Origin of the sequence: Rufibacter ruber, from assembly GCF_014138425.1 — a bacterium.
Classification (GTDB): domain Bacteria; phylum Bacteroidota; class Bacteroidia; order Cytophagales; family Hymenobacteraceae; genus Nibribacter; species Nibribacter ruber_C.
In genome coordinates this window covers 230,686-346,028 of record NZ_JACJIQ010000003.1, presented here as the reverse complement: position 1 = coordinate 346,028, position 115,343 = coordinate 230,686, and the positions used below count along the sequence as shown (strand labels likewise).

Here is a 115,343-nt window from a genome sequence, read left to right as displayed (position 1 = left end):
GCCACGGCAACGCCATGGAAAACCGGTATTCAGATGACTACAGCCATCCGAGCAACGGCAACAGCCGCCAGTCTGGGGTAGGCAGCCACTATGACCAAGACCGGTACAGAAACCAGGGTAACCGCCACAATGACCATGACGAAAATGAGGGCGGGTTCTTTGAGCGCATTGGCCATGGCATCAGAGATGCCTGGAACAGCATTGCCGGTGACGATGATGACAGAGGCGGCAACCGCTCTTACAACAGCGGCCCTCCTTACAACTACGGCTCCGGCTCAAACAACGCAGGCTGGTAATTGAACCGTTTGCACAGAAAAAGCCCCACCAAAATTTGGTGGGGCTTTTTAATTACCCTTTTCTATGAATAAAAACTTATTGCATTCCGTAGATATGCTCGTACCGCTTGATCAACTTGGTCTGTACATGTAAGTCCCGGAGAATCCCTTCCCTCAGGTCATAGACCAACCCGTGCAGTTGCGGCGGCTCAGGGTCTTTCATGGCGTTCTGGATGATAGAGGTTTTAGATAGATTGATCACCTGCTCCACCACGTTCAGCTCTACCAGTCTTCTCAAGCGCTGCTCTTCATCCTCAATGGCATGGAGTTCTTCTTCATGAATTCTGATCACATCTTTGATGTTGGTGAGCCAGTTGTCTATCAAGCCAAACTGCTTGTCACTCATGGCTGCCGCCACGCCACCGCAACCATAGTGCCCCACCACAATCACGTGTTTTACTTTCAGCACTTCTACGGCATACTGCAAAACTGACAGCAGGTTTACATCTGTATGCACCACCATGTTGGCAATGTTGCGGTGCACAAACATCTCACCGGGTTCAGTGCCTGAGATTTCATTGGCGGGTACACGGCTGTCTGAGCAACCAATGTACAGGTATTTTGGTGACTGGCCTTTAGCACGGCGCTCAAAGAACTCGGGGTCCTCTTCCCGTTTTCTCTCCACCCATTGGCGGTTTCCGTTAAAAATACGCTCCATGCCAGAATCTAGTGGCGCACTATTATTGATGGTTCCCATAATTTATCTGTTTTAACTGTTAATGCATGTTTACTGTGGTCACTGAGGGGATATCTTTCAAGGTGAGCCTGATATCTTTTTCCTCAGCAACGGTTTTGAAATTCTCTATAGCCTCCAGCACATCATAGTCAATGTAAGTAGACTGGGAGCCGTCAATGATCACCTCGCTCTTCTCAGGCAGATGATCCAGGGTTAAAGCCACGCTGGCTTTGTTGAGGAACGTCACGTTCTCACTCAGCTTGATGTGGATCTTATCCAGGCCCTGGTGTTTCTCCCGGCTAAAGAAGTAAGGCGATTTGTAGTTGGCTTTCAAGATATAGAAGACACCTACCACCAGACCAATCGAAATTCCTTTCAGCAGGTCAGTGAACAGAATGGCCAGAATGGTGATGATGAAGGGCAGGAACTGGTTCATGCCCAGCTTCCACTGTGATTTGTACAGGGCAGGTTTGGTCAGTTTGAAACCTACCACCAACAGTACCGCTGCCAATGAAGCCAGAGGCACATACCGCAGAAACGAGGTAAGGAACAGGATACTCAGCAACAGGAACACCCCGTGGAAGAAACTGGAAAGTCTGGTTTCCCCGCCCGCGTTCACGTTGGCTGAACTACGTACAATAACCGCTGTCAACGGCAGACCGCCAATCAAACCACTCAACATGTTACCTATCCCCTGAGCCTTGAGCTCCCGGTTGTTAGGCGTACGGCGCTTGTGTGGGTCCAGCTTATCTACCGCTTCTACACTTAACAAGCTTTCAAGGCTGGCCACAATGGCCAGGGTAGCCGCCAAGGTATAAACCGCCGGGTTGGTCAAGGCAGACCAGTTAGGGAAGCTCAACTCTGCCAAAAGCGAAGCAGGCCCTGAAATATCAGGCAGCTGCACCAAATGGGTATCAGCAATGGTCAAGGCCGGGAAGGAATTGCTGAACAACAGGTTCAATGCTATAGACACCAGAACCGCCACCAATGCCCCTGGCACCAGCTTGAATATCTTAATCTTTTGCAGGAACGGTTTTTCCCATAACAACAGAATAGCCAGAGACACCACCCCTACAATCAAGGAGCCAATCTGAAGCCGAGAAAAAGCGTACCCAATCTCAGTGAACGTGTTCCGCCCGTCGGCCTGGTTAAAGTCCAGGTCACCCAGAAAATCTTCATCGCCGCCTAAAAAGTGCGGGATCTGCTTTAGAATCAGAATCAGGCCAATTGCCGCCAGCATGCCTTTAATCACCGAAGAGGGGAAGTACAAGCCAATGATACCGGCTTTCAAAAAACCCAGGATCACCTGAAACACCCCTGCCAGGAAAACGGCCAGCAGGAACGTCTCAAACTGTCCCAGAGTTTGGATGCCGTTCAACACAATCACGGTAAGGCCGGCGGCGGGACCACTAACGCTTAACTGGGAGCCACTAGCCCAGGAAACCACCAGACCGCCAATCATGCCGGCAATCAGACCCGAAAACAAGGGTGCCCCAGAAGCCAGTGATATCCCCAGACACAGGGGCAAGGCTACCAAGAACACCACTAGCCCCGCTGACAAGTCTTTCCCAACGGTGGCAAACATTCCTTTTTCTTCCATAGTTCTATTCTGTTCCTCTTATATATAGCACAGTGAATAATGCATGCACTGCACCCAATTGCGCTAATTTGTGCACAAAGGTGCCGCAACGGCATTAACACCGAATTAAAACAAGATTAAAATCTGATTAAAATGAGAAAGAACAGGAGCTCCCCAGAAGAATAATAGGCAGAAAGAATCATCCTGAAAAGCCAAAACTCCCCTACCCCCGCTGGGCAGGTTTATCTAAGGCCTAATTACCATTGATGGCACGGCCCAACAACCGGCAGTAGCGCATTGACAGAGCTGGTGGCTCTACTTTTAAACACCTAGGTAATTAGTAGCAGAAGGTGCCAGGCCGTGGCACCTGGCATTTTACCCCAACGCTCCCACCGCCCGCTTTCCTTTTTTCTTCAACTTCCTGTTTTTGGCTCCTTTTCACAAAAACAGCTTAAAAACGCCCTCCCGCTTTCTCTCCCTCTTATTCAGAGGGAGAACTCAGGAGAATTGCTATATTTGCCTGCACCTGTTTTAGGGGATTTCCGTACCAAGAACCAAACGTACCGACTATGATAACAGTTGACCAATATGATTTCCAGGGCAAGCGGGCCCTGGTGCGCGTAGATTTTAACGTGCCATTAAACAATGATTTTGAAATCACTGATGATACCCGCATCCGGGCTGCCGTGCCCACCATTAAGAAGATCTTGGGGGATGGCGGCGCTGTGGTTCTGATGTCACACCTGGGCAGGCCCAAGGGCGGGCCAGAGGAAAAATATTCGCTCAAGCACCTGATTAAACCGTTAGAGGCTGCTTTTCAGGTACCGGTGCAGTTCTCCCCAGACTGCGTAGGCGCAGAGGCGGTAGAGCTGGCCAGCAACCTGAAACCCGGCGAAGTGCTGCTCCTGGAAAACCTGCGTTTTCATAAGGAGGAAGAGCAAGGCAACCAGAACTTTGCTGAGAAGCTGAGCCTGTTGGGGGATGTGTATGTGAATGATGCCTTCGGGACGGCGCACCGCGCCCACGCCTCTACCGCCATTGTGGCTGACTACTTCCCGCATGACAAAGTGTGCGGTTACGTCATGCAGGCTGAGCTGGATAATGCCAAGCGTGTACTCACGTACGTAGACCGTCCTTTCACCGCTATTATGGGTGGGGCCAAGATTTCTGATAAAATTCTGGTGATTGAGCAGTTGCTGGACCGCGTAGACAACCTGATTATTGGCGGTGGCATGAGCTATACCTTCGCCAAGGCGCAGGGCGGCAGCATTGGGAACTCCCTTTTAGAGGAAGACAAGCAGCAGCTCACCCTTGACTTGCTGAAAAAAGCCGAAGAGAAAGGCGTTAAGATCTACCTCCCCGTAGACAGTGTCATTGCCGATGCTTTTGACAACAACGCCCACTCAGACGTAGTGGAGAGCGGCACCATCCCTAATGATTGGATGGGCTTAGACATAGGACCAGAAACACGTAAGCAGTTTGCAGAGGTGGTGCGCAACTCCAAAACAATTCTGTGGAACGGCCCCATGGGCGTATTTGAGTTCCCTAACTTTGCCGTTGGCACCAAAGCCATTGCCGAAGCCGTAGTAGACGCCACCAAAAACCACGGCGCTTACTCCCTGATTGGAGGCGGAGACTCTGCGGCAGCCGTGACCCAGATGGGGCATGCGCATGACGTGTCTTACGTGTCTACCGGGGGCGGGGCGCTGCTGGAGTACATGGAAGGCAAGGAATTGCCCGGCGTGATAGCCCTTCAGGTAGAGGAAACCCCTTTAACCTAACATTATATTACAGAACAGAAGAGGCGGCGAGGAAACTTGCCGCCTCTTCTGTTTTAGGGCTGTTTTTCTAAAAACAGCCCTAAAACAGAAGCACAAGCTCTCGTTTGCGCCCTGAATATTACAGAAACACAAATAGTTTTATGGTGAACCAGGTACTATGAATAAAATAAGGATTTTAGAAATCTGTCAAAGGAGTCAGCTAGAGAAAAGATAGAAGTCTGAAATTAGCTATATAACATAAGTAAACAGATAGAGACACCTTACTCCTCTTTCACCAGATTGCCATCTGAGGCGTACCTGATCAGCCCGCTCTCCAGCATCTCCTGCAGCAGGTCTCCCAGCACCTCCTGCTCAGACGTGCTGAAATGCAGGGCGAGCGATTTAGGGTGCAGCGGGGCTTTCTTGAGGTAACTCAGGACCCTCGCCTCCAGGTGCAGCTTACTGTCAGCTAATCTATTCTTCTTTTTTTCGGCCAGGCAATAATCACAGATGCGGCAGTTCTCTGTTGATTTCTCCCCAAAGTAGGCCAAAATCTGCTGCGTTCGGCACTGTTGCACGTTCTGCATATACCCCACCACCGCCTGTGCCTTCTGCAGCGCCCGCTCCCTGAACTGGTTCAGGCGCTTTTGGTCTAAGGGCAGACTGGCAGCCTCAACCCGGGGTGCCGTGAACTGCACCTGCGGGCCGTCATGCTGGGGCTCATAGACCAGCACCTTGCGCTGGTGCAAATGCTGCAGCTGCTGCCGAATGGCTTTCTCCGGCTGGTTCAGGTGCTTGGCCAGGCCCGCCTCTGAAATCTTCACAAAACCCGTGTACATCTCGCCGCCGTACAGGCGCAGCAGCCCCTTAATGAGCGGTTCCAGCGTTTCATTCAGAATCTGGAACTCATACAGCTCATTGTGCCCCAGCAGAAAACTGACTTTTGACGGGCTGTAGAAGCCTTCATTCAACTGCAGCAGCCCCTCTCCCTCCAGCTGTTTCAAAGCGTAATGCGCCTCTACCGGAGAAAGTTGGTACGTGCGGCTGAACTCGGCCAGATCAAAGTCAAATGACTGGAAGGCGCCGCTGCCGGTGGCAAGCTGGTAGAAATTGGCCAGCGCCTGGTACACCCGCTTCAGGGTTTCCAGGGGCGGATACGCCTCCTCGGTTTTCCTGATCAGGAGCGAAACATCTTCGGGGCCCAACAGCACGGTGGCGTAGCTGTATTTGCCATCGCGCCCCGCGCGCCCCGCCTCCTGGTAATACGCCTCCAGCGAATCTGGCAGGTCTAAATGCACCACCAGCCGCACATCTGGCTTGTCAATCCCCATCCCGAACGCATTGGTGGCCACTATTACCCGTACGCGGTCCTGAATCCAGTCAGTCTGCGCGGCAGTGCGGGTTTGGAACGGGAGGCCGGCATGGTAGGCTGCCGCTTTAATGCCCTGCCGCTTGAGCCAGTCGGCCAGTTCAACGGTGCGGCGGCGGTTGCGTACGTAGACAATGGCCGTGCCGGGCATTTTCTGCAGGATTTCGCGCAGCCGCCCCTCCTTGTCTTCAGTGGGCAGAACAGAATAAGATAGGTTCTTACGGGCGAAGCTCTGCTGGAACACCTGCGGCTCTTTAAACTGCAGTTTCTCCTGAATATCTACTTTGACGGCCTCCGTGGCCGAAGCGGTTAAGGCCAGCACCGGCACCTGGGGCAACAGTTCGCGCAGTTTGGCTATCTCCAGGTAGGGCGGCCTGAAATCATACCCCCACTGCGAGATACAGTGCGCCTCATCTACGGCCAGCAGATTCACAGTCATGCGCTTTACCCGCTCCAGAAACAGCTCGGTCTGCAGCCGCTCCGGTGACACGTACAGGAATTTGGTGGTGCCGTACACGCAGTTGTCCAGAATCAGGTCCCGCTCCCGCTCGGGCTGCCCCGCGTGCAGGGCGGCCGCCGAAATTCCGCGCTTGCGCAGGTTCTCCACCTGGTCTTTCATGAGCGCCACCAACGGGCTCACCACTACGCACACTCCCTCCTGGGCCAGGGCGGGCACCTGAAAACACACCGACTTACCCCCGCCGGTAGGCAAAATGGCCAGCGTATCTTGGCCCTTAAGCACAGAGGTAATGATCTCCTCCTGCCCCGGCCGAAAAGTCTCATAGCCCCAATACTGCTTCAGAATTTGATGGATGTCTGCCATACGTCGCCCAAAAATAGTGAATTGCAACTTGCAAATTCTTGCTTGTTGTTTTGCAGATGCTTTTACCCGCTACCGCGGAAGTTTCTGGCACGTTATGAAGATTGGGAATTTACACTCCCGTTTTCGGCCTATTTTCTGAAAACAGGCCGAAAACGGGAAAATGGCTTCTGTTCGTTTCTGTTCTGCTGCTCGGCCCTCTACAGTCATCGCTGTTAGGGATTTCTAATCCCTAACTATCTTAACTAGCGGATCTGCAATCCGCGAAGCGTGTTCCGGCAGAAAACGAACTTCGGGGACTACAAAACCTCAGGGTATTTACCTCCGGTTATCAATCCGGAAGAGCGTTTTATTTGCATAAAATGCACAGGAAGAACTTCCGCGCCAAAAAATTGGGGTTGAGAAAAGGAAGCAACTCTCTCACTTGTCATTCTGGAAGAAACTAGTGGGCGAACTAAGAATGCATTTGCAGATGGGCTTTTCCCGTTCGCCACCGAGATCCTTTCAGGATGACAATAGGAGGACAATAGACAGGATATGGTGATATCTTATTGAGCATATCCTTTTTCGCTTTGTTGACTGCAACCGCTGCCCTGGTTGGTGATATCTCCAACCAGGGCGAAAAAAATGGTTTTGGAGCAGAACCTTGGTACGTTAGAACAATGGGAATGCACCTCAAACGAAAAGAAGAAAAAGAACTTCTAATTTAGGTTTTACTTCAAGCCGTTTCCGGCCTGTTTTTCAAAAAACAGCCCGAAAACAGAAAACCCGACCATGGGCCGGGCTTCTGAACATTCAATCACTCACTATAAATCTTAGGCGGCGGCAGCCTGCTCCTGCTCGCGGTCTTCAATGACTTTCCGCAGCTTCTGGATAGACTGCTTGGCGCGCTCCTCATCCAGTTTGTTGATGTTCAGGAGCATCTTGGTTTTCTCCTGACGGGTAATCACCGGGTTGTTCAGCAGCCTGATGATTTCCTCCTTCTGTTTGGCGGTGGCATATTTCACAGCCCCTTCTTCGGCTGCCGGAGTTTCAGCGGCGGGCACTGGGGCGGCGGTAGGCTTGGCTTCAGCGGCCGGTTCAGCCGGAACGGCTTTCATGGTTTTGGCCGGTGCTGCCTGTTTTGCCGCAGGCTCATTCTTTTGTTCGGTTACGTTGCCCTGGTAGTCCATCTCCTCAGCGGGCGTAGGCTCATACCCGGCGGCTCTGATAATCCAGGCCAGGGCATTCCGGTACGCTTTGCCAATGGCTCTGGTCTGGGCCATAGACGCGATGGCATATTCCTGATAGTACTTGCGGCCTTGCTCCTTGTTGGAGCAGATGGCGAATCCGGCGCCCACCACTTGCTCGGTGCGCAGGTTCAACAGATTTACCTTGGCCAGGTACTTGATTTCGGCGCTGTCGCTCATATTGGTAAGCTCCTCCACCACCGGCAGAATACCCAGGCGGGAACCGGCATACTGCCAGCCTTCCACGTTCACGTATTCTTTGCCCTGTATGTTTTGGAAGAGGCGGTTCTCTTTGATAAACTTAGCCAGGTCTACGGCCAGGTGCATGGTTTCGTCAGACCGGGAGATATCAAAGCTCTCTATTTTATGCTTCTTCAACCCTTTTTCGCTGTTTTCTGCTTGATTCACTTTCGTCTGCATTATCTGTTGTTTCAGTTCAGATACAGAACAGAGGCATGGGGGTAAAAGTGCCCATCGGGATGGATTTTACAGTAATTTTTAGCACTGGCTATCAACAAGTTACAACCTTTTGCTAAATTTTATTTAGCAAAATAAATTATCTGTCAATCAATTAGTAGGCGTTATGAATACTTAATATTGCCATATGAGCAACACCCTCATCCTAACCTTCTCCCTCAAGGGAGAAGGGACACTGCCACTCCTTTAGAAACGGCTATGTCGTATAGCTAGAGATGGAAAAAAAGGATTTCAGGAAGGAATTAAGGCGAAACGCTACGGCGGCGGAGACCATTTTGTAGCAAGGCTTGCGCGACCGGAAGCTGGCCAAAAGTAAGTTCCGGCGGCAGCATTCCGTGGGGCCTTATGTTGTTGACTTTATCTGCTTAGAGGAGCACTTATTGATTGAAGTGGACGGCGCAAGCCATCATAACGTAGGCACCCAGATGGCAGATAATGAGCGGGACCAATGGCTACATGGGCAAGGATACAAGGTGCTCCGGTTCACCAATGAAGAGATTTACCAGAACGTGGAGCGGGTGTTGTGGGCCATTGAAGATGCGTTTGGCAGGAATACCAGTGAACCTAAGAGCAGCCAATAAAATAAGCCAGCCATTAACAAAAATGCTTCAACCTGAAAACTACGGTGTTCCTTCTCCCTCTGGGAGAAGGTTAGGATGAGGGAATCACCGTTTAAATGGTAAACACAGCAGCAGAGCAGAAGCAAGTTCCTAAGCAGGGACTAGTTTTCTCAAATGCCTCTGTTTCATTGCCACTGCTGCCCCTCACCCTAGCCCTCTCCCTCCAGGGAGAGGGAATTCTGCTTTTCCTTTTCTGGGCGGTTTTGCGTAAACGGCGCCGGAAAAGGAAAATTCTACGGTGGTGTTTTTGGCCTGTTTTGCGAAAAATAGGCCGGAAACGGAAAGTTCTACTCTACCTCTTCCGGCTGCAGCAGGAAGCCGTCTTTCATGGTAAGCTTTCTATCTGCCATGTCGGCGAGGGCGGGGTTGTGGGTTACCAGCACAAAGGTCTGGCCCAGGTCCTGGCGCAGCTTGAAGAAGATCTGGTGCAGTTCGTCGGCGTTTTTGGAGTCCAGGTTGCCAGAGGGTTCATCAGCGAAAATTAGCTTGGGCGAATTGATCAGGGCGCGGGCTACGGCAGTGCGCTGCTGCTCGCCCCCGCTCATCTCTGAGGGTTTATGGTCCAGGCGGTGCCCCAGGCCCAGCATCTCCAGCAGCTCTTTGGCGCGCTGCTCCACCTCCTTCTCGGGGCGGTCGGCCAGGAAACCGGGCAGGCAGACGTTCTCCAGGGCGGTGAACTCGGGCAGCAGGTTGTGGAACTGGAAGATAAAGCCAATGTTGCGGTTCCGGAACCGGGCCACCTCTTTGTTGCTCATCCCGGAGATTTTCTGCCCGTGCAGGTACACATCGCCCGCGTCTGGGGCGTCTAAGGTACCCAACAGGTGCAGCAGCGTGCTCTTGCCGGCCCCCGAGGCACCCACAATAGACACCACTTCGGCCTCACCAATGGTGAGGTCAATTCCTTTTAGCACCGGCAACGTGCCGTAACTCTTGAACAGCCCGCGGGCCTCTAGCAATACTGGTTTTTCTGTACTCATGGGTTCTGCAAAAGAAGCGGGAACAGGCGGTATTTGCAAATTGCCTGATTTTCTTCCCGTGAACGGGAAAAATCAGTCCTGAGTTCTGCGTCTGGAGTCCTGAGCGGGTAAGCGCCTTTCCGTTTTTGGCCTGTTTTCAGGAAAATGAGCCAAAAACGGAAAGGCGCTCCTTTGTCTAAATCCTCCTTTCACCGTTTCTTCCAGACGCAGGACTCCAGACGCAGCACTCAGGACGCTTTCGGGAGTCTTTTCAAAACGCAGCCATGTTTTGAAAAGACTCCCGAAAGCCTTACTTTCGTGCACCTAAAAACATCAACCTAACCTCATGAATATACACGAGTACCAGGCGAAAGACATTCTGAAGCGCTACGGCGTTCGAGTTCAGGAAGGCATTGTGGCTGAGACCCCCGAGCAGGCGGTAGAGGCGGCAAAGCGTTTAACCGAGGAAACCGGCACTGGCTGGCATGTGATTAAAGCCCAGATTCATGCGGGCGGCCGTGGCAAAGGCGGCGGGGTGAAATTGGCCAAAAACCTGGAGCAGGTGAAAGAGATTGCCGGCCAAATCATTGGCATGCAGCTGGTGACCCACCAAACCGGCCCCGAAGGAAAGAAAGTACACAAGGTGCTGGTGGCGCAGGACGTTTACTACCCTGGCGACTCTGAGCCCAAAGAATATTACCTGTCTATCTTATTGGACCGCGCCAAAGGCATGAACGTAATCATGGCCTCTACCGAGGGCGGCATGGACATTGAAGAAGTGGCCGAGCATACGCCAGATAAAATCTTTAAGGAGTGGATTGACCCGGCAGTTGGCCTGCAAGGCTTCCAGGCACGTAAAATCGCGTTCGCATTCGGGTTAGAGGGCGAGGCGTTCAAGGAGATGGTGAAGTTTGTGACCAACCTCTATAAAGCCTATGTAGACACAGACGCCTCCATGTTCGAGATCAACCCGGTGTTGAAGACCTCAGACAACAAGATTCTGGCCGTTGACGGCAAAGTGGATTTAGATGACAACGCCCTGTTCCGCCACAAAGACCTGGCTGAGATGCGCGACATCCTGGAGGAAGACCCCTTGGAAGTAGAAGCCAGCAAAAGCAACCTGAACTATGTGAAGCTGGACGGAAACGTGGGCTGTATGGTGAACGGTGCCGGTTTGGCCATGGCTACCATGGACATCATCAAGCTGTCGGGCGGTGAGCCGGCCAACTTCCTGGACGTAGGAGGCGGGGCCAATGCGCAGACCGTAGAAGCCGGATTCCGTTTGATTCTGCAAGACCCTAACGTGAAGGCGATTTTGATCAACATCTTCGGGGGTATTGTGCGTTGCGACCGTGTGGCGAATGGTGTGGTGGAAGCCTATAAGAATATTGGCGACATCAGAGTGCCGATCATTGTGCGTCTGCAAGGAACCAACGCCGAGGAAGGTGCCCGCATCATTGACGAGTCTGGCCTGAAAGTGTACTCGGCCGTAGCCCTGAAAGAAGCCGCCCAGAAAGTAAAAGACGTGTTGGCCGAGGTTGCCTAAGCAATATGCCTTCACTCATCAAGAAAAGCCTTCTCAGCAATGGGAAGGCTTTTCTGTTTTTGGCCTGTTTTGGCCAAAACAGGCCAAAAACAGCATGCGTTAGAGACCAGGCAGTGCCTGGTCTCTACAGATAATATTTCTAACTCAAGCCTCGCGCCTATGACTCAGCACTTATTTACAGCACGTTCAGCTGCACGTCTATATTGCCGCGGGTTCCTACCGAGTACGGGCACACCTGGTGCGCCTGTTCCACCAACTCCTGGGCTTTGGCTTTCTCTACGCCGTCAATTTTCACATCCAGCTGCACGGCCAACCCGAACCCGCCGTTGTCCATCTGGTCAAGGCTCACGTGGGCGGTCACGGTGGAGTTTTCATCCAGTCTGATTTTCTGCTGTCCGGCAATGAGCATGAGCGCGCTCTGGAAGCAGGCCGCATAGCCCGCTGCAAACAGTTGCTCCGGGTTGGTGGCACCGCCTTTTCCGCCCAAACCCTCTGGGAGGCGTACAGGCATGTCAATGATTCCGTCAGATGATTTCACTTGGCCGTTGCGGCCCCCGGTGGCGGTCACTTCCGCCGTGTACAGTCTTTTCATAGTGTTGTGGTGTTCTTTCTGGTTTGTGTTAGTATAACCTATTTTACGCGTTAAATGTTGGCAAGAAAAGTATATCTGCTGTTTTAGGGCTGTTTTTACGAAAACAGGCAAAAAACAGAAAAGAGACTTTTATCCTACGCAGGCATTTCCTACTTTTGCCCCTGCAATACCGGGCCACGTAGTACAACGGATAGTATTGGAGTTTCCGAAGCTCTCGATCCTGGTTCGATTCCAGGCGTGGCCACAAAAAAATCCCCTTTAGACAAATAGTCTTGAGGGGATTTTCTTTTATAAATCATTCTGCCTGGGTAATCAGGAGAAAATGAACCGGGCTTTTATCTCCGCAGGTTTTAGATTTTTATTTAAAACCTGCATCCATTTTACCAGACAATTGAAGCGACAGTGGCAGGCTGCAATCAGCTCCACTTCCTGGATTGAATATAAAAGAATGCTTCACCCCTTACCCCCTGCTGCGGAAGCATTCTGGAGGACTGAGTTCTTCCGGCGCATCAACCTCTTTTACAGCAAATGAGTACATCCTTTTTAGAAAAATGGCCAACGGTTGTTGCATTCTACAAAAAGTAAGTTCTTAAAAACACTTCCAAGAGGGAGACATTCTTAATGCGGAGGAGCTGCCACGAGGTCTTTTTTTTGTGTTTCCCCGCTTCCTTCCTGTTTTTTCTTTACATTAGAGGGAAAGACTGCCAGCTTCTATTTTGAAGGCAAGAGACTTATTCTTCGGCAACGCCAAGAAAGAAGAAACTTCTGTTGGGCACCTTTTACAGACCTAAACCATAAAGCTGGGACAGCCTCCTGCCAGATGAATAGTTTTCTTAGGAGAAGTAGGAGCTGAACCAGACAGTATGTTTTTGATTAGCATGAGAATACGTATCTTACTCTTCATTTTTCTATTTCCGCCTTTTATTTTAGCCTCCCAGGGGCAAAGCACTTCTTCTTCCCCGCAAACCGCCACCAATGAAGGTTCTAAAACGCAGCAGAAAGGCAAATCACTCCTCAAGAAACTGTCTGACAAAGCGCTGGTGGGCCTTACTGACAGTGACAATGCCGGTGTGAGATGTTCTGCCTTTCTTGCCCTGGTGAAGATGGACAGCAACAAGGTGAGGCCGGTCTTTGTGAAGCACATGGACGATGACGAAAAGCTCACACTCAACTTTCTGTGGGGCCTGGTCACCGACTATGAACGGGTAAACCAATTCATGTTAGAGCAGCTTCACCCAGACACGTCTGAAAGCAGCTACAAACTCACAAAACAAGAATATGAAACCTGTAAAAAGCTGATTTACCAATAAATTGACTTTTTACTCAGGTAAAGCAGTTGCGTTCGCCTGTGGGGTTATATACTGATTTACATGAAATACCAGATGAGAAATTACCGCTAACGCGGCAGCACCTATCAAAGCGGCGCGCGCCTTACAGAGACCTGCTTTTACAAACTACATATTTTTATCCTTATGAATGTTTTGACCCTCAATCTATCTGACCAGGTAAGAATAGAAGTAGACAATTCTTTTACCGGGCAAGAAACCATCAAGTACAACGGCGAAATAGTTTCAGAGAAGAAGTCGCTTCTGGGTGAGAACCACCGGTTTGAGCGCGAAGAAAACGGTGAAATTGCCCAGTATGAAGTCAGGATCAGTATCAAGCACCTCACCCGGGTGGGGATAGACATATACAGAAACAACAAAGTTGTCTTACTGAGCTAACCTGCATGTTTGAGTAGGGATGTGCACAGGGAAAGACCAGCTGATTAAACCCATACCAGTCTCCCCTAACGCAGAATTCCTGTTTTCGGCCTGTTTTCCCAAAAACAGGCCGAAAACAGGAATTGCCACACACCTCTTACCAGAGAATTATTCTTTGGGTATTTCCACATAAAAGGTGGAGCCGGCGTCCTCGGTGCTTTCAAACCAGACTTTCCCGTTGTGCAGTTCTACTATCTTTTTAATGATAGACATGCCTAACCCAATGCTCTTCTCGCCTTTGATGCCCTCCCGGCGGGAAGAGGTAAACTTGTCAAAGAGATTTGGCTTCAAACTGTCTGGAATTCCTATCCCATCATCGGTTACGGCCACCAGTACAGAATCTCCCTTGTCTTCTATTGCCACACTGATAGTGCCTTGGTCATACGTGAACTTAATGGCATTGGAGATTAGGTTGTTGAAGACCTGCATCATTTTCATGACATCCAGGTACATATATACGGGCTCACCTGGCAACACCAGTTCAAAGTTCTTGGCCAGCAGGCTTTCCCCCATCTGCTGGTAGTTTTCAATCATGATCTGCAAGCGTTGGCAGATATTCACCCGCTCTTTGTGCAGTACAATCTGGGAAGACTCCAGGAACTCATTGTCAATGAAATCCCTGATCAGATCAGATCCTTTCTTGGCGTTGTCTTTGATAAACTGAACCAGGTTCATTGCACTTGGCCCGGAGCCCTGCAGCAACTCCCCCTCCAGCAGTTCTACCATACCCTCTATGTTGGTGAAAGGGGCGGCAAGGTCATGTGAGAGAATTTCAAGGGTGGCGTTCTTCTTTGAGTTGAATTTAAGCAGATTTGCCTGATACTCTTTGTGGACAGTAATGTCTTCAGCAAAACCAGAAAGCAAAACCCCTTGCCCCTCTTCTAGCAGTTGGCAGTTCAGGCAGACCCATTTAGTCTCCTGGTAAGGCGCGTTAACCCTGAACTCCACGGCTTCCTGTGTTTTGGTGTCCAGCAGTTTTGCGTATTTTTCAAAAAGGAAGACCTTGTCTTCCTCATGCAGTTGCCCCAGCAGTTGGAGTACATCAGGGGTAGTAGCTTCGGGTATCCCAAACAACGTATAGAACGCCCTGTTCAAGTACCTGAAATGCTTGCCAGTGACATCATAAATAAAATATGCCTGCCCAAAAGTCTCTGCCACCCGCTCTACCAGTGTAGAATGGAAGACGCTCACATCACGTTTCATCTTTCGTTAATGGTTAGTGCATGAATACTAGCTGTTTATCATTCCGTGAAAAGACCCGGCTTTTCACTACCCGGACGTAAACGTAATCATGCTTGATTTTACATTGTTTTCAATGCCTGTAAATAGAAATCTATAAGTATAGGACTATTACTATTTTTGAGACAACCTGGTTGCTAAGAATCAATTATTTATTTTGCCTAGGTTTGTTTCTACTGAATCTTTACCTTTGGTTATACCACCTGTTCCCCTCTATGCCTGCATTAAAAAAAATAAATTCCCCTGGAGCTACCGTTGATGTTGGTGAAATTCTGGTCATAGATGATGACACCTCTAGTCTGTACCTCATTCAGGACTTGTTCCAGAGCATGGGTATGGGCAGTAAAGTAACAACGGCCACTTCTGCTTCAGAAGCATTAAAGGTTCTGAAAGAACGCGCAGGAACGGCCAAATTCCCAGAACTGATCTTGCTGGACATAAGAATGCCAGAAGAAGACGGATTTGGGTTTCTGGAGAAAATGGGCAAACTGAAGTTAACCGGGCCGGTAGAACCTAAAGTTGTGGTTTTGAGCTACTACGGCAGCCGGACTTACCAGGAGCGGGCATCACGGCTGGGGGTGGCGGCTTATCTGTTAAAACCCCTCACCAAGGAGAAGGTACTGGATTTTATCAGCCTCAACTAAGCCTCTCTGCCCCTGCCTAGGTTACGGCCTGAAGGCTGGAGGAGGCATCAAACTTAAAGTATTTGTCAAGAAGCTGCGCCAGCTTTTCTCTCTTTAAGGGCTTGTTCAGGAATTCTGCAATTTTGAACTGCTGGGCCAATTGTACATCTACCGGATTGGTGGAGGTGGTCAACATGATGATGATAGGGCGGCTGTTTGCCTGCAGGTTCATCCCCTCAAATTCCCTCAGAAATTCAAAACCGTCCATGACGGGCATCTTCACGTCCAGAAAGATGAGTTGCGGGCAGTCATCTGCGGGTTGGGTCACACACCTTTCTGTTATCATGTGCAAGGCCTCCCTCCCATTATGGGCTACCAGTACCTGATCTGCGCAGTCAAGCTTGTCAATCACATTTTTACTGATGAAATTGGCAGAATTGTCATCATCCACTAATAGTACGCAGTTTAATCGTTCCATCTCCAAGAAAATTTACAACTCCCGTAATTCTTTCTCCATTTTTACCAGCTTACAGCAAATGGTTCTTCACTTTTACTCTTTTTTAGGATTAAACGTTGTTTCAGAAATCTTTATTTATACGGTTCTTCCCCAAAATTCTTAATTTTGCCTTTACGGCAATGGGAGAAACTGATGGACACTATTGTTACCTGCTGCAACGGGGCCTGTAAACGCACATGCCCTATTGCTTTTATACTTTAGGAGGAGTTACCTTCAAGTTATAAACCGCGTCTGCAGCACCAAGCGCTCACCTGCTTCCCCTAATACTTTACATACGAACCAGGTTCTATTGTTTATACCGTTTGCCAAACAGTACATAGTGGCCACCCTCCAGCCTTCCGGCTACCTCAGAGAGAGACTAAACCGGTGAAGAATAAAGTTATTGATACAAATGTCTTACTACTCACCTACACGCCACTGGCTACTTTACCAGAACAGTTAGGTGCCAATTAGGTCACCCATATGATCTTACCTGCCATTCCTGAAAATGAAATAGAGAGACTGGAAGCCTTGTATCTATATGATCTGTTAGATACCCTCCCAGAACAGGATTTTGATGAGCTGACAAAGATAGCCACGGTCATTTGCCAGACCCCTGTCTCCCTCATTACCTTAGTAGACGCAAAAAGGCAGTGGTTCAAATCAGCACAGGGGTTAGAGGTAAGAGAAACCCCCAGAGAGTTGGCCTTCTGTGCCCACGCCATCAACAATGCCCAAGGCCCTTTTGTGGTGACAGACGCCACCAAAGATGAACGCTTTTATGACAACCCCTTGGTGGCTGAAGACCCCAAAATTGTATTCTACGCCGGGGTGGTGTTAAACACCCCTGAGGGCCTGCCACTGGGCACCATCTGCGTAATTGACACCAAGGCGAGGGAGTTGACCCAGGATCAGATAAAAGCCCTGGAAGCCCTGGCCAATCAGGTAATGGGGCAAATGGAACTCCGGAGAAAGAACCGGAGGCTGGAGTTACTGAACCGTGAGATCAGCATCTTGAACAGGAACCTGTCTGAGTTCTCCTACAGGGTTTCCCATGACCTGAAAACACCGCTCAGGGGAATCAATGCCCTTTCTGGCTGGCTTCTGGAAGAGTACAGGGAAAAACTGGATGAACAGGGAGTGGAGTACCTCACGTTGATCAACAAACGTTCTAACCAGTTGCACCACCTCACTGAAGGGATCTTGCAGTATTCAAAGGCCACCACCATTCAGGTACACCAGAAAGAAGAGGTTGATCTTACCCTGCTTATTCAGGAGGTGCTTGATCATTGTGAACCACCGGCACATTTTACCATCCATTACCCCACAGACCACCCTCGCCCGTCCTGCTTCCGGCTGGGGCTCTACCAGATCCTGCAGAACCTGGTCACCAATGCCATCAAGTACAATGACAAGCCGCAGGGAGAAATCCAGATTGACTATATACCGGCAGAGGCCGGGTTCCACCTAAGCGTAGGTGACAATGGCCCCGGCATACCGGTTGAGTTCAGGGAAAAGGTATTTCTTCTTTTCGAAACCCTGGGAAGCAAATCCAATCTAAAGGAAGGAAGCGTGGGAGTAGGCCTGGCAACGGCAAAATCGCTCACAGAGCGCATGGGGGGCACCATCCAGATCTGTGACAGGGAAGGGCAGCCATCTGGGGTTTGTTTTCAGATGTTCTTCCCTGGGTAAGAGCTTTTTTGGCATATAGTTTTAAAACTAGTCAGCGGGAGGCTCTGCCTGTACGGCAAGTCTGGTAGCAGCACACAAAATGTGATAAAAGCGGGAAGGCAGGATTCTGCTTGGCCCCTTCCCGCACCTAAGAAAACCTGAACAGACTTATTTTTTCTTTTTCAAAGGAAAAGGCTTTCTGTTTTCGGCTTGTTTTTGGAAAAACAGGCCGAAAACAGAATACCTCTCCAGCCTCCTGTGCCTTGAAACCGGTAATCTTTAAAAGCAGGCAGTGTCTCTACCCCTCTTTCTTATGTTGCCAATAGTGATTGCCCAATGCAGCTCTAAAACCGCAAATTGTTCCTGCACTCTGTAGAAGCTATACCAGATGGGTGAACGTTGCGTAAAACGGAGCGAACCACTCCACAAAATTACCTAGACAACAAAGCAGAAACCCTTTGTGACCACCCATTTCTTAAAGCAGGGTTCTGTCATCAACCTGCACCCTAAGCCAACGTCACCATTCCTGACAGAAACGAACATAGTCTTTGGGTTCCCGTAAGCACCTAGCACATAACTTGTTTAGGCCAAACATGTACCTGCTATGAAAAAGAGTATTACACTGTTTCTGTCACTTGTCGCCTCCTTCACAGCCCTCTGCCAGGATTTTCCGGTGGAAGGGAAAAAGAACCACATTGTCTATAGGGGGAATAAAAGAGATACGGTCAAAATTGACTATGACCTGAAGCCGAAAGTCAAAGAATGGCTCAAAGAAAATAAAGAAAAAGCCCATGGCTTTACCTTTCACCCAGAATCCAACACCTATACCGGCACCTTTCATACTGTGCTTAAATATGTTGATGCACTGGGGGTGGAGCAGCGGTATCCGTTGTATTTCACCATGAACCTTGCAGTGGTAGAAAGCAGCGTACTGAAAGAGAGCACCTACAGATATGAGCTCAAAGATTTTCAAGTACTGGGTAAAAAAAGGAAGGCGTTTCCCGCCGAACAGCTTTTGATCAACGGGGAGAATGATAAAAAAGACCAGATACCTGCTGAAAAATTACATGAGATACAGCTACAGGCCACCACTTTTATAGACAACCTGTTAGAGAGCCTCCACAAGAAGATGCTGGCCAGGGCAATTGCCCAAAATTAGCAGCCCCACCTCATTGTTTCTTTGCAGTAAATTTATGAAAGGGGAACGCTTCTTTTGCAGTGGTTATAAATCCCGCCCCCTTGTAGTTCATTTTCTAACCACTGGCAATCAAATTAAACTAGAAGTCATTTCTTAACCACTTCGGTAGGACTTGCAGCTTTCTACAACACAAATATTGTCTTTTGTTTTTGGCCTGTTTTTAGAAAAGCAGGCTAAAAACAGAAAAAGGCATTGGGTATAAACCATTGATGAGACAGCTTCTTAACAAGAAGGCCCGGCAGACTACATCTGCCGGGCCTTCTTGTTAGGATAAGTTTTACCCTGGAGCAATTCTAACCCATAGCTGCGTGAACAAAAAAAGGGGTAGGCTATGATATGCCTACCCTTTTTTTGTTCGCATAGATTTCAATATCACTAGATGGTATCAGTCACCACTAACAGGGCGTAGATCATACCTGGTATGTAGAATAGCAGGGTAAGCAAAAGGCTGATCCAGAAGCGGGAAGTGATGCCTTCATACAGACCAACGGCCAACGGCGGTATCAGAATAGCCAGTATAATCATAAGAATATTGCTGGAGGCATTGGCATCACGAAGGGTATTTTTTACCTCTTTCCTGAATTCGCGTTTCTCTGCTTTGGTCATGGAAGCCAGTTTTTCTTTGGCCATCACCAGCACCTCTTCTTCCTTGATAGTTTTCTTCTCAGCCGGGGCAACAGCCGGTTTCACCAGTGGGGCTTTGCTTTCAGAAAGGTTTCTTTTTTCAAAGAGCACAGGCTTGGGGGCTTCGGCACTGGCTTCCAGATGGGCTTCTGCCTCTAGCAGTGATTGACTCTCTGTGACAGAGGCCAGCTGCTCAGCAGCCGGGGCTGGGGCGGCTTGCTCCATCTCTGGGGTGGCTGCCGGCTTGGCTTTTGTTTTCTGGTAATAGTCTGGCTTGGTAGCCGAGAAGCGGTAGTACTCTGCAGTACTGCAAGAGAATAAAAATTGCCCTACGGTGAGTACTGCAATCAACTGTAGTAGAACTTTTGACTTCATAAAAAAAGAAATAAGGGTTAAACAAAAAGTATAGCCTTCCCCCTCTTCCTTTCTGCCGCGTTCATGAAGGCTACTTCTTTTACTCCCCTTTTGCCAGATAGTTCTACTGCCCTTTAAACTTTCTTCAATTTTTTATTAACATTCAAAAGTTTTGGAGCTTACTAGTTCATCCTCTGTCATGCTGAACGGAACCAGATCCCAAACCTGTCCTTCTACGTTTACCACCTTGGCACCAACTCTTTATGGATCTCAGAAAACTGGCTGTCAGGCCTTTATGACTCACTTGTCAGGCCTCCGCAACTTCTACAAAACTTAGCACCTTTGCAAAACATGGAAGAGGGCAGCCCTTGCGGGGCTGCCCTCTTCCATGTTTTGCAAAGGTGAAAATTACGCAGTCACTTTTCTTTCAATGTCCCTCAGGTTTTCCATTTTTTTGTTTCTCAGGAAGCCGTTAATGTCCTCAAAGTGCTCTTTTATGCGTTTGTTGCCAAACTCAAACACTTTTTCAGCTAAACCGTCCAGAAAATCGCGGTCATGGGAAACCAGGATTAACGTGCCGTCAAAGGCTTTGAGGGCATCTTTCAGGATATCTTTGGTTTTAATGTCCAAATGGTTGGTGGGCTCATCCAGAATCAGCAGGTTTACCGGCTGCAACAGAAGCTTTATCATGGCCAATCTGGTCTTCTCGCCCCCAGAGAGCATTTTCACCTTCTTGTCAATGGCATCACCACTGAACATGAACGCGCCCAGGATGTCTTTGATTTTGGTCCTGATTTCCCCCACGGCAATTTGGTCTATGGTCTGGAAGATGGTAAGGTCTTCATCCAGCAAGGCCGCCTGGTTCTGCGCAAAATACCCGATCATGGAGTTGTGCCCTAACTGAAGCTGCCCCTCATAGTCAATCTCGCCCATGATGGCTTTAATCAGCGTAGACTTCCCTTCCCCGTTCTTCCCTACAAAGGCCACCTTCTGGCCCCGCTCAATGGTAAGGGAAGCGTCCTGAAACACCGTATGCTCCCCGTACTTCTTAGTAAGGCCGTCTACAATAACGGGGTAATTCCCGGAACGGGGCGCTGGCGGAAACTTCAGGTTCAGGGCAGAAGTATCTACCTCGTCTACCTGAATGATTTCAATCTTCTCCAGCATTTTCACCCGTGACTGCACCTGCAGGGTTTTAGAGTAAGTTCCTTTGAAACGCTCAATGAACGCGGTGATTTCTGCTATCTCTTTTTGCTGATCATCATACTGGCGCTGCTGCTGCTCCCGCCGCTCTTTGCGCAGCTGCAGGTACTGGGTGTATGGCACCTTGTAATCATAGATCCGGCCCATGGTCACTTCAATGGTACGGTTGGTGATATTGTCTACAAAGGCTTTGTCATGGGAGATGACTATCACCGCTTTGGCGTTGTTTACCAGAAAATCTTCCAGCCACTGCACAGATTCAATGTCAAGGTGGTTGGTAGGCTCATCTAGCAGAATCAAATCTGGCTTCTGCAACAGGATCTTGGCCAGCTCAATGCGCATGCGCCAGCCCCCGCTGAATTCCCGGGTGGAACGGGCAAAGTCTGGCCGCAGGAAACCAAGCCCCAAAAGGGTCTTTTCTACTTCGGCGTCAAAGTTGATCTCCTCAATGGAATAGTATTTTTCACTCAGCTCTGAGACCTCTTCAATGAGTTTCATGTACCCGTCAGACTCATAGTCTGTACGCGTCTCCAGTTGGGTGTTCAGGTCCTCCATCTTCGCCTTCATCTCCAGGATATTGGCAAAGGCTTTAGACGCCTCTTCAAACACGGTACAGTTGTCTTCTGTGAGCAGGTGCTGGGGCAGGTAGGCAATGACCGCATCTTTGGGCGCAGACACTTTGCCTTTGGTGGGCTTGTTCACCCCGGCAATAATTTTCAGGAGGGTTGATTTTCCGGCCCCGTTCTTCCCCATAAGGGCAATGCGGTCGGTTTCATTGATATTGAACGTTACGTTACTGAAAAGCGCTGAGCCGTTGAACTCAACAGATACTGCGTCAACTGAAATCATCTTTTTGGGAAAATAAGGACGCAAAGATACTATTTAGTTCCCCTTGTTGTATATTCTTCACTTGCAGATAGAAACACAGGGGAAGGAACTCAGCACCCATACCTTCTCAATATCCGTTTTGGGGCTGTTTTCTGAAAAACAGCCCCAAAACGTCAAGCCTGCAGCTCGGCCTGTAACTGGCTGGATTGCATTTCCTCTAAGATAAGGGCAATGTCTTCCTGCTTGAGCGGCTTGTGCAGGAGCCGTTGCACCAGCGGGAACTCATTGCATTTTTCCAGATCAGACTTGGCCAACGATGATGTTAGAATATAGAACCTGCTGGTCTGCGCTAAGACAGGGGTGTACGGCTCTAACGCTTTTAAAAACTCCCACCCGTTCAAGACCGGCATCTCTAAATCTAAAAATACCAGCATGGGGGCTTTATGCGGAAGGGCCTGCACCACGGCCAGGAACGCCTCTTCTGCAGATCCAAAGGGAACCACCTGAGCACCCAGCCCTTCCAGGGATAGTAGTTGTTCTGTCAGAAAAAGACTGATGGGATCATCATCAATTAAAAATGTTTTCATGGGTATGCTTAACTCAGGGTGATTATAAAACGGGTTCCTTCATTCAATTTACTTTCAACGGCAATCTTCCCACCCATGGCCTCTACCTGGGTTTTCACAAGGTAGAGGCCTATGCCCCTGCCCTGTTTGTTTGTATGAAACCTCTTATAAAGTTTAAAGACATTGTTCCCGGCTTTTGCCTGGTCAAAACCAGTGCCGTTATCAGAGAAAATGATAGTCTTCCCCTCAGGAATGTGGTAAGCTTTGACTTCAATTTGCAACGGCCTGTGGTCTGACCGGTATTTGATGGCATTGGAGATGAGGTTATAGAAGATGCTGAACAGGTAGGCGCGGTCTGCCTTCACTGACAGACCAGTCTCTATGTCAAACCGCATGGAACCGCCGCAGCCGCTCAATGACTCCTGAAAATTCTGCCAGGCCTGCTCACAGATATCAGCCAGACTCACCGGTTCTTTTTCAAGCACCTCCTGTTTGTCTCTGATGGAAAGCACCAGACTCAGGTCCCTGAGAATGGTGTCTAATTTAAATACGCTTTTTTTGAGGTTGGCCAGCGCCTGTTCAAAGACGTCAGAGGTTTTGTCTACTTTGGTGAGCAAATCTGCCAGGCCCAACGCATTGGCCACTGGCGCCCGCAGGTTATGTGACACAATGTAGGTAAACTGTTGCAGGTCTCTGTTTTGGTGGAACAGGTCCTGGGTCATTTTAATCTGGCTGGCCTCAATCTCTTTTCTGAAGGTCACATCTGTTTGTATGGTGATGAACTTTGCAATCTGCCCATTTTCATCTAAAACCGGGGTGATATCCAGGTTCAGCCAAATCTTCTCCCCGTTTTTGCAGTAATTGAGGACTTCTTCAGAAACGGGCTGCGCAAGCTTCAGTTTTTCTAACATCTGATCTAGCACATGCCCGTCTGTCTCCGGCCCCTTTAACAGCTCTAAGGGAAATTCACCCACTACCTCCTCCAGCTCATAGCCCGTGATATTGGTAAAGGCCTGGTTAATCCATTCGGCCCGGCCTTCTGCATCTGCAATCATAACGCCGTTGCTGGTCTTGCTGGCTACCAGAGAGAGCTTTTCCAACTCCTGGCGTGACTTTATCTGCTCTGTGATATCTGAGAAGTAAACTGACAGCCCCTCTTCAGAAGGATATGCTTTTACTTCTAACCAAGCTCCCAGCTTCTCCAGGAAAGCCTCAAAATGCACCGTGGTTCCCGTGGCCATGGCATACTGGTACTGCCTGTAAAACTGCCCGCCCAGGTCCTCAGGAAACACATCCCATAAGTTTTTACCTAATTGGTCTCCTCCTGGGGAAAGGTTGAGGAGTTGTCTGAACTGATCGTTGATAAAGATAAAATTCCAGTGCTTGTCAACGGCGAAAAAAGCATCTGTTATGCTTTCAAAAACATTTTTCAACTCAGACGCCTGTTTCTGAATGGTTCTTTGGGCCAACGCCACCTCTGAGACATCCCGTAAAACAGCATACACCGCCATTACTTCTTCCCCCACCACAATAGGGATTTTGCTCAGGTGTAAGATAACTTTTTGCCCGCTCCCCCCCGGCAATTCTATCTCACAGGAGACTTTATTCCCCTCAAAGGCTTCCCGCAGTTTCTGCTCACAAACGGGGGCCACCTCGGGGGGCAAAAATTCAGACTGGTGCCTGTTCACCACTTCCTCCTTTGACAAGTGCAGCGTGTCCAGAAAAGTGGGATTGGCTTCTAGAATGTTCCCGTTCCGGTCTTCTACCAGAATCATATCTGGGTTATTCTCAAACAGAGCCCTGAATTGCTGCTCACGTTGCTGCAGCTGCTCCCTATGGTAGATTCTCTCCGTTATTTCCCGTGAGCTTAGCACCAGCGCATTGATATAGGGGTTCTGCAACTGATTTCTCCCAATGGTTTCTACCCACACCCAGTTGCCGCTTGCAGTCTTACATCTGAATTCAATGACAGAGGTATTCTCTTCTTCTGAAAGCTGTCGGAAAATATCTAAGATCCTGGGCTGGTCTTCTGGGTGCACAAAACTTAAGACATTTCTGCCAAGCAACTCTTCTAACCCATAACCCAGCGTGCGAAAAACAGCTCCCCCGCAGTGAAGGATCCCTCCCTGTGGGTCTACCAGGGCAAACATATCTGCTCCGCTTTCCATCAATGCCTTGTGAAGCTCCTCCTGCTTGCGAAGCTGTTGATGGGTTTGGCTCTGCTCTGCTGTCTTACGCCCTATACCAAAGTGCGCCTGATCTTCTTCCAGCCAGGAGAAAGACCATATCAGGTTAACTGGCGCACCATTTCTCTGTAGTAAACAATTCTCTAAAAAGTCTTTGGGTGTCTTTCCATTCTCTATCTGCTCCAGGTATTGCCCGGTCTTCTTCTGATCACGCGGGTGCACATGGGTTATGAAAGAGGTGCCTTCCAATTCTTTTGAATCATACCCTAGAATGGGAACAGCAGCTTCACTGACTTGTAGAATGTTACCGTCTATACCAATGGCACAAATTAAGTCAAACCTATTGCACATGATTTGATCCCTTACATTGAAAGCCATAGTACTCCTATTGGTATATTTACAGTTTTCCTGTTTGATTTTTTATAAAATAAATAGTTTTATAAAGATAGCTCTGTTATTTATTTAAGTCAATAAACTATTCTATAAATTGAATTTTAACTATACATAATCATATTTTATCCATTTCAAGCACCTCCTATAAACGTTATTTTTATTATGTTTAGTAATTGCACTTTAATAATCCTTCTCCATTATCAACCATAATACTGGCTTTAAAAACTACGGCATCAGGAGCCATTTAGGTAACTATGTTTATCATAAAAAAATGAAGTATTACTGTCTTTTAAGGCAGGTAGAAGTAAGAGAAAGATTAGTGGACACTTTATTTGATGAGTTTCCGGTTCTGTTTTAGGCCTGTTTTCTAAAAAACAGGCCTAAAACAGAATACCCTTAACAGAGACATAAGCGGTTGGCCCACAAGTGACGGGTCTAATTGACAGCGGCTGTCCCTAAGAATTACAAAGCGTTTTTATGCCTTCAGATTGCCAATGGCTTTCTTTAAGACTAAAAAGCCTGCCAATCCGCTGATAAGGGAGGCCACCAGAATAGCAAACTTGGCATTGGTCTGCCATTCCTGGTTACTGAAGGAAAGCAGCGCAATAAAGATAGACATGGTGAAACCCACGCCAGCCAATAGCCCCACCCCCAGCATCTGCCCCCACTGCACCCCCTCAGGAAGACTGCTGATCTTAAGTTTCACCGCCAGCCATGACATTACCAAAATGCCCAAAGGCTTGCCCAGGCACAGCCCCAACAGAATACCCAAGCCTAGTTTGTTTGTTAACCCCTGCAGCATTCCGGCCTCAAACTGTATGTTGGTATTCACAAATGCAAAGATGGGCATGATCAAGAAATTGACCGGCTTTACAATGGCATGCTCCAGCTTCTCCAGCGGACTTTCGTCGGCGGTGGGGTTGGTAGGTACCGTAAGGGCCGTCAGTACGCCAGCAATAGTGGCATGAACCCCTGAGTGGTGCACAAAATACCACATGACGGCTCCGGGGATCAGGTAAAAGACCAGGCTTTTGATACCCAGTTTATTGAAGACAATGAGTAAGGCAAAGATTCCCCCAGCATAAAGCAGCGCATCTACATGCAGCTCTTCTGAATAGAATACGGCAATCACTACAATCGCCACCAGATCATCTACAATGGCCAGTGCGGTTAAGAATATGCGGAGGCCCAAGGGCACCCGCCGGCCTAAAATAGAGAGAATGCCTATGGCAAAGGCAATATCAGTAGCCATTGGAATTCCCCAGCCGGCTGCGGTTTCAGAGTTGTTGTTAATGGCATGGTATATCAAAGCGGGCACAACCACCCCGCCTATGGCCGCTAAAACGGGCAAAGACGCCTGCCTGACAGAAGCAAGCTCCCCTTCTATCAGCTCCCGCTTAATCTCCAGGCCTACCAGTAAAAAGAAAATTGCCATTAAACCGTCATTCACCCACAAAAGCAGGGAGTACTGAAGGTCTATCCCGGCCGGCCTCCCCCCTATTTCAGTGGCAAGAAGCGTTTCCAGTTGGCTGCTTAAAGGAGAATTGGCAACAAGAAGAGAAACCGCTACAAAAAACAGGAGAATGAACCCTCCTGCGGAGGCTGACCTGAAGAAATTCTTAAAAACTGTTAAATTGATGAGTTGACGGATCATAAAGAATGGGTTGAATTGTACTGAGGCACTTGCTTCTCCACTTCCCTTTCCCTCCTGACCTATCTTCTAAGGTACTCTGTCCTAGCCAAAACGTTACGCTTTCGCCTTGATTCAAAAGATAATCCTAGTTTTTGAGAAGCTTTTGCAAAACACTGTTATTTCATTGTTGCCTGCTTTTGCAGAAGCCGAAGCAGTACGCCGTTAGTCCAGCCAAACCCATCTTGGTTAGGGTACTCTCCCCCACCGCCCTCTTCACCAGCAACCTCCACGTTATATTTCTCGGTTAGTTTACCGGTACGCTGGTACACCTGCACATTCTGCTCAACCCAACGCTGGGCAATGGTATTGGCGAGTGGGTGATGCTTGTATGCCCTTAACCCTTGAATGCTCATCCATTGCAGCGGGGCCCATCCGTTTGGGGCATCCCATTGCTGGCCCGTATGGTTCAAGGTGGTGGCAAGCCCCCCCTGCTGCAGAAATTCATCCTTTAAACGTTGGGCCACCGCCTCGGCCTGGGCTTTTGTGGCGATGCAGAAAAACAGAGGCGCCACCCCGGCCAGGGTAGCCACGTTTGACGTAGTTTGCTTTTTCAAATCATAGTCAAAGAAAAACGCCCCGGCCTCACTCCAGCAGTATTTTAAAATTGCGTTTCTGCGGGCTTCTGCCATACGCCGGTAGTGACGCTCCTTAGACTTGTTATCTTGCAAATGGGCCATATCTGCCAGCGTGAGCTCCATGTGGTAGAGTAGGCAGTTTAAATCAACCGGTACCAACTCCGTTGTCCTGATGGCAGCAAGGCTTTTACCATCTCCAAACCACCTGCTGCTAAAATCCCAGCCAGATTCTGCGGCGGCTCTCAGGTCCCGGTACACCTCCTGCTCGTTTCGGCCGGAGGCGTGGGCCACCTCTACATCTTCCTTGTAGGCTTCTGGCCTGGGGGAAAGGTCATCATCCCAGTACCGGTTTAGGATGCTCCCGTCTGGGAGCCTGACCACCCTTCTATGGGCTGGGTTCTCACTGCTCAAACTTTTGGCCCCCTCCATCCAGAAGGCATACTCTTTCAAGAGCACGGGAGCGTAAGACGTTAAAACCTCCCGCCCTTTTTCCTTCGCCAGAATTCGCAACATCAAAGCAAAGAAGGGCGGTTGAGACCTGCTTACATAGTAACTGCGGTTGCCGTTGGGGATGTGCCCAACGGTATTGATCAGGTAGGCGAAATTATCTACCATGTGCTGTATAAGCGCTACCTCTCCGCTCTCCTGGAGCCCCAGCATGGTAAAGTAGGAGTCCCAATAGTAGATTTCCCTAAACCTTCCGCCAGGAACCACATAGGGCTTGGGCAACGGAATCAGGGAACTCTGCTCAGGGCTGGGCTGCCGGGTGAGCACGGGCCAAAGGCTTTTTATATGGTCTGCCACGGGTCTACTGGGGTCTGATTGGAAGTTGGTGGCAAAGGCGGGCGGCATCTCAAAATAGGTCAGCACAAAGCCTTTCAGGTCAAATCCTGCTTTACTTTTTTCCTGTTCATACGCCTGCAGGATTTTCTCAGGAGGTGCCTTGGGAATACAGTCAGTGAACGTTTTAGAATCTGGAAAGACCGGCTGCAGCTGAACTGCCTTAAACAACGGGCCCAACTGCTCATGTGGCCTGTATTGAGCCAAAACCCCTGCTTGCAGGCTGGCCCAAAGCAATACGGGAAGTATAATTCTAAACAGGAAAAACAGACGGGTAAAAGACGCGGCAGAGACAATGTGCTTCATGTACTTGAGGTAGTTTGCTCCTCTATTGTACGCACAAAGCCTTCTTTCCGGATATAATCTGGGTATCACGCCAGGCAAACGGGTTCTGTTTTCGGGCTGTTTTTGCAAAAACAGCCCGAAAACAGAACCCGCTCCAAACTTCATTATGGCGTAAGATCAGCCTAGCTGAAAAGTGGAACTACCTTTCATGCAGCAACCGGTCAATGTCTTGAATTTTGCCAAATACCACCAGAATGTCTCCTGCCTCAAAGACGGTGTCACCACTCACCACCCCCAAAACGGTTGGCTTAGGCTGGGACCGGCCAAAGATGTTCCGGCTCTCCTTGTTGCGCAGAATGGTCAGCACGTTGACCTGGTAGCGCGCCCTGAAGTCTGACTGAGCTATGGTTAAGCCCACATACCGCTCAGGCACGGTGGCTTCAATGATGTTGTAGTCTTCTGCCAGGTCAAACGAATCAATCACCCCGCGCATCTCCAGCTTCTTGGCCAGCCGCTCTGCACTTTCCTGCTCCGGCCTGATAATCTGATCTACCCCTATGGCCTCTAACACGGTCTGGTGCAGCGGAGAAATGGCACGGCAGATCAGGCGTTTCACCTGCAACTGCTTAAAAATAGCGGTAGCCATGACAGAAGCGCCTAAATCCTCGCCTATGCCCACCAGCACCACGTCTGTCTCAGCGGTAGGCAAGGTAGAAAGCGACTGGAAATCACTGGCATCCAGACAAACCGTGTGCGTCACCTGGTCTTTGTAGAACTCCACCTTCTGCATATCCCGGTCCACGGCAATGACCTCATGCCCCATTTCGGTGAGCCGGATGGAGAGGGAGGACCCAAAGTATCCTAATCCTATGACAATGTATCGCATAGCGCAAATTTTTACGTGATAATGATGGTTTCTGTGGGATAGCGGTACCGCAGCGTTGAAACCTTTCTCAACAAACCAATGATGAGGGTCAGGGTGCCCACTCTCCCTAAAAACATGGTTACAATCAAAACAACTTTGCTGGGGGTGCTCAACAGGGAGGTGATCCCCACTGAAAGCCCCACCGTGCTAAAGCCTGAAAAACACTCAAAAGCCACGGCCGCCAACCCCAGCTGCGGGTCAAAGAGCGTCACCAGGAAGACAGAAAGGCCAATCACCAGCAAGGACAGCAGAATGATGGCGAAAGCTTTGTAGACAGACTCCTGCTCAATTTCACGCCTGAACACCTCTACCCGGTCTTTGCCCCGGGCCAGGCTGATAATATTGAGAATGGCAACTGCAAACGTGGTGGTTTTAATACCGCCCCCCACAGAGGCAGGGGAAGCCCCTATCCACATTAAAAGGAGATACAGCAGAACCGTGGGAGCGGTCAAGGCCGCCATATCAACGGTATTGAAACCAGCGGTACGGGGAGTAACCGAACCAAAAAATGCCCCCACTATCTTACCGGCCAAGGTGTGCTCTGCCAGGGTGTTGTTGTATTCCAGCAGAAAATACAGCACCATGCCCACCACCAGCAGCACCAGCGTGGTGATTGTGACCAGAAGGGTGTTTACATTCAGCACCCGCGGAGTATGCTTTACCGTTCTTTGATTACGGAATCTGTTGTACAGGCGAAGGAACAACTGCCGCACAAACCGGTACAGGTTAAAAACAATTGGAAACCCTAACCCCCCCATGATCACCAGAAAGGCAATAACCAACTGCAGCGGGTAGTTAAACCGGATCATGGGGTCATAAAGCCCCATGCTGAGGGTAGAAAAGCCGGCATTACAGAAGGCAGAGACCGCATGGAAGAGGGAAAAGCTGATCCTGTCTGGCATCAGCTCACTGGACAGGGGTTCCAGGCAGAGATAAATCAAGCCCGCGCCCAGCAGTTCAATGCCCAGGGTAATGGTGACTATTTTGAAAAGGGTTCTGGTAATCTGGCTCAGGTTGTCTTCATTGAGCCAGTCCCGCATGAACAGGGAACTCTGCAGGGAGGAACCTTTGAAAAAGATCCCAAAGAAACTGGCAAAGGTCATAATGCCCAGCCCGCCCACTTGAATCAGAATAAGGATCATCACCTTGCCCGTAGGCGTAAACACCGTGGCCGTGTCAAGGGTGATCAAACCGGTCACGCAAACGGCGCTGGTGGCGGTGAACACCGCATCAATAAACGAAATCCCTTCATACGTGGCCTGCGGCAGGAGCAGCAGCCCGGTACCCACCGCCACCAGAAAGACAAAACTCAGGATAAACAACTGCGCCGGATGAAAAGAGGGACGGTAGAAAAGCAATGTCTTCTTAGAGATCTCTACCAGAAAGACATAGAAAATAACAAAGTAGATGACTTGCTCACTGTCAAAGAACCGCAAGAGGGTACTGGCACTGGTGATCTGATTCTTCAGTATAAAACGGGCAATAACCGCCACTGCCATAAAAGACAGCAACAAACCTTCAAAAATAAGGGAAGGGCGTCTGGACAGCTCCTTCCGCATGAGGTAGGTTCTCACCCCCAAACTTCCCAGAACTGTCAGGAAGAAGGCATGGTAGAAGTAATGAAGCAGCGTTGAGGAGGACTCTTCTTTTTCAAAGCCAATGTCATACAGAAAAAGCAACAGCCCGAAACTGCTAAAGTAAAGAAGGAACGAATCAAGAAAAGACACTATGCGGGGCGACTGGCCCAAAATGGCCAGCGTGGGGGAGTGTTTTATCCTGTCCTGCTTATTCTTCATGCTTTAATATATAACGAAAAAATGGCGCGGGTGGCCAGGGGCCCGTATTTGTTTTAACTGTACCCTTAACTAAATAGTAATGCACTTTCTATGCCTCTTTTGAGCCCCATACCTGCATTCTGAAGCTGATCAAAAGTTCTGGAAGCCCTCTCCTAACACTTGGGCTTTGCTTTACGAGTTTTACTGGACAAGGAATGTCTTTCGTTTTTGGCCTGTTTTTTAAAAAGTAGGCCAAAAACAGAAAAGCAAGCTGGCCTACTCCAGGCTGGTGACAACTTCCAGGCAGCCTTACGGATTTCTATTGCCGCGCAACGCCCAACCTGCCCTACTTCTTAGACGTTACCCAAAAGGCATTTAGGCAAATGTAGGCAAAGCAGAACATTTTTACCGATTGCCAGTAATTTAAATGCAACCACAGAACCTTAAACCGAAAAACTATGGATACTTATAACCTTCGCCCGGAGAACATGCGGGCCCCAGAACACTTAAACGAGAAGGAGGCCAGACAAAGTTTAGAGGAACTGGACGCCAAGATAAAAGTGCTGAAAGGCCGGGCCAACGCCACCACCGCCGACTCTAACCACACCTACCATGAGCACATTTCGGCCTTAGAGGCCAAACGCACTCTGATTGCGCAAAAGCTAGAAAGCTCCTCTACGGCCACTGAGAGCACCTGGCAGGAAATCAAGAAAAGCCTGGAGGAGCTAGGCGAAGGAATCAGGAAACTCTTTTAAAATCCTGGGAACAGGCAACTCTTTTTATACGGTTGAAACTCTCAGTTTCTGTTTTAGGGCTATTTTCCTAAAAACAGGCCGAAAACAGAAACCTGTAGGCTAGTTCAGAGAGCCAGGCTGGCCATTACAGTAACAGGCGTTCTACCTGGGACTACACTGTAGTTAGCGGTAATCTTAAAAAATGAAATGATACAGGATTCTTTGATTATCCCTCAAAGACACGAGCGATTCATTAAAAAGATTTGCGAAACAGAAATTGTCATTGGACTTGAAAGTGAAGAAGGGTTCGCTACGTCAAGCTCAAACGATTACGAGGACGAGGATGAAAATCCTATACAGATGATTTGCTTCTGGTCAGAAAAGGCATTGGCAAAGGCCTGCGCTAAGGACGGATGGGCAAACTATACACCAACTGAAATACCTCTCTCAGAATTTTTGGAAAACTGGTGTGTAGGCATGAACAATGACGGACTTCTGATAGGGACTAATTTTGACCAGAACATGTTCGGCCATGAAGTTGAGCCATTTGACCTTATACTTGAAATAATAGCGGAATTGAAAAGCTCTGGCAAGAACCTTGACTTGCAAAAGTTTGAAGATATAGAAGACTTGGAGACGCAAGTCAAAGAATTGTAAAAAAAGCCTACCGCTAACAAGGTATAAACGTCACCCTTCGGCCAACGGCCTCGCGCGTTGTTCATATTAGCCGTTAGAGCAGAAGACCCTAAAAAGAAGCAGGCGGAGATTTGATGAATCTCCGCCTGCTTCTTTTTGGTCAGCTAACCTCCTTATTGCACGGAGTGCTGTTCCGTAATGATATTGAGAATATCTGAGGTCAGTGGTTTTGAGAAGAAATCCCTCACCTCTAGAAGGTTCTTGGCATGGGTAATGTCATTCTTATCTACGGCTGAGGACAAGACAAACAAAAGGCAGTCCTGGGTCAGGTGCTCAGGGAGCTTGCGGTATTCCTCAATAAACTCCCAGCCGTCCATACCGGGCATGTTGATATCCAGAAAGATAATCTCCGGAAAATCCTCCGGGTTTTCAGCCACAATCTTTGACAGGGTGTCTAGCGCCTCTTCTGCCCATAAAAAGCTGGATACCGATTCAGCAAACTGCTGATTTTTGATCACGCTTTCACACAGGAAGTTATGGATCTCATCATCATCAATCAAAAAGACTTTTTGATACTTACTCATCTTTTGGTGGCGCTTGTAAAAATATCTTAAATGTTGAACCCTCTCCTACGGCACTATCCAGGTCTACCCAGCCGCCCAGCGTCTCTACCTGGGTCTTTACCATGTGCAGCCCCAGGCCTTTGCCTTCAATATAGGGGTGAAACCGCCGGTACAGCCCAAAGACTTTATGCCGCTGTTTTGTTAAATCTATTCCCAACCCGTTGTCTTTCAGCAGCAGACACAAATAGGAATCTGAAAATACAGTTTTAATATGAATTTCCAAACGGCGATTAGGGTCTCTATACTTTATAGCGTTGGAGATCAGATTCAAAAAAATACTGTTCACATACCCTTTCACCCCCAAAACCTCTCTCCCCTCATAAAAATCTGAGGTAACAAGGGCATCACAGCCGCTAATTTGCAGGGCCAGGCTTTCCAGCACATCTTTGAGGCTCTCCTTGAGGTCTACCACCTCCATCTTCTGATCAGCCTGGCTTCTGATAGTGAGAATCTCATTTAAGTCTTTGATGGTTGCGTCTAACCGAAGGCTGGTTTTCTCCAGTTTACTGATCAGCACGCTATTGATAGGGTCAAGCGGATTTACCCTGTTGTAGAGGCTGGTAAGGCCTACTATGTTGGCTACTGGGGCCCTAAGGTTGTGAGACACTATATAGGCGAACTGCTGCAGGTGTTTGTTTTGCCGTGCTGTTTCTTCTGTGAGGGTGGCTTTTTCCTGCTCTGCCTTCTTGCGCTCCCCTATCTCCCTGATGGAGGTAAAGCTGTAACTCTGCCGGTTGTAGACAAAGTGGTTCCAATGCATTTCTACCGGGTGCAGCTCCCCGTTGCTGGAGATGAGAAAAGTCTCTAATGTCAGGCTTTTTTGGTTCTCCAGCAGCTGCCAGTGCCCCTGCCACTCATTGGCCTCAAACATGGGGGCAATGTCAAACATGGTTAACTGCTCCAGTTCCTCGGCCGCGTACCCTAATAATTTGCAGCAGGCGCGGTTCACCCGTAGAATGCCTGAATCAGGTTTGACCCAGATAAATGCCTCAGATGCCCTTTCAATGGAAAAGTCAGAGAATTTAAGGCCTTCCTCTGCCTTTTTGCGGGCGGTTATATCACTCAGGCTCCCGTTGAGCCGTACCATCACGCCCTTTTCATCTAAGATAGCCGAGCAATGGGTGATAGCCCACTTCTCCTCCCCGTTGATTGTCCTGATCCGGTACTCCAACTGGAACTGTTCACTTGATTTTTTAATGTTGGGCAGGGCAGCCTCAAACAGATGACGGTCTGCCGGGTGAACCAGATTGAACCACAAGTACTTGTCCTGGTAGAAATCTTCTGGAGAATACCCTAGAATAGAATTGCATTGCGGGCTCACATAGATCATCTCCATGTTCCCGTTGAAAGAGAAAACTATTTCTACAATGTTGTTGAGAATGGTCTGTGCCTTTGTTTCTGATTCCCGCAACTGCAGTTCGGCCTGCTTACGGGCAGTAATGTCATTGGCCACCACTAACCGGCGGGCAATTCCTTTATCAGGGGGGAGCACGTGGGAGCAAACCTCCACAAACAACAAGGAACCGTCCCGTTTAAGGTGCACCCATTCGCCGGCATGGTTCAGGTCATTTCTCTGGCTGGAGACTTCTTTGATCAGGGCAGTAAGTTGTTCCTGGGGTCTGATGTCCTTAATGGTCATCTTCAGGAATTCTTCTTTAGAATACCCATACAGACTGACAGCTGAGTTATTGACCATTAAAAACCGCAGGCTGTCTGTATCAAACACCCACATTGGGAGCGGATTGTTTTCAAAGAGCAACTTGTAATAGTTTTCCCCCCCAAACCCAGCATCTCCTACAGCCCCGGCTATAAGGTCATGAGAAGTGGCCGCCCTCCTATTTTGCTTTATGTTCCCCATCTGCTGGTGACCTTAAAAACTATACAAAGTTATATAGACAATTTTCTATTCTATGATAAAATACAGGGGGAATGTATTGTAGGCCGGTGAACATGCAGCTTTCTTTAAAGGCTAACAGAAGAGTAAAATTACTTCCCTTCCCCTGCTCCCTATTGAGGCTAAAAATCAACCGTGGTGTAAGTTATAATTTAACAGGTGTATTTAAAATAATATTAGTCTCTTTTCACTTTTTCTCCTGCTAACACCCAATTTTAACAAGGATATTTTAAAATGAGGCTCAGGAAGGAAAGGGGCTGCCCATTTTGCCTTCATGTTTTCTCCTATTTTAGGGCGGCCCATGTCAGGCTATGGCAATCACCCAAACAGAAGGCTGGAATGCTTTCCTGTTTTTGGCCTGTTTTCCCAAAAACAGGCCAGAAACAGAGCGCCCCCTACCCGTGCAGAACCATAACTCTTCATCTTGCATAAATGGGACAGGTTTTAGTAGTAAGCCTCCTCCCTTATAGCGTAAGCGGTAAGGAGCAGTAGCATTTGTGCAATCTGGCAAGGGGAGCAGCGCCCTCAGGGGTAGCTCAACTATTTCTTTTATAGGTTCTCCAGCTTTTGGAGGAGGTAAAACCTGTATAGACAAACTCATCTTGAGCAGGAATAATCTTAAGAATACAAATGAAACGTTCCTGTTTTCGACCTGTTTTTTGAAAAACAGGCCGAAAACAGGAACAGAGTTCAAGAGAGGTTGTAAAGGGAATGGCCGGTTATTGCTGAACAGGCTCTCTAAACCCTACCCAGGTGAACCGCTTGATCACAAATTCTGGGTTTGTGAAAGAAGCATTCCCAGCGGGGTTCCCCCCCGTCACGTGAAAGTCAGAGAAACTGGCGTTCTGGTTCAGGAAGATACCGCCGGTCAGGTTAAAAGACACCGGTGTACCCGCCAGCCCCATCTGGTCCATGATCAGCTCCTTCATCTCCTGATCAGTAGTGTACGCGCCGCATGAAATAGCACCGTGTTCTAACGCCATTTCCTTGGCCAACGCCACAGATTCTTGGGTGTTCTTTGTTTTAATGACCAGCGCAATTGGCCCAAACAACTCTTGGCTGTACACCTCTCTGTCCTCACTGTTCACTTCATAGAGAACCGGGGTGCAGATACGTGCCTTCTCAAAACTGGGGTTGCTGATCTCGCAGGTATCAAGCAGGCTGCGCCCTTTCAGGGAGCTTAACTCTTTCACCCGCTGTTGGGTCACCTGGTTCTGGATAGCCCCCAGCACATGCGGACCCGCCTTGGGGTTGTTAACCACCTGCGTAACGGCTTCACCTAATTTGGCAACCACCTCCTCATAAGGCACCTGCACACCGGCAACCGTTATACCACCCTCCGGAATGAAGAAGTTCTGTGGGGCCGTACACATCTGCCCGGAATATAAGGTTAAAGAGAAGGCCAGGTTCTGCATTACCTTGTCCAGGTCTTCAACAGAATCAAGAATCACTGAATTCACCCCGGCCTTTTCTGTAAACACTGTTTTTTTGGCAAGGCTTTCCAGGTAGTTGCCGAAAGCGGAGCCACCGGTGTAGTCAATTATTTTTACCAGAGGGTGCTCCGCCAGCTCTTTGGTGATGAGTTTTTCTGCAGGGTCAACGGCAAGTTGGCAAATGGCCGGATCCAGACCGCATTCTGCCAGCACCTTTTGCACCTCTGCCACCACAATGGCAATAGGCAAGACCGCTTTGGGGTGCGGCTTTACAAGAACGGGGTTTCCGGTGACCAAACTGGCATACATGCCAGGCACTGTGTTCCAGGTGGGGAAGGTGGAGCAACCAATAACCAGTGCCAGGCCTTTGGGTACCGGTTTCCAGGATTTCTGCAGTTTCAGGCTGTATTTTCCCATAGGCTTTTCCCATACCTGCTGTTCCGGGAAACGGGTCTGCTCCTCATACCCTGCCGCAACGGCCTCCAAGGCGCGGTCAGCGGCGTGCGGACCAGAGGCCTGAAAAGACATCATGAAGGCCTGCCCTGTAGTATGCATAGTGGCATGGGCAATTTCAAAGAATCTGCTTTTGACGCGCTCCAGGGTTTCAATGAGCAAGGCGGCTCTCTGTGCGGGAGTTACCTTGCGCCACGTGTCAAACGTGTTCTGCCCGTTCTTCACCAACGTCTCTACCGGGTAGTAAGGGTAAGAAACCCCAATGGGCGCCTGTTCATACGGAGACTCCTCCTGCCCAACCCAACCGGCCGGCTCTCCTTGCTGCAACTCATTGAAGTGTTTTCCTGTTAGTTGTTTGTAAGCTTCCAATCCGGCCTGGTCTGCTCCTTCGCCGTATATGGCGGGCGAGGGGTTCTCAGGGTATTGGGAAAAGAAAGTACGTTCATGAATGGCTTGAACAGCCCGGTCAAGAACAGTTTTATGTTTTGTCACCAGTTCAGGCAAGACAGCATTCTCATGTACGGTGGTAGTGGTCATAGATTTGAACAATTTATTGGTGATTACACGTACTCTTCAAAACTTAAATCTAAAACGAAAGTTATTAACTAACTACTAAACGTTAGCTTAATTTAAACCGCCTATTTCCATCATTTAACCTGTTAGCGACATAATCAAACTAAATATTTCCGCTCTACCTGATAAAAAATTTACCTTTCTGGTGATGAAGTCTCTATTCATTTTTTTTGCTGCCTTGTTATGGGCTGTTTTTGGGTTCTTCAGTCTGCCAGCCAAGGGGCAGTCACTGCAGAAGCCCCTGCCTTATACGCTGGTTTTCAAATTGAAACCTACGGCCTCTACGGCGCTTGCCAGAGCCTCAGAATCTAACTCTGTGCAGAAGGTACTGAAAAAAGTAAGTGCGCAGCCAGCCTTCCAAAAGTTTCCTGCCAATCAGGCTAATGCGAGAAGCAGTGCGCCAAAAAAAACAAGCATAGACCTTTCGCTCATTTATGAGCTGCACCACTCCCCTACCCACAGTTTTGAAGAGATTAGAAAGCAGCTGCTTGCCACAGGCCAGGTAGAATATGTAGAACGGCTAAACCACTATGAGCCACTCTATCAACCCAATGACCCCCACGCTGACTCAGTGTCTGGGGGGCAACGCCTCTATTTGAAGAAAATCATGGCCTATGCTGCCTGGGACATCACCAAGGGAGATCCGGAGGTGGTGATTGGCATTATAGACACTGGTGCCCGGCTAACCCAGGAAGACTTGGTTAACAAAGTAAAAGTAAACGAAGCGGACCCCATTGACGGAATTGACAATGACGGCGACGGATACATTGATAATTATAGAGGTTGGGACGTTGCTGACAATGACAATGACCCTACGGCAGATGCCAGCGGCCATGGTACTTCTGTAGCGGCAGTGGCGGTGGCTGAGGCAGATAATGGAAAAGGAATTGCCGGGGTAGGGTTCAATTGTAAGTTTTTACCCATCAAAGCGTACCCCTCAGTTGCAGGCATAGGAACATTTAAAGGGTATGAGGGAATTGTCTATGCCGCTGACCATGGCTGCAAAGTCATCAACCTCTCCTGGGGCGGGGCGGGGTATCCCTCTGCCTTTGAGCAGGACATCATCAACTATGCCGCCTTAGAAAAAGATGTGGTGCTTGTGGCCGCCGCCGGCAACACCAACGCCGAGCTTGATTTTTACCCGGCGTCTTACCAGAATGTTGTTTCTGTAGGTGGTGTCACCAAAAATGATGTTAAACACTCCAACCATACGTACAGCTACGCCATTGATATTGCAGCGCAGTCTTCAGAAGTTTTTTCTGCCTACAGTAGTGATGACAGCTCTTACGGGAATAACTCTGGCACCTCTATGGCCAGCCCAATTGTAGCAGGTGCCGCCGCTTTGGTTAGAAGCCATTTTAAGAATCTGACAGCATTGCAGGTGGGGGAGCTACTACGTGTCACCGCAGATGACATCTATACGATTGCTGCCAATGAGCCCTTTAAAGAAAAGCTGGGCACAGGGCGCTTAAATGTAAAAAGAGCTTTAACAGAGGTGAATGCAAAATCGGTTAGAATCCAGAAATGGAATTTGGCAGATCAACTGGCCCTCAAACCAGGTGACCAACTGCAGCTTTTTGCCACTTTCCAGAATTTCTTAGCCCCTCTTTCTGCCCTGTCTGTCAATCTAACCACCAGCAGCCCTTATTTACAAGTTGAAAGAGGCACTCAAACCGTAGGGGCCATGGCCACCCTGGCAACCGCCAGTAACACCTCAAGCCCTTTCCTTCTGAGGGTGGCACCCAATACGCCCCCCAACACAAAAGTGTCTATCAGATTTGGCTTTACAGACGGCACCTATACAGATTACCAGTATATCACCCTTTACCTGAATTCAGACTATATCACCACAGATGTTAACCATGTTCTGGCCACTGTTACCAGCCGTGGCAACGTGGCCTATGACGGGGTTAATTTTTTAGTAGGAAACGGTGTGAAATATAAAAACAGCTCCCTTCTTTTAGCGGAGGCAGGTCTGTTGATAGGATATTCGCCAACGCAGGTGTCTGATAATGTCAGAAATGAAAAGGGCGTCACTGACCAGGACTTTTATGCCACCTCAGTCTTCCAGAGAAAGTTTCCATCAGTACATGCAGACTTTGAGGCCTATAGTATACTAGAAGACTCCCTGAATGAGCGCAAGCCCTTGAGTGTGCAGATACGGCAGAATGTATTTGCCTGGGCAGAGGCCCCTCACCAGGATTTTGTGGTGCTGGAGTATATTCTTACCAACCGAACCGCTCAAAGGATTGAACAGGCTTTTGCCGGCATTTTCGCCGACTGGGATCTGGTGGCTTCCGGAAAGAATGTCACCGAGTGGAACAATGAGTTACAACTGGGTATTACCCGGCATGTGACAGATGCCAGTATTTGGGCTGGCGTTCAGCTGCTTTCCAGGAAAGCTCCGGGCTTCTATGCAATAGACAACACAACCTCTCCGGCCAACACCATTAATATCTCTGACGGCTTTAGCACCGCAGAAAAATACCAGGCTCTGTCTGGCGGGGTACAAAGGGAGATAGCCGGAAATGCAGACACCGGTAAGGATGTCTCTTTTATTATTTCCGCCCCAATTAAGGCCTTGGCCCCTGAGGCCCGGGATACCGTCACTTTTGCCCTGGTTTTTGGCAACTCCCGCAGTGAAATCTTAGCCCATGCCCAGGCCGCAACAGATAAGTACCGGCAAATGGTGGAAAGAAGAATCACAGGCTTGCCCACAGAGACCGCAACGCCGTCAGTCTCTGTGTTTCCCAACCCCACCACTGGTGAACTATTTATCTCACTGCCCGCCCCCCTACAAAACTCAGTTCAGTCTTTACAGCTCATTGATGCCCAAGGCAGAGTCGTTTTTCAGCTGCCAGCCCCAATCACCTTAAACACGCCCCTCAATTTATCTCATCTAAGCGCAGGGGTTTACTTTTTAAAAATAACCACACCTTCAAAACTCTTCACTAACCGCATTGTGCTCACTAAATAAACAGGTTCCTGTTTTAGGGCTGTTTTCTGAAAAGTAGCCTAAAAACAGAAAAGGCGGCCAATTGGCCGCCTTTTCTGTTTTTATACAAGTGCGCTACTTACGCGTTCTGCTGCAGACGGATCAAGTTCAGGGCAGAGCCGGCTTTGAACCATTCAATCTGGCCTTGGTTGTAAGTGTGGTTGGCCTCAAAGGTGTAGGTAGTACCATCAGCGTGGTGCAATACCACTTGCAACGGAACACCCGGCGTGAAGCTGGTCAACCCTACTACGTCAATGATATCATCTTCCAGCACGCGGTCATAATCTTCTTTGTTCGCGAAGGTCAGGGCCAGCATACCTTGTTTCTTCAGGTTGGTCTCATGAATACGGGCAAAAGATTTCACCAGCACCACGCGAACGCCCAAGTGACGGGGCTCCATAGCGGCGTGCTCACGCGAAGAACCTTCACCGTAGTTCTCATCACCCACTACAATAGAACCTATACCGGCGGCTTTGTAGGTACGGGCTACTCTTGGCACTTCGTCATGGCCTTCTCCCTGTACAAGGAAGTTTCTCACACTGTTCGTCTCGCCGTTGAACGCGTTCACGGCACCAATCAACATGTTGTTAGAGATATTGTCCAGGTGACCGCGGTATTTCAACCAAGGACCCGCCATGGAGATGTGGTCAGTGGTACACTTGCCTTGCGCCTTGATCAACAGTCTTAACCCGGTCAGGTCAGTACCTTCCCAAGGTTTGAAGCCTTCCAGCAGTTGCAAACGGTCAGACGCTGGGTCTACCACTACCTGCACCGCGCTTGGGTCTGCCGCCGGAGCTACGTAACCCGCATCTTCCACATCAAAACCGTTCACTGGGAACTGGATACCAGTTGGCTCATCCAGCTTCACTTGCTCGCCGTTTTTATTAGTCAGCGTGTCTGTTAACGGGTTGAAGGTCAAGTCACCGGCAATGGCAAACGCAGTTACAATCTCTGGGGAGGCCACAAACGCGTGGGTGTTCGGGTTACCGTCATTCCGCTTGGCGAAGTTACGGTTGAATGAGGTGATGATGGAGTTCTTGCGTTTTGGGTCATCTGTATGGCGCGCCCACTGCCCAATGCACGGACCGCACGCATTCGCCAACACCACGCCGCCAATCTCAGAGAAAGTCTCCAAAATACCATCGCGCTCAGCGGTGTACCGCACCACTTCAGAACCTGGGGTAATGGTGTACTCTGCGTTTACCACCAAGCCTTTCTCAACGGCCTGGCGGGCTAGAGAAGCGGCACGGGTCAAGTCTTCATAAGACGAGTTGGTGCACGAGCCAATCAATCCTACTTCCAGTTTGGCTGGCCAGTTGTGCTCCCGCACGGCCGCGGCAAACTGAGAGATGGGCCAGGCCGCGTCTGGGGTGAATGGTCCGTTCACGTGTGGCTCCAGCTCACTCAGGTTGATTTCAATTAGTTGGTCATAGAAGGCCTCTGGGTTGGCCAGAACCTCATCATCGCCGCGCAGGTGCTCAGCTACCTGGTCAGCCAGCTCGGCAATGTCGCCGCGCTCAGTCTGTCTCAGGTACTCGGCCATGGACTGGTCATACGCGAAAACCGAAGTGGTCGCGCCAATTTCGGCCCCCATGTTACAGATGGTTGACTTACCAGAGCAGGAGATTGACTCGGCGCCCTCGCCGAAATATTCTACAATGGCCCCGGTACCGCCTTTCACGGTCAGGATACCGGCCACTTTCAAGATAATGTCTTTGGGTGCTGTCCAGCCGCTCATTTTGCCGGTCAGTTTCACGCCAATCACTTTCGGGAATTTCAGTTCCCAGGCCATACCGGCCATTACGTCTACGGCATCGGCACCGCCCACACCAATGGCGATCATGCCCAGACCACCCGCGTTCGGCGTGTGCGAGTCCGTGCCAATCATCATTCCGCCCGGGAAGGCGTAGTTCTCAAACACCACGGTGTGGATGATACCCGCACCCGGCTTCCAGAACCCTATCCCGTATTTATTAGACACAGAGGCCAGGAAATCATACACCTCTTTGTTCTCAGCATACGCCTCAGCCAAATCCTGATCTGCCCCTACCCGCGCCTGGATCAAGTGGTCACAGTGTACCGATGATGGTACGGCGGCCTGTGGTTTACCTGCCTGCATGAACTGCAACAACGCCATCTGGGCGGTGGCATCTTGCATGGCTACGCGGTCTGGCGCGAAATCAACATAAGATTTGCCCCGCTCATAGGCCTCAGTAGCAGAGCCGTTGTACAGGTGAGCATAGAGGATTTTTTCGGTCAAAGTCAAAGGACGGCCTACTGCCTGGCGGGCCGCAGCTATGCGGTCTCCCAGTCTGGCGTACACTCCTTTGATCATGTCTAAGTCAAATGCCATAGAAATTTGCTTTGTATTTAAGTTCAGCGCTAATCGTTCGCGCACAAAAGTCGCAAACAAAACACTTTTAAACAAACGTTTAAAACACCACCTTTTCGGTAGGAATTATAGGTGTGATACCCAGAGTTTCGCGTTGGCGTTTTACCTTTGCCCCATGAACAAAACACTACGTGCGAAACAGCTATTCTCCACCCTTCTAATACCCTTCGGCCTTGGCCTCACGGCTTGTTCTTCCAACTCTGGCTCCGGCACCCTCACCCCGGGTGACTACCGTGGTATCATTGAGTTAAGCGGGCAGCAGATGCCGTTCAACTTCACTGTGTCTGAACAAGATGGCCAGCCGGTGGCTCATCTTATTAACGGAGATGAGAAAATTTTGATTAACGAAATTTCTTACGCCCAGGACAGTGTGCGCCTGCAGATGCACATTTTTGATGCCGCCCTCATTGCCAAAGTAGACGGTAACCAGCTCAAAGGCCGCTGGGAGCGGAAAGACCAGACCCAACCGTACAGCCTCCCGTTCACTGCCGAACGCGGGAATACCAGCCGTTTTTCCCAAAACCCGGCCAAACCAGCGCTGGACGTGACCGGCAAGTGGGAAGTGCATTTCTCTGACGAGGCCGGTAAATCTTACCCCGCCATTGGCGAATTTACCCAGAAAGGCAATGTTTTAAACGGAACCTTCCTCACCACCACCGGCGACTACCGTTATCTACAGGGCGAAGTGAGCGGCCAAGATCTGAATCTCTCTGCCTTTGACGGCGCCCACGCGTTTCTGTTCACGGCCCAGGGTCAGCCAGACGGTAGCCTGAAAGGTGATTTCTACGCCGGCCAATCTGGCCACGAAACCTGGGTTGCCCAACGAAATGACGCCTTTCAACTGGCTGCCGCCGATTCTCTGACGTACCTGAAACCCGGCCATGATCGCCTCAGCTTCTCTTTTCCCGATTTAACCGGCAAGAATGTTTCTCTGGAAGACCCACAGTTTAAAGGCAAAGTAGTGGTGGTCCAGATATTGGGGTCTTGGTGCCCCAATTGCATGGACGAGACAAAGTTCCTGGCACCCTGGTATGCCAGGAACAAAGACCGCGGCGTGGAGGTGATTGGCTTAGGCTACGAGGTGAGCCCGGAGTTTGACAAAGCCAAAGCCCGCATTGAAAAGATGCGCGACCGCCTCAACGTGACCTACCCGCTGCTGGTGGCCGGGACCAAAGATAAGGAACTGGTGGCAAAATCGCTTCCGGCGCTAAACCATGTGCTCTCCTTCCCTACCACCCTCTTCATTGACAAGCAGGGCAAAGTCAGAAAGATTCACACCGGCTTCTCCGGCCCCGGCACCGGGAAATATTATGAGGAGTTTGTGCAGGAGTTCAACCAGACCATTGACGGGTTGTTGGCAGAGAAATAATGAATCTGTACATCTGGTAAACAGAAACGGCGCAGCTTTTGGTAGCTGCGCCGTTTCTGTTTTTGGGCTGTTTTGGCTAAAATAGGCTGGAAACGGAAGATCCTAAATGACTTCTTCCATAGAAATCATGAATTATATCACCTAAGATTGCTTTCCACTTATCAGATTCAGCCACTTCCTTAATCACGGCATTCCTTCTTTCCAGCAAGGCCATTGTATTTCTTTAAAAATAATTTATCGGTTATTTTACCCAGAATCCCTAACGGAGAATCATAATCAAAATGGTCTTTCAGACGTGTTCCGCGCTGCGTTTCTTCAAAAGAATGCAAATGCCTAAACCGTTTGAAAGCGCCTTGTACCATCTCATCAACAAAGAAATTGGGTAAATCAAAGGCAGTAATCTTGGATGATAAGTTTTGATAGATACCCAAATGCTTCGCCCGCCAGGTTACAGATTCGTTCAATTCAATTAAGCCGCTTGTTCTCCCGGCTATGGCTACCTCATTTGTATGTTCAGTAGAGGCCATGTGCAGATTAATGCTTCTGGCCAGATTAAACACAAGGAGTCTATCTGCGTTGATTTCTGTGACTAATTCAATGACTGGCATAACTTCCCAAGAAATTTACTGGAGGTACATTGTACTCAAACTTGAGCGTATAGTTCTGGAATAACTTAAGCATTAACGCGCAGAAGATTTTCTAAGAAGTGACTCGCTTCCCGTTTCCCGCCTCTTTTCCCCAAAACAGCCCGAAAACAGAAACCGGCTACTTCTCCCGCTCTATGGTATAGCGTATGAGTTGCTCCAGAGAGTCACGCGAGGGCGACGGCGCGAAGGTGTGCAGGATTTGCAGCGCCTCCTGGTGGTAGGCATTCATCACCTGAATAGAATAGTCCAGCCCCCCAGACTGTTTCACGAAGTCAATGACCGCATTGATGCGTTCGGCTTTGCCGTTGTTGTTCTTGACATTGTAGATAATACGGCGTTTGGTGAGCCAATCGGCTTGCTGTAGGGCGTAGATGAGCGGGAGCGTCATCTTTTTCTCTTTGATGTCAATGCCCACGGGTTTGCCAATTTCGGCGGTGCCGTAGTCAAACAAATCATCTTTAATCTGGAAGGCAATGCCCACCTTTTCGCCAAACAGGCGCGCACGCTCCACGGTGTCAGCATCTGCGCCTACTGAGGAGACGCCCACGGCGCAGCAGGAGGCAATGAGTGAAGCGGTTTTCTGCCGGATGATGTCAAAATAGACTTCTTCGGTGATGTCCAGGCGGCGGGCTTTCTCCATTTGCAGCAGTTCGCCCTCGCTCATCTCGCGCACGGCGTTGCTTACAATCTTGAGCAGCCCGAAATCGTCGTTGTTCAAAGACAGCAGCAGGCCTTTGGAGAGAAGGTAATCGCCCACCAGCACGGCAATCTTGTTTTTCCAGAGGGCATTTACTGAGAAGAAACCGCGGCGGTAGTTGGCGTCATCAACCACGTCATCATGCACCAGCGTAGCGGTGTGCAAGAGTTCAATGAGGGCGGCGCCGCGGTAGGTGGCGTCTGGCACCTGCTCCTGAATGAGTTTGGCGGTGAAGAACACAAACATGGGCCGCATCTGCTTGCCCTTGCGCTTCACAATGTAGCCCATGATTTTGTCCAGCAACAGCACGTTTGACCGCATAGACTGCCGGAACTTCTTCTCGAACTCCTGCATCTCCACCGCAATCGGGGCCTGAATCTGGTTTAAAGCGCTGCTCATCTCTCGGGCGCAATATTACGAGCCTGCCGCCTTGAAAGCAAACTCCGGGTTTGCTTTTCCCGTTATTCCCGCGTTACTTCGTCGGCTTTTTAAAAAGTAACCGGGCTGCCGCCGGGGATGCTTATAAATACAGTTCAAACTATACATTTTGTCATCCTGAAAGGATCTTGTGGGCGAACTAGATTAGCTCTACTTTATGGCTACTGCCGTTCGCCACCCAGATTCTTCCAGAATAACAGATAAGAGAAGATTGTATCGCCATTTATCTCCAAGGGCTTACTTGATATGCCCGTTTACACCTGGCAGACGGTCGGGAATTGGCTTCTGTTTTTGGCCTGTTTTCAGGAAAACAGGCCAAAAACAGAAAAGTAACCCCTACGGCTCGCGCCGATGCAGCTGCAAAAAAGTACCTCTGCTCATTCGCTTCAAATGATTGCTTATGCTCACTCGCGCTGATTTTCTCCTCTCATCGGCCCACGGCCGATATTTTTCTGTAGACGCCCGCTGGCTCCAAGACGGTCAGCCCAAACCGGTGGCGGTGTTTGTGCACGGCTTCAAAGGCTTCAAGGACTGGGGCCACTTCAACCTGCTGGCCGATTATTTTGCGCGCCACGGCTTTGTGTTCGTGAAACTCAACCTCTCGCACAACGGCGTGGAGCCGGGCGGCGATGACCTCACCAATTTGGAGGCCTTTGGCAACAACAACTTCTGCATTGAGCTGGACGACGTGAAAACCGTGCTAGATGCTTTGCAAACCGGCTCCGCCGAAATCCCGGCCCAGGAAATGGCCCCGGAATACACCTTCCTGATTGGCCACAGCCGCGGCGGCGGGTTAGTGCTACTCAAAGCCGCCGAAGACGCCCGCGTGACCGGCGTGGCCACCTGGGCCGCGATCAGCGACATTGACCGCCGCTGGTTCCCAGAGATGATGGAGCAATGGCAGCGCGACGGCGTGCAGTACATCACCAACGCCCGTACCGGCCAGCAAATGCCGCTTTACTACCAACTGGTGGAGAATTTCCAGGCCAACCGCCAGCGGCTGGACATACCAAAAGCCGTGGAGAAACTGCAAATCCCGCTCCTCCTTATTCACGGCGAGGCCGATGAAACCCTTCCTGTACAGATGGCCCACGACCTGCACGCACAGAATCCGTTTGCAGAGCTGTACCTCATTCCGGCGGGTGACCACTCCTTCGGCGGCAGGCACCCATATGACAGTGCAGAACTTCCCGCCCTGGCCAAAGCCGCCGCTGACAAAACCATTCAGTTCTTCCAAGAAGCCATTGAGCGCCTGCCATGATCCAACTTTTCCTGTTATTGGGCGGCAACCTGGGCAACCGCGAAGCCATGCTCTCGGAGGCCGAGGTGCGTTTATCAGGTGTTTTTGGCAAAACAAGCCAAAAATCGAAACTGTATGAAACGGCCGCCTGGGGCCTGGAAGACCAACCTGACTTCCTGAACCAAGCCCTAATTTTTGAAACCGATTTGTCTCCGGAGGAAGTCCTGTACGCCACCCAAAAAGTAGAGCAAGACCTGGGCCGTGAGCGGAAAATCAAATGGGGTGCCCGCGTCATTGACATTGACATCCTCTTCTATGGCCAGGAAATCCTGAACTTACCGCAACTGCAAATCCCGCATCCGCAGCTGCACTTGAGACGATTTGTCTTAGCGCCGCTGGCAGAGATTGCCCCAACTTGGGAGCACCCGGTTTTGAAAAAGACGGTAGTTGAGTTACTGAAAGACTGCCCAGATACGCTAGAGGTTAGGTTATTGGAGTAAATTAAGTGTGCTGTGCTTTAATATGCTGATGGGGTAATGTGCTGATGGGGTAATATGAGAGAAGTGCATTCTATTATTTTGCTGTTTTCGTTACAGCTTTCTTCCCCCCTTTGTCATCCTGAAAGGATCTTGTGGGCGAACGGTAATGGCTTCTGAAAAATAGAATTTCCTTAAAAGCTACAGCCGTTTCTCCTTTCTGCTATCAGAGGAAGTTTGTAAACTTCCGGCATGCCAAGCCACAAGTTACGCTAACGCTAAACTTGCGGCAGAATTTCTGTTTTCGGCTTGTTTTGGCCAAAACAGGCCGAAAACAGACGCAGCAAAAAATCATTAGCACATTAGCTATTTAGCTTTTTACCTAGGCACATCAAACTTCTGGTACACTGAGTTCTGGCTCACATACTCCGGCACCAGCTGTTTCATCTTCTTGATAACCGCCACGTTGTTCTGGGTAACAAACAGGTCAATCAGCTCCTGAATGGCCTGCAGCACCTGGGTACTCTGGGGTGAGGGCATGTTAGCCAGGCGAATCTTGGGGTGGGCCGTTGGCTGCACTGACTCCTGCTCCAGGAACAGTTCTTCCTCCAGTTTTTCGCCGGGGCGGAGACCGGTATAGACCAGCTGAATATCTTTCCCCAAGGCAAGCCCAGAGAGCTTGATCATCTTCTTGGCCAGGTCTACAATCTTAATGGAGTCACCCATGTCAAAGATGTAGATTTCACCGCCCTGCCCCATGGCACTGGCCTCCAGCACCAGCTGGCACGCCTCCTGAATGGTCATAAAGTAGCGGGAAATGTCTGGATGGGTCACCGTGATGGGTCCTCCTTCCTGAATCTGCTTCCTAAACCTGGGGATCACAGAACCGGTACTGCCCAGCACGTTGCCAAAGCGGGTGGTAATGAAACGGGTCTGCCTTTTTCCTGAGTCCTTTAAATAATGGTCCATGGCCTGCACGTACATTTCGCAGAGACGTTTGGAGGCGCCCATCACACTGGTGGGGTTTACGGCTTTATCTGTTGACAGCAGGACAAATTTCTGGGCCTGGTACTTGATAGCCAGGTCTGCCAGAATTTTAGTACCCAGAATATTGGTGTTAAGCGACTCGGTAGGGTTTTCCTCCATCACCGGCACGTGCTTGTAAGCGGCGCAATGGAAAACCAGCTCCGGACGGTATGTTCTGAAAACGGCCTCCAGGCGGGCAGTGTTACAGATATCTCCCAGCACCACCTCAAAGTTGAGCTTGACGTAGAGCTCCGTCAGCTCCAGTTCCAGGTCATACAACGCTGATTCAGCCTGATCCAGCAGAATGAGCTGTTTGGGCTTGAACTGGATCAGCTGCCGCACCAACTCACTCCCTATGGAGCCCGCTGCGCCTGTGACCAAGATGGTCCTGTTCTGCAGTTCCTTGTGCAGCAACGGCGAGTCAATTTCGGCTACCGGCCTTCCCACCACGTCTTCAATCCGTACCTCCCTGATTTGCTTAAAGCTCAGCTCCCCGTTAATCCATTTATACACCGGCGGCACCACCAGCACCTGCACCCCCGCCTGAAGGCACGCCTCTACCAGCGCCCGCCTACGCGCAGTAGTCAGGCGTTGCACGGCCAGAATCAGCAGGTCCAGGTTCAACTCCCGCAGTTGCGAGGGTAAGTCTGTTCTAGGCGGCTGTATGGGAACCCCGTGGGTGGCCAACCCTGCTTTATCAGGGTCGTCATCTAGAAAGGATACAATCTGGTAATACGTGCCCATATCGTGCTGCAGGGTATGCAGCGTAATATTCCCTATTTCCCCGGCCCCAAAAATGGCCACGTTCACCTTCAGGGAGTTGGTGTGCTGCCAGTCATAGTGCACCAGCTTGGCCCACACCCGCAGCAGTGACAGCGCCACCATACTCAGCACATAGTCTATCAGCAGAACTGATATTGGAATAAAATTCTGGAAGCCGAAGCCTTTGTTGTATACCAGCTGCGCCGCCACCAAAAGGCCAGAACTGGCCGATAGCGAGAAAAAGATCTTACGTAAGTCATCAAGGCTGGTGTAGCGCAGAATGCCTGCGTATGTCCTGAAAAAAAAGAAAGCCCCCATACGAATCCCTAATACAATAGGGAGCATCTGGAAAACCGACAGCTCAGTATACTTGCTTAAATCAAAGTTAAACCGGAGGAGGTAAGCCGCCAGAAAAGAAAGGGCACACAGGCAGATATCTAAGAAAAAGACCAGCTGCTTTGGCATTTTCTTATGGAATAACTGCTCTATGTGCCCCATCATGTTGACTATTTAAGGAAGGGAAGCCTTAGCTAACCTGGCTCACCTCTGCGTTTCTGTCAATTTTCTTCACCAGGCCCTGCAACACTTTGCCTGGTCCGCACTCTACAAAGAGTGTGGCCCCATCGGCTATCATTTGCTGCACAGACTGTGTCCAACGTACGGGAGCCGTGAGCTGACGGATGAGATTTTGCTGAATTTCTTTGGGGTCTGTGTGCGGTTTGGCATCCACGTTCTGGTACACGGGGCAGATTCCCTGCTTAAACTCCGTCTGCCTGATAGCTTCCTCCAGTTCAGCCTCAGCTGATTTCATGAGTGGCGAGTGGAACGCGCCACCCACCGGCAACACCAGGGCCCGCTTGGCGCCGGCGGCTTTCATACGCTCACAGGCTTCTTCCACGCCTTTGATGGAGCCGGAAATCACCAGCTGGCCGGGGCAGTTGTAATTGGCAGCCACTACCACATCAGCTACCTCAGCACAGATCTGCTCAACTTTCTCATCTTCCAGCCCCAGGATAGCGGCCATGGTAGAAGGTTCTTCCTCACAGGCCTTCTGCATGGCCAGGGCCCGTTTAGAGACAAGGCGCAAGGCATCTTCAAAGGCCAGAACCTTATTGGCCACCAGGGCAGAGAACTCCCCCAGTGAGTGACCGGCCACCATTTCTGGTTCAAACTCCTGTGCCACCGCCGCTTGAATGACTGAATGCAGGAAAATGGCGGGCTGGGTAACCTTGGTCTGTTTCAGCTCTTCCTCTGTTCCGCTAAACATAATATCTGTGATTCGGAAACCAAGAATCTTATTGGCGCGCTCAAACATGTCTCTGGCAGTCTGGTGCTGCTCATAAAGTTCTTTCCCCATGCCCACAAACTGTGAGCCCTGGCCCGGGAAAACGTAAGCTTTCATGTACTAGTGGTTTAGTTTTCGTTTTTGACCTATTTTCTGGAAAACAGCCTTAAAACAGGAATTTCTCAGACATAGAAAGGCAAAGGTATAAAAATGGCGCCCATTCTGAGAACGGGCGCCAGGCTTCTTATCAGGTACAGGCTGGGTTAATGCACAATTTCTACCCAGCCTTTCACTATTCGCCGGTCAGGGGTACTGCTCCGGCCATAGAATTCCACCTCTACCTGATAGAAATATGTTCCGTCAGGTAAGGCTTTACCGCCATTGTCAACACCAGTCCATTTCAGACCTGGCTCCTGATTGCCTTCAAATACTTTGTTGCCCCAGCGGTTGTACACCACCAATTTGGCGGTTCTGATAAACGCAGCCCCCTGTTTAGGCGTGAAGACATCATTATACCCGTCATTGTTGGGAGTGAAGATATTAGGCAGAATGAAGTTAATACAGTTCTCTTTGCATATCACAGAGGGGTCAGTGGGGTCTGCAGGATCATAAACGCTGGTATTGCCACTCACGTCTGTGGCGGTAATAGCATAGCAACCGGCGTAGGAAGGCAGATTCTGATGCGTATAGGTAAAGGTATTGCCAGGTATTTGCTGGGCTATGACCTCAAAAGGTGCCTCGTCAGTAGCCTTATAGTACAAGGTGAAGTAGGCTATTTTGCTGGCGTCACAGGTGGGCGGAATCTCCCAGGTGAGCACATTAGAAAACGGCGGATCTGTAGGCGCCAAAGGTTCATTACATGGGTCAATGGTCAGCACTGGTTTACACACGTTAACCACACAGGCTATCTGGCTGTTGTTCTCTAGCGGCTCTGGCAAACGGGAAATGTTATAGGTGCCGCGGGTCATGACATAGGCACAGTATTCCTGCCCCACCTCCAGTGGAATCACTTTTCTGAAAGCCCCACTTTGGGCAGTTACCAATACACTGTCATACCGGACAAACTCTTCATTGGGCCGCTTCAGGAAGATGACATGGTACAGGGGTTTGGCAGACGTACTCACATTGCTCCACGGCACATTGTACGTCCAGTTCAGCACCAACTCTGTGCGCTGAGCAAGGGCGTTTAACCGTACGCTGGAGGCAGAGGTTGAATCTACCAGTATGGTTGGGGAACCTACCGTACCTGAATGGTACAACTCCAGCTTATACGTATAGGCATTGTCAAGCGTGTTTAAATTATTGTCTTCAAAGGAGGTTTCATCTAAGGAGGAGAACTTGGCCACCTCTGTGAACGTGGTAGAGGCCGCCCTACTCTGACCAGGAGCCCGGTACAAGCGGTACTGGAACGGGGCAACCAGAGTCGTCAGACTCTCATTGCGGGGCTTGCTCCACTCCACCCTCATTTTACCGGCAGTAGCACTGGTATTGGTGACACTTACTTTGGTCAGGGCAATAGATTCCAATGTGGCACAAACTTCATTTGAGGCGATGCTTTTCCCGCCCCCCGGGTGAGGGAACTGGGCGTAGATGCGGTAACAGTATTCCTTGTTACGGGCAAGCCCCTGCCCCTTGTTATTATCAATGAAGAAGTTGGTACCGGCAGTCACCTCCCCCACCAGCGTATAGCCGGCGGAGGCCGGAATGCCTACTTCACAGGTGGTGGGAACAAACGTGGAGGGGCCTTCTTTGCGGTAAATAAAAAACTTTTCTGCGTTGGTACAGACATAGGGCTCCCAGTCCAGCCTGATGCTACTGCTGGTTTGCGCCAAGGCACTTTTCAACACTGGTGGCGGCCCCACCACCGTAATCTGCCAGGGCTGAAGATCTACGAGCGGTATCAAACCAGCCGGTGGTCTGTCTTCAGCCCTGAACAATACGCTGTAGGGTGAACTTTGCACATTTTGGCAGGTGGTATTCCATTCAAAGACAAAGGTGGTGTCATTTAAAACCTTCCGGAAAGTGGCGGGGGGCAGTATTCGGCTAATGGCTGTTACCACTACCGGGTTACGGTCTGGGTCTGTGACCCTTATGGTGTCTCGGAGCAAGGTTCCTGCCACTACGCAGGTATCCCGGGGAATGATGAGCCTGGGAGGCCTATTTTTAGACTCCAGCACCTGAATCTGCATATCCCGCACCACAGTCCCTATTAAACGGCCGTTCCGCCACTCCTCCACAATGAAGGCTATATTGAATTCACCTACTATGCTGGGGGTATTCCAGGTAAGCTGGCCATTTCTGGGATTTAATGAAAAACCAGCCAGGGGACCATTGGCCGGTCCCAGATAATTCTCCAACCCACTGTACCCAGGTACTGTTCTGGGCAGTGGATTGCCACAGGCATCACGGCCAGCGTCTACCTTTGGCTCATACATTTTAAAGGAAAGGCTGTCGCCATCTGGGTCATAGGCCCCGGGGTTATGCACAAAAACCTGGCCCCGGGCAGCCAAATCTACTGGTGGGTAAGACAGGATAGGTGATCTATTGATGCCCAGTACTGGGTCAATTGTAACTGTTGTCTGCAAAAGGAAGGTCTGCTGTACCGAATTCTGCATATTTACAATGCCCCCGTTTCTATTCTCGCCAACAAAGGTCACCGTAAATGTACGTGCACCGGCATAGGTGTGCTCAAAGTAATAGGTGTTCACAGATGTGTTCCCCAAACCATTCTGGAGTACTACCTCAGAGGCTCTGGGTACGGTCTGGCTGGTACAGTCCCCAAAATAAAGTGTGGCATTATCATCTTCAATCCCACCGTTTACACTATAGGTGATCAGGGTAAAGAAAAACCTTAGGGGATTGCGGTTGGCAGTTGTGTCACTTTTGGCGTATATGTTTCCGGCCCGGAGATGGGTAGCCTGCGCCCCCTGCCCCATAAACAAGAAAATAAACAACAGTCCGGTCAGCCAACGGCCCCAGAATATTGTTCTCCATACTTTTATAGACATAAAGTAGAGTTTTGCATGCAATAACAAAGATAGAAGAATTCGCTAATTGACCATTTTCCACTAGAACAAATCGGGCAGGTAATGGTTACAAGAAGGTAGGTTTATGGCTATAACGAAATCCCCGTTGCTCTGTTGTAATCTTTATACCCAAATATTGTTTTCGGCCTATTTTCCTGAAAACACGTCAAAAACAGAAAGAGAAAGTGTTTTGGAATTGTGGTTTCAGCAATTTAGACAAATTCAAAATAAATGAATCAATTGCGCGGCAAATCATGGGCATGTACCTTTGGCAAGATTTTACCAATCCTTTTACACCTTACCTAATTTCTAACTTAACACAACAAAATGAGTTGGTTTACTAAAACGTTTACCAGTACCATCGGCCGAAAGGTGTTGGTGGCCGTGACTGGTCTGTTTCTCTGCTCTTTTTTGGTAGTGCACCTGGTGGGCAACCTGCAGTTGTTCCAAGAATCAGGTGACGCTTTCAACATCTACTCCCATTTCATGGCTACCAACCCCATCATCAGGACAATGGAGATTGTGCTGGTGTTAGGCTTTGGGTTCCACATTTATGAGGCTTTGGTGTTGACCCGCCGCAACCAGAGTGTGCGCAAAGTGGCGTATGCCTACAACCGCCCTCAGGACAACAGCAACTGGTCAAGCCGCAACATGGGCTTGCTTGGTACGGTGATTCTGGTGTTCCTCATTGTTCACCTCTACAACTTCTTCTGGAGAGCCCGTTTTGGCGAGCCCAACATGATTCCCATTGAAGGGACCGAGTATGATGACCTGTATTCTGTTGTGGTGCAGTCTTTTCACCTGTGGTGGTATGTGTTGATCTATGTTTTGGGTCAGATTGCCTTGGGGTATCACCTGTATCACGGGTTTCAGAGCGCCTTCCAGACCCTGGGGCTGAACCACAAGAAGTACACTCCCGCAATTCAGAAGTTTGGCGCCCTCTTCTCAATTGTAGTGCCTGCCGGCTTTGCCGCCATGCCTCTTTACTTTTTCATCAAAGACGTTGTTTTGTAATAAGCGAACGCTATGATTTTAGATTCTAAGATTCCTGAAGGGCCATTGGCCGAAAAATGGGAAAAGCATAAATTCAACGTGAAGCTGGTGAACCCGGCCAACAAACGTAAATATGACATCATTGTGGTGGGAACCGGTCTGGCCGGGGCTTCTGCCGCTGCCACTCTGGCTGAACTGGGGTACAATGTGAAAGCGTTCTGCTTCCAGGACAGCCCAAGACGGGCGCACTCCATTGCGGCCCAAGGGGGTATCAACGCAGCTAAAAACTACCAGAATGACGGGGACAGTGTGTACCGTCTGTTCTATGACACCGTGAAGGGCGGTGACTACCGTGCCCGGGAAGCCAACGTGTACCGGCTAGCGCAGGTGAGTGTGAACATCATTGACCAGTGCGTGGCGCAAGGGGTTCCTTTCGCGCGGGAGTACGGTGGACTTCTTGCCAACCGTTCTTTTGGGGGTGCGCAGGTAAGCAGGACCTTCTACGCCCGGGGACAAACCGGCCAGCAATTGCTGTTAGGGGCTTATTCTGCCTTGAACCGCCAGATTGCCTATGGCAAGGTGAAAATGTACCCGCGTACGGAGATGCTGGATCTGGTAATGGTAGACGGCAAGGCCCGCGGTATTGTGACCCGCCACCTGGTGACCGGTAAAATTGAGTCTCACAGCGCCCATGCGGTAATTCTGGCTACGGGTGGCTACGGCAACGTATTCTATCTCTCTACCAATGCCATGGGTTCTAATACCACGGCCATCTGGAGAGCCCACAAAAAAGGGGCGTTGTTTGCCAACCCGTGCTTCACCCAGATCCACCCTACCTGTATTCCGGTATCTGGTGATTACCAGTCTAAGCTGACCCTGATGTCTGAATCCCTCCGGAATGACGGGCGCGTTTGGGTACCTAAGGCTGTAGGTGATAACCGTGCCCCTGGGCAGATCCCTGAAGACGAGCGTGATTATTTCTTAGAGCGTAAATACCCCTCTTTTGGTAACCTGGTTCCGCGTGATGTGGCTTCCCGTAACGCCAAACTAGCGTGTGATGAAGGCCGTGGCGTAGGAACCACCAAACTGGCGGTATATCTTGACTTTGCTGATGCAATCAAACGTGAAGGCCTTGACAAGATCAGCCAGAAGTACGGGAACCTCTTTGAGATGTACGAGAAAATCACCGGCGAGAATCCGTATGAGCAGCCAATGCGCATTTACCCGGCGGTGCACTACACCATGGGCGGCCTTTGGGTAGACTATAACCTGATGACCACCATCCCGGGTCTGTATGCCACCGGGGAGTGCAACTTCTCTGACCACGGAGCCAACCGCCTGGGTGCCTCCGCTCTGATGCAGGGTTTGGCAGATGGTTACTTTGTGATTCCTTACACCATTGGTGACTATCTGGCGCAGAACCCTACTTCCCGCATTGAGACCAGCCACCCCGCCTTTAAAGAAGCAGAGGCTGCTGTTCAGGCAGATGTTAACCGCCTGTTGAGCATTAACGGTAACCGCACCGTAGATGATTTCCATAAGGCACTGGGCCATATCATGTGGGAGTACTGCGGCATGGCCCGTAACGCAGAAGGTTTGACACATGCCAAACAGGAAATCAGAAAGCTGCGTGACGAGTTCTGGAGAGATGTGAAAGTGGTGGGAACCAATGAAGAATTGAATATCACCCTGGAGAAAGCCGGGCGCGTAGCAGACTTCCTGGAACTTGGCGAACTCATGGTAGATGATGCTTTAAACCGCAATGAGTCTTGTGGAGGTCACTTCCGGGAAGAGTACCAGACCCCTGAGAACGAAGCCCTGCGTGATGATGAAAACTATGCCTACGTAGCGGCGTGGGAGTACACAGGCCCTAACCAACAACCTGTACTCCATAAAGAGGAGCTGAAGTTTGAGAACGTGAAACTGACTCAACGCAGCTACAAGTAATGAATAATTAAGAATTAGGAATTAAGCATTGTGGGGCACGCTTTACCTTATACGTAGGTTACCTCCTTCTTCAATTCCTAATTCAACATTCTTAATTCTTAATTGAAAAAGAAATGGCTGGTAATAACCCAAACAGCAAACCAATGAACCTAACGCTCAAGGTGTGGAGACAGAAGAACACCCAGGCGGCTGGTAGGCTGGAAACATATCAAGTAAAAGATATCTCCCCGGAAATGTCCTTCCTGGAGATGCTGGACGTGCTCAATGAAGACCTGCTCCGCAGCGGGCAGGACCCTATTGCGTTTGACCATGACTGCCGCGAAGGTATATGCGGTATGTGCAGCTTGTACATCAACGGTAGAGCGCACGGTCCAGAGCGCGGCACTACTACGTGTCAGTTGCACATGCGCAAGTTCTCTGACGGTGACACCATCACCATTGAACCTTGGCGGGCCGCGCCCTTCCCTATCCTGAAGGATTTAACCGTTGACCGTTCTGCCCTGGATAGAATTCAACAGGCAGGTGGTTACATCTCAGTGAACACTGGTGGCGTACCAGATGCTAACGAGATTCCCATCCCTAAAACCATTGCTGACAAGGCCTTTGATGCGGCTACCTGTATTCAGTGTGGGGCATGCGTAGCGGCCTGTAAAAACGGTTCAGCCATGTTGTTCACCTCTGCCAAAGTATCTCAGCTGGCCATGCTTCCGCAAGGGCAGGTGGAGCGGAAAACCCGCGTAGAGAATATGGTTGCCCAGATGGATAAAGAAGGATTTGGCGCGTGTACTAATATTGGCTCTTGCGCCGCTGAGTGCCCGGTTGGGATTTCATTGGAGAACATTGCCATGCTGAACCGCGAGTTCATAAGCGCAAAATTCACTTCTGAGAACGTTTAAAAGTACCTCATAATAGAATACAGGCGGCACCCGTAAGTGCCGCCTTTTTTTATGCTCACTGTCTCCACTACATAATTTCAGAATCTGCAACTGCTTAGGGTTTTGCGTTCCTCAATGGCGAATGCACGTATTGTTGTGCTTTTAAAAAGGACCATTTCTGTTTTTGGGCTACTTTTCTAAAATCAGCTCAGAAACAGAAACGGTTACCTGGGAATACTTGCGCCAGAAGATCCTCCCACTAAATTCCTAAAAACAGGCTCTCTGTCTTTGGTTATTAACACGAAAAATATCCCCAACGAGCACCATCAAAGGCGTTTGCAGATTTATGGCTTTCTCACTACCTACACTTAACACCATCGTAACAGCCTCTAACGTGGAGTATCATTCCTATTTTGGGTCTGATTTCCAAAAAGTAACTACATAACAGAAGCAAATAGCTGCATAGAGCGAGGTGCCCAGCAGCATACTCTGTAGCTTGTGTGGCTGCTCTCCGGTAAAAGCTGTAACTTTAAGCCACCACACCTTGTTATCAGTGTAAACTCAGCACCAGATGATCTTATTGATATCAGGCACCAACCGCCCCAATTCGCTTACTCTCCAGATCACCAAACTGTACCAGCAACTGCTAGAGGCAAGAAATGAGGCGTCAGAGATATTAGACCTTCAGGATTTGCCGCTTGACTTTGCCTCACCGGCTTTGTATAAAAAAGAAATGTATTCTCAGGCGTTTCTGGATCTGAGGGCTAGGGTGGCCGCTGTGCAGAAGATTGTGTTTGTAGTACCAGAATACAACTGTTCCTTCCCCGGTGTCTTAAAAGCGTTCATAGACGGCCTTGAATACCCTGTCGCCTTGCGGAATAAGAAAGGAGCCCTTGTTGGGCTCTCTACCGGAAGCCAGGGCGGCAATATTGCCCTAAGCCACCTCACCGACGTGCTGCACTACTGCGGTCTGCACGTGCTGGCCCAAAAACCCCGCCTCCCGTTTATTCACAAACACCTGGCAGAGGGGAACCTCACGTATCCGTTGTACCAGCAGTTACTGGAGGAACAGATAGAGGCGCTGCTCACCTTCTAAGGTTCGCAAAACTAAGTTATCCTCCCTTCTTTGAAACCCCGCTCTTATTCTCAGGCGGAGCTTACCCCTGCCACTTTTGCAGAATTTCCCCTTCCTGGGGAGGATAGGGGTCACCTCCTTGCAAATTGCTCAGGTAAGCCGCACCTGAAGCCGCTTGATCAAAAACTGAAAAAGATTTCAGGTTCTGCACAGGTAAGAGTTCGTTCTGTTTTTGGCCTGTTTTCCTGAAAGTAGGTCAAAAACAGAACTGATTCCCATTCTATTTATAAAATCGCTGCTGGTAGATATTGCTTTATGAGCAACTCATCTTTTAGAAAAGCCTGTCTGCTGGCTAATGTGTTTCTCTTTCTTACCTGAACTTTGGTTTGGAAGAGGTAGCCTTTCCCTCTTTCAGAAGTAGTTAGAAATTAGACAAAATAAGGTTAAGTAGGCAGGAGTGTAACATTCCTTTCGGCAGAGCAAGAAGAGATTAAAATGGGTACCGGTAGTCATCGTCCCAGCCTTGTACTAGTAGATTCACAAGGGCTCACACCTATCCTAAAATAAAACAGCCCGGAAACAGAAGTCTGTTTCCGGGCTGTTTTTTGAAAATCAGGGCAAAAACGGCTAGTCTACGTTGTCGTGCAGAAAGCGGTTGTCACCAAGCAGTTCATTGTCATCGTTCAGGTTGAAGCGGGAAATCTGCTGTTCAGCAGACGGGGCCACATTTTCCAGCTGCACGTTTCTACGCAGATATGCAGGTACTTCCAGCTTCTCTTTAATAGCGGCATCTGTGTTCAGATCTGAGCTAAGGCTGCGTAAACGGGCACGGCGGTCCTGCATCTTGCTCTGCATAGACTCCCGCGGATCTTGCGCCTGCGGAGCGGCCACCAATTCCTCTTCGGCGTAGGTGGGGGTAAAAATCTCACTGCTGGAGTCCAGATCAAAGATGATCTTGCTGGTTTCAGCGGGGGCGGCAGGCTTTCTTACCGGCTCATTGGCTACCAGTTGCGTAGCTGACGCCGGCGGGGTTACAGAATGCGTGGGTACTACCGGCGCAACAGGAGCCACTGCAGGGGCAGCAGCTATCTCAATTTCAGCCTGTGGCTGAGTTGCGCCAACTCCTGGCTCAACCGAGGCTGCTTTTTTTTCTGGTTGGGGCAGGCTTATCACCTCACGGGCAAAGCCTGTGGCTATTACGGTTACTCTTATGCTGGCCCCTAACGTAGTGTCAATACCATGGCCAAAAATCACCTCAGAATCATCACCGGCTTTATCCTGGATGTAATCAGTGATTTCAGTTAACTCGTCCATCTCCAGTTCAGCCTGGTCACCAGACATGATGGAAAGAAGGATTTTCTGCGCACCGTGAATATCTGTGTTGTTCAAGAGCGGTGAAGACAAAGATTCCTCGGCGGCACGCAGGGCTCTGTTCTCACCTTCTGTGATGGCAGAACCCATCACGGCGGCGCCAGAGTCTTTCATCACCGTCTTCACGTCTTCAAAGTCAACGTTCACCTCAGAGGTTACCGTAATGATCTCGGCAATACTTTTGGCAGCGGTGGTCAACACGTTGTCTGCTTTGGCAAACGCCGCCCTAATGGGCAGGTTTCCAAACATTTCACGTAACTTATCATTCAGGATAACAAGGACAGTATCACAGTTCTCGCTGAGTTCTTTGATACCGTTGTCAGCGGCGGTACGTTTCTTTCTTCCTTCAAAGGCAAAAGGAGCCGTCACAATGCCCACGGTAAGAATGTCCATCTCCTTGGCCACTTTGGCAATCACCGGGGCGGCACCGGTACCGGTCCCCCCCCCCATTCCGGCGGTGATGAACACCATCTTGGTATGGGCACCCAGCAACTCCCTGATCTCCTCTTTGCTTTCCAGGGCGGCTTGTTTCCCGCGCTCAGGATTGGCACCGGCCCCCAGCCCTTCGGTCAAGGTAGTTCCTATCTGAAGTTTATTGGGCACGCTGCTGCTTTTCAACGCCTGTTCATCAGTATTGCAGACCACAAACTCCACGTCCTTAATGCCTTGGTTGAACATGTGGTTCACGGCATTACTTCCCCCTCCGCCAACACCGATTACTTTGATAATCGATTTGGTGTGCGATGGCACATCAAATTTGTACGATGAAAAACTCATATGTTAATTCCTGATTTACGCGTTAGTAATTCTGTTGCTTGTCGTCAAAGTCATCAATAAGCATACCTTTGGTGCGCTCAAAGATTTTCTTGAAGAAGTCGCTGCCAGAAGAAGACTTCTGCTGCACGGGCTTGGCCTCGTTCACCGGTCTGCTCTCTGTGTTCGCAATCTCTGAGTAGCGGTTTGCCCGCTCATCAAGCGCCTGGTAGCCCGCCAAAACCAACCCAACCGTGGTCGCATACATGGGGCTCTTCACAGAATCAATCTTGCTCTTGCCCAAATGCTCGTTCGGGTAACCGATACGGGCATCAAGGCCAGTCAAATATTCTACCAGTTGCACCAGGTTCTGGAGCTGCGCCCCGCCGCCCGTGATCACAATGCCCGCCGCCAGTTGGTTGGCGTATCCGCTTCTAACAATTTCTGAATAGACAAGTTCAACAATTTCCTCCATTCTTGCTTCTATAATATATGCAAGGTTTTTGAGGGAAATTTCTTTGGGGGTACGGTCACGAAGACCCGGGATGGAAACGATCTCATTCTCAGAGGCCTCGTCAGCAATGGCTTTCCCGAAGCGGACCTTCAGCTGCTCAGCCTGGTTCTGCATCACCATGCAGCCCTGCTTGATATCTGAGGTAATGATATTGCCGCCAAACGGCAACACCGCCGTGTGCCGAATGATATTGTCTTTGAAGATGGCCAGGTCAGTGGTACCGCCGCCAATGTCAATCAATGCCACACCCGCCTCACGCTCCTCATCACTCAATACGCTCATGCACGAAGCCAACGGCTCCAGTATGAGCTGGTCTATCTCCAGACCGGCACGGTTCACGCACTTGTTTATATTGTTGATGGCATTAGATTGCGCGGTGATGATGTGGAAGTTGCCTTCCAGGCGCACGCCTGTCATGCCCACCGGATCCATGATTCCATCTTCGTAGTCCACTTTGTAATCCTGTGGCATTACGTGAATGATCTCGCTCCCCGGAGGCGTCACCAACCGGTACATATCATTGGTGAGACGGTTCACATCCTCCACGGTAATCTCGCTGTCCAGCGAGGTACGGGTGATGCTGCCATTATGCTGCAAACTTTTGATGTGCTGACCGGCAATACCTACGTTCACCACCTTGATATCAATCCCGCTCTGCTCTTCAGCTTGCCTGATTGCTTTCTTGATGGCCTCAACGGTTTTGTCAATATTGCTCACCATGCCCCGCACAACGCCCTCAGACACGGCTTTGCCCAAGCCCAGGATTTCCAGTTTGCCGTACTCGTTCTTCCTCCCTACCAACGCGCAAATCTTGGTTGTCCCTATATCCAAGCCTACCACAATTTTGTCGTTCTGCATATTGTTTATCTATTCACAAATAATCTGATCCTTGTACTCTACATTCAGCCGGCTGTATTTCTCCCAACCGGTCACTGGCAACACCTCCCTGTAAAAGATAAAAAGCTTCCTGAGCTTCTCTTCAAACCGGGCAGGTTTGCCTATCTCAATCTGCTGGTCTCCCACCTGGGTCAGGAAGCTAACTTTTCCTTTGCCATCAATATGCATGTGGGCCAACTGCGCTCCCCAAAAAGGGTCTTTCTCAATAAACTTAAGAAGATGCAGATAGGGCACCCCTACTGAATCCTGGAAGAACGTTTTGGTTCCGGAGGTCAATGCCGCATCTATGGTCACCGGAATGACATGGGCCGTATACAACTGAGACAAAGGGAGTTGATTCCCCTCTTCGTCCAGATACACGTCTTTGGTAGCACTTAAAACCCGAGCAATGGGCCGGTTCTGCTGTATAAAAACGTTGATATTCCCCTCTAAATCCCTAGAAACTTGCGCCTCCCTCACAAATTTATGCGATTTAATTCGCATTTCCAGCCGCTTGAGGTCAATCTCCCCTTTTTTAGTTCCAATGAGTGGCTGTACACCGTTGCGGGTGAGCAAGGCCTTTACTTCAGACTCACTAAGAAAGTAATTGTTATACTCATTATCAATTTTAACATTGACTTTTTTGCAGATTTTTTCGGACTGTCTATCCCTAGAAAAAGCAGCCAGAAAAACAAACCCTGCGGCACAAAAAACCGCAAAAAGAAGCGCTTTGACCTTTCTATTCCATAACATGTGCCTTCTCCTCCAGTAGTCGTTTAATATCAGGAACTAAGGTGTCAATGTCACCGGCCCCCACGGTGGCCAGCACGTTAAAGTCCAAATCTTTTGCTAACTCGGCTAGCACTGCCTCCTTTTTTAGCAACCGTTTTTTCTCCAGGTTCAACTGATCAAAAAGCAGCTCAGACGTTACGCCGGGCAAAGGTAATTCACGGGCCGGATAAATATCAAGTAACCATACTTCATCTGCCAGTTCCAGGCTTCTGGCAAACCCTTCTAAAAAGTCTCTGGTGCGGGTAAAGAGGTGAGGCTGAAAAATGACCCGAAGCTTCTGTCCCGGATACAAGGCCCTCACTGAACGCAGAAAAGCCTCAATCTCACGGGGGTGGTGTGCATAATCATCTAAATATACACTTTTTCCTATAGATATCACTTTTTCAAACCGTCTTTTTACGCCCGTATAAGCCGCAACTCCAGACTGAATCTTTTGCTCTGGCACCCCCACCAGCGATACCGCCTGCGCCGCCGCCAGCGCATTCTCTACATTATGGAAACCGGGTACCTGCAAAGCGGTCTCAGGCAACTGGAAGTTCCGCCCTTCGGCTGAAAATTTCATGGCTCCCTCCGCTAGCTGCACCTCCCCCGCACGCAGTTCCTCCTTCTCAAGCCCGTAGCGGATCACGGTCACTGACGAAGGCACGGCCTCGGCTATGCTTTGGTCAGCGGTGTGGTTCAGAATAAGGAAACCGTTTGGTTTGATCTGGCTTACAAACTGCCGGAACGACTCTACCAGCGCCTCTTTCTCCCCATAAATATCCAGGTGGTCTGGATCTGTGGAAGTGACCACGGCAATGTCTGGGTGCAAAGTTAGGAAGGAGCGGTCATACTCATCAGCCTCCACCACACACAGCGCCCTCTCCTCTTCCGCCTGCGGAAGCAAAAGGTTAGAACCCAAATCGGTAGAGATGCCGCCCAAAAAAGCTGAAGTAGACACACCCGCGTGATGCAGCAGATGGGCGACCATGCTGGAGGTGGTGGTTTTCCCGTGGGTTCCCGCCACCGCAATCAGATATTGGTCAGCCGTCAGCAATCCCAGCACCTGCGAACGCTTTTGTATAGTGAACCCTTCCCGCTCCAGATATTGCCGCTCCTGATGGGTAACTGGTACGGCAGGCGTCAAGACCACCAGCGTTTCTGACCTGTTTTCGCGAAAAGAGGCCGGAATCAGGTTCACGTCATCTTCATAATGAATATGCGCTCCTTCTTCGGTCAGTTTCTGGGTAAGTGGCGTGGGCGTTTTATCATAACCAGCCACGGCAAACCCTTTGGCCAGGAACCAACGGGCAATCGCGCTCATGCCAATCCCCCCAATGCCCAGGAAGTAGATATGTTTGAATTGGTGTAGGTTCATCTGATGAGCTTTAAAAGTTCCTGAACAATGGTTTGGGCGGCATGCGGCTTGGCTAAAAGACCAATGTTGTGGCTCAATTGCTGCTGCTTATCTTCATCATTTGCAAGGGCGATGGCGGTGTCCCACAAGGTCTCCCCTGCCTCCACGTCTTTCACCAATACAGCCGCCTCTTTCTGCACCAACGCCATAGCATTTTTGGTCTGGTGGTCTTCGGCCACGTTGGGCGACGGCACCAGTACCGACGGTTTCTGCGCCAGACACAGCTCTGAAATGGACAACGCCCCCGCTCTGGAAATCACTACATCGGCGGCAGCGTACGCTAAATCCATGCGCTTGATAAAGTCTGAAGCGAAGAACTGGTCTTTGGCATATTCTTTCACCGCGGCTTCTGCAGTAGGAATAAACAGTTTCCCCGTCTGCCAAATGAGGTTGTAGCCCGATTGCTGAATCTTCTGCAAATCTTTCTCAGTGGCTTGGTTCAAGGTTCTGGCGCCTAAGCTTCCGCCAATAACCAAAAAGGTTTTTCTCTCTGGGTTTAACCCGAAGAACGTCATGGCTTCTTCCCGTTTTCCTGCCAGCTCAATGATGTCTTGCCGTACCGGATTACCGGTCATGACAATCTTGGCGTTGGGGAAGAACTTGTACATGCTGTCATAGGCCACGCAGATTCTATCTACCTTATTGGCCAATAATTTATTAGTAATTCCCGCATGCGAGTTCTGCTCCTGAATCAGGGTAGGAATCTCCAGTTTGGTGGCCGCGTACAATAACGGTCCACTCGCGTAGCCGCCCACGCCCACTACCGCATCGGGATTAAATTCTTTGATAATCTTGTAAGAACTCCTGATGCTGGAAATCACTTTGAGGGGAAACGACAGGTTGTCTAACGTCAACCGGCGTTGCAGACCGCTAATCCAGAGACCTATGATTTTGTAACCGGCTTCCGGCACCCGCGTCATCTCCATTCGGCCTTTGGCGCCCACAAACAGGATTTCTGCGTTGGGGTGCAGGCGCTTGATTTCATTGGCAATGGCAATGGCCGGGTAAATGTGCCCACCCGTTCCGCCACCGCTGATAATGAACTTGAGGGGTCTGTTAGGCATTGGCTAAAACATTTGCAGGTTTATTCATGGCCGGAATGGCTTGTTGTCTGGCTTCATACTCGCTGCGGCTCACGCTCAGGATAATACCAATAGACATTCCGGTGAAAATCAAGGAAGTACCACCCATACTCAGGAGCGGCAGCGGCAGACCCGTAATAGGCCCCAGCCCCACGGCCACGCCCATGTTCACCATGGCCTGTATGACTAAACTGAAACTGAGACCTGCCGAGAGCAATCCGCCGAAGGCGCCCAAGCTGTTGGTCACGGCCACCATGCCCCTGTAGAGAAACGCCAGGTACAGGAAGAGGACCACCGCACCTCCAATCATGCCGTATTCCTCAATGATGATGGCGTAAATAAAGTCAGAGTACGGGTGGGGCAGCACGTTGCGCTGGTCAGAGTTACCCGGTCCTTTGCCCACCACCCCGCCCGTGGCGATGGCGATGTACGACTGTTCCAGCTGGAACACGCTCGCGTTAGGGTCCATAAAGTTCTCAATCCGGCTGATGGCGGTCTGCATACGCTGCCCTACCGCCAAAGCTATGGTCCCGAAGATAGCGCCCACCACAATCATAATCATGATTTGCTTCATGGGCACGCGGCCAATGAACATAAGCAAAAGGCATGTCAGGAACAGCAACAGACCGGTTGAAATGTTACTCATGGCAATTAAGCCGCAAATCAAACCGCTCCAGAGCACCAACGGAATCAGGGTTTCTTTGTAGTTACCAATGTTCATCTGGCGCTTGCTCAACATGCTGGCCAGGTAAGAAATCAGGGCCAGTTTGGCCAAATCTGACGGCTGGAACGTCTGGTTAATCACCGGAATGGTCAGCCAGCGCGAGGCCTCATTGATGTTAGAGCCTTTCAGGTAGGTGTAAATCAGCAAGGGCACCGAGAAGATGAGGGCCAGCAAACTGAGCTTCGCGTAATATTTGTAGTTCACTTTGTGCGCCAGCCACACAAACGCCAAGCCAATGAAAATCAGCGCCGAGTGCTTGAACAGGAAAAACTCGGTGTTCTTAGACATCTTGTAGGCCAGTGTACCCGTGGCCGAATACACTACGGCAATACTGATGAACGAGAACGAAATCACGATTCCCCACAAGATGGGGTCCCCTTTCAGGTTCTCCCTGAGCCAATTTTTTACCGGTGTTGTCATGCGTCACTTCCTTTCAATGCGGCAACCGCCTCGGCAAAAGAGCGGCCCCTGTGTTCATAATTCTTAAACAAATCAAAGCTGGCGCAGGCGGGTGAAAGCAATACCACGTCACCGGCCTCCGCAAAATCTTTAGCTAACTTAACTGCCTCGTTCACATCTTGCGTCTCTACCAGTTTGGGGCAGATTTGCGAAAAAGAGGCGATAATCTTGCTGTTGTCCACGCCCAGCGCCACAATGGCTTTCACTTTTTCCCGCACCAGCGGAAGCAAAGGCGTATAGTCATTCCCTTTGTCAGTGCCGCCCACTACCCACACAATGGGTTGCCGCATGCCGTCCAGCGCGTACCAAACCGCCTCCACGTTGGTGGCTTTGGAATCATTGATAAACTGCACGCCCTCTATCTCGCCCACCGGCTGCAATCTGTGCTCGGCATTCCGGAACGTGCCAAGTGCTTCCTCAATTTGGGCGGGTTCAATGCCTACCAACAGCGCGGCGCCCACGGCGGCCATGGTATTGTATTGGTTGTGCTGGCCAATGAGCGGCGAATTCGCGGTGTCTACTTTTGCCCTGATTTGGGAAAAAGAGGCCAGAATCGCACTCCCGTCATATTGAATGGCCAAGCCTTCAGAAGCTTTCAACCCAAAAGGCACCTGTGTCCCCGGCACTTCGTTCGAGGTCATGTATTTTTGAATCTCGGCGTCATCCTGGTTGAACAGAAAATAGTCAGACGCAGCCATGTTCTGCGCCAGACGGAATTTTGCGGCCGCGTAGTTTTCCATTTTGTTCCCGTAGCGGTCCAGGTGGTCTGGTGTGATGTTGAGCAAAATGCCAATGTCGGCCTTGAACTGGTACATATTGTCCAGCTGAAAGCTGCTCAGCTCCACCACATAGTAATCATGGGCATCTTCCAAGACTTTCCCGGCCAGACTTTCGCCCACGTTTCCGGCTAAGGCCACTTTCAGCCCTGCGCTTTTCAGCAGGTGGTAAGTTAGCAGCGTAGTAGTGGTTTTTCCGTTGGTGCCCGTGATGCAGATAAATTTAGCCTTAGTACAGCGGCCCGCGAACTCAATCTCAGAAATCACCGGAATGTTCCGCTCCAACGCCCCTTGAATCACAGGCGCTTTGTCTGGAATGCCAGGGCTCTTGATGATTTCCTCGGCCTCGTAAATCTGCTCCAGGGAGTGGGTGCCTTCCTCAAAGGGAATACCCGCCTGGGTCAGTTGCGCCCGGTACTTTTCAGCGATGCCGCCAAAGTCAGACACAAACACGTCATAGCCTTTGGCCTGTGCCAACAAGGCTGCGCCCACGCCGCTCTCCCCCGCTCCTAGTATGGCTATCATTTTGTTATTCGTTGTTAGTTATTCGTTGTTAGACTCCAATTCTTACAAGTTACTCAGCTTGCTGTGACTTTGGAGGCAATCCTCTGTAATAATTAATGAACCCATGAAGCAGTTTCTTGCAATTCATTACCTCCTCAAGAGCTACCTTCAGTTGCTCTTCTGAAATATAATTTTCATCAAAGGCTACATAGAGCTGGGTTTCTACCTCGAAGAGTGAACCTCTTGAGAAATAGAAGAAATTGACCGCATCTTTCGTTGTTTGTCTTCCGCAGCCTTCTGCAATATTTGAAACTATAGAAACAGCCGCTCTTCTTATTTGAAGTGTCAAACCAAATAATTCTTCCTTCGGAAAGCTTCTTGACAACCTATACACAGAGCTAGCAAGAACTCTTGCCTTTTTCCAAACATCCAAATCTGTGTATGCCCTCATTCCAAAACGAACAACTAACAACGAATAACTATCAACTAACTTACCTCAATTTCAAAGTCACCAGCGTCAAAATGGCCAGCATAATGCCCACAGTCCAGAAACGGGATACGATTTTCGCTTCATGATACCCCAGCTTCTGGTAATGGTGGTGCAGCGGCGACATTTTGAAGATTCTTCGGCCTTCACCGTATTTTCTCTTGGTGTACTTGAAGTAGCTCACCTGCAGCATCACTGAGAGATTCTCCACCAGGAAAATGCCGCAGAGAATAGGTATCAGGAGTTCTTTGCGCAGAATCAAGGCCAGAACGGCAATGATACCACCAATGGAAAGGCTGCCCGTATCCCCCATGAACACCTGCGCGGGGTATGAGTTGTACCACAGAAACCCCACACAGGCCCCCACAAAGGCGGTACAGAAAATCACCAGCTCGCCTGTGTTAGGAATGTACATGATGTCAAAGTAGTCAGCGAAGACGGCGTTACCAGACACCCACGCGAAGGCGGCCAGGGTGGTTCCAATAATGGCCGAGGTTCCCGCTGCCAGCCCGTCAATCCCGTCGGTGATGTTGGCGCCGTTAGAAACCGCCGTAATGATGATAATCACCAGCGGGATGTATAGAAACCGGGCGTAAGAGCCCAACAAAGGGCTCGCGAAGCTGAAGAAATGGTGATAGTCCAGCTCGTTGTTCTTGGTGAAGGGCACCGTGGTAATCATCTTGCGCACATCTGTGTAGGTGCTGCCCACATCAATGGCAGAGATGCCTTTCGCGGTCAGGTATTGGCGTACCACCACGTCTTCAGAGAAGAACAGTGTGAGCCCCACAATCAGCCCCAGCCCCACCTGACCAATTATTTTGAATTTACCAGCCAGCCCTTCTTTGTTCTTTTTAAAGACTTTGATATAGTCGTCCAGAAACCCGATGGCCCCCAGCCACAAGGTTGACACCAACATAAGGATGATGTAGATATTGCTCAACCGGGCCAGCAGAAGCGTTGGCAGCAAAATGGCCAGCAAAATAATGAGACCGCCCATGGTAGGCGTGCCTTTCTTTTCCAGCTGTCCTTCCAGCCCCAGGTCTCTGATGCTCTCGCCCACCTGCTTGCGCTGCAGCATTCTAATGAGGCGGCCACCAAACACCATGGCAATCAGCAAGCTCAGCAATGCCGCCAACGCCGCCCTGAAGGAGAGGTATTGGAAAACGCCCGCCCCCAGGAGGTCAAATTGTTGGTCTAAGTATCTGAAAAGGTAATAAAGCATCTGTTTCGGGTTTAGGATACAGGAGTTATTTTGTCGTTTCTCCCCTCCAAATCAGTCTAGTTACTTCTGCAGCAGCGCAAAGGCCTCCTGCAATACTTGTTTATCATCAAACGGCGATCTTTCGCCTTTTACTTCCTGGTACGTCTCGTGCCCTTTGCCAGCCACCAGAATAATATCATCGGGTTGGGCTAGCAGGACCGCGGTTTTAATGGCTTCTTTTCTATCTACCACAGAAAGCGCCTTTTTCAAATCTGCCGCTTTTACGCCTACCTGCATCTGGTTCAGGATTTCCTGCGGGTCTTCGTGGCGGGGGTTGTCTGAGGTCAGAATCACGCGGTCACTCAGGCGGGCGGCAATGTCGGCCATCACGGGGCGTTTAGCGGCATCGCGGTTTCCGCCGCAGCCCACCACCGTAATCACCTTCTGCTCCGGCTTTCTGATTTGGGCAATGGTTTGTAGCACATTCTCCAGCGCGTCAGGAGTATGCGCGTAATCCACAATGCCGGTAATCTGGTCAGCGGCAGACACCACGTAATCAAATCGGCCGGCGGCCGAAGTCAAATTAGAAAGGCTGGCCAGTACTTCCTGCGGGTCTTCGCCCAACAGCACCGCTGAGCCATACACGGCCAGAATATTGTAGGCGTTAAACGTGCCAATGAGCCTAAACCAAACTTCCTGCCCTTCCAGCTCCAGTTGCAGGCCCTGAATGGAGTTGTCCAGCAGGCGCGCCTTAAAATCAGCCTCTTTGCGGAGGGCGTACGTTTTTTTCTCGGCTTTGGTGTTCTGCAACATGACCATGCTGCGCTTGTCATCTGCGTTCACCAGCGCGAAGGCTTTTTTGGTGAGCCCGTCAAAGAACAGCTTCTTGGCCCTGATGTACTCGTCAAAGGTGCCGTGGTAGTCCAGGTGGTCATGGGTGATGTTGGTGAACACGGCCCCGGTGAACTGCACGCCCGTGACGCGGTGCTGCACCAGCGCGTGCGAGCTCACTTCCATGAACGCGTGCGTGCAGCCGGCTTTCACCATCTGGGCCAGTAGTGCCTGCAACGTAATGGCGTCTGGCGTGGTGTGCGTAGCCGGAATCACCGTTTCGTTTATCTGGTTCTGCACCGTTGATAGTAAACCGGCATTGTAGCCCAAATCCCGGTACAGCTTGTGCAGCAGCGTGACGCAGGTAGTTTTCCCGTTGGTTCCGGTCACCCCTACCAGTTTCAGTTTTTGAGACGGATTACCGTAGAACTCAGCGGCTACGTAGCCCATGGCCGCGGCGGCGTTGGACACCACCACAAAGGTCACGTGCTCTGGTGCGTTTTCGGGCTGTTTTTCGCAAAACACGGCAGAAACGCCCTGAGCCACGGCCGCATCAATATAGTCGTGCCCGTCCCGTACAGTTCCCCTGATCGCAAAAAATGCCACGCCCGGCCCTGCCTGACGCGAATCCATGGTTAACGCAGAAAGCTCGGGGTTAGTAGGCCCGAGCAATTGCGTTGGCTGGTAAGACTTCAGCAGGTCTTGTAGGTTTGCCATTTCGTTTTAGTGTGATGGTAATAACTGCGCCTTTCTGAAGGGGCGCCCCCGGTGGAATACTTTGGCTTTCAACCCTACCCAGCCCCGCTACCCGCACCTTCAGGCCGTTGTTCTCTAACAAGTAGATGGCGTCCCGGAGGGTCATGTCTGTGACATCTGGCACCTGCCCCATTTTCACGGGGACCGGCTTCAAAGCCACCGAGTGCTTTTGGGTATCAACCCGAATCCAATCCTCCTCGGGGTTCAGCGGATGGGCGCTAATGCCCAGTTTGTTGCATAAGAGCGTGATTTCTTCCTGGCTGCCGGCGTGCAGGCTCGGCAACTTCGGCATCACGCCTGGTTTTCTCCTGGCCATGGGGGTATGAATAGCCAAGTCTTGCGCATAGGCTTTGTCAGCCAGCTCCCTGAAAACCGGCGCGGCCACGTCACCGCCGTACTGCGCGTATTTCTGCGGGTTGTCAATGATCACAATACAGCTGTACTTAGGTCTATCTGCCGGGAAGTAACCCACAAATGAGGTAGAGTACTTTCTGGTGTACTGGCCGTTCATGAACTTACGGGCGGTCCCAGTTTTACCGGCCACTTTGTAGTCTTTGCTGCGCACATTCTTGCCCGTTCCGTTCTCCACCACGCCTTCCATCATGGCGCGCAGTTCAGCCAGGGTTTCATCAGAACAGATTTTAGGGTTTAGCACTTTGGCTTCAAATTTCTCCAGTTCCTGGTCAGCGCGTTTAATGCTCTTTACAATGATAGGCTGCACTTTCACCCCGTTATTGGCCACGGCATTGTAAAACGCCAGCGTCTGCAGCGGCGAAATCTTCAATTCATACCCAATGGCCATGGTAGAAAGCGACGGACGGCTCCAGCTGCGGTCTTTGGGCGATTTAATCACCGGAATGGCCTCGCCGTTCATCTGGAAACCCAGCGGCTGGTGCAGCCCAAATTTGTGCAGGTAGTCTACGTACTTCTGCGGGTTGTCCCCAAAGTGGGTCTGAATCAGGTCTGACACGCCCACGTTAGAAGACTTTTCAAACACCTGCTGCAGCGTGATTTTTCCGTAGCCGTGGGTATCTGTTTTCACCGCCCCGGCTATCCGCTTAGATCCGTTGCCGGTGTCAATGGTATCGGTGAGTTTCAGGTCAGTCTCTTCCAGCAAGGCCATCATAGACGCCAGTTTGAAGGTGGAACCCGGCTCGGTACGCCCCTGGTTACCTACGGCGTAGTTGTAGTCTTCCAGATAGAGGCCGGGGCCGTGCTTGCCTAAGTTGGCAATGGCTTTAATCTCCCCCGTGCTTACTTCCATCAGAATCACACAGCCGTGGTGGGCGTCATTCTCTGTGAGCACGCGGCGGAGCGCACTTTCTGCCACGTCTTGCAGGTTAATGTCAATGGTGGTCTGAATGTCAAACCCGGGCATGGGTTTGACCTCGGTCCCGTCATTGATGGGTTTGTTCCCCCCCGCCATGCGCTCATATAATGCCTCCCCATCTTTCCCGGCCAGATGGCGGTTAAAGCTGAACTCCAGCCCCGCGCCTTTCTTGTCTTCATTGATGAACCCAATGGTACGGCGCGCCAACGACCCGAACGGCAGGAACCGGCGGTCAATCTTCTCAAATATCACCCCGCCCTTGTTTTTACCGGCCCTGAAAATCGGCCATTGGGCCATCATCTTCTTGTCCTGATAATTAATCATGCGGCCGTTCAGGCGCACATACTTGCGTTTCTCGCGGCGGGCATTCTTGATTTTGCGCACATAATACGCCTCAGAATGATCACCGTAGAAACGGGAAAGCATCATACCTAAGGAGTCTATGCCTTTGTTGAACACGTCTTCCTTGGGAATAGACGGGTCAAAGGCTACTCTATAAAAAGGCAAAGACGTGGCCATAATCCGGTCATCATCTGAGTAGATGTTGCCGCGGGTGGCGTAGATGGGCTGGTAATGGAACCGCTTCTCATTGGCGATTTCGCGCCAGCGGTCGCCGTCTTTGAACTGGATAACCCCTACCTTATAAATAATAGCAAACGCAAAGAGACAGATAGCCAAAAAGGCCAACCGCACTCGCGTGACAATGGACCTCTTAATATTCATCTTTCTTAATAACTACTTGTACGGGTGGGGAAGAACTTTCAACCAGGCCGTAAGGTGCCACGTTGCGGGCCACCTCAGACTGCTTGCTCGCTTCCATGTAATCAGATTTAAGCGTGGTGTAATCGGCGCGTAAATCCTCTGTCTCGGCTTTGGTTTTGTCAATCTGCCGCAGCGTGCGCTCCGCGAAGTGGGTGTTGCCAATGTAGAACAGCACCACCCCCATCACAAACAGCACCTTGGGCAGGTACTTCACGGGCAGACCATCAGCAAAGAACCAGTCTACTTTGGTGTAGCGGTCCAGCAGCTCAAACAGACTGGTGCCTTTCTGACACGGCGGTCTTGGCGCGCGCACGGGCTCTGCCTTAGGCACTTCGCGCATGGTGTTGGCCTTGGGCCGGTTAACTTGCGGACGTACAGTGTTGACTGCCATATTCAATCTTCGTAAATGTGTTACCTATCTCCTTTTCCTCTCCCCTTATTTGACGAATCCTGCGTCTCCCGTTTTTCTGCCACGCGCAGCTTGGCGCTGCGGCTTCTATTGTTTTCCTGTAGTTCCTGCGCGCTGGGCACAATGGGCTTGCGCGTCACAGAATCCAGGGGTTTAATCTCATTTCCGAAGAAGTCTTTCTCCACTTCCCCAAAGAATTTGCCTTTGCTGATGTAGTTCTTCACCAGCCGGTCTTCTAAGGAGTGGTACGAAATCACTGATAGCCTTCCGCCGGGTTTCAACACCTCCACGGCCTGCTCCAACATCTCCTCCAGCGCTTTCAGTTCATCATTCACCTCAATTCTCAAGGCCTGAAAAACCTGCGCCAGGTATTTATTTTCCTTACCCTTTGGCGTACAACCCATTATGGCCTGCTTGAAATCAGCAATGGTCTCAATGGCCTGCACGTTTCTAGAAGATACAATCTCCCGCGCCAGCGTCCTGGCGTTCTTCACCTCGCCGTACAGCCCGAAGATTTTGTGCAGCTGCTCCTCTTCATAGGTATTCACCACCTCGCGTGCTGTCAAAGGACTGTCATTGTCCATGCGCATGTCCAGGGGGCCGTCAAAACGGGTAGAGAAGCCGCGCTCAGCGGTGTTGAACTGATGGGAAGAAACACCCAAATCTGCCAAAATGCCGTCTACCTGCCGAACCCCGTACAGACGCAGGTATTTTTTCAGGTACCGGAAGTTGGCTTTCACAAACGTAAACTGGTCTGAGATGAGTTTCTCAGACTGCTTCTCGGCATCGGTGTCCTGGTCAAAGGAATAGAGCTGACCGCCCTGCATCTTGCTTAAGATGTGCGCAGAGTGGCCGCCGCCGCCAAACGTGACGTCTACATAGATACCGCCGGGCTTAATGGCCAACGCATCTACCGATTCCTGTAACAAAACGGGCTGGTGGTAGGTCATGGCCTTTACTCAGTTATTGTAGTGGTTGGACCGTCGCCCAGAAACTTCTGCGCCATCTCGGAGAAGTTCTGCTGGTCCTTGATTAAGAATTCGTCGTATTTGTCCGGGTTCCAGATTTCTACCCGGTTGCCGAGCCCCACCACAATGGCTTCTTTCTCTATCTCGGCGTAGCGCACCATGGTTCTGGGCAAAATGAAGCGGCCGGCGTTATCCAGTTCCACCTCGGTGTTGCCCCTGAAGAAATTCCGCTGGAAATGGCGGTACTCCTCGTTGAACTCATTAAGACCGGCCACCTTGTCGTAAATCACCTTCCACTCGGTTTTGGGATACAACACCAGGCATGGCTCAAACCCTCTGGTCAAAACCACCTGGTTTCCAGACTCATCCGGCAGGTTGGCTTTGATTTTAGAAGGCAGCACCAATCTTCCCTTCGGGTCTAGCTTACATTCGTATTCGCCGGAGAGGAAGTTCATACTTGGTTTGGTGGTGACGGCAGTCTTTGGTACAAAACAAAAGTAGTAAAGCCAAAGGCAAAGTCAACCACGTTCTCCCACTTTTTACCACTTTGTGGATAAATCATGGTTATCCACCCCACTTATGCACATTATCCACATTCCCACGGCCCCACTTCGGGAAAACTTTTGGATATCATTTGCTAAAAATTTCATAGCATAATGCGCAAAAACCGCTAATACGCTGTTTATGAGCCGTTTTTCCCAAAACTCACCCAAAACAGAAACCGTTTCTACCAGGTGGTACAGAAGTGGTGGAAAGTGGAACAATTTTCCGTAACTTTGCGACATGCGGACAAAAACCCGACATATAGTGCTGCTTTTGCTGGTGTTCAGCCTGCTCACAGGTTCTGTGGGAGTGGCGGGTACGCAGCGGTTCTGCGCTATGTTGGGTATGGCCATCCCATCCTCGGCGGCGGCCAAAAAAATGGAGAAGATGGGTTGCTGCTCCAAAAAGAAAAAAGCGCCTGCCTGCCCTAAACCAGACAAAGCCCCAAAAACCACTTCTGTCAGCAAAAAAGCCTGCTGCAGTGAGGCCACCACGTACCAAAAACTGGACGTTGAGACTTCCCTGAAGTTTTCTAAGGTGGAGTTTCTGGCTATTGCACCGGCGCTAACCAGCACATTCCTGTTGCCGCCGGTTACGCTTGCCACGGAGGCCAATTCCTGGCCACTGTACTCAGATTCCTCCCCTCCGCTGGCGGGCAAAGATTTGCTGCACCGCCTGCATATCCTGAACATTTAGTAGACATTTCCTTCGGTTTTTAAACGGAAGCGGCATTTCTGCGCCCTTCTGTTTCTCTGGAAATTGTTTTACTAAATCATGATAACTATGTCTTCTTATATACGTCAGGCCGCATGGGCTTTGACCTTGCTGGTGCTCCTGCTTCCTTTTTTGGCCTCGGCCCAAACCTTGACTGGCCGGGTAATGGACCAGGAAAAACACACCCCTTTGATTGGTGCCTCTGTGCTGTGGGTAGGCACCACCCAGGCCACCAGCACAGATGCTGACGGCTTCTTTACGTTCACTAAAATTCCTTCAGGAGCTACCGCGCTTTTAATCAGTTACATTGGCTATAAGCCAGATACGGTGACATTTCAAGGGCAACAGAACCTGATGGTGCACCTGAAATCTGAAACGGCTCTGCAGGAAGTGACCATCACGGGCAAACAGGACCGGTATTCGGCCATGACACCTACCAACTCTCAGGTTATTACCGCCAAAGACTTGCTCAAATCTGCCTGCTGCAACCTGGCCGAAAGCTTTGAAACGAACGCCTCGGTGGAGGTTTCTACCACAGACGCGGTTTCTGGCGCCAAACAAATTCAGATGCTGGGGCTGGACGGGGCGTACACTTTATTGACCATTGAAAACGTGCCCTCGCTGCGCGGATTGGCCACGCCCTACCGCCTCAACTACCTCTCCGGCACCTACATTGATGCCATTGACATTATCAAAGGAACTGGTTCTGTGCTGAACGGCTACGAATCCATCTCCGGACAGGTGAACGTGCGGCTCAAAGACCCGGAGAAAACCGACCGCCTGCATGTGAACCTGTATGGTAACAGCCTGGCCAAGTGGGACGCCAACGTGAACACTTCGTTCAGCCTGAACAAGAAAATTAGCTCGGTGCTCATGCTGCACACAGACCAGCTTTCTAACCGGGTAGATGGCAACAATGATGGTTTTCTGGATTTACCCTTGGGCAAGCACTACAACGTGTTCAACAAATGGAAGTACAACAGCGGCGGCCCCATCATCTCTGAACTGGGCGTACAGCTGCTCACTGAAAACCGCATTGGCGGGCAGAAAGGCTTCAGGAGCGGCATGCCCCAAACCGAAGGCAATTTCTACGGCACCGAGTCTGAAACCGACCGCGTGAGCGCTTATTCTAAAACGTCTTACACCTTTAAAAGCAAACCGTACCAGAGCATCGGGCTTATTTTGTCAGGCACCAACCATCAGTTTGATTCGCACTACGGACCCAGAACCTACTTTGGCGAGCAGAACAGCGGCCTGGCGAACCTGATTTTCCAGTCGGCGTTTGGGAACACGGCGCATACGTACAAGACAGGCTTGAGCTATCAGTACGAGGACTATGACGAGACGCTGGCGGGCAAAAACTACACCCGTCGGGAATTGGTGCCGGGTGCCTTCTTTGAGTACGTTTACCAGAACAGCAAAAATCTGACGCTGGTGGGCGGCCTGCGGGCCGATTACCACAACCTGTACGGCTGGGTGTTCACGCCCCGGTTCAACGTGAAGTATGATTTCACGCCCAACACCATTCTTCGGCTGGCCGCCGGAAAAGGATTCAGGGTAGCCAACCCCATTGCCGAAAACGTTGGTTCCCTGGTGAGTAACCGTGAATTCATGATTCCTGACAACCTACGGCCGGAGAAAGCCTGGAACGTGGGCGGAAGTTTCACCCAGTACTTCACGTTAGGCGAGCGTACCGGCGCTTTCATCACCGACTATTACTACACCACGTTCCAGAACCAGGTGGTGCCTGATATGTACAGCAGCCCCAACATGGTTATATTCACCAACCTGAACGGCCGTTCTTTCTCCAAAAGCTTCCAGGCAGAGGTGCAGTATGAATTGACGTCTATGCTGGATGTGAAAGCGGCTTACAAGTATTTTGACGTGCGCACCAGCTACAACGGCCAGCTGCTGCAGCGTCCGTTCATACCCAACCAACGCGCGTTCCTGAACCTCGGCTTCGCCACGCCTTTTGACAAATGGCGGGCAGATTTGACGGCGCAATGGTTTGGCCAAAGAACGGTGCCTGTGATGGAACATTATCATGAAGGCCCCATTAAAACAAGAAGGGTAAGTCCGTATGCAGTGTTCAATGCGCAGGTAACCCGGGCATTTAAACAATGGGAACTCTATTTAGGCGGCGAAAACTTGTTGGGCTATAAACAGAAAAACCCGATTATTGCCGCCGACCGTCCGTTCAGCCAGGACTTTGACGCCAGCATGATTTGGGCACCCATTACGGGCCGGGTAATTTACGCAGGTTTACGGTTCACCATTAAATAAACGCGCTATGAAAACAGAGATGACAAGATTTTCAAAAACGCTCCTTTCTACCCGCGCGTGGGCGGGAATATTAGTGCTCATCATCAGTTGGGGTACTTCTTCATCGGCGTACGCCCAGCAGGTGAAAATGGTGGGAGCCATGAGAAACGTGATGATGAAAGGCCAGCTGCGCGCAACCGTTGACCTGGACACGCTTTCCTCTAAAACCCATCTGTTCGGGCTGGGCCCGATGGAGAATCTGGCCGGTGAAATTCTGGTGCTGGACGGCACCGCGTACAAAGCCACGGTGCAGCCAGACAATTCTATGAAAGTAGAGGAAACGTTTCAGCTCAAGGCGCCTTTCTTTGGGTACGCCACCGTAGAGAAGTGGGTAGAGCAGAAACTTCCGGCCAAGGTGCAGACCCTGCCCCAGTTGGAAGACTACTTGACCCAACGGGCCGCCAACGTGAAAGAACCGTTCTTTTTTAAGCTGGAAGGAATGGCAGAGCACGCGACCATCCACGTGGTGAATTTGCCCGCCGGCACGGTGGTTCGCTCGCCTAAAGATGCGCACCAAGGGCAGGTGGATTATGCGGTGGCCAACGTACCGGTTCAGGTGCTGGGCTTTTACTCTACGGCGCACAAAACCATTTTCACGCACCATGACACCAACCTTCACCTGCACCTCATTACGGCAGACAAACAGAAAATGGGCCATGTAGACGGGCTCAAACTGAAAAAAGGAGCCATAAAACTGTACCTGCCCCAAACTCTGTTTAACTAAATTTTGTTCTTTACATGCAGGCCCATTGCTGTTTTTGGCCTGATTTTGGCAAAACAGGTCAAAAACGCACCTAAGGAAATTTAACTTTTAACCCATACCTTTAAACTCTTAACCATCACCAAATGAAAACCTTGAAAACCCTATTGTTCTCGCTGTTGTTGACCGCTATCTCTACCGTAGGCTTCGCCCAGGGCGGAAAGAAAAACGAGGAGGTGAAATTTAAAACCTCGGCGGTGTGCGGCATGTGCAAAGCCACCATTGAGAAAGGTCTGGCCTATGAGAAAGGCGTGCAGAAAGCCACCCTTGATGAAAACACCAAAGTGGTAACCATTCAGTTCAACGGCTCCAAAACCGATGCGGCCAAACTGAAGAAAGCTGTGAACGACCTGGGCTATGACGCCGATGATTCCCCTGCCACCGCCCGCGCCTATGAGCGCCTGGACGAGTGCTGCAAGAAAGACAAAGGTGCCCACTAAACCTTTTGATATTTAAAACAGGAAAGCCTGCCCATTTTGGGCAGGCTTTCCTGTTTTCTGCCTTTCCTGTTTTTGGGCTGTTTTCCAGAAAACAGCCCAAAAACAGGAATTTGCTTTCAGCCCTACCTCTTGTTTATCTTAAAAATTTCAACCAACTTACTTTCAACAACTTACCACAACTTATATCTCTATAGCTATTCCAATAACGACAGGCAGAATATTATGCAAAAGCAAGCATTGAGTCTTATGCTGTTGCTGCTGTTACCGGCATTCTCTCTGCTGGCGCAGACTGACCAAACGGTGCACGTGGTCAAATACCTGTACACCGTGCAAGACCCAACCGGCATGGTGCACACAGAACGAATGCTCTTATTGATTGGCAAAGAAATGAGTGCCTTCAAAAGTTATGACAAGTTTGTGCGGGACTCTACCATCTTCGCTAAGCAGAACCTCGCCTTTGACAGCCGCGCCCTCAAACGCGGTACAGATGCCCAGCTCTACAAAATCTACTACCAAAACAAAGGCCTTTTTACCCGCACCCTCTTGCACACGTACTTCTGGGAAGAAGACTGGCCGTTCTATGACTGGAACATTTCCCCGGAAACCACCACCCTGCAAGGGCTCACCTGTCAGAAAGCCACCACCTACTCCCCCGCCACCAACACGGAATGGACGGTGTGGTTCACCCCAGATGTCCCTTTTTCAGTGGGGCCGGGCACGCTGCACGGGCTGCCCGGGTTAATTGTCAAAGCCGAAAACAACGAGAAAACCATCACGTATGAACTGCTGAACGTGGCCAGTCCTGCCGCTCCCTTCCAGACCATTGAGTTCCCGCAGAAAGCGGTCAAGATCACCAAAAGCGAGTATAATAAAATGCTGGAAGCAGCCCGCAAAGACCCGGTGGGGTTCGCTACCAATTCAGGGGCTTTGAACGGCAATGTGCAGGGGGTGAACATCTCGCCTCCCAACCCAGCTACCAAACCGCCCAAAAAAGAAAGGAAAACGGGCAACTGACACAGGTTTCCGCTTTAGCATCAGGCTGGGGACACGTTCCCGCCACAACGGCTCTGTTTCGGTTTCCTGAAAGCTGGAGGTATTCCCCGTTTCCGTTTTGGGGCTTTTTTCAGGAAAACAGCCCCAAAACGGAAATTCGCTTTTAAGCAAGCAGGGTTTCAGCAAGTCTGGGAAAGGCGCTATCTTTAAGGGAGTTTTTCTTTTTTTGACTGTCCCTGATGCTCACAAACAAACCCCTCCTCACGCTCCTGCTCCTACTGGTGGGCGCCCGCGCCTTTGCCCAGCAGCAGCTGCCCATGCCGCGCAACATTGAAGCTGCCTACCAGAAAGGCACCCGCAGTCTCACCGGCCTTCCCGGCCAGAACTACTGGCAGAACACCGCCGACTATACCATCAAAATAGACTTCGACCCGCGGACCCGAAGAATTGCCGGCACCGTTGATATTGACTACACCAACAACAGCCCAGACACGCTCAAGCAGATTGTGTTCAAGCTGTACCCCAACCTTTACCAGAAAGGAGCGCCGCGCGCGAGCGGGATTTCGCCCAAAGACGTGAGCGACGGCGTGCAGATTGAGAAGCTGAGCGTGAACCAGGAGGCCCAGGATGTGCAGAAGCTGCGCATTGAGGCCACCAACCTCACGCTCAGGGTAAAACCCATTGCCCCTAAGCAAAAAGCCAAATTCAGCATTGCGTACCAGTATATTTTGAACGAAGGCTCGCACATGCGCACCGGTCAGGTTGACCCGCAAGGCGCGGCATTTGTGGCGTATTTCTTTCCGCGCATAGCGGTGTATGATGACGTAGAAGGCTGGAACCGAACTCCGTACCTGGGCCCGCAGGAGTTTTACAATGATTTCTGCCGGTTCAACACTGAGATTTCTGTGCCTAAGGACTTTGTGGTGTGGGCCACCGGTGATTTGACCAACGCCGCTGAGGTGCTCCAGAAGAAATTTGCGAAACGTTTGGCAGACGCCGAAAAGAAAGACGCCCTTGTGGCCATCATTGACAGCACAGACCTGAAGAAAGGCAATATCACCGCCCAGAACGCCCGTAACACCTGGAAGTTCACCGCCCAAAACGTGGTGGATTTTGCGTTTGCCACCTCGGCGCATTATCTCTGGAACAGCACCAGCCTGGTGGTAGACCCCAGAACCAAACGCCGCACCCGCGTAGATGTGGCGTTCAACCCCAAACACCATGATTTTGTAGAGGTGATTGACTTCGCGCGCAAGACGGTGCAGCACATGAGTTACACGTTCCCCAAGTGGCCGTTCCCGTACCCGCACATCACCGTGTTTGACGGGCTGGACCAGATGGAATACCCCATGATGGTGAACGACAACCCCGTTGACACCCGCGAAGACGCTATCACCCTCACCGACCACGAGATTTTCCACACCATGTTCCCCTTCTACATGGGCACCAACGAGACTAAGTACGGCTGGATGGATGAAGGCTGGGCCACCATGGGCGAATGGATTATCTCGCCGCTCATTGAACCCAAAATGGTGGATGATTATGGCGTGCAGCCCTACTCCATGCTGGCGGGCACCGAGGTAGACTTGCCCATCGCCACGCTCTCTACCCAGCAGTCTGGCACGGCTTTCTTCCTGAACTCATACCCCAAGCCTGCCTTCGGGTATCTCTATGTGAAAGATTTGCTGGGCGATGAACTGTTCACCAAAGCCCTGCACCACTACATCCAGACCTGGAACGGCAAGCACCCGCTGCCCTGGGATTTCTTTAACGCCATGAACGCCGGAGCCGGGAAAAACCTCAACTGGTTCTGGCAGCGCTGGTTCTTTGACAACGGCATGCCAGATCTGGCCATTGCCCACGTACAGCAGCAGAACGGGAATTACCAGGTCACGGTTGAGGCTGTGGGCAGCAAACCCGTACCGGTTGACTTGGTGGTAACCTACGCAGACAACTCCACCACCACCCACCACAAAACCATTGCCGTCTGGGAAACCGGAGCCAAAACCACCCAGGTTGATTTTAAAGCCCTCAAGCCGGTAAAAAAACTGGAAATCAAGCACTCCCACGTATCAGATGCAGACCGCTCTAACAACGTGTATGAGGTGAAATAGCAAATGATTGATTTAAAACGGCAAAGCCGAAGAGAAAGAGCTCTTCGGCTTTGCCGTTTTCGGGCTGTTTTGGCCAAAACAGCCCGAAAACAGGAACGGTCAATTTAGATGCGCCTTCTCCTTCAGAAGAAGAGACAACAAAGCGTGTTTACCCAAGCGAAAAAATGAGTAGCGGGTATGGCAGTATTACATTACCTGTCCGCTAAAAAACCACTTGGCATGCATGCCTCAGCAGATGAAACCATCCCTCTTCAAGAGGAGAATCACCCATAAATTAGCTACGAAGCACGAATAAACCCGGTAGAGAAATTCTTTACATTGCTCTTATCTGGTTTCCTTGGCCCCCTCCCGGCGGTCTTTCTCTTTGTACAACTGCCACCAAGGCAGGTAAGGTTTGTCATGGTGCTCATAGTGGTACCCGAAGAAGTAACAGCTCAAAAACGCCCACAAATGGTTACGCTGCTGGGTGCCAGATTTATGCTTGTTCTCTGGTTCATGCACGCCGCGGTGCGGAAGGTAGGTGCCGAAGTAAAACAGCTGAAACGTAGCCAACACCGCCGGTACCATCCAGAACAGGATAATGTTCTCCAACGGGAACCAGAGTTGCAGCAGGTGGAACGTACTCGCCATTAATAGAATCTGCCCCACTGTAATGTACTGCCGTGCAAAGCTGAAGAACCAGAGAAAGAAGTTGCCGCCGTGGTAGTCGGGATCCTTGTCAGTAGCCACGTGGCGGTGATGCTGATGGTGCTTGGGGAACAGCCGTGGGTAGTAATTGTAGGCAAACAGCCCGGCGGTGAGGGTGCCAATGACCGTGTTCAACCGTTTGTTCCCGGGGGCCACCACGCCGTGCATGGCATCATGGGCGGTAATGAAAAGCCCGGTGTACAGGTGCATCATGACCAGCACCGCCAGATACGTGAGCGGTGAAATGAAATCTACTTGCCAGTGCAGCAGAAACCAAAGCACACTGCCCCAAGCCACCAGAATGGTGAGGGCAATGGTGATTCCGGCGTACTTTTTCAAAAACAGCTCCAAAACAGATTTTCTATTGATGAATTCTCCTGCCAGCATTTTTCCTGCCGCTTTCCCTGCCGCAAGCTTTCAACCTTTGGCTTCCCTTGGCGGAAGTTTTCAACTTCCGGGAACCGACAGAAGCATATACGCAAGTTACAAACTTGCGGCAGGGTGGCTCCAAGTTGAAAACTTGAAGCAGAAAATTAATCTGCGGCAGGAGAATACAATTATATCGCTTTGACGAAACACTCTTTTCTTCCTAAGAGCATGTTTAAATTTTCCTTTTGCGCTGCAAACGGGTATAAAAGGAACCTGACTTTGCCATTTTCTCGCACCATAGCGAGGCGTATGCTGCTCCAAAATCGATTCGTCAGAACGTTGTGCTCCCCATTTTCGCCTGCAAAATCAAAATGTAAACAAGCTCTAACTAGCTTACTCCAAAGACCTCGTAGCGTCCGGAGGACCTGCGAGCGTCTGTGCCAATAGCCGTACACCCAAGCTTCTGTTTTTGGCCTATTTTCAGAAAAACAGGTCAAAAACAGAAGCTTTCCCTCTTTAGTCTTGATACTTATTACTTGATACCAAAAAACTAAAACGTGAGCAGCACGTCCCGCACCTCCTCCATGAGCCACATGGGCGTGGAGGTGGCCCCGCAGATCCCAATTCTTTCCCCTTCCCCAAACCACTCCGGCTGCAGCTCCTCTTTCTTGGAGACGAAGTAGGTGTTGGGGTTGGTGTCTTTGCAGACCTGGTAGAGCACCCGCCCGTTAGAAGATTTGGTACCGGAGACAAAAACCACTTTGTCAAACTTCAGCGCGAAGTGGCGCAGCTCCTTGTCCCGGTTGGAGACTTGGCGGCAGATGGTGTCATTGGCGGCAACGGCGTGGCCCCGGGCCTCCAGTTCGCCTTTGATGCGGTAGAAGCTGTCAGTGCTTTTGGTGGTCTGGCTGTAAAGCGTGATGTTCTGGGGCAGCTCATGGCGCAGGAGCTCGTCCAGGTTCTCAAACACAATGGCCTCGTTGTTGGTTTGGCCCAGCAGGCCAATGACTTCGGCGTGGCCGTGTTTTCCGTAGATGAAAATCTGCTCTTGCTTGTCAAACGAGGTCTTGATGCGGTTCTGCAGTTTCAAGACCACGGGGCAGGAGGCGTCAATCAGGGTGAGGTTGTTCTGCAAGGCCATCTGGTAGGTAGACGGCGGCTCCCCGTGCGCCCTGATGAGCACCGGCTCGTTCTGCAACGTCTGCAGCATGGCGTGGTCAATAATACGAAGGCCCTTGTCTTTCAGGCGCTCCACCTCCACGTCATTGTGCACAATATCGCCCAGGCAATAGAGATAGCCTTTCTCCTCCAGCAAGTCCTCGGCCATCTGAATGGCGTAGATGACCCCAAAGCAGAAGCCTGAATTTGAATCTATATGTACCTGTAACTGACGCATACTTTCTAAACAAGTTCAGGTAGGGGTTTGTTTGCGCATACGGGTTCTTTTTCCAGAAATCTGTTTACCACAAGCAGGCAATGACAAGCAGTAAGAGACCCTAAAGAGCAGTTTCTACCGGAGGAGCATTGTTTCCCGAATCTCCGCTTTGTCCGCTCCTGTTCCATTGGTTTAGAAGAAAGCCTTTTTAGACATCCTCCCTGCTCAGAGGTGGGCGGCAGACTAAACAGATGGAGGGCTACGTAGCTATGGGTCATAACCTTAGGTTTTCCACGCGCTGTTTTTCTTCGCCGGTGACTAGTTCCTTGCGGAGCAGGAAGTCTTTCATGATGCGCACAGACTCTACCGGCATGCCGGACCGGGGGTGCCGCAATATGGCCGCCATGAAGATCTTCTTGTCATCTACCAGGTTGGGGCTCATGTTCAGGTACCGCGGTATGTAGTTTTCAATAGAGTATCTCAGGAACCGGAGCTCCGGATCATGCTGGTCCAGCGCCACCGCCTGGTCAAAGATGGCGGCGCTCTGCTTCAGGTATTTGATTTTAGAGTAAGGGCTCCAGACATGTTTGGCCATGATGGCGTGAGAAACCGCCTTGTACCCCAGCTTGAGGGGGTCTTTGCCCGGATATTTGCCCATCAGGTCCAGAAAACGCTTGGCCACGTCTTCATCTTTGGCCGCCTTCTGGTAGTAGTTCAAAAGCTCATCATGCGAATACGCGTCTTTCCCCTGGGCAAAGGCGGCAGGAGAGAAAACAAGGCAGAGTATGAGCAACAGGGGGAATAAGCGCATCAGATTGTATTTAATTGGTACCGTATATACGAGCCAAGCAGTAGTGCAAGTTTCGTATTGTCTGGTACCCGTACGCGCTGCTCTAAAATGTGGGTGGCCGGCAACCGCTTTATTTTCTTGAAAAGTTTGAGATAATAGATGTAGGCCAGGTACACCCCCAACCTGGCCCCCCGGGGCAGGCCCAGAATTCCCTGGTAGGCATTGTCAAAATCGCGCTGTATGTCGGCCTCTATCTCTTGCTTGTCCTGGTTGCAGAATTTAAGAAAATCTACTTCAGGGAAGTACACCCGGCCCCGGTCATGGTAATCACTCTTGATGTCCCGCAGAAAATTCACTTTCTGAAACGCCGAGCCCAGCGCCCGGGCCCCTTCGTGCAACTGGTCAAATTTGGCGCTGTCGCCTTCGCAGAACACGCGCAGGCACATCAGGCCCACCACTTCGGCGGAGCCGTAGATATATTGTTTGTAGAGCTCACAGTCATAAACGTGGTCTACCAGGTCCATCTGCATGCTGTGCAGGAACGCCTCAATGAATTCACGGTCAATGCCGTACTGGTGTACCACCATCTGGAACGCGTGCAGCACCGGGTTCAGGCTAATGCGCTCCTCCAGCGCCTGGTACGTCTCCTGCCTGAACCGCTCCAGCAGTTCCTGTTTGTTATGGTGGTGGAACGTGTCTACAATTTCATCTGCGAAACGAACGAACCCATAGATAGCGTAAATGGGGTCCCGGAAGCGCGGATGCAGGGTTTTGATGCCTAGCGTAAAAGACGTGCTGTAACGCTGGGTGATCAGCTTACTGCACTCCAACGTGGTGGCATCAAAAAGATTCATGGGTGACAGCATCTGCATTAATGGCTTAAGGTAACGTTCTGCGGGGCAAATTCTTTCACCACTTCGGCAGCCACCACCTGCCCAGAGATGAGCGAGGGCGGCACGCCGGGGCCGGGAACGGTTAACTGCCCTGCGTAAAACAGGTTCTTCACTTTCTTGCTCTTGAGGCTGGGCTTGAGAACCGCCGTCTGCCGCAAGGTATTGGCCAGCCCGTAGGCGTTGCCTTTAAACGCGTGGTAATCTTTTATAAAATCACGGTGGGCGTAGCTGCGTTTGTATATAACATGGCTGCGCACCTCCTGCCCCGTGATTTTCTCCAGCCGCTCCATCACCATCTGATAGTAATGCTCCCGCGTCTCCTCCCGGTCCTCCAGATCAGGGGCCACGGGAATGAGAACGAACAGATTCTCCATACCTGCCGGTGCTACGGTGGGGTCTGTCTTAGACGGGACTGACACATAGAACAACGGCTTTTGGGGCCAGGCCGGGGTAGTGTAAATTTCCGCTGCGTGGGGGCCAAAGTCCTCATCAAAGAACAGGTTGTGGTGTTGCAGCCCCGTCAGTTTTTTGTCTACGCCCAGGTAAAAGATCAGGGAAGAAGGCGCCATCACGCGGCTGTCCCAATAACTGTCACTATAGGTACGAAATGACTGGGGCAGCAGTTTGGTTTCCAGGTGGTGGTAATCGGCGGAGCCGATGACCACGTCAGCCTCATATTTTCCCTGGGCCGTTACTACGTGGGTGATGCGGCCGCCTTCCAGCTCCAGCCGCTGCACTTCCTCCCCTAATCTTATCTCAACGCCCTGCTCCTTTGCCAGCGCCACCATGCCTTCTACAATTTTATGCATACCGCCTTTGGGGTACCAGGTTCCCAGAGCCATGTCTGCGTAGTTCATGAGACTGTACAAGGCCGGGGTATTCTCTGGGAGCGCGCCCAAAAACAGAATGGGGAACTCCATCAGCTGAATGAGCTTGGGGTGCCGGAAATACTTGCGCACATGCTTGGCCATGCTCTGGAACACATCCAGCCGCAGCACGTCTACCAACAGCTTGGGGTCAATGAATTCTGTGAGGGAACGGCTGGGTTTGTAGACCAGGCTGTTAATGCCCACCTCATATTTATAGGCAGCCTGCTTCAGGAACTTCTGCAGTTGCGTTCCTGCCCCCGGCTCCAGGCTTTCAAACAGTGACTCCAGCGCGGGCATGCTGGCCGGCAGCTCCAGCACCTCCTGGTCTCCATACAACACCTGATAAGAAGGGTCCAGCCGCACCAGCTCATAATAATCGCTCACGTTTTTGCCGAATTTGGCAAAAAACTGCTCAAAAACGTCTGGCATCCAGTACCAGCTGGGGCCCATGTCAAACACAAAGCCGTTGGTGTTGAAAACGCGGGCCCGCCCGCCCGCTACTTCATTCTTCTCCAGACACACCACCTCATACCCTTCGCTGGCCAAACCAGCGGCCGCCGCCAAGCCAGCAAAGCCGGCTCCAATTACAATGACTTTCTTTGCGGATGTGTGCTGCATGGGCTCTCGTTTCTCCAAAATAGCGATTTGTACGTAAATTAGCTGCTATATAGTTAAGTTCCTATGTAAATATACACCCATGCCCGCTGTTGCAAAAGGCTGCACGGCGGGCAACTGGGTGAAAATATTAGTCGCCGTAGGCGTAAACACTCAGCTGCTCTTTCAACTCTTTCCGGGCCAGGTGAATCCGGTTTTTGACGGTTCCAATTGGCAGCTTGAGCTGGTCTGCAATCTCTAAGTATTTATAGCCCACATAGTACATCATGAACGGAGTCCGGAACTCCTCCGGCAGTTGTTCAATGGCCGCATATATATCCTTCATGACAAACTCCCCGTTGGCCCCATTCACCGCTACCATTTTGGTGTCAGTAGACAGAAACTGGAAATACTCATCTGTGTCAATGGAGCTGGTGCGCTTGGTTACCTTGTTGTAGTGGTTGATAAAGGTATTGCGCATGATGGTATAAAGCCATGCCTTCAGGTTGGTGCCCGCCCTGAACTTGTCCCGGTTCACAAAGGCCTTCAGGAGGGTCTCCTGCACCAGATCCTTTGCATCATCAGTATCACGGGTAAGATTGAAAGCAGCGGGGCGCAGGGTTGGCGCCATCTTCTCTACTACGGAGGTAAATTCTAGTGCAGTCATTTGTTTAACCTTTAAAGTAAAACGTTAAACAATTATACGAGCCTTTATCCAATATGACATATTTTGTTTAATAGATTTTTGATTTTATTAAACAATTTATATGATTTACTGGAATTATACTGTATTTACCAGGTTTTGGTTTAGCCAAAGAGGAAAAACATTAAACAAAGAGGCGTTTAAGGTGGCACAAGGGTACTGACTACTCAGGCAGGCGGAGGCACTTTGTACAGTACTTCCTGTTTGGCTGTTTTTAGCCTGAATTCTGAAAAACAGATCAAAAACAGGCAGCTCCACAGGACAGGAACTGTTACGTTGCTCCCTTCTGGATGCTCTCTGTAAGAAGACCCGAACTCCCTCTCTTAAAGTACCAGAAGGTATGTGTGCCGCAGGACTGGTAAAAGAAACCTATACAGGACTGCGGTGCGCCCCCAGGAATCAAAAGACCTGAAATGTACAGGAAAGGCGTAGATTGTATGCCAGGCAGGAGGCGGCGTTGACGGGCTTACTTAAAGAACAGGACTGTTAAATCATAATCAGAAACCTGGTTTTACTTTGGTTCCTTCCTTTTCATAGAACCCATAAGGTAGAATCTCCCAGTAAAAAAGCTTAGGCCCATCACCCGTATTGGTTACTAAAAGCACATCACCTGCTGAATCTTTTAAACAACAAACGCTGGCAAATACCCAAAAAGCAAGAATTTCCAAAATACACAGGACAAATTTCTCTGTTACAAAACAACCAAATGTTTCCTTCTTTTCAAGTGACAGCCCCTCTACATTTGTCCCATACCTATTGAACAAAGGACGAGAGAAACTGGCCCCCTATCAGTTTCCCCCATGATACTGGTTTCTCTCGTCAATAGGTTCTTCCAGCAAGACAGGTTCACCTGTTATGTAACCATAAGGTTCGTTTAAAGTTCTAACAATGCCTTTGCTTTTAAGACTCTATTATTTACACAAAACCAGGCATAAGGGGGTGTCAAGGAAAGGTGTGCTCAAATCATTCATGGCGTTTCTGCTGAGTTCAGAGGCAGAAGACTTCTCAGCTTGGGAAGTCACCGCATTTTATTCATTAATCCTTCTGACCATAAGCCTGCTCCTTTTTGTGATCATCTTGTAGTAGCACAGCATCTTGTAGTTGTAAAGTATTCCCCTTTTTAACATATCCCCCATTGTAGAGAATGCCCTGCTTGCCCCCACGAGCAGGGTATTTCTTTTTCCTATCCCTATATTCAGGCCTTTGCCGTAGACTTTACAAGGCAAATTACCACCTAATCTTCGCCCTTACTTACGTATTAGTGCCTACACCTTCCCTCTGATAAGATGAAGCACTCTTTTTATACCGTCAACCACGTTCAGCTTAATGTATGGGAAGCAGGCAACCCCGCAGATCCTGCTATTTTGTTTCTGCACGGGTTCCCGGAGTTTGGCAAGGGCTGGCACAGACAGCTACAGTACTTCTCCACCCGGGGCTGGCATGCAGTAGCCCCAGATCAACGGGGTTATCACCTGAGCAGCAAACCTACCGAGGCAGGGGCCTACACCACAGATCTTTTAACCAAAGACATAGCAGACCTCATACCTCAGATCAGCCGGGGCACTGTGGTCTTGGTAGGGCATGACTGGGGAGGTGTAGTTGCCTGGAACCTGGCCTTGACACATCCCCATCTCCTGGAGAAGCTGGTGGTTCTGAACATGCCCCATCCCGAGACCATGCACCACCACCTGACGCACAACCCCCAGCAGATGCTTAGAAGCTGGTACACCGGTTTCTTTCAGCTACCCTGGTTGCCAGAGCAGGTGAACCGTGCCTTTGACTTTAAATTCCTGGAGAGCGCTTTAACCGGCACGGCGTTACCAGGCACTTTTCCGCCGGAGGTGCTACAGGAGTATAAGCAAGCTTGGGCGCAGCCCGGGGCAATAGAGGCCATGCTCAACTGGTACCGGGCGTATAAACACAACCCCATGCAGGCCAACCATACCATTACAACTCCCACCCTGTTACTGTGGGGTAAAAAAGACAAGTTCTTAGGAACCGAGATGGCGCAACCCAGCATGGCACATTGCCAAAACGGCCAGCTGGTTTTCCTGGAAAACGCTACCCATTGGCTCCATCATGAACAACCTGAACAGGTGAGCCAATTGATCACTGCCTTCATACGCCACTAAAGCCACTCGTGCTTAGGGAGCCTTCCTGATCATGTTCAGTGAACCCGGTTCTGTTTCTGGGCTGTTTTTACTAAAACAGCCCAGAAACAGAAATTCTTTGGAGCAGCTGGTGGCAACAAAAAAACCACGCCTAACGAGACGTGGTTTTTAATCCAGTTATTACAAATACCGGCAATCAGTTTCGGCCTCTGGCAGGAGATTCTCGTCTTGGGGAGTCTGACCTGGAGGAAGAAGACCGCTGCGCCGGGGCTGTGTTTCCGTGGCTTTGGCGTTCTGCAGGCTGGTATCTCCCCTGAGGAGACGCGGTGCTTCTCTGCGGGGAATAGTCTGCCGGGGGTGCAACGGCCGGCTCAATAGCTGAAGAACGTTGCCTTGGGGCTGGCGCGGGAGTTCTTTCATACCTTCTGCTCTCCACTTCGCTTCTGCTGGAAGGGGAAGCCTCCCCTTGAGCCCTGGCGGGCGAGGGTTCAATTCGCCCCTGGTATGTGGCTCTGCCAGTTCCAACAGAGCGGCTGGGTTGCGGGCGTTGCTCCTGCAGTTGCTCTCCCACCGGCTCCCTCCTGTCTATTCTTGCATCATCAGCCATAGAACCAGAAGATGAGGTAGACTCAACAGCAGTCCTACCCCTAGCCCTGTCACTGCTCCTGTCTATTCTCGCGCTGGAGGGTTGAGTCTCCGTCACCCGGGAATGACTGGCCGCCCGGTTTTCCCGGACCGCAACCCGGGTGGGCGCCTCCCTTCTTCTGGAATCAACCTCTGGCCGGTACAGGCGCAGTGAATTGTCTGCCACCTGGGTTCGGCCGGGGCGGGAGTCAGAATCAAGGCGGTGCACCTGCACTTTCTGGCGGGTGTAGCGCTCTATGTCTTTGGAGCGCGGGCCATATACATACCTATGGTTGTCCCGCTCATAGTAATTATTGACAATGGTGGTATGGTGGTAAATGTTCACAACCTGCGTTCTGGGCAAGCAATAACTGTATATGCGCGGACTGCTGATATAGCGCACTGGTACAAAGACCCACCGGGCAGGCGCCACCACGTAGGTAACGCGGGGCCCCATGGGTGCCCAGCCGTAATACCCGTCTGTGTGCCGCCAGTCTACCCACGCAGGCCCCCATTCCTGGCCGGGCACCCAGAGCCAACCGTAGTAGTCATCATACATCCAGCGGCCGTAGTGAAAAGGAGCCCAGCCCCAGTCATAGTCAGAGACCCAGGTGTTGCCGTATTCGGTCATGACCCAGTGGCCACGGGAGGCATACGGCTGGAAATCCCGTTCCACCCTGGGGGCCCACACATACCCGTACTCGGGGTCATTGATCCACTGGCCATAGGGGCTGAGTTCGTCATAGAAAACCTGGAACGAAACCCTGCCGCCGGGTCCGGCCATAACTTCTCTGCTGCCCGGCAGACCGAACGCCAAAAGCGCCATCACTCCCAGCGCCCACAATCTTTTCATAAACGTTTTCATTGGTAAAAGCTATGCGTTGGCGAAGAGGCTTGGGGGATGTGGCTTTCTACCGTCAACAAGTTGAAAAAAGGATGCTTCTCTCCTCTGTCTAAACCAAACATCCTGCCAAAATTTTTCTTTTTATATAGAGAATCACATATTTTTCAAACCAAGCGTAAATAATTGACATAAATGGACTTGAAGGATTAACTAAGACCCACTTAGAACTTCCTCCAGAACCAAACGTCTGTTTATAATAAAGCGCTTTATACCAGAAGATGCCAAGGATATTGAGCACGTCTTTTCAGTGTTACGGCTGGCCGTGTTTCTGTTTTGGAGCTGTTTTTGGAAAAACAGCTCCAAAACAGAAACACCTATCAGACGCCGCCGCACAGGCTATGCCCCCGGCTGATCCCTTTTTCATAAAAAACTTAGATGAAGAAAAGGGAAGGGTGACGCCAACTTGAAAGCCGAGCAGCAGTACCGCCCGGCGCTTGTAACGGGGTATTGGCTGGCTTCTTTAGTAGCACTGGCTGCACAGTTCTGCTTTCCGCATACGCGCCGCTCCAGGGGATCGCTGCGTTTCAGGCCTGTTTTTGGGAAAACGGCTCCAATACAGCCAGGCATTTAACAAACTGAGGGCGTGATCTCTTCAGAAAAAAAAAGCGCAGGCGGTGGCTGCCAACTGAATTATTTTAAAATTCTTCCTGTTCCCTGCAAGAATAGCCCCTTTGGCACGTTATCTGCATAGAATTCCCCAGGCTTTGGCAACTACATTGTGTAGCTACATATTTTGGCACGGACTAGGATCTTAACTTTTTTCCTTCCATCTTGACCAATAGACAACTTTCCTTTGGGGGTGCGGGTAGACATACGGTGCAGCTGAAAGCGCTGGAGGGACTTACAAAGGCAGATGGCCCAGGGAATCTCCTTTTGCCAGAGCCCCTATTTAAGACATACAAACAAAACAGACCCATGTTAACGAGCTTACAGTTTTCTCTTTCAGAATTATTAAGGGAATTGGTTTCAAAATTAAAAGGACAGACTTTACAGCCCGTACCAGTTCCTGTGCGCAACAACCGGTAAGGCAGTAGTCCACTCATAGAATAGAACTTCACGTGCAAGGCCCACTTCTCCAGCAGAAGCGGGCCTTTCTGTTTTCGGGCTGTTTTTTAAAAAACAGCCCGAAAACAGAAAGGCCCCACAAGAATCTGGGCCACAAGACGGCCCTGGCGGCCAGCCAATTTCCTTACCCAGAACTGCTGTAAAAAAAATATTAAAATAAAGTTCTAAAAATTATGAACCAAAGAAACTAACCCATACCTTTGTGCTGTTCTTACTCTGAACAACAAAAGAAAGACGTGACGAACTTAACCCAAGAACAGAAACAGCTGATAGAGAAAATCGGGATATACCATGAGCAGCAGGGCTTTCCGCCGGTGGTGGGCCGCATCATGGGCTTGCTGTACGTCTCTGACCGCCCTCACCTGAGCTTTGAGGAAATCATTGACACGTTGAACATCAGCAAAAGTGCCACCAGCAATGCCTTGAACCTGCTGCTGCAGATGAGGCTTATAGAATACACCACTTTCTCCGGTGACCGCAAGCGGTACTTCAGTGCCCTGCTGGAAAAGTGGCATCAGGAGGTGGTTGACAAAATGGGTTCTATCCTGGCCTTCAGCAGCCTGCTCCGTAAGGCCAATGAACTCAGGGGTGACTCCAACCCCGGCATGAATGAGAAAGTGCTGGAGCGGATAGAATTTATGGAGTTCCTCTCCCGCGAGGTGCCCCTGCTACTGGAGAAGTGGCGGAAAGAGCGGAAAAAATAATTTTTTTGCCCATTGTAGTTCTCAAAAAAACAGAACTAAAAAGAAATATAAAAACAATTTAACTTAAATAAAACCGTGAATAAGAAGCATTTAGTACTGAGTCTCCTGCTTACTATAGTGGCGAGTTTCAGTTATGCGCAGACCCAACCGCAGGGCAACGTCATTACCTTACAACAGGCGTTGAACCTGGCAACCACCAATAATATCTCTATTCAGCAGGCGCAGTTAGATGAGCAGGGCGCTGAATACCGCATCAAGGAAACCAAAGGCTCTGGCTTGCCCCAGATTAACGCTACCGGCCAGTTGGCAGTGTACCCGTCTATTCCTACGCAGCTGTTGCCAGGTGAGATTATCGGTCAGCCGGGAACGTATGTACCGGTGAAATTCGGGCAGAAATACAATGCCACCGGTGGGTTTGAGCTGTCTCAGCTGATTTTCAGCAAGTCCTACTTTGTAGGCCTGGAGGCGGCGGCCACTACCCGAGACCTGTACCGCCTGCGCACCCAGATGAGCAAGGAAGACGTGCTGTACAACGTAAGTTCGGCGTATCTGCAGGCGCTGCAAACCAAGGAGCAGTTCAACACCATTGAGGCCAACTACAACCGCCTGGTGCAGCTGGAGAAAATCCTGACGCTGCAGTACAAGAATGATTTCGCCAAGAAGGTTGATGTGAACCGCATCACGGTAAACAAAACCAACCTGGAGAACCAGCGCGAAACCTTGGCCTCTGCCTATGAGCAGCAGAAAAACGCCTTGAAGTTCTTCATAGGTTTGCCCATAGACCAGCAGTTTGAGCTTTCAGACGAAGCCACGCTGGAAAACACCGTGTTGCCGCTCACCGCAGACGCCAATGAGGTATTGGCCCAACGCACCGATTACCAGGCCCTGCAAACCCAGAAGAAATTGTATGGTTTGAACGTTGAGAACATCAAAGGCCGCGCTTTCCCAACGTTAGCAGGTTTTGGGCAATACAACTACAACGCCCAGCGTCAGGAATTCAACTTCTTTGACACCAGCAAACCATGGTTTAACACCTTTGTGTTAGGCGTGCAGTTGAACATTCCCATCTTTGACGGGTTCCAACGCAGAAACCAGATACGGCAAGCCGAATTGGAGGTAAAGAAAACAGATTTGGATTTGCAGAACCTGACGCTGAACACGCAAATGAGCCTGGACAACGCCATCAAGCAGATTTCCACCAGCCAACTGGCCATTCAGAACCAGGAGCGCAACGTGCAACTGGCGCAAGAGGTGTATGACACCACCAACCGCCTATACAAAGAGGGTCTTAGCCCGCTCACCGATTTGCTGGAAGCGGAAGTAAGCGTGCGCGAAGCCCAGACCAACTTGAACAACGAACGCTTGAAATACAAAATCTCGCAGCTGAACTACTTGAGAGCCCGCGGCGAAATCAAAAACCTAATCCAATAACACTTACGCAGGAACACTAAAAAAATGAAAAAGCTGATTTATATCCTGGTTGCGGTTCTTCTCATAGGCGCCATTGCCTACACCTTGAACAAGAACAAAAAGGAAATGACTGAGAAGGCGGCCGTGGCCGAAATCAAAAGCGAGGCCATTCCGGTGACATTGACTGAGGTACAGAATGCCAAGCTGGACAAGTCGTTCACGGCCCAAGGGAACTTTAGGCCAGTACAAAGCCTGACCCTGATGGCAGAAGTTTCTGGTCAAATCCAGCGCGTGTACAAACGCAAAGGCGATAAAGTACGGGCCGGTGAAGTATTGCTTCAGGTAGAAGATAACACCTCCAGCGCCAATCTGGCCACGGCACAGGCCAACTACCAGAAAGCCCAGAAAGACCTGGAGCGCATGAAAAACCTGATTGCCGGTGACGCCGTGACCAAACGCCAGCTGGAAGAAGCCCAAATCAACGTGAACGCCACCCGCGCCCAGTTGGTAGCCGCCCGCCAGAACCAATCCAACGCCCGTGTCACCGCCCCTATCAACGGTGAGATTAACGAAATGTACATTGAAGTGGGGTCTTACCTGAACGCCAATGCCAGCACCAAGCTGTATGACATTGTGAATGTAGACCGCCTGAAACTGAACGTGAAAGCGTCTGAGGCCGAAGTGCTCCTCATCAACCGTGGCCAGAAAGTGAAAGTAACGGCCAATGCCGGCGGTGCCCAGGAATATGAAGGCACCGTGACCGCCATCGGCGCAGCCGCAGATGCCAGCCTGAAATTTGACGTGGAGATTGAAGTGAAGAATACGGCTAACAACAACCTGCGCGCCGGTATGTATGGCACCGCGTTCTTCCCGGTAAATGCCCAGCGTGACGCGCTTTTGCTGCCGCGTGAAGCCATTGTGGGTAGCATTCAGGACCCAAGTGTATGGGTAGTGAACAACAACAAAGCCAGCATCCGGAAGGTGAAGGTAGGTGTGGTGACCCAGGACCAGGTAGAGATACTAGAAGGTATTCAGCCGGGTGAGAAAATTGTGCAGAGCGGCCAGATCAACCTGCGTGAAGGCATTCAGGTGTCTGTGTTGAAGTAATATCATCTTTTCTTTTACAGAAGAAGTTTAGAAAATGAACATAACCAAATTATCCATACAGCGGTCAACCTTGGTGGTGGTGGTCTTTACGGTCCTTACCCTGCTGGGCGTTGTCTCCTACCAATCGCTCAACTACGAGTTGCTGCCTAAGTTCAGCCCTCCGGTGTTGACCATTACCACTCTGTACCCCGGGGCTTCGCCGAACGAGGTGGAGAACTCGGTGACCAAAGAGATTGAAGATGCGCTTTCTGCCCTGGAGAACGTGAAAGAGATGAAAGGAACCTCTTTGGAGAGTTTCTCTATTGTCACCATTCAGCTAAACCAAGGCACCAACGTAGATTTGAGCTTGCAGGACGCCCAGCGGAAAATCAACACCATTCTGGCCCGCTTGCCCGAAGATGCAGATCCGCCCACGCTGAACAAGTTTGACTTTGACGACTTGCCTATCATCAAAATGGGGGCCACGGCCAACATGCCTCCCACGGAGTTCTTCGACCTGATTGACAACAAGATTAAACCAGAGCTTTCCCGCGTGCCGGGTATGGCCCAGATTAAAATCCTGGGTGGTGCTGAGCGTGAAATCAAAGTAAACATTCAGGCCGAGAAACTGGAAGCCTACGGCATCTCTATCTTGCAGGTGCAGCAGCGCATCAAGAACTCTAACCTGGACTTCCCTACTGGTAGAATCAAGAACGAAAACGGACAGACCCAGCTTCGTCTGGCGGGTAAATACCAGGACCTGGACCAACTGCGTAACCTGGTGATTAAATCTGACCAGAACGGAACTGTGCGGTTATCAGACTTAGCCGAAGTACAGGATACCCAGAAAGACGTGGACGTGTTGAGCCGTATAAACTCCAAAGCCTCGGTGGGGATTACCATTCAGAAACAGTCTGATGCGAACGCGGTGGAAGTGAGTGCGCAGACCAAGGCGGCTTTGGCCAATCTGGAGAAAATCTATGCCAAAGAAGGCCTAAAATTCAACATTGCCTCAGACAGCTCTGACTTTACCCTGGAGGCCGCTGACTCGGTGATACATGACCTGGTGATTGCCGTTATTTTGGTGGCCGTGGTAATGTTACTGTTCCTGCACTCGCTGCGTAACGCGGTGATTGTGATGGTGTCTATCCCGGCCTCGTTGGTGGCTACGTTTATTGCCATGTTCCTGCTGGGCTACTCGTTGAACTTGATGTCTTTGCTGGCGCTCTCGCTGGTGGTAGGTATTCTGGTAGATGATGCCATTGTGGTGATTGAAAACATTTACCGCCACATGGAAATGGGGAAAACCCCGGCCCAGGCAGCCTATGACGGTATCAAAGAAATCATGGCCACCGTTACCTCCATTACCCTGGTAATTGTGGTGGTATTCGTGCCAATTGCCTTGTCTACCGGTTTGGTGTCTGACATTCTGCGGCAATTTGCGGTGGTGGTGGCCATTGCCACTATGATTTCGCTCTTCGTGGCGTTCACGTTGATTCCGTTGCTGGCCAGCCGCTTCTCTAAACTGGAGCACGTATCTGACAAAAACCTATTCGGGCGGTTCATTCTGTGGTTTGAGCGCTTGCTGGACAAAATCATTGACGGTTTCACCGGCGCGTTGAAGTGGGCGTTTAACCATAAGTTCATTACGCTGGCGGCTACATTCCTGCTCCTGATTGCCTCGTTCATGCTGGTGCCGTTTGGGTTTATCGGGAACGAGTTTATCCCGGCCGGTGACCGCGGGGAGGTGAGTTTGCAGCTGGAGTTGCCTAAAAATTCTACCGTAGAGCAAACCAACTTCGCCACCAAACAGGTGGAAGAATATTTAAGCGGCATTCCGGAAGTAACGCGGGTGTTTACCACGGTAGGTACCACGGCATCTTCGCAGCAAGGCCAAACTTCGGCGTACCAATCTGAGCTTTCCGTAGCCTTGGTTGATGTGAAAGAACGTTCTTTCAGTACCCAGGAATTCAGCCGCCGGGCCAAAGCCGATATTGAAAGCAAACTACCCAACGTAGAAGTGACACCGGTACCGGTAGGTTTGGTGGGGAACGCCCAGGCGCCAATCCAGATTGTCCTTTCAGGCTCTAACATTGACACCCTCATTGCCTTCTCCAAGCGCGTGACGCAGGTAGTGGAAGGGGTACAAGGAACCGTGGACGTGGAAGTGTCTGTGGAAGGCGGTAACCCCGAGATTGAAGTGGTAGTGGACCGTGACAAGATGGCCAGCGTAGGCATGACCCTGGAAAGCGTGGGTGCCGGTATGCAAATGGCTTTCTCCGGAAACACAGATGCTACCTTCCGCTCAGGTACGGAGGACTATGACATCAACATCAGGTTAGATGAGTTTGACCGCCGCAACGTGACCGACATCGCCAACCTTTCCTTCATCAATAACCAAGGAAAAGTGGTACGTCTGGGTCAGTTCGCTGACATCAAACAATCTACGGGTCCTTCACAGCTGGAGCGTACCAACCGGGTGACCTCATTGAACGTGAACTCGCAGGTTATCGGTCGTCCGTCCGGTTCGGTGGGTGCTGATATTCAAGCCAAGATGGCCGAAATCAAAGTACCGAACGGGGTGACCATTGACTACGCCGGTGACTTAAAAAACCAGAGTGAAGGTTTCGGTACGCTGGGAATTGCCTTGCTGGCCTCCATCATCTTCGTGTACCTGATCATGGTGGCGTTGTATGACTCGTATGTGTATCCGCTGGTAGTACTGTTCTCTATTCCATTGGCGATTATTGGGGCCTTGCTGGCTCTGGCCTTGGCCGCTCAGAGTTTGAGTATTTTCTCTATCCTGGGTATTATCATGATGATTGGTCTGGTAGCCAAGAACGCCATTATGGTGGTGGACTTTACGAACCAGATGAAGAAGGAAGGTCATGACGTGAAGAGCGCGTTGCTGGAAGCAGTGAGAATCCGTTTCCGTCCCATCCTGATGACGACCCTGGCGATGGTGATTGGTATGTTACCAATCGCGTTGGCCGGTGGCTCCGTAGCCGCGACGAAGAACGGTCTGGCCTGGGCCTTGATTGGCGGTCTGAGCTCTTCCATGTTCCTGACCCTGATTGTGGTGCCTATCATCTACTACGGTTTTGACCGAATCCTCGCCAAGTTTGGCTGGGACAAGCAAACCGAGATTGTCCTGATTGACAAAACCGCCGAAGAGCTGGAGCGTGAAACCGCCGAGTTGGAGGCGAAGAAAGAAAGCCATGGCCATACGGCCATCGCCTAATAGATAAACAAGCCACCTAAAAGTGAATGATGTAGAAAGACGGGCGCTATTGGTGCCCGTTTTTCTGCACTTACCTTTTTGAAACTGCCCCTTGCATTGTGACAGAGAACCCAAGTCCCTACTTTTGCCATCCTTTTAGGAGATGACCTCACGGTCACCTGTGGGTTTGTCAGCGAATGAGCGGGTAGTTGGTACCCCAGAAGTGTTTGTCACCCATGAGGTCACTTTAGACATGCCACAGCTATTGCCTGCTTAAAACAGATTTAACTAAAAGATTTATTCATTGCGTGATAGTCATATAAAAACTCAATCACGGTGATTTATTTAAACACATACACCCTTTAGAAGAACTTATACCCTTTTCACATGATATCCGCCGTTGCAGTCCCTTCTGTTGCCCAGAAGGTGGTCAGAATAATCAGCAAAATAAAAGAGATCAAGCCATCTCGGCTTCGGGTTTCTTCACACCTCAAGAAAGAACTAGGGTTTGACACCCTTGATTTGGTTAGCGTAATTTGGGAACTGGAGAAAAGCTTCAAAATTGTAATACCTGATGAAGTACCTTTTACCACTGTGGGTGACTTTGTAGAGTATGTCTCTAAACAAGCAAACAGGAAAAATTGAGCTTCTAATTAGACCAGGGAAAGAGAATGGTAGAGGGGCAGTTTAAAGTTGTTCAGCTCCTATTCTCTCTAAGCCGTTCTTGAACAAGCGTCTTCCTGAGTATTTCTGTTTTCGGGCTATTTTCTGAAAAACAGCCCGAAAACAGAAATACACAATAACCAAAGGAACAAGCAGACGCAAATGCCGTGGTGAGTGGTCAATTTTAGACAGGGTCACATTTTTATACATCTTCCCTAGGCTCATTACCAGCCCATTTTAAGCAAGGAACTTTGGGCTATTTTTCGGGATGCCCTTCAACCTGAAGCTACCCTTCCCCCTTCCCTTACTGCCGAGGCGCCAAAATCTGTAAAGCTCTAGCCCTTTTATAAATTTATCTTTCAAATTTTGATCTCCGCTTTTTCCTTACCAGCAACCTGAGTTTTATTTTCTCTGATTACTATCTTTTTAGATACCATGATTTAGTTGAACATGTCAACTACTTTCTACTACTTTGCACAGGAAATAAGACAAGGAAATGAAGGAGGCATCGCATATAGGATTACTGATTGCCAGAACCGGACTGGTCTTGGGTAAGGCGGTGGAAAAAGAATTTGAGGCGGTAGGCTTGGACTTAACCTACCAGCACTTCATGTTCCTGAATCTATTATCAAAAGGGAATAAGCTCATTCAGCAAGACTTGGCAGATATTGTCAAGATAGATAAATCAGCCGTTTTAAGGGTAATAGCAGCCCTCGAAGAGAAAAAGTTAGTAGAGCGGTTTGGACACACCTGTGACAGAAGGAAAAAAACCTTACACCTCACCACACTGGGAAAAACATTGTTAAAAAAAGCCTTGTTAATAGAACATAAAGTAAACTCTACACTACAGGAGGGTCTCACCAAGGAAGAGGTGAATGTCTTTATAAAAGTGGCCCTTCACTTCAGGAATAAAATTTAATTTTCTATCCATTTAGTTGACCACATCAACCATCTAAAGACGCCTAGTTGATTAACTGATTTTCCGGAAAAAGTTTAGTTGACATAATCAACTAAATAAATCAATACCCTCCCCCCCGTGTCTCTGAAGAGGCATGAATGTCTGCAAGAATGTCTGCACGCGCAGCAAGTAAGGTATTTAAAAATGTCAGGTTATATGACACAAAAATTAAGCGAGAGACTGGCCAACCGGGAAAAGGGCGCCCCAGAAAAAGCCGGGGAGAAAGCCAGTGAGTTAGGGGCCTACCCATATTTCAGATCCATAGAATCGGCTCAGGATACAGAAGTCATCATTGAAGGGAAAAAGGTGCTGATGTTTGGCTCTAATGCCTATCTGGGGCTGACCAACCACCCTAAAATCAAGGAGGCCGCCAAAAAAGCCATTGATGATTACGGCACAGGCTGCGCAGGCTCCCGCTTCCTGAACGGCACCCTGGACCTGCACCTGGAACTTGAAAGAAGACTGGCCGCCTTTGTAGGCAAAGACGCCGCCCTGGTTTTCAGCACCGGATTCCAGGTGAACCTGGGGGTAGTTTCCAGCTTGACGGGCCGCAATGACTACATCCTGCTGGATGAGTTCAACCACGCCTCTATCATAGACGGCAGCCGCCTCTCCTTCTCCAAGGTGTTGAAATATAGGCATAATGACATGGAAGACCTGGAGCGGAAAATCAGCAAGCTGCCCAGTGACGCCATCAAGCTGATTGTGGTAGACGGCATTTTCAGCATGGAAGGCGATATTGTGAAGTTACCTGAGATTGTGGCCATTGCCCAGCGGTACGGCGGCAGCATCATGGTAGATGACGCCCACAGCCTGGGGGTCATTGGCGAAAAGGGTGCCGGCACTGCTTCGCACTTCGGCCTCACTGATCAGGTAGACCTGATCATGGGTACGTTCAGTAAGTCCCTGGCTTCACTGGGGGGCTTTATTGCCGCTGACCATGAAACCATCCAGTTCCTGAAACACCACGCCCGCTCCCTTATTTTCAGTGCCAGCATGTCGCCGTCTTCGGTGGCGAGTACTTTGGCCGCCCTGGACATTATTGAGACGGAACCAGAGTGGATGGACCGCTTGTGGGCGAACACCCGCTACATGACCAAACTGCTGCAGGAAGAAGGATTTGAAGTAGGCCCTACCGAGTCGCCTATCATCCCTATCTATGTGAGAGACAACTTCAAGACGTTCCTGCTCACCCGCGCCCTGCAAGACAAAGGGATCTTTGTGAACCCGGTGGTTGCCCCGGCAGTACCGGCAGACTCCACGCTTATTCGTCTTTCTGTGATGGCTACCCATACCTTTCCGCAGATTGAAGAGGCAGTAAGTAAACTCTCTGAGGCATTTAGAGAACTTCAGATCAACCTTAAGCAAGAAGTGTATGTGGCAAGTAGTGCCCGTTAACTCCAAGCAACTGCTCAAAGCCTTTATAGACTTTCCGCATACGCTTTTCAAAGGGGATCCTAATTATGTCCCTGAGCTGTTCATTGCCCAACGCGATCTCTTGACCCCGGGCAAGCACCCCTTCCATGATCATTCCTCTGTTCAGCCCTATCTGGTGTATGAAGGCGACAACGTGGCAGGACGCATAGCTGCGGTTTTGAATAGAAACCATAACCAAACCAACGGCCAGAAAGATGGGTTCTTTGGTTTTTTTGACTGCATCAATAATCAGGAAGTAGCCAATCTGTTATTTACGCAAGCTGCCAATTGGTTAAAAGAACAGGGTGCTGAAACCATGATTGGCCCGGTGAACCCCTCTACCAATGAAACGTGTGGCCTGCTGGTAGAAGGCTTTGACAGCCCGCCGGTGGTCATGATGACCTACAACAAGCCTTATTACCTGGATTTGCTGGAGAAAGCCGGTCTTACTAAACAGGTAGATCTGATTGCGTACCAGTTCACCCAGCACTACAACGAACGTCCTTTCAAGATGACAAAGGTGCTGGAGGAAAGACTGGAGCGCAAAGGGATCAAGATCAGACCGGTCAACCTGAAGAACTTCAAAGAGGAAGTCTTCAGGATCAGAGAAGTGTACAACAAAGCCTGGGACCAGAACATGGGCTTTGTTCCCATGACTCCTAAGGAATTTGACTACATGGCCAAGGACCTGAAGATGATCCTGGATCCTGATTTCTGCATGGTAGCCGAGCATGCGGGCCATATTATTGGCTTCTCCTTGTCAGTGCCAGATATCAACCAGATCCTGATCAAGATCAAGAACGGCCGTCTTCTACCTACCGGTATCTTTAAGTTGCTTTTCCAAAAGAAGAAGATAAACGGCTTACGCATCATTGCCCTGGGTGTGCTGGAAGGCTACCGGAAACTGGGTATTGAGGCCTGCTTCTACGGCCATGCCATGGAGCAGTTCAAGAAGAAGAAAATGAAAGTGGCAGAAGCTTCCTGGATTCTGGAGAACAACACCCTCATGAACCAGGGTCTCCTGAACATGGATGCCAAACCCTATAAAAAATACCGCATTTACGAAAAGGCGATATGAACGGAAGAGTACTGATAACGGGAGCCAGTGGCTTTGTGGGCTATCATCTGGTGGAAGCAGCAGTAAACGCAGGTCTGGAAGTCTTTGCGGCGGTGCGTCCAACCAGTGAGGTAGACCATCTGAAGCTCTTCCCTATTCAGTACACGCAGCTTGACTTTACCAGTGTAAGTGCCTTGCAGAAGGAACTGGAGGAAAAGCAGTACACTTACCTTATTCATGCCGCCGGTACTACCAAAGCCAAAGATGCGCAGGAATACAATAGAGTAAACGCTGACTACACCAGGAATTTAGGGATAGCCGCCGCGCAGGCTTCCATCCCTCTGAAGAAGTTTGTCTTCATCAGCAGCCTGGCCGCTTTGGGGCCTATTTCTTATCAGGAAGACAGCCCCATTACAGAAGAAACCAGTGCCCGCCCCGTCACCAACTACGGCAGAAGCAAGCTACAGGCAGAGAAGCAGCTTGCTGAGATAGAGAACCTCCCGCTGCTGGTGTTGCGCCCAACCGCCGTGTACGGGCCAAGGGAGAAAGACATCTTCCTTCTGTTCTCCACCATCAGCAAAGGGCTGGACCCTTACATAGGCAAACTGAACCAGCGGTTGAGCTTTGTGTATGTGAAAGACCTGGCCAAAGCAGTATTGCAGGCCCTGGCGTCAGACAAGACTGGAACCTGCTATAATGTATCTGATGGCAGAAGCTATGACCGGTATGATCTGGCAGACCTGACCAAACAGGCTCTTCAGAAAAGGGCTCTTCGGTTTCATCTTCCTTTGGGCCTGGTTAAAGCCCTGGCGACCGTGTCTGAATTGGTGGCCGGAACCAAAACCCCGGCTTTGAACCGGGAGAAAATAAGCGAGCTCATTGCAGAGAACTGGAACTGCAGCATAGCACGCATTCAACAGGATTTACATTATACACCGGAGTATGACCTTGAAAAAGGACTTAGCCATACGCTGCAGTGGTATAAAGCAAATAAGTGGTTATAAACAATTGATTTAACTAATCTAAACACAATGGAATACCAATTAAAAGAAGCCAGCGGCAAGCTGGGGATCCTGCTGCCGGGCCTGGGCGCGGTGGCTACCACCCTTATTGCGGGTGTGGAGTCGATCAAGAAAGGGTTTTCACAGCCGGTGGGCTCGCTCACGCAGATGGGCCGGATCCGGCTGGGCAAGCGCACCGAGAACCGCCACCCGCTGATCAAGGATTTTGTGCCGCTGGCTGATTTGAACAACATCGTCTTCGGCGGCTGGGACGTGTACGAGGACAACGTGTTCGAGGCGGCCGTCAAGGCCAGGGTGCTGGAGCCCGTGCTGCTGCACGCCATCAAACCCGAGCTGGAGGCGCTCAAGCCCATGAAGGCGGTCTTCGACAAGGCCTACGCCCGCAACCTGGACGGCGAGCACGTGAAGCAGGGCGCCGACAAGATGGAGCTGGCCGAGATGCTGATGGAGGACATCCGCTCCTTCAAGCAGGAGAACGGCTGCGACCGCCTGGTGATGGTGTGGTGCGGCTCCACCGAGATCTACATCGAGGAGTCGGAGGTGCACCGGAGCGTCGCCGCCTTCGAGCAGGGCCTGCTGGACAACGACCCGGCCATCGCCCCGAGCATGATCTACGCCTACGCGGCCATCAAGACGGGCGTGCCCTTCGCCAACGGCGCGCCGAACCTGACCGTGGACATCCCCGCCCTGGTGGAATTAGCGAAGGAGCACGGCGTGGCCGTCTCGGGCAAGGACTTCAAGACCGGGCAGACGCTGATGAAGACCATCCTGGCCCCCGGGCTGCACGCCAGGGCGCTGGGCGTGAGGGGCTGGTTCTCCTCCAACATCCTGGGCAACCGCGACGGCTACGTGCTGGACCACCCCGAGAACTTCAAGACCAAGGAGGTCTCAAAGCTGAGCGTGCTGGACGAGATCTTCCGCCCCGGGTCCAACCCCGAGCTCTACGGGGACATGTACCACAAGGTCAGGATCAACTACTACCCGCCCCACGGCGACAACAAGGAGAGCTGGGACAACATCGACATCTTCGGCTGGCTGGGCTACCAGATGCAGATCAAGATCAACTTCCTGTGCCGCGACTCCATCCTGGCAGCGCCGCTGGTGCTGGACCTGGCCCTGTTCACCGACCTTGCCCAGCGCGCGGGCATGTCGGGCATCCAGGAGTGGCTGAGCTTCTACTACAAGTCCCCGCAGACGGCCGAGGGCCTGGCCCCGGAGCACGACATCTTCAAGCAGCTCATGAAGCTGCAGAACACCCTGCGCCACATGATGGGCGAGGACCTGATCACCCACCTGGGCCTGGACTACTACCAGGAGCTGGTGGACACCCTGTAGGGGACTGAGGGTTTAGAAAGTTGTATATGGTTCAGCTGCACAAACTCATCTCCACCGGCCTGGGCATCGGGTACGTGGGCAGGGGCGGGGGCACGGTGGCCGCGGCGGCCACCTGCCTTTGCTGGTATTTCTTGCCGGGCGGCGGGGGTGGGCTTGTGCTCTGGCAAGTAGGCGTCACGGCGCTGATAACAGCACTGGGCGTCTGGTCGGCCAATGAGGTGGAACCTTGCTGGGGCAAAGACGACAAAAAGGTGGTGGTAGACGAGGCGGCGGGCATGTGCACCAGCCTGCTGTTCATCCCGGTGACGGTCCCTTACCTGCTGGCCGGGCTGGTGCTGTTCCGCTTCTTTGACATTGTGAAGCCCCTCGGCATCAGGAGAACCGAGAGGCTGCCCGGCGGATGGGGGGTGATGATGGATGACGCGCTCTCCGGAATCTACGCCAACGTGGTTCTGCAACTTCTTGTCTACCTGGATCTATTTTAGATGCTCACCTTCCTAAGGTCCCAGGCCGTCTCCCTGATTGCATCAGGAGTAGACTTTCTGGTGACCATTTTTGCAGTCGAACTTTTAGGCATTTGGTATGTAGCCGCCACTGTTTTAGGCACCATCTCTGGTGGAATCACACATTTCTCTATAGGCAGAACCTGGGTTTTCCATGCTGCCCATGGAGCAATACCCACGCAAGCCACCAAATACTTCCTGGTCTGGAGCGGTAGCTTTCTACTCAATGCTTCAGGAGTGTTCATGTTCACCCACTATCTGGGTCTCAACTATATCTTCTCTAAAGTCACCATTTCTCTATTGGTCGGCTTTTTCTACAATTTTATTCTACAAAAGAGATATGTATTCAACTAAGAATGTATATGTCAGAACTTTACATATACTAATTTGCTGCGTAGCCTTTCTAGCTATGGGAGCAAATTTCAATTTTGCCCAGGGGCAAGGGGTGGTAACCTCTGTCAGGGGCACCGTCAAAGACGCTGCTACCAATGAACCCTTGATTGGCGTGACTATTTTCTTTCCGGGCACCAGCCTGGGCGCTAGTACTGATTTGGAAGGAAACTTTGCCTTCAGAACCACCCAGACCATCACCAGGGTACAGTTTACCTACGTGGGGTACAAAACCCAAACCATTGACCTCACACCAGGAGAGTCAAGGGTCTTGAACGTGAAACTGGAAAGTGAGTCACAGAAACTGAAGGAGGTGGTCATCAAAGGCCGCAGCCGCAATTACAGTAATAAAAACAACCCCGCCGTAGACCTGATCAGGCTGGTGGTTGACAACAGAAACAAAAACCGGCTGGAGAGCTACAACTATGTGCAGTACCAGCAATATGACAAGTTGCTCCTGGCGCTCAGCAACTCCCCAGACAAACTGCGCAGCAACTTCTTTTTCAAAAAATATGATTTTGTTCTCAAGAACATAGATACCACTAAACTGCAAGGCACGGCCATTCTGCCCCTCTACCTGCAGGAATCAATTTCTGAGCACTATTTCAAAAAGGAGCCTGAAAAAAAGAAAACCATTGTACAAGGGGAGAAGAAAGTTGATTTTGGGGAGTTTGTGGTGATTGATTCCTACGTGAAGCACATGTACCAGGACATTGACATCTACAAAAACAACATCACCCTGCTCACAAACCAGTTCCTGAGCCCCATAGCTGATCTGGCCCCTACCTTCTACCGCTTCTACATCACAGACACAGTAATAGTAGATGGTCAAAAACTGACTGAACTTTCTTTTCAGCCTAAAAATGAGGCCGACTTCCTCTTTACCGGAAAACTGTTCGTGACCATGGACGGCAACTACGCCGTGCAGAAAGTAGACATGGAAGTAGGCCCAAAGGTGAACATTAACTGGGTGCGCGACCTGCACATTACCCTAAATTTTGATCGGTTGCCCAACGGGCGCTACAACCTGAGCAAAAGTGTACTGCGCTCTGAGTTTGCCCCCACCGCCAACAGCAAAGGGGGCGTGTACGGCGAACGTACTGTTTCTTATAAAGACTTCCGGATCAACCAACCCCAGCCTAACAGTTTTTATGAAGGCGAAGCCCTGGCCAAAGCCCCTACCGCCAATCAGCAGGAAGAGGATTTCTGGGCAACAAACCGCCATGACAGCCTTTCTGTCACAGAAGCCAATACCTATCTGAGCATTGACAGCCTGAGAAGCACCAAATCTTTTAAACGGACACTGGACATTGCCACTATGCTGGTTGCTGGTTACAAGCAGGCAGGCCCCTACTTTGAAATAGGACCAGTTAATACTTTTTATAGTTTCAACCCCGTAGAAGGTTTCAGACTTAGGGCGGGTGGCAGAACCACCACCACGTTCAGCAAACGGCTGATGCTGGAAACTTACGCCGCCTATGGGTTTAAAGATGAAAAATGGAAGTACTTTCTGGGAGGCACCTATTCCCTGACAGATAGATCCATCTTTGAGTTTCCGGTGCGTGCCTTGCGGGCGAATTATCAAAAAGACACCAAAATTCCGGGGCAGGAACTACAGTTTGTACAGGAAGACAACTTCCTGCTCTCTTTCAAGCGGGGCACCAATGACAAATGGCTCTACAATGAAACCTACACCATTGATTACCTGCATGAGTTCAGAAACCGTTTTTCCTTCAGGGTTGGGTTCAAAAACTGGGAACAGAGTCCCGCCGGGAGTCTGCAATACCTAAAAGTGAACAACACGCCGCCAACAGCTGATCTGCCAGGTACAGGAGGCGCAGACCAGATAAAAAGCCTCACCACCTCAGAGTTTCAACTGGAGTTGCGTTGGGCACCGCATGAGGAGTATGTTCAAGGCAAACTGTACCGGTACCCAATTGTCAATAGATATCCGGTTTTCACGCTACGGGCAGCGGCTGGGGTAAAGGGTGTCTTCAACGGAGACTATGATTACCAAAGCCTCACCCTCAACGTGACCAAACGGTTCTTTCTGTCTCAGCTAGGCTATTCTGACGTAATAGCAGAAGGTGGTTACATTGTTGGGCAGGTACCGTTCCCCTTACTGGCCATTCACCGGGCCAACCAGACGTATTCTTACCAGATTCAGTCTTACAACCTCATGAACTTTCTGGAGTTTGTAAGTGACCAATACGCCAGCCTCAACATAGACCACTGCTTCAATGGCTTTATTTTCAACAAGCTGCCTTTGATCAGGCATACCAAGCTGCGGGAGTTTGCCACCCTTAAGGTGCTGTACGGCAAAGTGAGGGAGGAAAATGATCCTGGCAACAATAATAACAAAGACCTGCTGGCATTTCCGGTCAACGCCAATGGCTTGCCTACCACCTACTCCCTGGAGAAAAAGCCTTACGTAGAAGCCAGTGTGGGCGTAGGCAATCTGTTTAAATTCTTCCGGGTAGACGTGGTGAAACGCCTGTCTTACCTGAACCACCCAGAAGTGTCAGAACTTGGGATCAGAGGCCGGTTTAAATTTGATTTCTAAGTGTTAAACAGCATGGAGAGCACACTACGCAAAAACACCCTCAGAGACACCTTACAGCAAGGGATCTATAAGATTATCAACCCGTTGGTAAAGTTCATCATCTCACTGGGTTTTACGCCCAACACCGTCACCATCACTGGTTTTCTGCTGAATATGGGCGTAGCGGTGGTTTTTATTCTGGGCGGCGAACAGGGCAACCGTGGTGATCTGAGCTATGTGGGTTGGGCGGGTTTCCTGATCCTGTTTGCCGGCCTGTTTGACATGCTGGACGGCCAGGTAGCCCGCCTCGGGAAAATGAGTTCCCCCTACGGAGCCTTGTTTGACTCTGTAGTAGACCGGTATTCTGAACTGATCATGTTCCTGGGCATTTGCTATTATCTGGTGGCCCACCACTATTTCCTGAGTTCGCTCCTGGCGTTCATTGCCTTGATTGGCTCCATGATGGTGAGCTACACCCGCGCCCGCGCAGAGGGCCTGGGCGTAGCGTGCAAAGGCGGACTGATGCAGCGGCCTGAACGCGTTGTTCTCATTGGCCTCTCTTCTATGCTGTGCGGCCTGCTGGCCTCCTGGATTGGCGGAGAGTACAAAGTCCTCCTGCCGGGCACGCGCCTTCTGGTGTTCGAGACCATGTCCGTGTTCACCTTTCCGCTGGCGGTTTTGGCGGTATTGACCAACCTCACAGCCCTAAACAGGCTGCTGGAAGCCAAAAAGGCCCTGGAAGAGAAAGAGCGTTTGTTGAGAAAGTAGATGTTTTACAACATGAACAGAGCGATCTTCTCCCTTTGCGCCTTCTTCTTTTGGGTGGGTACAGGCACGTTACCGGCCTTTGCCCAGGAAACCCTGAAAACCAGCCAGGGCCAGGAACTGCTCACGCCCAAAGGAATTCCCAACCTGCTGTTCTTCGTGCAACGGGACCCCAACACCAACACCATAGTGTATGAACTGAACCTGAACAGCAAGGGGGTTTTGAACGAAGAAGAACCCATCAAAATCTACTGGCTCCGGTACGCAGATGGCGGCGGAAAGCAGGAACTCAATTTTATCCAGCGGAAATTTGCCTACGGGTTGCACGTAAAGAAACTAAGCGCAGAGAAATTTGAGCTTAAATTTGTGAGCTACTCCAAACGCACGTTGTATCTTCAGAAAGGACCAGACGGGAAGTGGCATGTCTACGCCGCCATTCAGCAGAAACCATCTGTTTTAGACCGGGTGTTTGTCCGGATAGAGGGCGGAACGCTCTGGGTGCCCAACGTGGTGTATGCAGAGTTCAAGGGCCGGGAATCTGCCACAGGTAAAGAAATTGTAGAACGGTTCAAACCATAATGTTTCCCCTTTATGAAAAAGAACTATGTCTCTAATTCCACAGAGTCTGTCAGAATGTTCAAGGCAGACTGGATGGAAGCGCTCTCTAAGGTGCATTTTACCGTGCCACTGTACATTTACGTGCCAATCATTGCCGTTCTGTGCTGGCAGGCCCTGTACCGGCAGCACCTTTCCCTGCTCTCCTTTGCCGGATACTACGGGCTGGGGCTGGTGGTCTGGACGCTGACCGAATACCTGCTGCACCGGTTCGTGTTCCATTTTGTGCCAAAGGCACCCTGGGCCCTACGGCTGCACTTTATTTTCCATGGCGTACACCATGATTATCCCAATGACGCCAAAAGGTTGGTCATGCCGCCTTCGGCCAGTGTTCCCATGGCCACTGCGCTGTACTTTTTTTTCAGGCTGTTCCTCACGGGCGGGCCGCTCCACGCTTTTTTTGCCGCTTTCCTGACCGGGTATCTGGTGTATGACCTCTCGCATTATGCCCTGCACCATTTCAACTTCAAAAACGGGTTCTGGAAGAAGCTGAAGAAGCACCACATGCTGCACCATTACGCTGACCCCAGTAAGGGGTACGGCGTCAGTTCCTCGCTCTGGGACAAGATATTTGGATCTGATTTCATCAAAAAATAACATGCGTACTACTTCCACAGTAGCTAAAAAAGCAGAAAAGAGCGCTTCTCCTAAAGCAGCCCTCTGGATAGCCGCCCTCTCGCTGGGGTATCTGCTGCTCTCTTATATATTGATTGGCTTCAAGGCAGACCAGCTGTTACTGGTGGTCCTGTTCACTTCTTTGTACTACCTCTCCCCCATCACCCGCAAGTTTGCGCTGGGCTTCACTATTTTCATGGTGTTCTGGGTACTGTATGACTATATGAAAGCCTTCCCCAACTACTGGTTCAATGAGGTACACATCAAAGACCTGTATGAGGCCGAGAAGGCAATCTTTGGGGTGGTGGTGGACGGGGTGCGGTTAACCCCGAACGAATATTGGCAGCTACACCACTATACGCTGCTGGATGTGCTCTCCGGTATCTTTTACCTCTCCTGGGTGCCGGTACCCATGGGGTTTGCCGCCTTTCTGTTCTTCCGGAACAGAACCCAGTTCACCTATTTTTCGCTGACGTTTCTGCTGGTGAACCTGTTGGGCTTTGTGGCCTATTATCTGTATCCGGCGGCCCCACCGTGGTATGTACAGCTGCATGGGTTTGAGTTCATTCCCAAAACACCCGGTAACATGGCCGGCCTCGCCCGGTTTGACGCCTTCTTCCAGATAGACCTGTTCCGGGGCATGTACGCCAAAGGGTCCAATGTCTTTGCGGCCATGCCCTCGCTCCATTCCGCCTATCCGCTGATTGTGTTGTACTACGGCATCAAAAACCGTTTAAAAGTGGCCAGGGTGGTGTTTGCAGTCATTGCCGCGGGAATCTGGTTTGCGGCGGTCTACACTTCCCACCATTACATTCTGGATGTGCTCTTTGGGATTCTCTTCGCGGCCACCAGCATTGCGCTGTTCAATTGCCTGATGGCCAGGAGAGGCCCCACCTACCGGGCAGTGCAGCGGTTTATCAAAGCCATTGAGTAAGTCGCAACCGCGCTGCTGGTTCCCCTCCTACCTGCAGAAGCCGGGCCTTTGGTACAAGAACCAAAGGCCCGGCTTCTGTTTTCGGCCTGTTTTTGGGAAAACAGGCCGAAAACAGAAGAGCGGTTCTCCTGAGTTTCCAGAGGCCGGTTAAGAATAGAACGTGTCCCTTCCTGAATATTCTGCTATTTTAGGGCTACTTTTTCAAAAACAGCCCCAAAACGCATGACCAGTAGCCTGAGACTTTGTTGTCTGTTCTTCGCCCTTTGCCTTACCTTCCTTTCGGCCGAAGGCCAGAAAAAGAAAACCACCTTTGAACCCGCTGAACTGGCCAACCCACTCATGGGTACCGACTCCAAGCCGGAGCTTTCTAACGGGAACACCTACCCTGCCGTGGCCGTGCCGTGGGGCATGAACCTCTGGACACCCCAAACCGGCACCATGGGCCACGGGTGGGCCTACACCTATGCGGCCGACAAGATCAGAGGCTTTAAGCAGACGCACCAGCCCAGCCCCTGGATGAACGACTACGGGCAGTTTGTGATCATGCCCGTGACCGGTAAAATGAAATTTGACCAGGACGGCCGCGCCAGCTGGTTCTCGCACAAGTCTGAGGTGGCCAAGCCGTACTACTACAGCGTGTACCTCGCAGACCATGATGTCACTGCTGAATTCACCCCTACCGAACGGGCTGCCCAGTTCCGGTTTACCTACCCCAGGAAAGACAGCTCTTTTATAGTCATTGACGCACTGGACCGGGGCTCTTACATCAAAGTGCTGCCCAGGGAGAAGAAAATCATAGGCTACACCACCCGCGCTGCCCGCTCCAACCCCAAGGAATTCAAAAACTACTTTGTCATCTACGTGGACAAGCCTATCAGTTTTGCCCGTACCTTCAGGGGGAAGAACCTCACTGGCAAAGACTCGCTGGAATTGACCTCCAACCACTCTGGGGCGGTTATTGGCTTCAGGACGAATGACGGGGAAAAAGTGAACCTGAAGGTGGCCTCCTCCTTCATCAGTTTTGAGCAGGCTGAGCTGAACCTGCAGCGGGAACTGGCGCAGGATAGTTTTGACGCCACCAATGAGAAGGCCCGCAGCCTCTGGAACCAGACCATGGGCCGCATACAGGTGGAGGGCGGTACAGACGAGCAGCGCCGCACCTTCTACTCCTGCCTTTACCGCACCCTCTTCTTTCCGCATAAAATGTACGAGCTAGATGCCAACAACAAAGCGATCCATTACAGCCCCCATACCGGCAAAGTGCATGACGGCTACCGCTTCGCCGGAACTGGGTTCTGGGACACGTTCCGGGCACTTTACCCGTTCCTGAACCTGATGTACCCCAGCATCAACAAAGAAATGCAGGCGGGTCTGGTGAACGATTTCCTGGAGGGCGGCTGGCTGCCCGAGTGGTCCAGCCCCGGCTACGCCGATATCATGGTGGGGAACAACTCAGCCTCTGTGGTGGCAGATGCCTACATCAAAGGCCTGCGCGGCTATGACATTGAGAAGCTCTATGAGGCGCTGGTGCACGGGGCCAACAATGAAGGCCCTATTACCGCCATCGGCCGGAAGGGCGTAGACTATTACAATAAGCTGGGCTACGTGCCCTATGACGTGAAGATCAATGAGAATGCCGCCCGTACACTGGAGTACGCCTATGACGACTTCACCATTTACCAATTGGCCAAAGCCCTGAACAAGCCGCAAGCCGAAATTGACCTGTACGCCAGGCGCAGCCAGAACTACCGCAATTTATTTGACCCCGCCACCGGCCTCATGCGCGGCAAGAACCAGAACAGTACGTTCCAGGCGCCGTTCAACCCCTTCAAATGGGGCGATGCCTTCACTGAGGGCAACAGCTGGCACTACAGCTGGAGCGTGTTCCATGACGTGCAGGGGCTGGTGAACCTTATGGGCGGTAAAGACAACTTCGTCAAGAAACTGGACTCCGTGTTCTCCCTTCCGCCGGTGTTTGATGACAGCTATTATGGCGGCGTGATCCATGAGATACGTGAGATGCAGATTGCCAACATGGGCCAGTACGCGCACGGCAACCAGCCCATCCAGCACATGATCTACCTCTACAACTACGCCGGTGCCCCCTGGAAGACCCAATACTGGGTGCGCGAAACCATGAACCGCATGTACAAACCCACCCCAGACGGCTACTGCGGCGATGAGGACAATGGCCAGACCTCGGCGTGGTACGTGTTCAGCGCCATGGGCTTCTACCCGGTTTGCCCCGGCACCACCCAGTACGTGCTGGGCACTCCACTCTTTCAAAAAATGACGCTCACGCTGGAGAACGGCAAGAAAGTAGAGATTGAAGCGCCAGAAGCCAGTGACCAGAACCTGTACGTGCAGGAGCTGAAGTCAACGGCAAAAAACATGAGCAGAACTGGGTAGACCACTTTGAGCTGTTGAAGGGCGGAAAAATGAAGTACAAACTCTCCAGCCAA

The 115,343-nt window shown here is 50.6% G+C and carries 92 protein-coding genes, 1 tRNA gene and 1 pseudogene (2 of these 94 only partly in view); 46 read left to right on the top strand and 48 right to left on the bottom strand.

The annotated features are described in order from the left end of the window. Positions 1-296, top strand: the end of a protein-coding gene (locus FHS90_RS05635; RefSeq protein WP_182512299.1) for a serine-rich family protein. Its footprint begins 1,060 nt before the window's first position; 296 of the gene's 1,356 nt are visible here — the last part of the coding sequence; its start codon lies beyond the left edge, outside the window; the stop codon is at positions 294-296. A gap of 76 nt (positions 297-372) precedes the next feature. Here FHS90_RS05635 and FHS90_RS05630 read toward each other — a convergent pair whose 3' ends face one another. After that, the gene (locus tag FHS90_RS05630) at positions 373-1,032 is read right to left on the bottom strand and encodes a carbonic anhydrase (RefSeq protein ID WP_241499100.1); all 660 of its coding nucleotides are present in this window, start codon (positions 1,030-1,032) and stop codon (positions 373-375) included. Between the two features lie 19 nt (positions 1,033-1,051). Next, on the bottom strand, positions 1,052-2,611 hold the full coding sequence (locus FHS90_RS05625; protein WP_066838617.1) for a SulP family inorganic anion transporter: 1,560 nt from the start codon (positions 2,609-2,611) through the stop codon (positions 1,052-1,054). Between the two features lie 548 nt (positions 2,612-3,159). Here FHS90_RS05625 and FHS90_RS05620 point away from each other — a divergent pair. After that, complete coding sequence (locus FHS90_RS05620) at positions 3,160-4,371, top strand: phosphoglycerate kinase (protein WP_182512298.1); 1,212 nt, start codon at positions 3,160-3,162, stop codon at positions 4,369-4,371. Positions 4,372-4,631: 260 nt separating this feature from the next. On the opposite strand, the gene FHS90_RS05615 is transcribed toward FHS90_RS05620, so the two are convergent. Together FHS90_RS05615 and FHS90_RS05610 are read right to left on the bottom strand one after the other, a co-directional pair. Then, complete coding sequence (locus FHS90_RS05615; RefSeq protein WP_182512297.1) at positions 4,632-6,542, bottom strand: RecQ family ATP-dependent DNA helicase; 1,911 nt, start codon at positions 6,540-6,542, stop codon at positions 4,632-4,634. Between the two features lie 812 nt (positions 6,543-7,354). Then, on the bottom strand, positions 7,355-8,188 hold the full coding sequence (locus FHS90_RS05610; RefSeq protein ID WP_066838612.1) for a hypothetical protein: 834 nt from the start codon (positions 8,186-8,188) through the stop codon (positions 7,355-7,357). A gap of 344 nt (positions 8,189-8,532) precedes the next feature. On the opposite strand from FHS90_RS05610, the gene FHS90_RS05605 reads away from it, so the two are divergent. Beyond that, positions 8,533-8,826, top strand: a complete 294-nt coding sequence (locus FHS90_RS05605; protein ID WP_220482994.1) for an endonuclease domain-containing protein — start codon at positions 8,533-8,535, stop codon at positions 8,824-8,826. 326 nt (positions 8,827-9,152) lie between these two features. Here FHS90_RS05605 and FHS90_RS05600 read toward each other — a convergent pair whose 3' ends face one another. After that, positions 9,153-9,842 carry an ABC transporter ATP-binding protein gene (locus FHS90_RS05600; protein WP_182512296.1) on the bottom strand — a complete coding sequence of 230 codons (690 nt, stop codon included), beginning with the start codon at positions 9,840-9,842 and terminating at the stop codon, positions 9,153-9,155. A 325-nt stretch (positions 9,843-10,167) separates the two neighbouring features. Between FHS90_RS05600 and sucC the strand changes: the two genes are divergently transcribed. Further along, a complete protein-coding gene (sucC, locus tag FHS90_RS05595) occupies positions 10,168-11,367 on the top strand; it encodes an ADP-forming succinate--CoA ligase subunit beta (RefSeq protein WP_066838608.1) in 1,200 nt (399 codons plus the stop codon). A 175-nt stretch (positions 11,368-11,542) separates the two neighbouring features. Here the strand turns inward: sucC and FHS90_RS05590 are convergent, their stop codons facing one another. Beyond that, positions 11,543-11,959, bottom strand: coding sequence for an organic hydroperoxide resistance protein (locus tag FHS90_RS05590; RefSeq protein ID WP_066838606.1), 417 nt, complete (start codon positions 11,957-11,959; stop codon positions 11,543-11,545). Positions 11,960-12,131: 172 nt separating this feature from the next. On the opposite strand from FHS90_RS05590, the gene FHS90_RS05585 reads away from it, so the two are divergent. From FHS90_RS05585 to FHS90_RS05575, 3 genes are all read left to right on the top strand, one after another. Continuing rightward, a tRNA-Arg gene (locus FHS90_RS05585) sits at positions 12,132-12,203 on the top strand. 634 nt (positions 12,204-12,837) lie between these two features. After that, positions 12,838-13,269, top strand: a complete 432-nt coding sequence (locus tag FHS90_RS05580) for a HEAT repeat domain-containing protein (protein WP_153042842.1) — start codon at positions 12,838-12,840, stop codon at positions 13,267-13,269. A 162-nt stretch (positions 13,270-13,431) separates the two neighbouring features. Further along, positions 13,432-13,683 (top strand): hypothetical protein, encoded by a 252-nt coding sequence (locus FHS90_RS05575; protein ID WP_066838602.1) that lies wholly within the window; start codon positions 13,432-13,434, stop codon positions 13,681-13,683. 147 nt (positions 13,684-13,830) lie between these two features. Here the strand turns inward: FHS90_RS05575 and FHS90_RS05570 are convergent, their stop codons facing one another. Beyond that, positions 13,831-14,925, bottom strand: coding sequence for a PAS domain-containing sensor histidine kinase (locus FHS90_RS05570; RefSeq protein WP_182512295.1), 1,095 nt, complete (start codon positions 14,923-14,925; stop codon positions 13,831-13,833). A 251-nt stretch (positions 14,926-15,176) separates the two neighbouring features. Here FHS90_RS05570 and FHS90_RS05565 point away from each other — a divergent pair, with 251 nt between their 5' ends. Further along, positions 15,177-15,605 carry a response regulator gene (locus FHS90_RS05565; protein ID WP_153042875.1) on the top strand — a complete coding sequence of 143 codons (429 nt, stop codon included), beginning with the start codon at positions 15,177-15,179 and terminating at the stop codon, positions 15,603-15,605. Between the two features lie 16 nt (positions 15,606-15,621). Here FHS90_RS05565 and FHS90_RS05560 read toward each other — a convergent pair whose 3' ends face one another. Continuing rightward, entirely contained in the window at positions 15,622-16,062 is a 441-nt protein-coding gene (locus FHS90_RS05560) for a response regulator (RefSeq protein WP_182512294.1), read from the bottom strand. A gap of 501 nt (positions 16,063-16,563) precedes the next feature. Here FHS90_RS05560 and FHS90_RS05555 point away from each other — a divergent pair. Continuing rightward, positions 16,564-17,772, top strand: a complete 1,209-nt coding sequence (locus tag FHS90_RS05555; RefSeq protein ID WP_182512293.1) for a GAF domain-containing sensor histidine kinase — start codon at positions 16,564-16,566, stop codon at positions 17,770-17,772. A 583-nt stretch (positions 17,773-18,355) separates the two neighbouring features. Further along, complete coding sequence (locus FHS90_RS05550) at positions 18,356-18,910, top strand: hypothetical protein (protein WP_182512292.1); 555 nt, start codon at positions 18,356-18,358, stop codon at positions 18,908-18,910. Between the two features lie 414 nt (positions 18,911-19,324). Here the strand turns inward: FHS90_RS05550 and FHS90_RS22390 are convergent, their stop codons facing one another. The 8 genes from FHS90_RS22390 to FHS90_RS05510 form a co-directional block, all read right to left on the bottom strand. Further along, on the bottom strand, positions 19,325-19,948 hold the full coding sequence (locus FHS90_RS22390; protein WP_241498967.1) for a YqaE/Pmp3 family membrane protein: 624 nt from the start codon (positions 19,946-19,948) through the stop codon (positions 19,325-19,327). A 387-nt stretch (positions 19,949-20,335) separates the two neighbouring features. Next, a complete protein-coding gene (locus tag FHS90_RS05540; protein ID WP_066833450.1) occupies positions 20,336-21,979 on the bottom strand; it encodes an ABC-F family ATP-binding cassette domain-containing protein in 1,644 nt (547 codons plus the stop codon). Positions 21,980-22,131: 152 nt separating this feature from the next. Then, positions 22,132-22,545, bottom strand: a complete 414-nt coding sequence (locus tag FHS90_RS05535; RefSeq protein WP_066833452.1) for a response regulator — start codon at positions 22,543-22,545, stop codon at positions 22,132-22,134. Positions 22,546-22,553: 8 nt separating this feature from the next. Next, entirely contained in the window at positions 22,554-25,088 is a 2,535-nt protein-coding gene (locus tag FHS90_RS05530; RefSeq protein ID WP_182512291.1) for a PAS domain-containing sensor histidine kinase, read from the bottom strand. A gap of 490 nt (positions 25,089-25,578) precedes the next feature. Further along, entirely contained in the window at positions 25,579-26,757 is a 1,179-nt protein-coding gene (gene nhaA / locus FHS90_RS05525; protein ID WP_182512290.1) for a Na+/H+ antiporter NhaA, read from the bottom strand. 155 nt (positions 26,758-26,912) lie between these two features. Further along, entirely contained in the window at positions 26,913-28,517 is a 1,605-nt protein-coding gene (treF, locus tag FHS90_RS05520) for an alpha,alpha-trehalase TreF (protein WP_182512289.1), read from the bottom strand. A 178-nt stretch (positions 28,518-28,695) separates the two neighbouring features. Then, positions 28,696-29,382, bottom strand: a complete 687-nt coding sequence (locus FHS90_RS05515; RefSeq protein WP_066833460.1) for a potassium channel family protein — start codon at positions 29,380-29,382, stop codon at positions 28,696-28,698. A gap of 11 nt (positions 29,383-29,393) precedes the next feature. Further along, on the bottom strand, positions 29,394-31,217 hold the full coding sequence (locus FHS90_RS05510) for a TrkH family potassium uptake protein (RefSeq protein WP_153042655.1): 1,824 nt from the start codon (positions 31,215-31,217) through the stop codon (positions 29,394-29,396). 437 nt (positions 31,218-31,654) lie between these two features. Between FHS90_RS05510 and FHS90_RS05505 the strand changes: the two genes are divergently transcribed. Then, the gene (locus FHS90_RS05505; protein WP_066833463.1) at positions 31,655-31,951 is read left to right on the top strand and encodes a sll1863 family stress response protein; all 297 of its coding nucleotides are present in this window, start codon (positions 31,655-31,657) and stop codon (positions 31,949-31,951) included. A gap of 186 nt (positions 31,952-32,137) precedes the next feature. Next, complete coding sequence (locus FHS90_RS05500) at positions 32,138-32,587, top strand: DUF2750 domain-containing protein (RefSeq protein ID WP_182512288.1); 450 nt, start codon at positions 32,138-32,140, stop codon at positions 32,585-32,587. A gap of 152 nt (positions 32,588-32,739) precedes the next feature. On the opposite strand, the gene FHS90_RS05495 is transcribed toward FHS90_RS05500, so the two are convergent. The 4 genes from FHS90_RS05495 to paaN all read right to left on the bottom strand — a co-directional run bounded on the left by FHS90_RS05495 (position 32,740) and on the right by paaN (position 37,506). After that, the gene (locus FHS90_RS05495; protein WP_182512287.1) at positions 32,740-33,150 is read right to left on the bottom strand and encodes a response regulator; all 411 of its coding nucleotides are present in this window, start codon (positions 33,148-33,150) and stop codon (positions 32,740-32,742) included. Next, a complete protein-coding gene (locus FHS90_RS05490; RefSeq protein WP_281367869.1) occupies positions 33,143-35,047 on the bottom strand; it encodes a PAS domain-containing sensor histidine kinase in 1,905 nt (634 codons plus the stop codon). Before FHS90_RS05490 ends, FHS90_RS05495 begins: the two co-directional genes overlap by 8 nt. 340 nt (positions 35,048-35,387) lie before the next feature. After that, entirely contained in the window at positions 35,388-35,777 is a 390-nt protein-coding gene (locus tag FHS90_RS05485; protein ID WP_182512283.1) for a hypothetical protein, read from the bottom strand. 25 nt (positions 35,778-35,802) lie between these two features. Further along, entirely contained in the window at positions 35,803-37,506 is a 1,704-nt protein-coding gene (gene paaN / locus FHS90_RS05480) for a phenylacetic acid degradation protein PaaN (RefSeq protein WP_182512281.1), read from the bottom strand. 184 nt (positions 37,507-37,690) lie between these two features. Between paaN and FHS90_RS05475 the strand changes: the two genes are divergently transcribed. Continuing rightward, positions 37,691-40,519 carry a S8/S53 family peptidase gene (locus tag FHS90_RS05475; RefSeq protein WP_182512279.1) on the top strand — a complete coding sequence of 943 codons (2,829 nt, stop codon included), beginning with the start codon at positions 37,691-37,693 and terminating at the stop codon, positions 40,517-40,519. A 97-nt stretch (positions 40,520-40,616) separates the two neighbouring features. Here the strand turns inward: FHS90_RS05475 and FHS90_RS05470 are convergent, their stop codons facing one another. Beyond that, positions 40,617-42,890 (bottom strand): aconitate hydratase, encoded by a 2,274-nt coding sequence (locus FHS90_RS05470; protein ID WP_066833481.1) that lies wholly within the window; start codon positions 42,888-42,890, stop codon positions 40,617-40,619. A 154-nt stretch (positions 42,891-43,044) separates the two neighbouring features. On the opposite strand from FHS90_RS05470, the gene FHS90_RS05465 reads away from it, so the two are divergent. Further along, positions 43,045-44,298, top strand: a complete 1,254-nt coding sequence (locus tag FHS90_RS05465) for a peroxiredoxin family protein (protein ID WP_082893526.1) — start codon at positions 43,045-43,047, stop codon at positions 44,296-44,298. 179 nt (positions 44,299-44,477) lie between these two features. Here FHS90_RS05465 and FHS90_RS05460 read toward each other — a convergent pair whose 3' ends face one another. Both FHS90_RS05460 and FHS90_RS05455 read right to left on the bottom strand, forming a co-directional pair. Then, complete coding sequence (locus FHS90_RS05460; RefSeq protein WP_241498968.1) at positions 44,478-44,906, bottom strand: SRPBCC family protein; 429 nt, start codon at positions 44,904-44,906, stop codon at positions 44,478-44,480. A 157-nt stretch (positions 44,907-45,063) separates the two neighbouring features. Beyond that, a complete protein-coding gene (locus tag FHS90_RS05455; RefSeq protein WP_066833484.1) occupies positions 45,064-46,041 on the bottom strand; it encodes a polyprenyl synthetase family protein in 978 nt (325 codons plus the stop codon). A 439-nt stretch (positions 46,042-46,480) separates the two neighbouring features. Between FHS90_RS05455 and FHS90_RS05450 the strand changes: the two genes are divergently transcribed. Both FHS90_RS05450 and folK read left to right on the top strand, forming a co-directional pair. Continuing rightward, positions 46,481-47,341 carry an alpha/beta hydrolase family protein gene (locus FHS90_RS05450; protein WP_066833485.1) on the top strand — a complete coding sequence of 287 codons (861 nt, stop codon included), beginning with the start codon at positions 46,481-46,483 and terminating at the stop codon, positions 47,339-47,341. Next, a complete protein-coding gene (folK, locus tag FHS90_RS05445; protein WP_182512277.1) occupies positions 47,338-47,820 on the top strand; it encodes a 2-amino-4-hydroxy-6-hydroxymethyldihydropteridine diphosphokinase in 483 nt (160 codons plus the stop codon). Before FHS90_RS05450 ends, folK begins: the two co-directional genes overlap by 4 nt. Positions 47,821-48,174: 354 nt before the next feature. Here the strand turns inward: folK and FHS90_RS05440 are convergent, their stop codons facing one another. The 3 genes from FHS90_RS05440 to FHS90_RS05430 all read right to left on the bottom strand — a co-directional run bounded on the left by FHS90_RS05440 (position 48,175) and on the right by FHS90_RS05430 (position 53,877). After that, positions 48,175-50,085, bottom strand: coding sequence for a polysaccharide biosynthesis protein (locus FHS90_RS05440; RefSeq protein ID WP_182512275.1), 1,911 nt, complete (start codon positions 50,083-50,085; stop codon positions 48,175-48,177). A gap of 25 nt (positions 50,086-50,110) precedes the next feature. After that, the gene (gene fabD / locus FHS90_RS05435) at positions 50,111-50,986 is read right to left on the bottom strand and encodes an ACP S-malonyltransferase (RefSeq protein WP_182512274.1); all 876 of its coding nucleotides are present in this window, start codon (positions 50,984-50,986) and stop codon (positions 50,111-50,113) included. A 146-nt stretch (positions 50,987-51,132) separates the two neighbouring features. Further along, positions 51,133-53,877 carry a T9SS type B sorting domain-containing protein gene (locus FHS90_RS05430; protein WP_182512272.1) on the bottom strand — a complete coding sequence of 915 codons (2,745 nt, stop codon included), beginning with the start codon at positions 53,875-53,877 and terminating at the stop codon, positions 51,133-51,135. A 345-nt stretch (positions 53,878-54,222) separates the two neighbouring features. Here FHS90_RS05430 and FHS90_RS05425 point away from each other — a divergent pair, with 345 nt between their 5' ends. The 4 genes from FHS90_RS05425 to FHS90_RS05410 all read left to right on the top strand — a co-directional run bounded on the left by FHS90_RS05425 (position 54,223) and on the right by FHS90_RS05410 (position 58,806). Beyond that, positions 54,223-54,909: a succinate dehydrogenase cytochrome b subunit gene (locus FHS90_RS05425; RefSeq protein WP_066833493.1), complete on the top strand. Its 687-nt coding sequence runs from the start codon at positions 54,223-54,225 to the stop codon at positions 54,907-54,909. Between the two features lie 12 nt (positions 54,910-54,921). Next, positions 54,922-56,835, top strand: a complete 1,914-nt coding sequence (locus FHS90_RS05420; protein WP_066833496.1) for a fumarate reductase/succinate dehydrogenase flavoprotein subunit — start codon at positions 54,922-54,924, stop codon at positions 56,833-56,835. Between the two features lie 143 nt (positions 56,836-56,978). Then, positions 56,979-57,731, top strand: a complete 753-nt coding sequence (locus tag FHS90_RS05415; RefSeq protein ID WP_066833499.1) for a succinate dehydrogenase/fumarate reductase iron-sulfur subunit — start codon at positions 56,979-56,981, stop codon at positions 57,729-57,731. Between the two features lie 550 nt (positions 57,732-58,281). Beyond that, positions 58,282-58,806, top strand: a complete 525-nt coding sequence (locus tag FHS90_RS05410) for an NADPH-dependent FMN reductase (protein WP_182512269.1) — start codon at positions 58,282-58,284, stop codon at positions 58,804-58,806. A gap of 606 nt (positions 58,807-59,412) precedes the next feature. On the opposite strand, the gene ftsZ is transcribed toward FHS90_RS05410, so the two are convergent. The 14 genes from ftsZ to mraZ form a co-directional block, all read right to left on the bottom strand. Further along, positions 59,413-60,933, bottom strand: a complete 1,521-nt coding sequence (ftsZ, locus tag FHS90_RS05405; protein WP_066833511.1) for a cell division protein FtsZ — start codon at positions 60,931-60,933, stop codon at positions 59,413-59,415. Between the two features lie 22 nt (positions 60,934-60,955). Next, on the bottom strand, positions 60,956-62,281 hold the full coding sequence (gene ftsA / locus FHS90_RS05400; RefSeq protein WP_066833514.1) for a cell division protein FtsA: 1,326 nt from the start codon (positions 62,279-62,281) through the stop codon (positions 60,956-60,958). Between the two features lie 9 nt (positions 62,282-62,290). Then, positions 62,291-62,875: a cell division protein FtsQ/DivIB gene (locus FHS90_RS05395; RefSeq protein ID WP_241498969.1), complete on the bottom strand. Its 585-nt coding sequence runs from the start codon at positions 62,873-62,875 to the stop codon at positions 62,291-62,293. Between the two features lie 163 nt (positions 62,876-63,038). Then, on the bottom strand, positions 63,039-64,448 hold the full coding sequence (gene murC, locus FHS90_RS05390; protein ID WP_182512267.1) for a UDP-N-acetylmuramate--L-alanine ligase: 1,410 nt from the start codon (positions 64,446-64,448) through the stop codon (positions 63,039-63,041). Further along, complete coding sequence (gene murG, locus FHS90_RS05385; RefSeq protein ID WP_182512265.1) at positions 64,445-65,551, bottom strand: undecaprenyldiphospho-muramoylpentapeptide beta-N-acetylglucosaminyltransferase; 1,107 nt, start codon at positions 65,549-65,551, stop codon at positions 64,445-64,447. Before murG ends, murC begins: the two co-directional genes overlap by 4 nt. Next, positions 65,544-66,713, bottom strand: coding sequence for an FtsW/RodA/SpoVE family cell cycle protein (locus tag FHS90_RS05380; protein WP_182512263.1), 1,170 nt, complete (start codon positions 66,711-66,713; stop codon positions 65,544-65,546). Before FHS90_RS05380 ends, murG begins: the two co-directional genes overlap by 8 nt. Then, on the bottom strand, positions 66,710-68,053 hold the full coding sequence (murD, locus tag FHS90_RS05375; RefSeq protein WP_182512261.1) for a UDP-N-acetylmuramoyl-L-alanine--D-glutamate ligase: 1,344 nt from the start codon (positions 68,051-68,053) through the stop codon (positions 66,710-66,712). Before murD ends, FHS90_RS05380 begins: the two co-directional genes overlap by 4 nt. Before the next feature lie 49 nt (positions 68,054-68,102). Beyond that, the gene (locus FHS90_RS05370) at positions 68,103-68,483 is read right to left on the bottom strand and encodes a four helix bundle protein (RefSeq protein ID WP_182512259.1); all 381 of its coding nucleotides are present in this window, start codon (positions 68,481-68,483) and stop codon (positions 68,103-68,105) included. A 40-nt stretch (positions 68,484-68,523) separates the two neighbouring features. After that, positions 68,524-69,741 (bottom strand): phospho-N-acetylmuramoyl-pentapeptide-transferase, encoded by a 1,218-nt coding sequence (gene mraY / locus FHS90_RS05365; protein ID WP_066833530.1) that lies wholly within the window; start codon positions 69,739-69,741, stop codon positions 68,524-68,526. A gap of 60 nt (positions 69,742-69,801) precedes the next feature. Then, a complete protein-coding gene (locus FHS90_RS05360) occupies positions 69,802-71,268 on the bottom strand; it encodes a UDP-N-acetylmuramoyl-L-alanyl-D-glutamate--2,6-diaminopimelate ligase (RefSeq protein ID WP_182512257.1) in 1,467 nt (488 codons plus the stop codon). Next, a complete protein-coding gene (locus FHS90_RS05355) occupies positions 71,207-73,360 on the bottom strand; it encodes a PASTA domain-containing penicillin-binding protein (RefSeq protein ID WP_182512255.1) in 2,154 nt (717 codons plus the stop codon). Before FHS90_RS05355 ends, FHS90_RS05360 begins: the two co-directional genes overlap by 62 nt. Then, entirely contained in the window at positions 73,350-73,790 is a 441-nt protein-coding gene (locus tag FHS90_RS05350; RefSeq protein ID WP_182512253.1) for an FtsL-like putative cell division protein, read from the bottom strand. Before FHS90_RS05350 ends, FHS90_RS05355 begins: the two co-directional genes overlap by 11 nt. Before the next feature lie 20 nt (positions 73,791-73,810). Further along, entirely contained in the window at positions 73,811-74,758 is a 948-nt protein-coding gene (gene rsmH / locus FHS90_RS05345; RefSeq protein ID WP_182512251.1) for a 16S rRNA (cytosine(1402)-N(4))-methyltransferase RsmH, read from the bottom strand. 5 nt (positions 74,759-74,763) lie between these two features. After that, complete coding sequence (mraZ, locus tag FHS90_RS05340; protein WP_182512249.1) at positions 74,764-75,231, bottom strand: division/cell wall cluster transcriptional repressor MraZ; 468 nt, start codon at positions 75,229-75,231, stop codon at positions 74,764-74,766. A gap of 328 nt (positions 75,232-75,559) precedes the next feature. On the opposite strand from mraZ, the gene FHS90_RS05335 reads away from it, so the two are divergent. The 6 genes from FHS90_RS05335 (at position 75,560) to FHS90_RS05310 (ending at position 82,662) form a co-directional block, all read left to right on the top strand. Further along, positions 75,560-76,015 carry a hypothetical protein gene (locus tag FHS90_RS05335; RefSeq protein ID WP_182512247.1) on the top strand — a complete coding sequence of 152 codons (456 nt, stop codon included), beginning with the start codon at positions 75,560-75,562 and terminating at the stop codon, positions 76,013-76,015. Positions 76,016-76,102: 87 nt separating this feature from the next. After that, entirely contained in the window at positions 76,103-78,316 is a 2,214-nt protein-coding gene (locus tag FHS90_RS05330; RefSeq protein ID WP_182512246.1) for a TonB-dependent receptor, read from the top strand. Positions 78,317-78,335: 19 nt separating this feature from the next. After that, complete coding sequence (locus tag FHS90_RS05325; protein WP_220482993.1) at positions 78,336-79,079, top strand: acetolactate decarboxylase; 744 nt, start codon at positions 78,336-78,338, stop codon at positions 79,077-79,079. A 122-nt stretch (positions 79,080-79,201) separates the two neighbouring features. After that, positions 79,202-79,555 carry a heavy-metal-associated domain-containing protein gene (locus FHS90_RS05320; RefSeq protein ID WP_066833554.1) on the top strand — a complete coding sequence of 118 codons (354 nt, stop codon included), beginning with the start codon at positions 79,202-79,204 and terminating at the stop codon, positions 79,553-79,555. A gap of 222 nt (positions 79,556-79,777) precedes the next feature. Then, positions 79,778-80,569 (top strand): GLPGLI family protein, encoded by a 792-nt coding sequence (locus tag FHS90_RS05315; RefSeq protein ID WP_182512244.1) that lies wholly within the window; start codon positions 79,778-79,780, stop codon positions 80,567-80,569. Positions 80,570-80,787: 218 nt separating this feature from the next. Further along, complete coding sequence (locus FHS90_RS05310; RefSeq protein WP_182512242.1) at positions 80,788-82,662, top strand: M1 family metallopeptidase; 1,875 nt, start codon at positions 80,788-80,790, stop codon at positions 82,660-82,662. 324 nt (positions 82,663-82,986) lie between these two features. On the opposite strand, the gene FHS90_RS05305 is transcribed toward FHS90_RS05310, so the two are convergent. The 7 genes from FHS90_RS05305 to FHS90_RS05275 form a co-directional block, all read right to left on the bottom strand. Further along, a complete protein-coding gene (locus FHS90_RS05305; protein WP_182512240.1) occupies positions 82,987-83,736 on the bottom strand; it encodes a fatty acid desaturase in 750 nt (249 codons plus the stop codon). Positions 83,737-84,268: 532 nt separating this feature from the next. Next, entirely contained in the window at positions 84,269-85,114 is an 846-nt protein-coding gene (locus FHS90_RS05300) for a 4-hydroxy-3-methylbut-2-enyl diphosphate reductase (protein ID WP_182512238.1), read from the bottom strand. Between the two features lie 253 nt (positions 85,115-85,367). Beyond that, entirely contained in the window at positions 85,368-85,904 is a 537-nt protein-coding gene (locus FHS90_RS05295) for a hypothetical protein (RefSeq protein WP_066833563.1), read from the bottom strand. Further along, positions 85,904-86,737: a phytoene/squalene synthase family protein gene (locus FHS90_RS05290; RefSeq protein ID WP_066833623.1), complete on the bottom strand. Its 834-nt coding sequence runs from the start codon at positions 86,735-86,737 to the stop codon at positions 85,904-85,906. Before FHS90_RS05290 ends, FHS90_RS05295 begins: the two co-directional genes overlap by 1 nt. 17 nt (positions 86,738-86,754) lie before the next feature. Beyond that, complete coding sequence (locus FHS90_RS05285) at positions 86,755-88,263, bottom strand: bifunctional phytoene desaturase/3,4-desaturase (RefSeq protein ID WP_182512236.1); 1,509 nt, start codon at positions 88,261-88,263, stop codon at positions 86,755-86,757. 127 nt (positions 88,264-88,390) lie between these two features. Then, positions 88,391-88,906, bottom strand: coding sequence for an RNA polymerase sigma factor (locus FHS90_RS05280; RefSeq protein WP_182512234.1), 516 nt, complete (start codon positions 88,904-88,906; stop codon positions 88,391-88,393). Positions 88,907-89,439: 533 nt separating this feature from the next. Then, on the bottom strand, positions 89,440-89,706 hold the full coding sequence (locus FHS90_RS05275; protein WP_182512232.1) for a hypothetical protein: 267 nt from the start codon (positions 89,704-89,706) through the stop codon (positions 89,440-89,442). Between the two features lie 190 nt (positions 89,707-89,896). Between FHS90_RS05275 and FHS90_RS22585 the strand changes: the two genes are divergently transcribed. Both FHS90_RS22585 and FHS90_RS05270 read left to right on the top strand, forming a co-directional pair. Then, entirely contained in the window at positions 89,897-90,025 is a 129-nt protein-coding gene (locus FHS90_RS22585) for a hypothetical protein (RefSeq protein ID WP_277620010.1), read from the top strand. A 203-nt stretch (positions 90,026-90,228) separates the two neighbouring features. Beyond that, a complete protein-coding gene (locus FHS90_RS05270) occupies positions 90,229-91,074 on the top strand; it encodes an alpha/beta fold hydrolase (RefSeq protein WP_182512230.1) in 846 nt (281 codons plus the stop codon). Between the two features lie 175 nt (positions 91,075-91,249). On the opposite strand, the gene FHS90_RS05265 is transcribed toward FHS90_RS05270, so the two are convergent. Further along, positions 91,250-92,530 carry a DUF6600 domain-containing protein gene (locus FHS90_RS05265; protein WP_182512228.1) on the bottom strand — a complete coding sequence of 427 codons (1,281 nt, stop codon included), beginning with the start codon at positions 92,528-92,530 and terminating at the stop codon, positions 91,250-91,252. A gap of 1,352 nt (positions 92,531-93,882) precedes the next feature. Here FHS90_RS05265 and FHS90_RS05260 point away from each other — a divergent pair. From FHS90_RS05260 to FHS90_RS05175, 18 genes and pseudogenes are all read left to right on the top strand, one after another. After that, the gene (locus FHS90_RS05260) at positions 93,883-94,350 is read left to right on the top strand and encodes a GbsR/MarR family transcriptional regulator (RefSeq protein WP_343049601.1); all 468 of its coding nucleotides are present in this window, start codon (positions 93,883-93,885) and stop codon (positions 94,348-94,350) included. 75 nt (positions 94,351-94,425) lie between these two features. Next, entirely contained in the window at positions 94,426-95,781 is a 1,356-nt protein-coding gene (locus tag FHS90_RS05255; protein WP_182512227.1) for a TolC family protein, read from the top strand. Between the two features lie 24 nt (positions 95,782-95,805). Then, complete coding sequence (locus FHS90_RS05250; protein WP_182512225.1) at positions 95,806-96,867, top strand: efflux RND transporter periplasmic adaptor subunit; 1,062 nt, start codon at positions 95,806-95,808, stop codon at positions 96,865-96,867. Positions 96,868-96,901: 34 nt separating this feature from the next. Further along, positions 96,902-100,087, top strand: coding sequence for an efflux RND transporter permease subunit (locus tag FHS90_RS05245; protein WP_182512223.1), 3,186 nt, complete (start codon positions 96,902-96,904; stop codon positions 100,085-100,087). 366 nt (positions 100,088-100,453) lie between these two features. Further along, the gene (locus FHS90_RS05240) at positions 100,454-100,711 is read left to right on the top strand and encodes an acyl carrier protein (RefSeq protein WP_066833579.1); all 258 of its coding nucleotides are present in this window, start codon (positions 100,454-100,456) and stop codon (positions 100,709-100,711) included. A 514-nt stretch (positions 100,712-101,225) separates the two neighbouring features. Continuing rightward, positions 101,226-101,648: a MarR family winged helix-turn-helix transcriptional regulator gene (locus FHS90_RS05235; RefSeq protein ID WP_066833581.1), complete on the top strand. Its 423-nt coding sequence runs from the start codon at positions 101,226-101,228 to the stop codon at positions 101,646-101,648. Between the two features lie 195 nt (positions 101,649-101,843). Beyond that, a complete protein-coding gene (spt, locus tag FHS90_RS05230) occupies positions 101,844-103,085 on the top strand; it encodes a serine palmitoyltransferase (RefSeq protein ID WP_182512221.1) in 1,242 nt (413 codons plus the stop codon). Next, positions 103,063-104,181 carry a hypothetical protein gene (locus tag FHS90_RS05225; protein WP_066833592.1) on the top strand — a complete coding sequence of 373 codons (1,119 nt, stop codon included), beginning with the start codon at positions 103,063-103,065 and terminating at the stop codon, positions 104,179-104,181. The genes spt and FHS90_RS05225 overlap by 23 nt, the downstream gene beginning before the upstream one ends. Next, entirely contained in the window at positions 104,178-105,164 is a 987-nt protein-coding gene (locus tag FHS90_RS05220; RefSeq protein WP_066833594.1) for an NAD-dependent epimerase/dehydratase family protein, read from the top strand. The genes FHS90_RS05225 and FHS90_RS05220 overlap by 4 nt, the downstream gene beginning before the upstream one ends. A 27-nt stretch (positions 105,165-105,191) precedes the next feature. Continuing rightward, on the top strand, positions 105,192-106,517 hold the full coding sequence (locus FHS90_RS05215) for an inositol-3-phosphate synthase (protein WP_182512220.1): 1,326 nt from the start codon (positions 105,192-105,194) through the stop codon (positions 106,515-106,517). Between the two features lie 26 nt (positions 106,518-106,543). Beyond that, positions 106,544-107,002 (top strand): phosphatidylglycerophosphatase A family protein, encoded by a 459-nt coding sequence (locus tag FHS90_RS05210; protein WP_182512219.1) that lies wholly within the window; start codon positions 106,544-106,546, stop codon positions 107,000-107,002. Next, complete coding sequence (locus tag FHS90_RS05205) at positions 107,003-107,374, top strand: GtrA family protein (protein ID WP_182512218.1); 372 nt, start codon at positions 107,003-107,005, stop codon at positions 107,372-107,374. A gap of 55 nt (positions 107,375-107,429) precedes the next feature. Next, the gene (locus FHS90_RS05200) at positions 107,430-109,973 is read left to right on the top strand and encodes a DUF5686 and carboxypeptidase-like regulatory domain-containing protein (RefSeq protein ID WP_220482992.1); all 2,544 of its coding nucleotides are present in this window, start codon (positions 107,430-107,432) and stop codon (positions 109,971-109,973) included. A gap of 12 nt (positions 109,974-109,985) precedes the next feature. Continuing rightward, positions 109,986-110,720, top strand: coding sequence for a CDP-alcohol phosphatidyltransferase family protein (locus FHS90_RS22385; protein ID WP_182512216.1), 735 nt, complete (start codon positions 109,986-109,988; stop codon positions 110,718-110,720). Positions 110,721-110,732: 12 nt separating this feature from the next. Beyond that, positions 110,733-111,296, top strand: coding sequence for a DUF4833 domain-containing protein (locus FHS90_RS22380; protein WP_182512215.1), 564 nt, complete (start codon positions 110,733-110,735; stop codon positions 111,294-111,296). A gap of 12 nt (positions 111,297-111,308) precedes the next feature. After that, positions 111,309-111,929 carry a sterol desaturase family protein gene (locus FHS90_RS05185; RefSeq protein WP_182512214.1) on the top strand — a complete coding sequence of 207 codons (621 nt, stop codon included), beginning with the start codon at positions 111,309-111,311 and terminating at the stop codon, positions 111,927-111,929. 1 nt (position 111,930) lies between these two features. Continuing rightward, positions 111,931-112,881 carry a phosphatase PAP2 family protein gene (locus tag FHS90_RS05180; RefSeq protein ID WP_182512213.1) on the top strand — a complete coding sequence of 317 codons (951 nt, stop codon included), beginning with the start codon at positions 111,931-111,933 and terminating at the stop codon, positions 112,879-112,881. A 222-nt stretch (positions 112,882-113,103) separates the two neighbouring features. Then, positions 113,104-115,343: pseudogene (locus FHS90_RS05175) on the top strand (GH92 family glycosyl hydrolase); it runs 63 nt beyond the window's last position.

What these genes read in the sequence shown, in the direction of transcription:
- FHS90_RS05630 (WP_241499100.1), bottom strand. Translation starts at nt 1,032, where the DNA reads ATGGGAACCATCAATAATAGTGCGCCACTAGATTCTGGCATGGAGCGT.
- FHS90_RS05625 (WP_066838617.1), bottom strand. Translation starts at nt 2,611, where the DNA reads ATGGAAGAAAAAGGAATGTTTGCCACCGTTGGGAAAGACTTGTCAGCG.
- FHS90_RS05620 (WP_182512298.1), top strand. Translation starts at nt 3,160, where the DNA reads ATGATAACAGTTGACCAATATGATTTCCAGGGCAAGCGGGCCCTGGTG.
- FHS90_RS05615 (WP_182512297.1), bottom strand. Translation starts at nt 6,542, where the DNA reads ATGGCAGACATCCATCAAATTCTGAAGCAGTATTGGGGCTATGAGACT.
- FHS90_RS05610 (WP_066838612.1), bottom strand. Translation starts at nt 8,188, where the DNA reads ATGCAGACGAAAGTGAATCAAGCAGAAAACAGCGAAAAAGGGTTGAAG.
- FHS90_RS05600 (WP_182512296.1), bottom strand. Translation starts at nt 9,842, where the DNA reads ATGAGTACAGAAAAACCAGTATTGCTAGAGGCCCGCGGGCTGTTCAAG.
- sucC (WP_066838608.1), top strand. Translation starts at nt 10,168, where the DNA reads ATGAATATACACGAGTACCAGGCGAAAGACATTCTGAAGCGCTACGGC.
- FHS90_RS05590 (WP_066838606.1), bottom strand. Translation starts at nt 11,959, where the DNA reads ATGAAAAGACTGTACACGGCGGAAGTGACCGCCACCGGGGGCCGCAAC.
- FHS90_RS05580 (WP_153042842.1), top strand. Translation starts at nt 12,838, where the DNA reads ATGAGAATACGTATCTTACTCTTCATTTTTCTATTTCCGCCTTTTATT.
- FHS90_RS05575 (WP_066838602.1), top strand. Translation starts at nt 13,432, where the DNA reads ATGAATGTTTTGACCCTCAATCTATCTGACCAGGTAAGAATAGAAGTA.
- FHS90_RS05570 (WP_182512295.1), bottom strand. Translation starts at nt 14,925, where the DNA reads ATGAAACGTGATGTGAGCGTCTTCCATTCTACACTGGTAGAGCGGGTG.
- FHS90_RS05565 (WP_153042875.1), top strand. Translation starts at nt 15,177, where the DNA reads ATGCCTGCATTAAAAAAAATAAATTCCCCTGGAGCTACCGTTGATGTT.
- FHS90_RS05560 (WP_182512294.1), bottom strand. Translation starts at nt 16,062, where the DNA reads ATGGAACGATTAAACTGCGTACTATTAGTGGATGATGACAATTCTGCC.
- FHS90_RS05555 (WP_182512293.1), top strand. Translation starts at nt 16,564, where the DNA reads ATGATCTTACCTGCCATTCCTGAAAATGAAATAGAGAGACTGGAAGCC.
- FHS90_RS05550 (WP_182512292.1), top strand. Translation starts at nt 18,356, where the DNA reads ATGAAAAAGAGTATTACACTGTTTCTGTCACTTGTCGCCTCCTTCACA.
- FHS90_RS22390 (WP_241498967.1), bottom strand. Translation starts at nt 19,948, where the DNA reads ATGAAGTCAAAAGTTCTACTACAGTTGATTGCAGTACTCACCGTAGGG.
- FHS90_RS05540 (WP_066833450.1), bottom strand. Translation starts at nt 21,979, where the DNA reads ATGATTTCAGTTGACGCAGTATCTGTTGAGTTCAACGGCTCAGCGCTT.
- FHS90_RS05535 (WP_066833452.1), bottom strand. Translation starts at nt 22,545, where the DNA reads ATGAAAACATTTTTAATTGATGATGATCCCATCAGTCTTTTTCTGACA.
- FHS90_RS05530 (WP_182512291.1), bottom strand. Translation starts at nt 25,088, where the DNA reads ATGGCTTTCAATGTAAGGGATCAAATCATGTGCAATAGGTTTGACTTA.
- nhaA (WP_182512290.1), bottom strand. Translation starts at nt 26,757, where the DNA reads ATGATCCGTCAACTCATCAATTTAACAGTTTTTAAGAATTTCTTCAGG.
- treF (WP_182512289.1), bottom strand. Translation starts at nt 28,517, where the DNA reads ATGAAGCACATTGTCTCTGCCGCGTCTTTTACCCGTCTGTTTTTCCTG.
- FHS90_RS05515 (WP_066833460.1), bottom strand. Translation starts at nt 29,382, where the DNA reads ATGCGATACATTGTCATAGGATTAGGATACTTTGGGTCCTCCCTCTCC.
- FHS90_RS05510 (WP_153042655.1), bottom strand. Translation starts at nt 31,217, where the DNA reads ATGAAGAATAAGCAGGACAGGATAAAACACTCCCCCACGCTGGCCATT.
- FHS90_RS05505 (WP_066833463.1), top strand. Translation starts at nt 31,655, where the DNA reads ATGGATACTTATAACCTTCGCCCGGAGAACATGCGGGCCCCAGAACAC.
- FHS90_RS05500 (WP_182512288.1), top strand. Translation starts at nt 32,138, where the DNA reads ATGATACAGGATTCTTTGATTATCCCTCAAAGACACGAGCGATTCATT.
- FHS90_RS05495 (WP_182512287.1), bottom strand. Translation starts at nt 33,150, where the DNA reads ATGAGTAAGTATCAAAAAGTCTTTTTGATTGATGATGATGAGATCCAT.
- FHS90_RS05490 (WP_281367869.1), bottom strand. Translation starts at nt 35,047, where the DNA reads ATGGGGAACATAAAGCAAAATAGGAGGGCGGCCACTTCTCATGACCTT.
- paaN (WP_182512281.1), bottom strand. Translation starts at nt 37,506, where the DNA reads ATGACCACTACCACCGTACATGAGAATGCTGTCTTGCCTGAACTGGTG.
- FHS90_RS05475 (WP_182512279.1), top strand. Translation starts at nt 37,691, where the DNA reads ATGAAGTCTCTATTCATTTTTTTTGCTGCCTTGTTATGGGCTGTTTTT.
- FHS90_RS05470 (WP_066833481.1), bottom strand. Translation starts at nt 42,890, where the DNA reads ATGGCATTTGACTTAGACATGATCAAAGGAGTGTACGCCAGACTGGGA.
- FHS90_RS05465 (WP_082893526.1), top strand. Translation starts at nt 43,045, where the DNA reads ATGAACAAAACACTACGTGCGAAACAGCTATTCTCCACCCTTCTAATA.
- FHS90_RS05460 (WP_241498968.1), bottom strand. Translation starts at nt 44,906, where the DNA reads ATGCCAGTCATTGAATTAGTCACAGAAATCAACGCAGATAGACTCCTT.
- FHS90_RS05455 (WP_066833484.1), bottom strand. Translation starts at nt 46,041, where the DNA reads ATGAGCAGCGCTTTAAACCAGATTCAGGCCCCGATTGCGGTGGAGATG.
- FHS90_RS05450 (WP_066833485.1), top strand. Translation starts at nt 46,481, where the DNA reads ATGCTCACTCGCGCTGATTTTCTCCTCTCATCGGCCCACGGCCGATAT.
- folK (WP_182512277.1), top strand. Translation starts at nt 47,338, where the DNA reads ATGATCCAACTTTTCCTGTTATTGGGCGGCAACCTGGGCAACCGCGAA.
- FHS90_RS05440 (WP_182512275.1), bottom strand. Translation starts at nt 50,085, where the DNA reads ATGATGGGGCACATAGAGCAGTTATTCCATAAGAAAATGCCAAAGCAG.
- fabD (WP_182512274.1), bottom strand. Translation starts at nt 50,986, where the DNA reads ATGAAAGCTTACGTTTTCCCGGGCCAGGGCTCACAGTTTGTGGGCATG.
- FHS90_RS05430 (WP_182512272.1), bottom strand. Translation starts at nt 53,877, where the DNA reads ATGTCTATAAAAGTATGGAGAACAATATTCTGGGGCCGTTGGCTGACC.
- FHS90_RS05425 (WP_066833493.1), top strand. Translation starts at nt 54,223, where the DNA reads ATGAGTTGGTTTACTAAAACGTTTACCAGTACCATCGGCCGAAAGGTG.
- FHS90_RS05420 (WP_066833496.1), top strand. Translation starts at nt 54,922, where the DNA reads ATGATTTTAGATTCTAAGATTCCTGAAGGGCCATTGGCCGAAAAATGG.
- FHS90_RS05415 (WP_066833499.1), top strand. Translation starts at nt 56,979, where the DNA reads ATGAACCTAACGCTCAAGGTGTGGAGACAGAAGAACACCCAGGCGGCT.
- FHS90_RS05410 (WP_182512269.1), top strand. Translation starts at nt 58,282, where the DNA reads ATGATCTTATTGATATCAGGCACCAACCGCCCCAATTCGCTTACTCTC.
- ftsZ (WP_066833511.1), bottom strand. Translation starts at nt 60,933, where the DNA reads ATGAGTTTTTCATCGTACAAATTTGATGTGCCATCGCACACCAAATCG.
- ftsA (WP_066833514.1), bottom strand. Translation starts at nt 62,281, where the DNA reads ATGCAGAACGACAAAATTGTGGTAGGCTTGGATATAGGGACAACCAAG.
- murC (WP_182512267.1), bottom strand. Translation starts at nt 64,448, where the DNA reads ATGAACCTACACCAATTCAAACATATCTACTTCCTGGGCATTGGGGGG.
- murG (WP_182512265.1), bottom strand. Translation starts at nt 65,551, where the DNA reads ATGCCTAACAGACCCCTCAAGTTCATTATCAGCGGTGGCGGAACGGGT.
- FHS90_RS05380 (WP_182512263.1), bottom strand. Translation starts at nt 66,713, where the DNA reads ATGACAACACCGGTAAAAAATTGGCTCAGGGAGAACCTGAAAGGGGAC.
- murD (WP_182512261.1), bottom strand. Translation starts at nt 68,053, where the DNA reads ATGATAGCCATACTAGGAGCGGGGGAGAGCGGCGTGGGCGCAGCCTTG.
- FHS90_RS05370 (WP_182512259.1), bottom strand. Translation starts at nt 68,483, where the DNA reads ATGAGGGCATACACAGATTTGGATGTTTGGAAAAAGGCAAGAGTTCTT.
- mraY (WP_066833530.1), bottom strand. Translation starts at nt 69,741, where the DNA reads ATGCTTTATTACCTTTTCAGATACTTAGACCAACAATTTGACCTCCTG.
- FHS90_RS05360 (WP_182512257.1), bottom strand. Translation starts at nt 71,268, where the DNA reads ATGGCAAACCTACAAGACCTGCTGAAGTCTTACCAGCCAACGCAATTG.
- FHS90_RS05355 (WP_182512255.1), bottom strand. Translation starts at nt 73,360, where the DNA reads ATGAATATTAAGAGGTCCATTGTCACGCGAGTGCGGTTGGCCTTTTTG.
- FHS90_RS05350 (WP_182512253.1), bottom strand. Translation starts at nt 73,790, where the DNA reads ATGGCAGTCAACACTGTACGTCCGCAAGTTAACCGGCCCAAGGCCAAC.
- rsmH (WP_182512251.1), bottom strand. Translation starts at nt 74,758, where the DNA reads ATGACCTACCACCAGCCCGTTTTGTTACAGGAATCGGTAGATGCGTTG.
- mraZ (WP_182512249.1), bottom strand. Translation starts at nt 75,231, where the DNA reads ATGAACTTCCTCTCCGGCGAATACGAATGTAAGCTAGACCCGAAGGGA.
- FHS90_RS05335 (WP_182512247.1), top strand. Translation starts at nt 75,560, where the DNA reads ATGCGGACAAAAACCCGACATATAGTGCTGCTTTTGCTGGTGTTCAGC.
- FHS90_RS05330 (WP_182512246.1), top strand. Translation starts at nt 76,103, where the DNA reads ATGTCTTCTTATATACGTCAGGCCGCATGGGCTTTGACCTTGCTGGTG.
- FHS90_RS05325 (WP_220482993.1), top strand. Translation starts at nt 78,336, where the DNA reads ATGACAAGATTTTCAAAAACGCTCCTTTCTACCCGCGCGTGGGCGGGA.
- FHS90_RS05320 (WP_066833554.1), top strand. Translation starts at nt 79,202, where the DNA reads ATGAAAACCTTGAAAACCCTATTGTTCTCGCTGTTGTTGACCGCTATC.
- FHS90_RS05315 (WP_182512244.1), top strand. Translation starts at nt 79,778, where the DNA reads ATGCAAAAGCAAGCATTGAGTCTTATGCTGTTGCTGCTGTTACCGGCA.
- FHS90_RS05310 (WP_182512242.1), top strand. Translation starts at nt 80,788, where the DNA reads ATGCTCACAAACAAACCCCTCCTCACGCTCCTGCTCCTACTGGTGGGC.
- FHS90_RS05305 (WP_182512240.1), bottom strand. Translation starts at nt 83,736, where the DNA reads ATGCTGGCAGGAGAATTCATCAATAGAAAATCTGTTTTGGAGCTGTTT.
- FHS90_RS05300 (WP_182512238.1), bottom strand. Translation starts at nt 85,114, where the DNA reads ATGCGTCAGTTACAGGTACATATAGATTCAAATTCAGGCTTCTGCTTT.
- FHS90_RS05295 (WP_066833563.1), bottom strand. Translation starts at nt 85,904, where the DNA reads ATGCGCTTATTCCCCCTGTTGCTCATACTCTGCCTTGTTTTCTCTCCT.
- FHS90_RS05290 (WP_066833623.1), bottom strand. Translation starts at nt 86,737, where the DNA reads ATGAATCTTTTTGATGCCACCACGTTGGAGTGCAGTAAGCTGATCACC.
- FHS90_RS05285 (WP_182512236.1), bottom strand. Translation starts at nt 88,263, where the DNA reads ATGCAGCACACATCCGCAAAGAAAGTCATTGTAATTGGAGCCGGCTTT.
- FHS90_RS05280 (WP_182512234.1), bottom strand. Translation starts at nt 88,906, where the DNA reads ATGACTGCACTAGAATTTACCTCCGTAGTAGAGAAGATGGCGCCAACC.
- FHS90_RS05270 (WP_182512230.1), top strand. Translation starts at nt 90,229, where the DNA reads ATGAAGCACTCTTTTTATACCGTCAACCACGTTCAGCTTAATGTATGG.
- FHS90_RS05265 (WP_182512228.1), bottom strand. Translation starts at nt 92,530, where the DNA reads ATGAAAAGATTGTGGGCGCTGGGAGTGATGGCGCTTTTGGCGTTCGGT.
- FHS90_RS05250 (WP_182512225.1), top strand. Translation starts at nt 95,806, where the DNA reads ATGAAAAAGCTGATTTATATCCTGGTTGCGGTTCTTCTCATAGGCGCC.
- FHS90_RS05245 (WP_182512223.1), top strand. Translation starts at nt 96,902, where the DNA reads ATGAACATAACCAAATTATCCATACAGCGGTCAACCTTGGTGGTGGTG.
- FHS90_RS05240 (WP_066833579.1), top strand. Translation starts at nt 100,454, where the DNA reads ATGATATCCGCCGTTGCAGTCCCTTCTGTTGCCCAGAAGGTGGTCAGA.
- FHS90_RS05235 (WP_066833581.1), top strand. Translation starts at nt 101,226, where the DNA reads ATGAAGGAGGCATCGCATATAGGATTACTGATTGCCAGAACCGGACTG.
- spt (WP_182512221.1), top strand. Translation starts at nt 101,844, where the DNA reads ATGACACAAAAATTAAGCGAGAGACTGGCCAACCGGGAAAAGGGCGCC.
- FHS90_RS05225 (WP_066833592.1), top strand. Translation starts at nt 103,063, where the DNA reads ATGTGGCAAGTAGTGCCCGTTAACTCCAAGCAACTGCTCAAAGCCTTT.
- FHS90_RS05220 (WP_066833594.1), top strand. Translation starts at nt 104,178, where the DNA reads ATGAACGGAAGAGTACTGATAACGGGAGCCAGTGGCTTTGTGGGCTAT.
- FHS90_RS05215 (WP_182512220.1), top strand. Translation starts at nt 105,192, where the DNA reads ATGGAATACCAATTAAAAGAAGCCAGCGGCAAGCTGGGGATCCTGCTG.
- FHS90_RS05210 (WP_182512219.1), top strand. Translation starts at nt 106,544, where the DNA reads ATGGTTCAGCTGCACAAACTCATCTCCACCGGCCTGGGCATCGGGTAC.
- FHS90_RS05205 (WP_182512218.1), top strand. Translation starts at nt 107,003, where the DNA reads ATGCTCACCTTCCTAAGGTCCCAGGCCGTCTCCCTGATTGCATCAGGA.
- FHS90_RS05200 (WP_220482992.1), top strand. Translation starts at nt 107,430, where the DNA reads ATGGGAGCAAATTTCAATTTTGCCCAGGGGCAAGGGGTGGTAACCTCT.
- FHS90_RS22385 (WP_182512216.1), top strand. Translation starts at nt 109,986, where the DNA reads ATGGAGAGCACACTACGCAAAAACACCCTCAGAGACACCTTACAGCAA.
- FHS90_RS22380 (WP_182512215.1), top strand. Translation starts at nt 110,733, where the DNA reads ATGAACAGAGCGATCTTCTCCCTTTGCGCCTTCTTCTTTTGGGTGGGT.
- FHS90_RS05185 (WP_182512214.1), top strand. Translation starts at nt 111,309, where the DNA reads ATGAAAAAGAACTATGTCTCTAATTCCACAGAGTCTGTCAGAATGTTC.
- FHS90_RS05180 (WP_182512213.1), top strand. Translation starts at nt 111,931, where the DNA reads ATGCGTACTACTTCCACAGTAGCTAAAAAAGCAGAAAAGAGCGCTTCT.